Source organism: Microbispora sp. H10949 (genome assembly GCF_014161435.1).
Taxonomy (GTDB): domain Bacteria; phylum Actinomycetota; class Actinomycetes; order Streptosporangiales; family Streptosporangiaceae; genus Microbispora; species Microbispora triticiradicis.
In genome coordinates, this window is record NZ_JABBWZ010000005.1 from 1 (window position 1) to 114696 (window position 114696).

Consider the following 114696-nt stretch of genomic DNA (forward strand, 5'->3'; position numbering starts at 1 on the left):
TGGCGCCGTCGATTTTGGGGGCGAGGACGGGGTGGAGGTGGTGGTTGGGGGTGAGGGTGTGCAGGGGGGTGTCGTGGGTGATGCCGGCGGCGTGGATGACGGCGGTGAGGGGGTGGTCGGGGGGGATGGAGGTGATGAGGTCTTCGACGGCGTGGGGGTTGGTGATGTCGGTGGCGGTGACGGTGACGTGGGCTCCGGCTTGGGTGAGTTGGTGGATGAGGGTGTCGGCGCCGGGGGTGTGGTGGCCGCGTCGGCCGGTGAGGTGGAGGTGGCGGATGTGGTGGTGGGTGGCGAGGTGGTGGGCGAGGAGGGCGCCGATGCCGGTGAGGCCGCCGGTGATCAGGACGGTGCCGTCGGGGTTCCACGCGCGCGGCTGAGCATTCTTGGAGCTGTGTGGGGTGAGGCGGGGGGTGAGGAGAGTGCCGTCGCGGAGGGCGGTGTGGGGTTCGTCGTGGTGGCGGGCGGTCGCGGCGGCCTGGGGGAGCTGGCTAAGGGTGTTGTGGTCGTGGTCGATGAGGTGGATGCGGCCGGGGTGTTCGGTCTGGGCGGAGCGGATCAGGCCCCAGACGGGGGCGGTGGTGAGGTCGATGGGCTGATCGCTGGTGGTGGCGACGGCGTGGTGGGTGAGGACGAGCAGCCGGGTGGTGGTCAGGCGGTCGTCGGCCAGGAAGGTCTGCAGGGTGGTCAGGGTGCGTTCGGTCACCGCGTGCGCCGCCACCGAGCTGTCCTCGTCCCGCCTGCTGTCGTGGTGAGGGTGGGCGATCGGGAGCACGATCACGTCGGGGACGGGTTCGGCGGCGTCGACGGCGTCGGTGAGGGCGGTCAGGTCGTCGTAGTAGGAGGCGGTGACGGTCTGGCGGAGGGCTTCGTGGAGGGCGCGGTCGCCGAGCACGGCCCAGGCCTCACGCGCCACCGGCTGGAGTTCGAGCGGTGACCACTCCACGCGGAACAGGCTGTCGTCGGGCGCCGGTCCGGAGACGCTGAGTTGCTCGGCGGAGACGAGCCGGGTGGTGAGGCTGTCGATGGAGGCGACGGGTGCGCCGGTGGGGTCGGCGGCCTGGAGTGACAGCGACCCGGCGTCGCCGAGCTTGACGCGTACCCGCAGGTCGGTGGCGCCGGTGGCGTGCAGACGCACCCCGCTCCAGGCGAACGGCAGGTTGCTGTGGCCGCTCGGCGTGCCGTCAAGCCAGTGCAGCGCGGCCCCGTGCAACGCCGCGTCGAGGAGCGCCGGGTGAATGCCGTAGTTCGTCACGTCGGCTTGTTCGTCCTCGGGAAGGGCGACCTCGGCGAACAGTTCGTCGCCGCGCCGCCATGCCGTGCGCAGCCCCCGGAACGCCGGGCCGTACCCGAGGCCCGTCTCGTGCAACCGGTCGTACGCGGTGCCGAGGTCCACCTCTACGCCGCCCTCGGGCGGCCAGGCGGTGAGGTCGAAGCCGGGTGTGGCGTCGTCCCTGGTGAGTACGGCGGTCGCGTGGCGGGTCCAGTCGCCGGTGTCGCCGTCCGGCCGGGAGTAGATCTCCACGGTGGGCCGGTCGGAGCCGGTGACGATGATCTGCACCTGCACGCCGCCGTCCTCCGGCAGGACGAGTGGGGCGTGGAGGAGGAGTTCGTCGATGGTGGTGTGGCCGGTGTGGTCGGCGGCGTGGAGGGCGAGGTCGAGGTAGGCGGTGCCGGGGAGGATGGGGATGTCGAAGACCGTGTGGTCGGTGAGCCAGGGGTGGGTGGTGAGGGAGAGGGTGCCGGTGTAGACGGTGGTGTCGTCGTGGGCGAGGGTGAGGGCGGCGCCGAGCAGGGGGTGGGCGGTGGTGGTGAGGCCGAGGCCTGCGGGGTCGGTTCGCTGGGCAGGTGGGGTGAGCCAGAGGTGTTCGTGCTGGAAGGCGTAGGTGGGCAGGTCGACGGTGGTGGCGGGGCCGTGGACGGCGGTCCAGTCGACGGGGGCGCCGTGGGTGTGGGTGTGGGCGGCGGCGGTGACGGCGGTGTGGGGTTCGGGCCGGTCGCGGCGTAGCACGGGAACCGCGACCAGGCCGGGTGAGCCGTCGAGGGTCTCGCGGATCAGGCCGGTGAGGACGCCGTCGGGACCGATCTCCAGGAACGTCCGCACTTCCTCGCCCGGCTCCCGGCCCTGATGTAGCCGCCGTACGACGTCGGCGAAGCGGACGGGGCTGCGCAGGTGGCGCGTCCAGTAGGCGGGGTCGGCGAGGTCGGCGGGGGTGGCGATGGCGCCGGTGAGGTCGGAGACGAAGGGGATGACCTGCCCGGTCGGCGGGGTGAGGGACAGCGCGGCCACGGCCTGTTCGAACTCGTCGAGGATGGGGTCCATGTGGGGGGAGTGGAAGGCGTGGCTGACGGTCAGGGCCCGGACCTTGTGTCCCTGCTGCCGGAAGCGTTCGGTGATTTCGGTGACGGCGTCGTGGTCGCCGCTGATGACGGTGGAGGTGGGGGTGTTGACCGCGGCGATGGTGACCCTGCGCTCGTAAGAGGCAAGCTCCGGGGTGACCTGTGCTTCTGTGGCGTTGATGGCGGTCATGGCGCCGCCGGGGGGCAGGGTGTGCATGAGGCGGGCGCGGGCGGCGACGAGGGCGGCGGCGTCGGTGAGGGTGAGGATGCCGGCGGTGCAGGCGGCGGCGATGGCGCCGATGGAGTGCCCGGCCACCGTGTGGGGGGTGATGCCCCAGGTGGCGAGCAGGTGGGTGAGGGCGGTCTGCAGGGCGAACAGGGCGGGCTGGGTGTAGAGGGTCTGGTCCAGCAGCCTCTGGTCGGCGTCCCCGAGCAGGACCTCGCGTAGCGGCACGGGGGTGTGTCCGGCCAGGTGCTCGTCCAATGCCTCGATGGCCTGGTCGAGGGCGGTGGCGAAGGTGGGGTAGGCGGCGTAGAGGCCGCGTCCCATGCCGGGGCGTTGGCTGCCTTGGCCGGTGAACACGAACGCGACCTTGCCCGGCCGGGCGACCCCGGTCACGATGCCGGGGGTGATGCGGCCGTCGGCGAGGGCGCGGGTCCGGTCCAGGAGTTCGTTGCGGGTTGTGCCGGTGATGACGGCGCGGTGGTCGAAGTGGGCACGGGTGGTGGCCAGGGAGTGGGCGACGTCGACCGCGTCGAGGCCGGGGTGGCGGTCGAGGTGGTCGGCCAGGCGGGCGGCCTGGGCGCGTAGTGCTTCGGGTGACCGCGCCGAGATCACCCACCCCACCACCGGCACCCCACGCCCCTGGGAAACCTCCACCGGCAACGCACGCCCGCCGGCCTCAAGGTCGTCCGAGAGCAGCGGTCGCGGGGCGTCCCGGCGGGCATCCGCTCCTCGCGGCAGGGCCAGGGCGCTGTTCGCCGGCGCCGCATGCTCCCCGCCATGTGCGGTCACCGGCCGCGTCCGCACCGGAGACGGGAGTGGGAGCTCGTCGTTCGAAGCGACGGTGCCGGTCGGCTCTGGTGCCTGTTCGATGATGACGTGGGCGTTGGTGCCGCTGACGCCGAAGGCGGAGACGGCGGCGCGGCGGGGGTGGCCGTGGTCGGGCCAGGGCTGGGATTCGGTGAGGAGTTTGATGCTGCCGGTGGTCCAGTCGACATGGGGGGTGGGCTGGTCGACGTGGAGGGTCCGGGGGAGCAGGCCGTTGCGGATGGCGTGGACGGTTTTGATGATTCCGGCGACGCCGGCGGCGGCTTGGGCGTGGCCGATGTTGGATTTGAGGGAGCCGAGCCATAGGGGGCGGTCGGCGGGGCGGTTGTGGCCGTAGGTGGCGAGCAGGGCTTGGGCTTCGATGGGGTCGCCGAGGGTGGTGCCGGTGCCGTGGGCTTCGACGGCGTCGACGTCCGAAGGGGTGAGTCCGGCGTTGTGGAGGGCGTGGGTGATGACGCGTTGCTGGGAGGGGCCGTTGGGTGCGGTCAGGCCGTTGGAGGCGCCGTCTTGGTTGATGGCGGTGCCGCGGACGACGGCCAGCACGGGGTGTCCGTTCCTCCGCGCGTCGGACAGGCGTTCGACCAGGAGGAGGCCGACTCCTTCGGCCCAGCCGGTGCCGTCGGCGGAGGAGGAGAACGCCTTGCACCGCCCGTCCGGCGCGAGCCCCCGCTGCCGCGAGAACTCCACGAACGTGCCCGGCGACGTCATGAGCGTGACTCCACCGGCGAGGGCCAGGTCCGACTCGCCCGATCGCAGCGACCGTACGGCGAGGTGGAGCGCGACCAGCGACGACGAGCAGGCCGTGTCGACGGTCACCGCCGGGCCCTCGAAGCCGAAGGTGTAGGCGATCCGCCCCGACAGCACGCTGGCCGCGGTGCCCGTGATCAGGTAGCCCTCGACCTCCTCCGGCGCGGGGCCCGGCGACTTGGCGTAGTCCTGGCCGTTGGTCCCGGTGAAGACCCCCGTACGGCTGCCCTTGAGGGTGGTGGGGTCGATGCCGGCGCGTTCGAGGGTTTCCCAGGCGACTTCGAGGAGGAGGCGTTGCTGGGGGTCGCTGGCGAGTGCTTCGCGGCGGGAGATGCCGAAGAAGGCGGCGTCGAATCCGGCGACGTCGTCGAGGAAGCCGCCGTGGCGGGTGTAGGAGGTGCCGGGCTGGTCGGGGTCGGGGTCGTAGAGGGCGTCGAGGTCCCAGCCGCGGTCGGCGGGGAACTCGGTGACGGCGTCGCGGCCCTCGGCGACCAGGTCCCACAGGTCCTCGGGGGAGGCCACCCCGCCGGGCAGGCGGCACCCCATCCCCACGATCGCGATCGGCTCCCGCTGCTCGTCCCGGACGTCCCGTAGTTCTTCACGTGTCTTGTGCAGTTCCTCCGTCACACGGCGGAGGAGATGCCGGATCTGGTCGTCGCTCACAGGTACGCCTTCCATGGGCACGAGGTGGGGCAGAAGGGAGAGGTCAGGAGATGCCGAGCTCGTTGCTGATGAAGCTGATGAGCTCGTCGTCGGAGGCGGAGGACAGGTCGGCGGTCGCCGCCGCGTGCTCGCCGGGCACTGCGGAGTCCACGGAGTCCACGGAGCCCACGGACTCGACGGCATCCACCAGGCGCCGCAGGCGGATCGCCACCGCCTCCCCGCCCGGCTGCGCGATCGGCAGACCACCGGCCGGTGCGCCCGGCGCGTTCAGCTCACCGGCCGCGCCGGGCGGCTCCCTCAGCTCGCCGAGCAGCGTCTCCAGCTCGTCGAGCAGCGCCAGCACAGCGGTGAGCGGCGGCTCGGGATCGGGCAGCAGCACCCGCAGCAGGTGATCCACGAGACCGGTGGGCGTGGGATAGTCGAACACGAGCGTGCTCGGCAGCGACGTCCCGGTCAGCCGGGTGAGGCGGTTGCGCAGCTCGACGGCCGACAGCGAGGTGAAGCCCTGGTCGCGGAAGCCGCGATCGTCGTCCACCGCGTCCGCCGAGGCGTACCCGAGCACGTCGGCGATCTCCGCGCGGACCAGCGAGCGCAGCCTCTGCCACCGTTCGGACTCCGGGAGCGCCGCCAGCCGTTCGAGGAGGTCCGGCTCCTCGTCCGCGCGGGGCCGCTCAGCCGCCTGGGCCTCCGATAGCTCGGCGAGCAGCGGATGCGGCCGTACGGCGCCGACCGTGGCCCAGTCCGCGCGGGCGACGACGAGCCGCGTCTCGCCGTGGACCACCGCCTCCTCCAGCGCCGACACCGCGAGATCGGGTGCCATGGGCGGGAAACCGCCCCGCCGCAGGCCCTCCCGGGCCTCCGCGCCGGCGATGCCCTCGCCGTCCCAGTGACCCCAGGCGATCGAGGTGGCCGGCAGGCCGAGCGACCGGCGGTGCTCGGCGAGGCCGTCCAGATAGGCGTTGTCCGGGGCGTAGTTGCCCTGGCCCGGATTCCCGATCAGCCCGGTGACCGACGAGAACAGCACGAACGCCGTCAGTGGAAGCTCCCGGGTCAGCTCGTGCAGGGCCAGCGCGCCGTCCGCCTTCACCCGCCGTACGGCCGCCTGCCGTTCCGGGGTGAGCGACCCGAGCAGGCCGTCGTCCAGCACGGCGGCCGTGTGGACCACGGCGGTCAGCGGGTCTTCCGGCGGTACGGCGGTGAGCACGGCGGCCAGGGCGTCCCGGTCGGCGACGTCGCAGGCGGCGAACGTCACCCGGGCCCCGAGCCCGGTGAGCTCGGCACGCAGGTCCTCCGCGCCGGGGGCGCCGAGCCCCCGGCGGCTGACCAGCAGCAGGTGCGGAACGCCGCGCCGGGCCAGCCGCCGGGCCACGTGGGCGCCGAGCGCGCCCGTGCCGCCCGTGACGAGCACGGTCCCCGCCGGCGCCCACTCCGCGAGCGTCGCGTTCCGGCTCGGCGCGTGGACCAGCCTGCGCGCGAGGAGGCCCGAGGAGCGCACCGCGAGTTCGGACTCGCCGTGCCGTCCGGTCAGCGCGGTCACGGCGTGCGCGGCGCGCCGCGTGTCGGGCGTCGGCGGAAGGTCCACGACGCCGCCCCACCGCTCCGGCCGTTCGGCGGCGATCACGCCGCCGAGGCCCCACGCCCTCGCCCTGGACGGTTCCGGCACCCGGTCGGACGGCGCCGCCGCGACCGCACCGCTCGTCGTGAGCCAGAGCGGGCCGCCGATCTCCGCGGCGTCGAGCGCCTGCAGCAGCGCGACGTCCTGCCCCTCGTACGGGGTGTCGTCCAGGCCGAGCAGGGACACGACACCGGTGTACGGCGTGCTGGTGCGCAGGGGGCGCAGCGACGCCGTCAGCGAGGCGGGACCGGTCGTCCCGTCGAGGACGGCCTCCGTCACCCCGGCGCCGCGCTCCTCCAGCGCGCGCCGCAGGGCCTCCGCCCATGCCGCGGGCGTCTGCCGTGCGGTGCGAACCAGCAGCCAGCGGCCACCGGACCGAGGGACGGCGTCCTCCACGGGCCGCCAGGCGACGCGATAGCGCCACGAGTCGAGCGTGGCCCGGGTGTCCCCCGCCGCATGCCAGGACGCGAGGACCGGCAAGGCTTCGCCGAGGGATCGCCGTACGTTCCCGGCCTCGGGGCCCAGCGTTCCGACGAGCGCGTCGAGGTCGCCGCGGCTGACGATGTCCCAGAAACGTGCCTTCCCGTCGTCGTACGGCCCGGCCTGGCCGGGCTTCGGCGGGCTGACCCAGTGCCTGCGCCGCTGGAAGGCGTAGGTGGGCAGGTCGACGGTGGTGGCGGGGCCGTGGACGGCGGTCCAGTCGACGGGGGCGCCGTGGGTGTGGGTGTGGGCGGCGGCGGTGACGGCGGTGTGGGGTTCGGGCCGGTCGCGGCGTAGCACGGGGACGGCGACCAGGCCGGGTGTGCCGTCGAGGGTGTCGCGGATGAGGCCGGTGAGGATGCCGTCGGGGCCGATTTCGAGGTAGGTGGTGGCGCCGTGGTCGTGCAGGGTGCGGGTGGCGTCGGCGAAGCGGACGGGGCTGCGTAGGTGGTGTGTCCAGTAGTCGGGTCCGTCGGGTGGGGTGGGGGTGCCGGTGAGGTCGGAGACGAAGGTGAGGGTGGGGGGTGTGTGGGGCAGGTCGTCGATGGCTTTGTGGAAGTCGTCGAGGATGGGGTCCATGTGGGGGGAGTGGAAGGCGTGGCTGACGGTCAGGGGCCGGACCTTGTGTCCCTGCTGCCGGAAGCGTTCGGTGATTTCGGTGACGGCGTCGTGGTCGCCGCTGATGACGGTGGAGGTGGGGGTGTTGGCGGCGGCGATGGTGACCCTGCGCTCGTAAGAGGCAAGCTCCGGGGTGACCTGTGCTTCTGTGGCGTTGATGGCGGTCATGGCGCCGCCGGGGGGCAGGGTGTGCATGAGGCGGGCGCGGGCGGCGACGAGGGCGGCGGCGTCGGTGAGGGTGAGGATGCCGGCGGTGCAGGCGGCGGCGATGGCGCCGATGGAGTGCCCGGCGACGGCGTGGGGGGTGATGCCCCAGGTGGACAGGAGGTGGGTGAGGGCGGTCTGCAGGGCGAACAGGGCGGGCTGGGTGTAGAGGGTCTGGTCCAGCAGCCTCTGGTCGGCCTCACCGAGCAGGACCTCCCGCAGCGGCACCGGGGCGTGTCCGGCCAGGTGCTCGTCCAGCAGGTCGATGACCTGGTCGAATGCGGTGGCGAAGGCGGGGTAGGCGGCGTAGAGGCCGCGTCCCATGCCGGGGCGTTGGCTGCCTTGGCCGGTGAACACGAACGCGACCTTGCCCGGCCGGGCGACCCCGGTCACGATCCCGGGGGTGATGCGGCCGTCGGCGAGGGCGCGGGTGCGGTCGAGGAGTTCGTTGCGGGTGGTGCCGGTGATGACGGCGCGGTGGTCGAAGTGGGCGCGGGTGGTGGCCAGGGAGTGGGCGACGTCGACCGCGTCGAGGCCGGGGTGGCGGTCGAGGTGGTCGGCCAGGCGGGCGGCCTGGGCGCGTAGTGCTTCGGGTGACCGCGCCGAGACCACCCACCCCACCACCGGCACCCCACGCCCCTGGGAAACCTCCACCGGCAGCGCACGCCCGCCGGCCTGAGGGTCGTCCGAGAGCAGCGGTCGCGGGGCGTCCTGGCGGGCATCCGATCCTCGCGGCAGGGCCAGGGCGCTGTTGACCGGAGCCGCATGCTCCCCGCCGCCTGCGGCTGCCGGCCGCGTCCGCACCGGAGACGGGAGTGGGAGCTCGTCGATAGAAGCGACGGTGCCGGTCGGCTCTGGTGCCTGTTCGATGATGACGTGGGCGTTGGTGCCGCTGATCCCGAAGGACGACACTCCGGCCCGCTTCGGCCGCCCGGTCTCCGGCCAGGGCACGGGCTCGGTCAGCAGGGCGAGCCCCGCCGACCAGTCGACGTACGGGGAGGCCTCCTCGGCGTGCAGCGTCCTGGGCAGCACCCCGTGCCGCATCGCGAGCACCATCTTCATGACACCGGCCACGCCCGCCGCCGCCTGGGTGTGCCCGATGTTCGACTTGAGAGAGCCGAGCAGCAGCGGGCGCTCGCGGTCCTGGCCGTAGGTGGCCAGCAACGCCTGGGCCTCGATGGGATCGCCGAGCGTCGTGCCCGTGCCGTGGGCCTCGACCGCGTCCACCTCCCCGCCCCTCAGTCCGGCGTCCTCAAGGGCCCGGCGGATCACCTGTTGCTGCGCCAGGCCGTTGGGCGCGGTCAGGCCGTTGGAGGCGCCGTCCTGGTTGACGGCGGTGCCGCGGACGACGGCCAGCACGGGGTGCCCGTTCCTCCGCGCGTCCGACAGACGCTCCACCAGCAGCAGTCCGACGCCCTCGGCCCAGCCGGTGCCGTCCGCGGCCGCGGAGAACGCCTTGCACCGCCCGTCCGGCGCGAGCCCGCCCTGCCGCGAGAACTCGGTGAACATCCCCGGCGACGACATCACCGTCACTCCGCCCGCGAGCGCGAGATCCGACTCGCCCGATCGCAGCGACCGTACGGCGAGGTGCAGCGCGACAAGCGACGATGAGCAGGCCGTGTCGACGGTCACCGCCGGGCCCTCGAAGCCGAAGGTGTAGGCGATCCGCCCGGAGGCGACACTGGCCGCGGTGCCGGTCAGGGCGTACCCCTCGGAGCCCTCGGCCGTTTCGTGCAGCCGGGGGCCGTAGTCCTGGGGCGTCATGCCGACGAACACGCCCGTCCGGCTGCCGGCCAGCGACCGCGGCACCAGACCGGCCCGCTCGAAGGTCTCCCACGCCACTTCCAGCAGAAGCCGCTGTTGCGGATCCATGGCCGCCGCCTCGCGGGGGCTGATGCCGAAGAACTCCGCGTCGAACCGGTCGGCGTCGTGGAGGAAGCCGCCCTCACCGGTGACCGACGTGCCCCGATGTGACTCCACCGGGTCGTGCAGCGCCTCCGCATCCCAGCCACGGTTGACGGGGAAGGTGGTGACGGCGTCGGTGCCGTCGAGCACCAGGTCCCAGAGCTTTTCCGGGGTGTCGGCACCTCCGGGCCACCGCCCGGCCATCGCGACCAGCGCGATCGGCTCGTCGTCCGCCCGATCACCCGCCGACGGCGGTGAGAAAGACGGCGCCACTGCATGAGCCGACGTGCCGCCCGTCGCCACGCCACCCGTGGCGCCGTCTGTTGCCATGCCACCCGTGGTGCCGCCGCTCGTGCCGCTCCCCGGGGTGCGGGCCTCGGACAGAGCGCGCAGGTGGCGGGAGAGCGAGAGCGGTGACGGGTGGTCGAACGTGACGGTCGCCGGAAGCGGCAGGCCGGTGGCGGCGGCCAGAGCGTCCCGCAGTTCCACCGCCCCCAGCGAGTCGAGCCCCAGCTCCTTGAACGTGAGCTCGGCTTCGACGCCCGCCGCGTCGGCGTGACCCAGGACGGCCGCCGTGGCGGACAAGACGACATCGAGCGGCGACCGGCCGTCCTCCACCGGCTCCCGCTCGTGCCGGACCTCCGGCTCGTGCTGGGCTTCCGGCTTGACGGGCGCCTCCTGGCCGCTCTGCGCCTCCGGTTCGTGTTCGGCTTCCGGCTTGTGCTGGGCTTCCGGCTTGACGCGTGCCTCCTGCCGGCTCTGCGCCTCCGGCTCGTGCTGTGTTTCCGGCTCGTGCTGGGCCCCCGGCTTGGCGTGTGACTCCTGCTCGGTCTGCGCCGCCCCTTCGTGCCGCGCCGCCGACCCTGCGGCCGCCCGCCCGGCCGCCCGCCCGGTTGCCTGGTCGGCCTCCTGTCCGGGTGCCTGTCCGGGCGCCGTCGGGGCGACGGATGGAGCGGGTTCGCCCGTGTACGGGGCCACATCGGCCGGTGCGGCGCTCTCCGCCTCGGCGGGGACCACGTCGAGCCAGTACCGGCGTCGCCGGAAGGGGTAGGTGGGCAGGGGCACCCGCCGCGCACCGGGCCGCAGGGCGCGGCTCCAGTCGACGTCGCCGCCGTTGACGTGGAGCACGCCGAGCGCCCGGAGGAACTCGTCCAGATCCCCTCTGTCGCGGCGCAACGTGCCGGTGACCAGGCCGTCGCGGCCAGCGGCGTCCAGGACCTTCCGGATGTCCGGCGTCAGGACCGGGTGCGGCCCGGCCTCCACGAACACGGTGTGGCCGTCGCCCAGCGCGGCCTCGACGGCCTCCTGGAACCGCACGGTGTCCCGAAGATTGCGGTACCAGTACCCGGCGTCCAGCTCCGCCGGGTCGAACCGTCCGCCGGTAACCCCGGAGTAGAACGCCACCTCGCCGCGCCGGGCGGGCCGTCCGGCCGGGGAGCTCACCAGGCGGTCTCGCACGGTCTCGATCCCGTCCCGGTCCGAGATCCCGGCGAGCGCCTGACCGCACAGGACCGCGATCGCGGCGGCGTCGTCCAGCGACAGGGCGCCCGCGACGTGCGCTGCGGCGATCTCTCCCTGGGAGTGGCCGATGACGGCGTCCGGCCGGACGCCGAAGTGTTCCCAGAGCCGGGCCAGCGCCACCGTGACGGCGAACAGCGCGGGCTGCGCGACATCCACCCGCTCGATCGGAGCCGCACCCGGCAGGTTCCACAGAACGTCGCGGGGCGACCAGTCGACGTACGGCCCGAGGGCCTCGGCGGCCTCGGCGAGATGCCCGGCGAAGACGGGGGAGGCGCCGGCCAGGGCCCGGCCCACGCCCGCCCACTGCCCGCCCTGCCCCGGGAAGACGAGCACGGTGCCGCCGAGCGCGCGTGCCCTGCCGTGTACGGCTCCCGGCGCCACGTCGCCCGCGCCGAACGCCCGTAGGCGTTCCCGCAGCTCGTGGCGGTCGGCGCCGACCACCACCGCCCGGTGCTCGAAGGAGGTGCGGCCGGTGGCGAGCGAGAGCGCGACGTCGGACAGGTCGCCGTCGAGCGTGGGCGAGCCGGACAGCCGGGCCGCCTGTTCGCGAAGCGCGTCCGGGTCGCGGGCGGAGAGGACGAGCGGCACGGCCACCGGCCCGCCGGTCTCGTCCCGGCTCTCCACCGCACTCCGGCTCTCGCCCCGGCTCTCCGTCCGGCTCTGGGCCTGCCTCTGGGCCTGGCTCCCCGTCCGGCTCTCGGCCTGGCTCTCGCCCCGGCTCTGGGCCGGAGCTTCGTTCCCGTCCGGGGCTTCGCTTCGGTGCGCGGCTTCGCCGCCGCCCCTGATCCCCCTACGGCCGGTGGCGGGGGACGTGTGCTCCGGCGGAGGCTCGGCGAGGACGACGTGGCAGTTCACCCCGCCCACGCCGAACGAGCTGACCCCCGCGACGAGCGGCAGGCCGGGCCGAGGCCAGGGGGACGGCTCGGTGACCACCCGCAGGTTGAGCGCGTCCAGGTCGATGGCGGGGTTCGGCGTCTCGTAGTTCAGGCTCGGCGGGACCTCGCGGTGGTGGATGCCGAGCACTGCCTTGAGGAGCCCGGCGATGCCGGCCGCGCCTTCGAGATGGCCGATGTTCGTCTTGACCGAACCCACCAGGAGCGGCTGCGTCGCGGGCCGTGCCGCCCCGAGCGCCGCGCCGAGCGCGGCAGCCTCGATCGGGTCGCCGACCTTCGTGCCCGTGCCGTGCAGCTCGACGACCTGTACGGCCCCGGGGTCGACGTCGGCCCTCTCCACCGCGAGCCGTACGACCCGCTGCTGCGCGGCGGCGTCGGGAACGGTGAGGCCGGGGGTCGCGCCGTCGTTGTTGACCGCGCTGCCCAGGATGACGGCGTAGACGTGGTCTCCGTCGGCCAGAGCGCGCCGCAGCGGCTTCAGCACGACGATCCCGCCGCCTTCCCCGCGCGCGTAGCCGTTGGCCCGGGCGTCGAAGGTGAAGCACCGGCCGTCGGGGGACAGGCCCCCGAACCGTTCGGCGGTCGCGGTGCTCTCCGGGACGAGGTTCAGGTTCACCCCGCCCGCCAGGGCGACCTCCGACTCGCCCGAGCGCAGGCTCTCGCAGGCCAGGTGCACCGCGACCAGCGCGGACGACTGCGCGGTGTCCACGGTGAGGCTCGGCCCCCGCAGGTCCAGGGCGTACGAGATCCGGTTGGCCAGGATGCCGCGGGTGAGCCCGGCGAGCGTGTGCCGGGTGATCGCCGCGTCTCCGCGCCCGTAGACGAGCGCGGCGTAGTCGGCGGCCATCGCCCCGATGACCACCCCCGCGGGCGTGCCGGCGAGACCGGCGGGCGGGATGCCCGCGTCCTCCAGCGCCTCCCAGGCCAGCTCGAGCACCAGCCGCTGCTGGGGGTCCATCGCCGCCGCCTCCTTGGGCGAGACGCCGAAGAAGCCCGCGTCGAACCCGTCGACCTGGTCCAGGAACCCGCCCCGCAGGCCGGCGAGCCGGGGCTCGCTCGTCAGCCGGCTCCGCGGGGGCGCGCCGACCGCGTCGCGCCCGGTGCGCAGCAGGTCCCACAGGGCGCGCGGGTGCGCCGCGCCCGGCAGCCGGCAGGCGAGGCCGACCACCGCGACCGCGCCCGCACCATAGGTGACCGCTTCGTCCATGCTGAGCATCCGCCCCTCGTCGAGCCTTGCGTCGTTTCCCGCCGCGTTCTCCCGGGCCGGCCGGCGTGCCGGCCCCGAAAAGGCCGGCCGTCACCGTCCCGCCGCGCCGCCCGGCCGCTCGGCCCGCCCGCTCACGCCGCTTTCGCCAGGAAAGGAGAAATCCGCCCGCCCGGTCGCGCCCACGTGGCGGAACACGCCGGAAAAGGGATGTGAGCGGCCCACGGACTTTCTCGCCGGAGCGACGCCCTCCGGCCGGGACCGGCACAATCGACATTTGCACGAATTTCGTGAAATAGTCAACTGTGATGGCGAACACGCTTCTTCCGGGCTATCCATAAGGATTTCTTTTGATATTTCATCAAATATTCTGATTAGACCGTGAGAATGGCTCGCGGCTACCGTTCCGGAGAAGGAAAGGCCGGGCCGGACGACCGAGCGGAAACGCGAGCAGGGGGTGCGCCGATGACCGCTGCGCAGACGGAGACTGCCCAGACGGAAACCGAGCGGGAGGACCGGGAGGATCGGGACGATCGCGATCCCGCCGCCCGGCTCGCCCGTCTGCTGGACGCGGACTCGGCGGCGCCGCTGCATCCCGGGGACACGAGCGGCGTGCTGGCGGTCACGGGCCGGATCGGCGGGTCACCGGTGGTCGCCTTCTGCACCGACGCGACCGTCATGGGCGGGGCGCTGGGCCTGGCCGGGGCCCGGCACATCGCCGCCGCCGTGGACGAGGCGCTGCGGCGGCGGGTGCCGGTCATCGGGGTGTGGCACTGCGGCGGGGCCCGCCTCGCGGACGGGGTCGAGTCGTTGCACGGAGCGGGCCTGGTCTTCGCGGCCAACACCCGCGCCTCCGGGCGCGTGCCGCAGATCTCGGTCATCGTGGGTCCCGCGGCGGGCGCGGCGGCCTACGGCCCGGCCCTGACCGACCTGATCGTGATGTCCGGTGCGGGTCGGGTGTTCGTCACCGGTCCCGACGTGGTCCGCCGCGTGACGGGCGAGGACATCGACATGGAACGCCTCGGCGGCGCGGACGCGCACGGCCGCCGCTCCGGTGTCGTGCACGTGGTCGCCGGTGACGAGCAGGACGCCTTCCGGCGCACCCGCGTGATCGCCGGCCTGCTGACCGGGACCGGGCGGTTCGACCTGGAACGCCTGACCGACGACCGGGATCCCGCCGCCCTGCTGCCCGAGTCGGCCCGCCGCGCCTACGACATCCGCCCGGTGATCCGGGCGCTGCTCGACGACGGCGCGGACGGTCCCGCGTTCGTGGAGATCCAGCCTCGCTGGGCGCCGAACATCGTCGTCGGCCTCGGCCGCCTGGCCGGGCACCCGGTGGGCGTCGTGGCCAACAACCCGCTGCGCATGGGCGGCTGCCTCGACTCGGCGTCGGCGGAGAAGGCGGCCCGGTTCGTCCGCATGTGCGATGCCAACGGCGTTCCGCTCGTCGTGCTGGCGGACGTTCCGGGCTATCTCCCCGGCGTCGACCAGGAATGGGGCGGCGTGGTCCGCCGGGGGGCGAAGCTGCTGCACGCCTTCGCCGAGGCCACCGTGCCCAGGGTCACGGTGATCGTCCGCAAGTCCTACGGAGGGGCGTACATCGCGATGAACTCCCGCTCCCTGGGCGCGACCGCGGTCTTCGCCTGGCCCGGGGCGGAGGTGGCGGTCATGGGCGCCGAGGCGGCCGTGGGCGTCCTGCACCGGCGCCGCCTCGCCGCGGCCGGGTCCGAGGAGGAGCGGGAACGGCTGCTCGCCGAGCTGGTCCGCGAGCACGAGGAGCGTTCGGGCGGGGTCGGCCGGGCGCTCGAACTCGGGGTCGTGGACGAGGTGATCGACCCGAGGACCACCCGGCGGCGGGTGGCCGAGGCCCTCGCCGCGGCGCCCGCCTCGCGCGGCGCGCACAACAACATCCCGCTCTGACACCCCGCGCCTTGCCCACCCCGCGGCTCAGCGGCCTGCCGGCCTGGACACGGGGCGCTCTGAGTAGCTCCTGGCCTCGACCCGGCAGCTCCCGGATCCGGGTCCCGGAGGGCCTGCGGCGAGGGCCTTCAGTGGTTCCGGGCCTGCGGGCCGGGGACGGCCTCACCGGCGACGTCGGCCTCGGTCCTGGGCGTCACCCGCCGCCGTACGGCCAGGCCGAAGCACGTGACGGCCAGGCTGAACACGCCGGCCACGACGAACGGCCCGGCGGGGCGCCACGCGTCGAACAGCGCTCCGCCGAGCGCCGAGACGATCATCACGCCGGCCGCGCCGCAGAGCGTGTGGACGCCGAACGCCGACCCCCGCACCTCCGCGGGCGCCTGCTGCGCGAGCAGCGGGCCCGCCGTGGTGATGGCGGCGATCTCACCGACCCCGATCAGCACGGCGACCAGCATCATGCCCGGGCCGAGGGGATCGGTGACGAGCAGCGTCGACAGGTAGGCGACGGCGGCGACGGCCTGCGCCAGGACGACCAGGTCCTGACGCCGCATGCGGTCGCCCAGCCACCCGAACAGCGGCGCGCACAGCAGCGCGACCATCTGCGACACGCCCACCACCGCGCCCGCCTTGGCCAGCGCCGCCGCACCGGTGAGGCCGCCGTGCTCCGTGCCGTAGTTCTTGATCCACAGGGACATGAAGGCGACCACGATCGCGAGGTCGGCGCGGGCCACGAACGACGCCGCGTACGACAGGGCCACCCCGGGGTCGCGGACGAGGGCCACGCCCTCGCGCACCAGGCGGACCAGCGGCACCCGCGCCGCCGCGACGGGCCGCCGCCCGGACAGCGTCAGCCACAGCAGGCCGGCCGCGGCCACGATGCCCGCGGCGATCAGCAGGAACGCCGTGCGGGCCGCCCGCACCGGCTCCATGCCGCCCGACTCCAGCGTCTGCGGCAGCCGCACCAGGACCAGCACGGCGACCAGCGCGCCCAGCCCGCCGAAGAAGCCGACCAGCCCGTACGACGCGCCTCGTGACCTGCTGCGCACATAGTCGATCGCGATCGTGGACAGCATCGCGTTGATCGCCGCGACGCCCAGGCCGAACACCACCCGCAGCCCGGCCAGCGCGGCCGTGTTCCCGGCGAACGGGAACAGCGCGGTGCCGGCGGCGCACAGGGTCAGCCCGGCGACCACGATCACCCGCCGCCCGAACCGGTCGGCCAGCGCGCCGTACCACGCGAGGCTCACGACCATCGCGATCTCGGCCGCCGTGTTGAGGAGGCCGACGACGGTGCCCTGCCGGGACTCGGGCAGGCCCAGGATCACGCTGAGGACGTGCGGCTGGGCCGACGGCAGGAAGGAGATCACCGCCGTCCCCGCCGTGGCGAGCGCCAGCAGGGCCCACATGTTGCCCTTGGTGACGCCGTCGGCGAGCCATGCGCCCAGCACGCGGCGCGCCAGGGAGGACTCGGCGCCGGGCTCGCGGCCAGGCGCGGGGCCAGGCTCGGGGCCGGTCCCTGGGGCGGTTTCGGGGGGTGCGGGCATGAGGCGATCATGACACCGGACGATGCGCCTATTCGGGAAATATCGCGTTCTTCATTGCGATCGGATGAGATGGCTTCACTTTCCCGCCTCCGGCTACGATGATCGCCACTGGCGAGGGGGGAGATCTCCATGGATCCGGGGGAAAGCGAGACCGGTGGCGAGCCCGTCGTGGCATCGGGCGCCGGGGCTGGTTTCGATCCGAACGTGCCCAACGCGGCCCGGATGTACGACTATTTCCTGGGCGGCAAGGACAACTTCCCCGCGGACCGCGCGGCGGCCGAGCAGGTGCTGAAGCATGTGCCGGAGATCCCCCTCGGCATCAGGGAGAACCGGGACTTCCTCGTCCGCGCCGTGCGGTTCCTCGCCGGCCGGGGCATCCGGCAGTTCCTCGACATCGGCGCGGGCCTGCCGACCCAGCGCAACGTCCACCAGGTGGCGGCCGAGCACGCGCCCGGCGCGCGGACGGTGTACGTCGACAACGACCCGCAGGTGCTCGCACACGCCCGCGCGCTGCTCCAGGACAGCCCGGAGGTGCGGGTCGTGCAGGGCGACCTGCGGCGGCCGGAGGAGATCCTGGCCCATCCGGACGTGCGCGACCACCTGGACTTCACGCGGCCGGTCGCCGTCCTGCTGCTCGCCATCGTCCACTTCCTGCCCGACTCCGACGAGCCCCGCCGCGTGATCGGCCGGATCCGCGAGGCGCTCGCCCCCGGCAGCTACCTGGCGATGTCGCACGTCGCGGTCGACGAGCGCCCGGAACGCGCCCCGGACGTGGAGCGGGTCTACCAGGGCGCCTCGGCGCAGTTCGTCGCCCGCCGGACGGCCGAGATCACACCGTTCTTCGAAGGGCTCGACCTGGTCGAGCCCGGCATCGTGAACCTGCACCAGTGGCGGCCCGAGCACGACGCCTTCGACCCGCGCCTGCTGGGCATCGGGAGCTACTTCCTGTGCGGGGTCGGCGCCGTCCGCTGAGGCGCCTCCCGCGCGGAGGGCGCGAGCCTGCCCGCGCCGAGCGCGACCGCCAGCAGCAGCACGGCGACCAGCCCGAACGAGGCGGGCAGCCCGGTCAGGGAGGCGATCCCGCCGATCGCGCTCGGCGCGACGAAGCCCGACGCGTAGCTGACGGTGGCCGCTCCCGCGACGCCCTCGCTCGGCGTGCGCCCGGCGTGGCCCGCCGCCGCGAACACCAGCGGGACGACCACCGCGATCCCCAGGCCGATCAGCATGAACCCGGTGGCCGCCGGGACCGGGGAGCGCGCGGCCACCACGAGCAGCGCGCCGAGCGCCGCCAGCGCGCCGCCGCCCCTGACGGTCGCGACCGGGCCCAGCCTGCGGACCACCGCGTCGCCGCACAGCCGGCCCGCCGCCATCGTGCAGGCGAAGGCCGTGTACGCGGCGGCGCCCACGGCCTGGGACGCGCCGGTCACCTGCCCGAGGTAGACCGCGCACCAGTCCTGGGCCGCGGCCTCGCCGAACACCGCGCAGAAGCCGACCAGCCCGATGATCACGACGCCGCGCGACGGCAGCACGAAGTGCGGCGGGGCCGCCTCCTCCTCGCCCGCCCGCACGTCCAGCAGCAGCGGCCCCACCGCCAGGGCCACGAGGAACAGCACGACCGCGGCCCCGCCCAGATGCGCGCGGGCGTCGAGCCCCGCGTTGGCCGCCAGCGTCCCCACCGCGCCGCCCGCGAGCGTGCCCACGCTCCACATCCCGTGCAGGCCGGACATGATCGGACGGCCGAGCCGCTGCTCGGCCACCACCCCCTGGGCGTTCATCGCGACGTCGCCGACGCCGGCCACCGCGCCGTACAGCAGGAGCGCCGCGCACAGCAGCGGCAGGTTGGGCGCCAGCGGGGGCAGGACGAGGGCCAGGCACCACAGGCCGATCGAGACCCGGGTGACGGCCCGCCCGCCGAACCGGTGTGTGATCCGTCCCGCGGTCGGCATCGCCAGGATCGAGCCCACGGCCGGCGCGAGCAGGGCCAGGCCGAGGCCGCCGGGCCCCACACCCACGTGATCCTGGATCCAGGGGATGCGGGAGGCGAAACCACCGGTGACCGCCCCGTGCAGGGCGAAGACGACCGACACCGCGAACCTGGCCCGTCTCAGTTCCCGAAGATCCACGGTCGTACGCTATTGCGTGCCCGGCCGTGCGGTCGCCGCGGGCCCGTGCGGTCACCCCGGGTGCGCCGCCGAGTGCGGGGGGTGCCATTCGGGGTACGGGCGGAAAGACCGTTAGGGTCTTCCCGTGCACATCCGCCCCATGAGGAGCTTGACATGTCCGTGAACGAGATCGAAGACGGACCCGGCTTCGCCGACCTGGCGCTTGGCCCGGAGCTCCTCAAGGCGCTGTCCGGCCTCGGTTACGAGGAGCCCACCCCCATCCAGCGTGAGGCCATCCCGCCGTTGCTCGAGGGCCGCGACCTGCTCGGGCAGGCCGCCACCGGGACGGGCAAGACCGCCGCGTTCGCGCTGCCCATGCTGCAGCGGCTGCACGGCGTCTTCCACGCGGGGGGCGCGGACGACGGCGGCGAGCCCGCCGGGCTGGTGCTGGTGCCCACACGCGAGCTCGCCGTACAGGTGTCGGAGGCGATGCACCGCTACGGCCGCGACCTCGGCACGCGGGTGCTGCCCATCTACGGCGGCCAGCCGATCGGGCGGCAGCTGCGGGCGCTGGAGCGCGGGGTGGACGTCGTCGTCGCCACGCCGGGCCGCGCCCTCGACCACATCGGCCGGGGGACGCTGCCGCTGAAGGGGCTGCGCATGGTCGTCCTCGACGAGGCCGACGAGATGCTCGACATGGGCTTCGCCGAGGACATCGAGGCCATCCTCCAGGACATCCCCGAGGAACGGCAGACCGTGCTGTTCTCCGCGACGATGCCGCCGCGCATCGACGGGATCGCCCGTCGCCACCTGCGTGAACCCGTCCGCATCAGGATCGAGCGGGAGGCGCCCGCCGCCGGGGAGGCGCCGCTCATCCGGCAGAGCGCCTACATCGTGAGCCGGGCGTACAAGCCGGCCGCGCTGGGCCGGGTGCTCGACGTGGAGGCGCCGACCGCGGCGATCGTGTTCTGCCGCACCCGCGAGGAGGTCGACCAGCTCACCGAGACGATGAACGGCCGCGGCTACCGCGCCGAGGCCCTGCACGGCGGCATGGGCCAGGAGCAGCGCGACCGGGTCATGGGCAGGCTGCGCAGCGGCACCGCCGACCTGCTGGTCGCGACCGACGTGGCCGCGCGCGGCCTCGACATCGAGCAGCTCACGCACGTCATCAACTACGACGTGCCGTCCGCGCCGGAGTCGTACGTGCACCGCATCGGCCGGGTCGGCCGGGCCGGCCGCGAGGGCGTCGCGATCACGCTCGCCGAGCCCCGCGAGCACCGGATGCTGAAGACCATCGAGCGGGTCACCCGCAGCAGGATCGCGGTCGAGAAGGTGCCGACGGTCGCCGACCTGCGCGCCCGCCGCCTGGAGCTCACCCGGGCCGCGCTGCAGGAGAGCCTGATGGAGGACGGCGACCTCGACCGCTTCAGGGTCGTGGTCGAGACGCTCGCCGACGAGTTCGACCTGGTGGACATCGCGCTCGCCGCGGTCAAGCTCGCCCACGAGTCCACCGGCGCCGCCGCCGACGAGGAGGAGATCCCCGAGGTGACGCCGCGCGCGCCGCGCCCCGAGCGCGGGCCGCGCGAGGGCCGTGACGACCGGTACGGACGCGACGACCGGCGCGGGCGGCGCGGCGGCGGTCCGATGAGCCGGGTGTTCGTGGGCGCCGGCCGCAGCGCCGGGGTGCGCCCTCAGGACATCGTCGGCGCGATCACGGGAGAGACCCGGGTCACCGGGCGGGAGATCGGCGCCATCGAGATCGCCGACCGGTTCACGCTGGTCGAGATCCCCGACGCCGCCGTGGACGAGGTGGTCGAAGCGCTGCGCCACACCACCATCAAGGGCAAGCGGCCCACTGTGCGCAGGGACCGCGACGGCGCCCCCCGCGGCCGCCGCTGACGGTCCCGGCGCGGCCGCCGGTTCCGATCACCCGCCCGTGGTCACCCGCCCGTAATCACTTGCCCGTGATCACCCGCTCGTGGGGCTGGCGGCGCGTTCTCCGCGTTCTCCCGTGGCGTCTCGCGCCGCCGTCCTGCGCAGGGCCGCCCGCCACCGGCCGAGCAGCAGCACGAGGAGGGCCGCCAGGACGGCGACGCTCAGCCCGGTGCCGAGCAGCGCCCCGGTCCGCTGGTCGGCCGCCGGATCCGGGGCCCAGGACAGCCCGAGCGCCGCGTACCACTGCGGCGCCTGTCCCGGACCGGTGAGCACCGCCAGGCCCGTCCAGATCCGTACGGCGATCGCCGTGGCGAGCATCCACGCGCGGACCTGCGGCCGGATCGCCCACGGGAGCGGGTCGACGCCGGCCGCGACGACGAAGAAGAGCACCCCGGTGACGATCACGACGGTCTGCGCGGCCAGCCGCAGGGCGAGGCTCGGCTGGGCGAACGCGAACAGCCCGGTCAGATACAGCGCCGGGTACGGCAGCGCGTACAGGGCCAGTGCCACCATCGGATGGGACAGCGTGCGGGCCGCCGGGCCGTCGAGCGCGTCCGGGCCGGGGTGGGCGCGCCGCCACAGCGTGAGCGGGGCGCCGGCGGCGAGCAGGACGGGCCCCACCGCGCCGAGCAGCGCGTACTGCGCCGCGTGGGCGGAGAACAGCGCCGGCGCGTACGCCGCGACCCCTCCCGACGTGGCGTAGGCGAGGACCAGCAGGCCCGCCAGCCAGGAGACGGTCCGCCCGGCCGGCCACCCCGCGCCGTCGGCCCGCAGCCGTCGCACGCCGGCCAGGTAGGCCGCCGCGGCCGCCGCGAGCAGGAGCAGTGCGATCGGGTCGGGCCGCACGTCCGTGGCGAGCGCGCCGGGGGTGAACGGCGGGAGGGCGTATCCCAGGGCGTCGTGCTGGTGCTCGGCCTCGCCGGCGGGCGGCGCGCTGCGCCCCAGCGCCACGGCCAGCGCCAGCGTGCCGGCCATGACCGTGATCTCCCCGGCGGCCAGCCGGACGAACGGCGCGCGGGACACGCCGGTCCGCAGCGCCTCGATCGTGGCGCGCCGGTGCCGCCACCCGAACCAGCCCAGCGCGGCCAGCGCGGCGATCTTGGCCAGCACGAGCAGGCCGTACCTGGACTGCCACAGCGGGGGGAGCGCGCCGAGCCGGACCCAGGCGTTGAGCGCGCCGGACGCCGCGGCGGCGGCGAAGCAGCCCAGGGCGAGCGTGCTGAACCGGCCCACCGCGACGGCCAGGCCGGGCGCGGCGCGCAGGTGCGCGACGAGGGCGTAGAGGCCGCCGGTCCACAGCACGACGGCCGCGACGTGCGCCATCAGGCTGAGGACGGCGAGATTGTGGTCGGCCGCCGAGGCCGAGTGCCCCACGTACGCCGGGGGCAGCACCGCGAGGATCGCCACCGCCAGCAGCACCGCCCGCCAGGCGCGTCCCCACGGCAGGAGGGACCCGGCGGCGAGGGCCACGGCCGCCGCCGCCACCACCGCGAAGGCCTGGCCCTGCGGGATGTTCAGCAGGAAGACGGTGAGCGCGCCGGAGCGCATCGCCTGGCCCGCGGGCAGCCCCAGGAAGTCCGACAGGGTCAGGACCTCGGTGACCATCGCGCTCAGCGCCCACCCGGCCGCCCACGCGGCGGCGGCCCGGGCGAGTGACCGGGTGGTCCCGGCGTCCGCACGGCCGGTGCCCGAGGAGCCGGCGGGGACCAGGACGACGGACGCGAGCAGCACGCCGACCGTCGCGGCGGCGCACACGTCGAGCACGAGTCGGGCGACGGGCAGGCCCCAGGTGGTCAGCACTCCGGGTGACGGCAGCCCTTCGATGGCCGGGCGTGGCCCGGCGCCGCCGAACCACAGGGCGAGCACCAGCACGGCCGCCGCCGTCGCCACGACGGCGGTGACCGGCCCGGCGGTGATGAAGCCGCCACGGCGCGGGGGAGAGGTCATCGGGGGGTCCCTCGGTTCGGCACCGTTGATCGGTCATGAGTATGACCGGTATGTGGCCGTTAGGGGAGTCCTGCCGCACCCGCCGGTCGCGGTCTCGGCGTCCCGGTGAAACTTCAGCGCCGCCGGCGCAGTTCGGTGCCCGGGCGCGGGCGACCGGGAGGACGCCTCCGTCCCGCGCGGGTGGACGCGCCGCAGGCGTGAGCTGTGGGCGGCGGCTTCCGGGCACCGCGGAGGTCTCGGTGCCCGGGAGGAATCTTCGTGACCGGCGCGGCGACGCGGCGAGGCCGAGGCCGGGCAACGCGGAGCAGGCATGGAACCGCTGAACACGACTCAGGGCCGAGATCACGGCGATATGCGATAATCCCCGCGTCATGCGCGCCACGCTCTCCTTCCGGCTCGCGCGGTCGGCCGCCTTCGCGGCCGTCAGCGTGCTCCTCGCCATGGGCGCGCACTGGTTCGCCGGGGGAGGCGGGCCCACGACCGGGGCGCTGCTCACCGGCGTGCTCGCCGTCACGGCGGGCGCGGCCGTCGCGGCGGGCCGGGAACGGTCTCCCCAGGTGATCGTCGGGCTGCTGGTCGGCGCGCAGGCGTTCCTGCACCTGCTGTTCGACGTCACGGCCTCCGCGGGTGAGCCCACCCACCTCACGTGGCACGGCGGCCTCACCACGCAGACCGGCATGCTCACCGCCCACCTCACCGCCGCGCTGCTCACCGGATTGTGGCTGTCGCGCGGCGAGGAGGCGCTGTGGTCGGTCCTGCGCCGGATCGGCGCCGGGGCGGCCCACTGGCTCACGATGCTCGCCACGCTGGTGGCGCTGCTGCGGGCCGGTCTCGCGGGGATCACCCGTCCCCGCGTGCGCGCCACACCGGGACGGCCTCGCGCGCCGCGCCCGCCATGGGTGCTGCGGCACGCGGTCGTCCGTCGCGGGCCACCCGTTTCTCCCGTCTTCTGAGCTTCCCGCGCGAGCGGCGCGTATCTCCCGGCGGAGGCCTCTCCCTCGTCGTCCCCCGGCATGGAGAGACGTGCCCTGCGGAGGCGTGCCCTGCGGAGAACAGCGGCGCCAAGAGGCCTCGTGCCGCCCGGCGACGCTGCCTTCCGGCCGTCCCCTGACGGCACTTCCTGCTCGCGCGTTCCCGGCATTTCAGTACAGAGACTGGAGAACCCCCATGACTTCATCCGTCCGCCGTGTGTCGGCGGTCGCCGCGGGTGCCCTCGCCGTCACCCTCGGTCTCGCCATGCCCGCCCTCGCCCACGTCACCGTCAACCCCGGCACCGCCGAGCAGGGCGGCTGGACCAAGATCGCGTTCCGGGTGCCCAACGAGCGCGACAACGCCTCCACCACCAAGGTGGAGGTGGCGTTCCCCACCGACCATCCGCTGCCGTTCGTCTCGGTCCGCCCGGTGTCCGGGTGGAAGGTCAAGGTCACCCAGGGCAAGCTGCCCCAGCCCGTCGTGTCCGACGACGGCGACAAGATCACCGAATCGGTGCTGAAGATCACCTGGACCGGAGGGAAGATCGAGTCCGGCCAGTTCCAGGAGTTCGAGGCCTCGGTCGGCCCGCTGCCCAAGAACGTGGACGCGCTGGAGTTCCCCACCGAGCAGACCTACTCGAACGGCGAGGTGGTCAAGTGGGCGGACCCGCCGAAGGCCGACGGGTCCGAGGCGGAGCACCCGGCGCCCACGCTCAAGCTCGTCGCGCCGAAGGCGGAAGAGGGCGGCGGCGAGGCCGCCGCGGCCTCTCCGTCCGCCGCCGCGGCCGCCGGCCCTGACGTGGCGCCGTCCGTGGCCGCGGTGGCGGAGGACGACGACGAAGGCGGCAGCGGCACCGCGGCCCTGGTGCTCGGTGGTCTCGGCCTGCTGGCCGGCCTGGTCGGGGCCGGCGCGGGCATCACGGCGCTGCGCCGTTCCCGCGGCTGAGCGGTCCTCCCGCCCGATCCGAACGAGCCCTCTTTCCGGCACCTCCGGGAAGAGGGCTCGCGCCTTCCGCGACCCCTCGTCATGATCCCGTGGCGGGGGCGGCGGGGCGCCGTGAAAAGGTGTTGACTCTCGCCCCAGGGGAGCCGTCAGGCTGGTGTCCCCCTGATCACCGGAGAGCAAATGATCATCGAAGCGCACGACCTGCGCAAGACCTTTCACGCGAAACGAGGACGAGGCAAGAAGGAGGAGGTCGAGGCCGTACGCGGCATCGACCTCCAGGTCGAGCGGGGCGAGGTCTTCGCGGTCCTCGGCCCGAACGGCGCGGGCAAGACCACCACCGTCCGGATGCTCGCCACCTTCACCCTGCCCACCTCGGGCAGCGCCCGGGTGGCGGGTTTCGACGTCGCCAGGGAGGCCGCCAAGGTCCGGGAGAACATCGGCTACGTCAGCCAGGCGGGCGGCGTCGACGACACCGCCCCCGGCATCGAGAGCCTGCTCCTCGCCGCCCGGATCAGCGGGATGTCCCGCCGGCAGGCCCAGGCCAGGGCGGACGAGCTGCTCGCCGCGTTCAGCCTCACCGAGATCGCCAACCGCCCGGCGAAGACCCTCTCGGGGGGTCAGAAGCGGCGCTTTGCGATCGCCGTCGGACTGGTGAACGCGCCGCCGCTGATCTTCCTGGACGAGCCGACCACCGGCCTCGACCCCCAGAACCGGGCCAACCTCTGGGACGAGGTCCGCAAGCTGCGTGAGCAGGGCACCAGCGTGCTGCTCACCACGCACTACCTCGACGAGGCCGACGCGCTCTGCGACCGGCTGGTCATCGTCGACCACGGCAGGATCGTCGCGAGGGGAACGCCGGAGGAGCTCAAGAAGGAGGTCGCGGGCGACGTGGTGACGCTCCGGCTGGAGGACACGGACGGCGCCCGGAAACTTCTCGACGCGCAGCCGTACGTCAAGGAGGTCCGGGCCGAGCCCGGCGTCGTCCGCGCGTACCTCGACGACGGGGAGCACGGCCTGATGCACATGCTGCGCACCCTGGAGGAGAACGGCCTGGGCATCCGGTCGGTCTCCCTCGAACGCGCCACCCTCGACGACGTGTTCCTCAAGCACACCGGCCGCTCATTGCGCGACGCCGCCTGACCTCCCGGGACTCACACGATGACTCGACACACGATGCTCTTCCTCGGCTACGAGCTCAGGAAACTCTTCGCCAACCCGGTCTGGCCGCTGTTCGGGATCATGCAGCCGGTGCTCTACCTGGTGTTCTTCGCGCCGCTGCTGAGGAGCACGGTCCCCGGCGGGAAGATGACGGACGTGCTCGCGATGTTCACGCCGGGCTCCATGATGATGATCGCCTTGTTCGGCTCGATGTTCGCGGGCTTCGGCATGATCAACGAGACCCGCAACGGCATGCTGGAGCGGCTCGCGGTCAGCCAGGCGTGGCGCCCCGCGATCATCCTGGGCCGGCTCGTCAAGGACGTGATCGTCCTGGTCCTGCAGGCGATCCTGGTGATCGGCATCGCCGCACTGATGGGCCTGCGGATCGGGCTGGCCGAGATGCTCCTCGTGCTGCTGCTCATGGCCGCGACCGGCCTGTTCGCGGCCAGCCTGTCCTACGGCCTGGCGCTGACCCTGCGGGACGAGAACGGCATGTCGCAGCTGGTGCAGTTCTTCGCCATGCCGCTGACCCTGATCGCCGGGCTGTTCCTGCCGGTCTCGCTCGGGCCCCAGTGGCTGCAGACGCTGGCGAAGTTCAACCCGCTCTACTACGCCGTCGAGGCGGGCCGGTCGCTGTTCCGCGGCGACCTCAGCGCCGAGACCATCCCGGTCGCCTTCGCCCTCTTCGCCGCGCTCACCGCGCTCACCCTGGTCTGGTCGGTGCGCTCCCTGCGCAACCTGGCCGGCTGACCACGAGACGGACCCGGCACCAGTCCGGCCGGGCCGGGGCCGGCGCGCCCGGACCGGTGCGGGTTCCGATGACCGCCGAGCGCTCCTGACGAAGCGTCTCAGGGGCCTGGGAGGCGTGTCGGGGGAGCGGATCGCGAGACGACGGCCTGGGCGGCGAGGAGTTCCGCGTACCTGCCGGGCACGGCCATCAGCCGTTCGTGAGTGCCGCGCTGGACGATGCGTCCCGCGTCGAGGACCAGGATGAGGTCGGCGTCCCTGACCGTGCTGAGGCGGTGGGCGATGACGATCCTGGTCTGGGGGAGCCGGGCCAGGTTGGCCTCGACGGCGGCTTCGGTGGCGCTGTCGAGGTTGCTCGTGGCCTCGTCGAGCAGGAGCACCTTGGGCCGGGACAGTACGGCGCGGGCCAGCGCCAGCCGCTGCCGCTGGCCGCCGGACAGGCCGCCGCCCTCGGTCAGCATGGTCTCGTAGTTCATTGGCATCGCCATGATCTCGTCGTGCAGCGCGGCCAGTTCGGCCGCCGCGACGATGCGCTCCAGTGGGGCGTCGGGGTCGTTGAGTGCGATGTTCTCCCGTATGGTGCCGTTGAACAGGGACGGGTCCTGGGTGACGACGCCGAACTGGCGGCGCAGGGTGCGCAGGTTGAGCTCGCCGGCGGGGACGCCGTCGTAGCGGATCTCGCCCTCGACCGGGGTGTGCAGCGCCAGCAGAAGCCGGGCCAGCGTGCTCTTCCCGGAGCCGGAGGCGCCTACCAGCGCGACCTTCTGACCGGGGCTGATCGACACCGACACGCCCCGGAGGGTCCAAGGGCCGCGCGGGTCGTGCCGGAAGCCGATGTCGCGCAGTTCGATCCGGCCGCGCAGGCGCAGCACCTCGATGCCCTCGTCGGGTTCCGGGGTGGAGATGAGGATGTCGGAGAGCCGGTCGAAGTGGGCGCCCGCCAGCTGGAGGCTCTGGAGGCTGGTCATCAGCGAGCCGAGCGGGGTCAGCGCGGCCAGGGCGATGGCGTTGAGCGCGATCAGCGCGCCGACGGAGAGGTCTCCGGCGAGCACCCGCCAGGCACCGATCCACAGCAGCGCGAGCGGCGTGATCACGTGGATCGCCGACACGACGGCGTCCAGGAGACCGTGAGTGAGACCTACGCGCGCGTCCGCTTCGAGTTGCTGTTCGAAGTGATCCGACCACTGTTTCATCGCTCTGCGCTCGGCGCCCGAGGCCTTGAGCGTCTCGATGCCGCTGAGCGTCTGGATCAGAGTGCCCTGCGACTTCGACAGAGCCGCCAGTTCCTGCTGCGTCAGCATGTGGACGCGCCGGGACGTGACCAGCAGGAGCAGCGACTGGAGCAGGACCACGCCGGTCAGCGCCGCCCCGAAGATCGGGTCGCGGGCGTAGACGACCACCACGTAGCCGACGGCGAGCGGCCCGTCGAGGACCGCTGTGATGATCTGGCCCGTGAGCAGCTCTCGCAGGGTCGACACACTGGAGGCGCGAGTCACCAGGTCGCCGGTGCCCCGCTGGGTGAAATACGTGTAGGGCAGCGCCATCAGGTGGCCGACCACTCCCCGGCTGAGCTCCTGGTCGGCACGGGTGCGCACCGCCACCAGCAGCGCCGCCCGCAGATATCCCAGGACGAGCTGGGCCGCCCCCGTGATCAGCACCGCCACTCCCAGCAGCGGCAGCAGGTCGGCGCGCTGCGGCAGGACCGTGTCCAGCAGTATCTCGGAGAACAGCGGCAGGACCAGGCCGACCAGCTGCAGCAGCAGCGAGGCCGCGACGACCTGCGCGAGCAGCCCGCGCCGGCGTCGCAGCAGAGTCCGTAGGAACTCCCGCCGCCACGCGCCGGCCAGTGACGACGATCCGCGCCGGAATCCCGCGCCAGGCTCGAAGACGAGCAGGACACCGGTGAACCCCGCCGCGAACTCCGGCGGGGTCAGCCGCCGGCGCCCCTGACCGGGATCGACGATGTCGACCCGGTCGACGGCCCACCGCTCGACCACCACGAAGTGATTGGACTCCCAGTGGGCGATGGCCGGGAGCGGCGCCCGGGCCAGGTCGTCGGGGGCGAGCTGGAACGCCTTGGCGGTCAGCCCGTGTTCGCGGGCACCCGCGACGATGGCGCGGGCGCTGAGGCCGTCGCGGCCGACGCCGAGGCGGCTCGACAGCTCGGTGACGGTCGTGCGGTGACCGTGATGGTGCAGCACCATGGCCAGGCACGCCGACCCGCACTCGGTCTGCGTGTTCTGGAGCACCACCCGCAGGCGGTTCACCGGGCGCCCTCGATCAGCACGGCGACGGCCCCGCCCGCCACCGCCAGGAGGGCCACGACGAGCCAGAGCAGCGGAAAGCAGGGGCCACGGTGACGGGACACGGTCACAGCCAGTGCCAGGTGACGGCGGCCTTGGCGCGCCGTTCGGCCATGTACTCCGCGAAGCCCGCGCGACCGGCGGCGGCGAGAGTGCGGGGGTCGGCGAGGTCCGCGGGCCGGCGTTCGCGGACGACGCCGAGCAGGTGGCCCTTCCCATGGGGGACGGGGCCGGTCACGGCCCCCGCGGGGACGGTGCGCATGGGTTCGGGCAGGTCGAGGGCGGGGCCGTCGGCGGTGGTGACGGTGATCCGGTCGCGGGAGGAGAGCGCCTGGATGAGGGCGGCGGCGGGGTCGGGGGCACCTGCCAGCTCGGCGAGGCGGTCTTCGGGACCTTCCGCCCACAGTGCCCAGACATGGTCGAACTCGGACGGGTTGCGCTCCAGATAATCGCGTGCCGTCTCCTGCTCGATGCGGGCGCGGACCCGCTGTTTGAGGGCCAGACCGAAGATGTGATGGGTGTAGGCCGTCTCGTTCAGACCGACGTCGGCGAGCCAGCGCATCATGTCGGCGCGGCTGCGCAGGCCGTTCCTGACCCTGTAGGCGTCGGACGCCTGCTGGAGTTCCTCCTGAGTGGGCGGGCGCTCCCTGCCGGCCATGTCGCTCAGGATGCAGTAGTCGATCAGCTCGTCCTGGATCGTGCTGTCCCGCTCGGTCCGGGCACGCAGGGTGAGCAGAGCGTTCTGGATGAGCAGGGCGAAGCCGTCGACGGTGACGACCCGGCCGGAGGCCCAGTGAGTGGAGTGATCCAGGGTCCAGGGCACGCCGTCGTCGGCCGGGGCGGTCAGCGCCACGCTTCCCCCGTCGGGGTGGGCCAGCACCAGGTCGTAGTCGACGATGGGGCTGCCCGGCCGTATGTCGGCCACAAGTTGGGCGCGGGTGGCGGGCCGGGTCGCACGCCACTCGGCGACGGCCCGCCGGGCCTCGGGCACGGCGTCGCGGCGGCGTGGCAGCGTCCGCAGCAGGTCCACGGCTTCGGTCAAAACGGTGTCGAAGGCGCTGGTCATAGGGGTGGTTCACCTGTGCGGTTCGGCGGCGATGAGCCAGTCGGCGATGGCGGCGGCGATGGGCAGGCCGGTGGTGGCCTCGATCCAGCCCCACTGCCCGGCGGGGTTGATCTCCAGGTAGACGTACTCGCCCTCGGGAGTGACGATCATGTCGATGCAGCCGTAGTGCAGACCGAGCGAGGCGGTCAGTTCCAGGCAGCGGCGCTCGACGTCGTCGGGCAGGCGATGGATCGCGTAGGTGGAGAAGGTCTGCTCGTAATGGCGGTAGTCGTACCTGGTCGCGCGTGATCCCTGGGAGTGGATCTCGGCGGGGAACACCTGGTCGCCCACCACGGTGATGCGCAGCTCGACGGCCTTCCTGACGTACGGCTGGAGAATGGCCGGGGCCAGGGCCAGCCGGTGCCTGTCGGTGAGACGGCGGCGCGTGACCGGCGTGGTGTAGTGCGAGTGGTCCTCGCCGTCGATCTGGAACTCGACGTACTCCACCACCTTGGCGATCAGCTCGCCTCCGGCGTCCTCCCAGAACGGGATGAGGTCCTCGTCGTCGTTGGTGACGAGGGTGTCGGGGGTGGTGAAGCCCAGCGCGGCCGCGACGCCGAGATTGACGAGCTTGTTCTGGGTGCGGACGATGTCGGAGGTCCTGGCCGGCAGCCAGCGGCTCTCGACGGTGTGCTCCCACCCGTGCAGCAGGATGGCGGCGATCTTCTCGACGTACTTCCGGTGGTTGTCGTCGGTCACCGACTCGGGTGCGTGCGGATGCGTGGGATGGCGGTTCCAGATCGCGGTGAACTGGGAGCAGTCGTACTCGCGGCCGTCGACGCGCAGCGTGTGCCGCCAGGATCCGCCGGTCAGGCGCGAGCTGATCGTGCTGTCGGCGGGGTAACCGCCCGGATCCCACCACAGGAACTCGGCGCCTCGTTCGACGAGTTCGGGGACGACCATCTCCACCGACGCGTCGTTTCTGGCGCTGAGTATCAGAATCACCGAATTTCCTATCATTGACGAAGGCGGCGTGCCCGGTACGCACGGGCACGCCGCTTCACAGCAACGTGGCTTCAGGCGTGGGGCGTCACAGGAGGACGTCCCGCCTGTCGATGGTCTGGCCCTGCTGGCTGCTGGAAAGCCATGTGCACGGGTGCCACTCGATCTCCTTGCCCCCGACGATGTCGTCCAGGGCGTCCTCGGGCAGCTCAGCGGCGCTGCCGAGGTCGTCGAAGCGAATACTCATGTCTCGCACCTCCTCTCCGGGAATTCCCGACGAACTCTCGCGACGCTGTCTTGGATCTTGGTTGGAAGTGGCTTGCACCCCCGGAGGAACCGGAGCGCCTCTTCTCGCCGCGAACGCACCTTCGCCTCAGGGCGACGGCGAGTGCGGCGATCCCCAGGCCCCCGGGAAGAGCGACCTCGCGGCCCCGTGCCGCCCGCACCCGCATAGGAGATGGGTGCTTGGGGCATTTCACCAGGTATCGGGGCCTGGTGATTGGGGGAGTCATGGCTGTGACAGCGGACCTTGCCAAGCTGCTCGACCGCGAGTACGAGGACAAGAGCCTGGAGGAGATCGTCAAGGCGCCGGTGGAGGCGCTCTCGGGCGTGACCGCGGAGGACGCGGAGATGCTGAAGAAGGCGTTCCACATCAAGACCATCGGTGACCTCGGCCGCAACAAGTTCTTCCGGGCGGCCACCGCGATGGTGGACCTCACCGACAGCCAGAAGTAGCCCGGCCCCCCGGCCGCTCCGGCCACCGTTGTAGAAGATTTCCACCGACTTATAGGTTGATGGAAGGCATCTCCATAGGGAGCGGTCGTGGGGGCTCTGTTCATCGGCGTGGACGGGGGAGGCACCAGCACGCGCTGCGTCGTGGCCGGGGAGTCGGGCGAGATCGCCGGACGGGGACGGGCCGGCGGCGCCAACGCGATCTCGGTTCCCGACCCGGCGGCCAATCTGCGCGCCGCGCTGGCCGGCGCGCTGACGGGCGTCGACCCGGCCCGGGTCGCCGGAGGCGTGTTCGGCCTCGCCGGAGTCGCCGGCGCGGCCGAGCCGGCCGAGCGGGCCTGGCGGGACGCGGGGCTCGCGGGGCGCCCGGTGGTGGTCTCCGACGTGCTCGTGGCCTTCACCGGAGCGACCGTCGAGCCGGACGGCGCGGTGCTGGTGGCCGGCACCGGCGCGATCGGTGCCCGCGTCCGCGCCCGCCGCGTCGTACGGCGGGCCGACGGGCTCGGCTGGCTGCTGGGCGACGAGGGATCGGGCGTGTGGCTGGGCCGTAGGGGCGCCGCCGCGGCGCTGAACGCGATCGACGGCCGGGGCGCCCCGACCCTCCTGGTCGCCCGGGTGGCCGAGACCGTTCTCGGGCCGGGCTCGGCCGGGGAGGACGACGGGCCCGCGCTCGCCGGGGAACTGGTGGCGGCCGTGTACGCGCGGGTCGCCGAGCAGGGGCCCGCCTGGCTCGGCACGCTCGCGCCGGTCGTGGACGCCGCCGCCCGCGAGGGCGACGAGGTGGCGCGCGGCGTCGTCGGGGAGGCGGCGCGCAGGCTGTGCCGTACGGCACGGGTGGTGTGCGGAGAGGGCGTCACGTGGGGCGGGGCGTGGGCGAGGGGAGGCGGAGGTCCGCTGGTGCTGGCGGGTTCGCTGCTGACCGAGCCGACCGAGCTCGCCCACCTGGTCTGGGCGGAGCTCGGCAGGTGGGCCGAACTGGTGCCCGCGCGGGACGCCGCGGCGGGCGCCGCGGCCCTCGCGCTGCGGGCCGCCCTCGGAGACGATCCCCGGGCCGCCGCGGCGCACCGCGCGCTGATCGGGCAGGGCGTCCGGTGACCGCGGGCCGGGCGAGCGGCGACGGCCTGGACCGGCTGGCGATGGCCGTGCTCCAGCCCGGGTTCGACGGCACCGAACCGCCCGACTGGCTGCTCCGCGCGCTCGCGGACGGCCTCGGCGGCGTGGTGCTCTTCGCCCGCAACGTCACCCGCGCCGCCCCCCGCACCGCCCCCCGCGCCGCCGACCGCAGTGGCGATCGCGACGGCGCCGGCGACGGCACCGGGGCAGCGGGCGGCCCAAGCCCAGGCCCAGGCCCAGTGGACGGTGCAGTGGGCGGCGCAGGGGACGGGACGAGTGCGCTGGTCGCCGCGCTGCGCCGGGAGCGGCCTGACGTGGTCGTGGCGGTGGACGAGGAGGGCGGCTCGGTCACCCGGCTGGAGGCCGCGACGGGAAGCTCCTGGCCGGGCAACCTCGCGCTGGGCGTCGCGGACGACGAGTCGCTGACCCGGCGGGTCGGGCGGCAGATCGGCAGGATGGTCGCCGCGGCCGGTGTCACGCTCGACTACGCCCCGGTCGTCGACGTCAACGCCGACCCCCGCAACCCCGTCATCGGTGTGCGCTCGTTCGGCTCCGACCCCGAGGCGGTCGGCCGCCACGGCGCGGCGTGGATCGAGGGCCTGCAGAGCGCGGGCGTGGCCGCCTGCGCCAAGCACTTCCCCGGTCACGGCGACACCGTGACCGACTCGCATCTCGCGCTGCCCGCCGTACGGGCCGCGCGGGAGGTGATCGAGCGGCGCGACCTGCCGCCCTTCCGGGCCGCGATCGCGGCCGGGGTGCGCGCGGTGATGTGCGGGCACCTGCTCGTTCCCGCCGTCGACGCGCTCCCGGCGACGCTGAGCCGGGCCGTGCTGACCGGTCTGCTGCGCGAGGAGATGGGGTTCGGCGGGCTCGTGGTGACCGACGCCATAGAGATGCGCGCGGTCGCCGCCCTGCACGACCCCGGCGAGATCGCGGTGCGCGCGCTGGCCGCCGGGGCGGACGCGATCTGCGTCGGGGTGTCCTCGGCCAGAGGAGAGAGCGTGTACGCGCTGCGCGACGCGATCACCGCGGCGGTCCGCGAGGGGCGGCTGAAGGAGGACCGCCTCGCAGAGGCGGCGGGCCGGGTCCGGGACCTGGCCGCCTGGTACGACGCGCGGGCGGGCGACAGGGCGGCGGCGGCCGGGGACGCCGACGAGGGCCTCGGGCTCGCGGCGGCCACCGCCGCGCTGCGGGTGACGCCCGGACCCACAGGACCCACAGGACCTTCGGCGACCGGGCCCGCCACCCCGGCCGCGCCGGCCGAAGGGGCCGCTAGGGCCACCGGTGCCACTGAGGAGGCGGTGGGGCCGGGCGTGCTGACCCGGGCGCCGCTGGTGGTGAGCATGACGGCGCGCCCCAGCCAGGCCGTGGGCCGCGTCACCCCCCTCACCCTGGGCCAGGCGCTGGCGGAGATCCTGCCGGGGACCACGACGGCCGAGGTGAACGACGAGGACGACGTGCCGGGGCTGCTCGCCACGCTGGGCGACACCGGGCGCCCGCTGGTGATCGCCGTCCACGACGCCGTACGGCACGCCTGGATGCGGCGCTTGCTGGAGGAGGCGCTGCGGGCCAGGCCGGACGCCGTGGTGGTCGAGACCGGGGTGCCCGGGACGCCCGCCGGGCGGCTGTACCTCGCCACCCACGGCAACTCGACGGCGTCGGCGCGGGCGGCAGCCCGCTGGCTCGCCGGCCGGTCGCAGTGACCGCAACCGGAATGGTGTTCCCGCAGGTCACGGGCGTCGGTAAAAATTAACTCCATAGCGGTGTCCAGGCATGGAAAAAATTGACGGGTCGCGAGTGCGCCCGTATTGTCCAGGCAATCGGGAACCAGGAGCAGCCCATGAAGCGACTCGCAGCGATCATGGCAGTGGCGTCGATCGCCACGGCCACCGCCTGCGGCACTACCGGGACGACGGAGACCGCCCGCACGGGCGGCGGCGTGTTCACCACGATCGACGGCAGCAAGCAGATCAACGCGAGCGCGCCGATCAACCCGTTCAACCCCGTCGGATCGGTCTTCTCGGGATACAACGGCATGGCGCTGGCGTGGCCCAAGAACGACCCCACCGATCCCAACCAGTTCTACCCGGCCATCGCCGGAAGCTGGACGACGTCCCCCGACCGGTCGCAGGTCGACATCCACCTGCGCCCGGACGCCAAGTGGTCCGACGGCGTGCCCGTGACCAGCGAGGACGTGCGGGTCTCGATCGGTCTCGCCTACACCCAGGGCGGCACGGCGTACGCGCTGGACCCGAAGGCGGCCGGCGCCGCCGCCGACATCCAGGTCGTCGACCCCACGACGGTGCGGATCACGCAGGGGGCCAACCGCAGTTCGACGTTCCTCGCCAACCTGCTGTCGACCGTGGTCGTGCCCGCGCACGTCTTCGGCAAGCTCCTCCCGGCGGACTTCTGGCAGCTGCTCAAGACCGCCCAGCACGGTCAGGGCGCGGCGGCCGACAAGGCGAAGAACACGATCACCGGGCTGGCGGAGAAGGTCATCGCCTTCGACCCGGGCCACGACGTGTCGGCCGGGCCCTTCGTGCTGGAGCGGGTCAACCCGGGCGCGGCGCTGCTCGCTCGCAACCCCTACTTCTACGACCGGCAGAAGATCGCGCCGGACAAGGTGAAGATCCTCAACTACACCGGCAACGAGCAGATCTGGAACTACCTGATCGCCGGCCGGCTGGACAACGCCCCCTTCACCTCCGTGCCCACCGCCGTCATGAACCGGATCCGCGAGGCCCGGGGCAGCAAGGTGATCAAGGGCTACTCGCCGGTCGCCGTCTCGCTCGCGTTCAACCAGGCGCACAAGCCGTACGACAACGTGCACGTGCGGCGGGCGCTGGCCTACCTGATCGACCGCGCCCAGGTGACGAGGATCGCCTCCCCGGAGGGCGGCACCCCCGCCGCCACCACCTCCGGCATCCACGCCCAGGCCGCCCGCGCCTGGCTCGGCTCCGGGTTCGACGGCCTGGAGCAGTACCGGATGGACCCCGCCAAGGCCGACGCCGAGCTCAAGGCGGCGGGCATGACCAAGCGCAACGGCCGGTGGGCCATGCCGGACGGCAGCCCCTGGAAGGTGCGCATCCACGTGCCCGCGTCGTTCTCCGACTGGGTCGCCGCAGCCAAGTCGATCAGCAGCCAGCTCGCCGACCACGGCGTCGACGCGAGCGTGGTCACCGCCGCCGACTACACGCTCTACCTGGGCGAGCTGGCCGACGGGAAGTACGACCTGGGACTGTGGCTGATCGGCCTCGGCCCGTCGCCGTACAACATCTTCCAGCGGCTGTTCGGCCAGGCGAACGGCTGGCAGATGTTCGGCGGGCGGCTACGGCACGTCGCGCCCGGCACCGAGGGCAACTGGATGGGCGGCCCGGAGAAGGTCGACGCCGGCGCGGCCGGGGTCGTCGACCCGGGCGAGCTGACCGGCAAGCTGAACTACGCCTCGCAGGACGAGCAGAAGCGCATCGTCGGCATCCTGGCCAAGGTCGCCAACGAGCAGCTGCCGGTCGTCCAGCTCTGGGACTACGTCAACACGCAGTTCGTCAACACCTCCCGCTACACCGCGTTCCCGCCCGACGACGACCAGGCCCTGCGGCTGTCGTCCGGCGTGTGGATGCAGCTCGGGATGATCAGGAAAGCGGAGAAGGGGCGGGTATGACGCAGACGGTCCCCGGGCGGCACCGGGCCGCCGCCATCGCCAGGAAGGTCGCGGGCCACGTCGTACGCGGCCTGGTCATGATCTGGGCCGTGGCCACGATCAGCTTCGTCATCATCCGGGAGATCCCCGGCAACCCGGTGCTCGGGCAGTACGAGAGCCTGATCCAGAAGGGCATGTCGCCCGAGCAGGCCGAGCGGGCCACCGCCGTCCTGTACGGCTTCCTGCCCACCGGCAGCCTGTGGCAGCAGTACGTGGGCTACCTGGGCTCGCTGCTCCACTTCGACCTCGGGCGTTCGCTCAGCACGCCCGGCGTCGAGGTGACCACGCTGATCGGCCACGCGGCCCGCTGGACCGTGCTGCCGGTCCTCGCCGGCACGCTGCTCAGCTTCCTGCTCGGCGTGACCATGGGCGTGTACGCTGCGATCAAGCGGTCCGGCAGGCTCGGCGACGCGCTCGCCCTGTCCGGCTCGCTGCTGCACGGCGTGCCCGTGTACGTCATCGGCCTGCTGCTCACCGCGATCTTCGCCACGCTGTGGCCGATCATGCCGTCCGGCGGGCCGGTGGACGTCGAGTTCGTCCCCGGCTTCAACCCCGGATACATCGGCTCGCTGGTGCACCACGCCGTGCTGCCGGTGGTGACGTACACCCTGGCCAGCTACGGCGGGTGGATCCTCGCCATGAAGTCGAACGTGGTCGCCGTGCTCGGCGACGACTTCATCCTCGCGGCCGAACTGCGCGGCCTGCGGCGCGGCATCGTGTTCCGTTACCTGGCGCGCAACGCGATCCTGCCGCTGTTCACGATCCTCGCCCTGTCGATCGGCATGCTCTTCGGCGGCTCGATCTTCATCGAACAGATCTTCAACTACCCGGGCCTCGGCCTGCTGCTCGTCAACAGCATCAGCAGCCGCGACTACGCCCTCATGGGCGGTACGTTCCTGGTGATCACGGTGGGCATCGTCGTCGCCAACATCGTCGCCGACCTGCTGTACACGGTGATCGACCCCCGGGTCAGGAGCGGAGGCGCGGCATGACCGTCATCGTCGACCCCGCCGGGCCTCCGGCGGCACCCCCGGAGACCACCCGGGCCACGCTGCGGCGCAACTTCTGGCGCGGCGTGTGGCGGGTGCTGCGGCGCAAGCCCAGCCGGATGGCCGGAGTGGTCATCGTCGCCCTGTTCGCGCTCATGGGCGTGGCCGGGCCGCTGCTCTACCCCGCCCAGCTGCCGCGCGACGACAACGCGCTGTACGCGCCGCCGAGCCTCGCCCATCCCTTCGGCACCGACTTCGAGGGCACCGACGTGCTCGCCCTCGTGATCACCGGCGCGCGGTACGTGCTGCTCACCGGCCTCGCCACGGCCGTCATCACGGTCGCACTCGGCACCGCCATCGGGCTGTTCGCGGGCTTCCACCGAGGCCGGTGGGACACCGTGCTCATGCGGCTGACCGACATGAACCTCGCCATCCCCGGCCTGCCGCTGCTGCTCGTGCTGTCCACCGTGTGGAAGTTCGAGAGCCCGCTGGAGATGGGCCTGGTGCTCGGCGTGCTCGGCTGGGGCGGCATCGCCCGCGCCGTGCGCTCGCAGACGCTGTCGCTGCGCGAGCGCGGCTTCATCGAGGCCGCCCGCGGGCTCGGCCTGCCGACCCGGCACATCATCGGCCGCGAACTGCTGCCGAGCATGGCGCCGTACATCGCGATGAACATGCTCATCGCCGTCACCGGCGCGGTGTACGCCCAGGTCGGCCTGTTCTTCCTCGGCGTGCTGCCGTTCGAGTCCAACAACTGGGGCGTGATGCTGAACCTCGCCGTCTTCAACGGCGGGGCGCTCACCACCCCGGCCGCGCTGCCGTACCTGATGGCCCCGCTGATCGCGATCCTGCTGCTCACGCTCGGCATCGTGCTGATCGTCGACGCGATGGACGAGATCTTCAATCCCCGGCTGCGGGAGGAATAGCCCCTATGACCGCTCACACGGCCGCACGTCACACGGCAGCACGTGACATGGAAGCACCGGGGGTCCGCATCCGGGACCTCACGGTCGTCTACAAGACGCCGGCGGGCGAGCTGCCCGCCGTCCGCGGCGTCGACCTCACCCTCGCCCCCGGCACGATCACCGGTGTCGTCGGCGAGTCGGGCTCGGGCAAGTCGACGCTCGCGTTCTCGCTGCTCAACGCCGTGCAGCCGCCCGGCAGGATCGCGGCGGGCAGCGTCGAGATCGACGGGCTCGGCGACGTGCTGGCGCTCCGCGGCGAGGACCTGCGCCGCACCCGCGGCCGCGAGGTCGGCTACGTCTTCCAGGCCGCGCAGAACTCGCTGAACCCGCTCAAGACCATCGGCAAGCAGTTGCTCGACCTCGGCCGCTCCCACGACGTGGAGGACCTGCGGGCGCTGGTGCGCGACGCCAGGGACCTGCTGGCCCGCATGGGCATGGACGGCGCCCGGGTGCTCGACTCCTACCAGCACGAGCTGTCCGGCGGCATGCGCCAGCGGGTCGGCATCATGCTCGCGCTCGTCCTGAACGCCAAAGTCGTCGTTCTGGACGAGCCGACCACCGCCCTCGACATGATCACGCAGGCGACGATCCTGCGGATCATCCGCGAGGTCCACGAGGAGCGGGCGCTCACCACCCTCGTCATCACCCACGACGTCGGCGCGGTCGCCGAGGTCGCCGACGACCTCGCCGTCATGTACGGCGGGCGGGTCGTCGAGCACGGGCCGGTGACCGAGGTGCTCGGCGACGCCCGTCACCCGTACACGCGGGGCCTGATCCGGGCGATCCCGCGCCTCACGGGCGACCTGTCCCTCGCCCGGGCGCTGCCCGGCCGCCCGCCGACGCTCGGCACGCTGCCCGCGCAGGGCTGCGTGTTCCGCGAGCGCTGCGAGCGGCGCATGGACGTCTGCGAGACGGACGACCCCGCCGCCGTCACCCGAGACGGGCGTACGGTCGCCTGCCACGCCACCGGCCGCCCCCTGGAGCTGGTCGGACGAGAGGAGCTGGTGTGATCACGGGAACCGGGATCTCCAAGACCTTCCGCCAGCGCGGCGGCGTGCTCGGCGCCCGCGAGGTGCCCGCGCTGCGCGACGTCGACTTCGCCGTCGAAAGGGGCGGAGCCGTCTCGTTCATCGGCGAGTCGGGCAGCGGCAAGACCACCCTCGGGCGGATCATCGCGGGCCTGGAGACCCACGACGCGGGCGAGATCGTCATCGACGGGGTGCCGATGTCGTCGCTGAGCCACCGGCGGCGCCAGCCGTACTTCCGCCGGGTCCAGCTCATCCACCAGGACCCCTACTCGGCGCTCAACCCCACGCGGACCGTCCACCAGGCGCTGGAGGCCCCGCTGGCGCTGCGCGCCCGCCAGACGGGCCGCCCGAGGTGGTGGATCGACAGCCGGGCGCAGGAGCTGCTGTCGATGGTCGGGATCGACCCCGGCTACGTGCTGCCGCGCTATCCGCACCAGCTGTCCGGCGGGATGCGCCAGCGCGTCGTGATCGCCCGCGCGCTCACCATGGACCCCGAGGTCCTGGTCGCCGACGAGGCCGTCTCGATGATCGACGTGTCGCTGCGGCTGGGCATCCTCGCGCTGCTCAAGGACCTGCGCGAGCGGGTCGGCGTCGGCGTGCTGTTCATCACCCACGACATCGCCACCGCCCGCTACATCGGCGACGACGGCGAGTTGTACGTGCTCTACCGGGGGCAGGTGGTGGAGCGTGGCGCCACCGAGAAGATCATCGCCGACCCCGTCCACCCGTACACGCAGTCGCTGCTGTCGGCGATCCCGGTCCTGCACGGCCTGGAGCGGCCGGGGGCCGAGCGGGTCGTGCCGAAGGAGCCGCGAGGCGAGTCTCAGGGGGAGGGGCTGCCGGGCGGGTGCCTGTTCGTCCCGCGGTGCCCGTTCAGCACCGAACGCTGCGAGCGGGAGACGCCCGTGCTGGGCCGCGACGGCGGGCCCGGACAGGAGACCGAGCAGGAACACGCCTGCTTCCACCCGAGGCGGCGTAGCGTGATCCCGGTGGGGGTGGGTGAGTGACGCAGGCCCAGGTGGAGGCGGTCGAGGTGGACGAGCGGCTGGAGCGCCTGGCCGCCGCCGCGCTGTGGGCCGAATCCGAGGACGCCGCGCTGCTCGTACGGCGGCTCGCCGACCCGCCGCCGGGCCGTGAGTGGACCGTCCTGGCCGTGCCGGGCATCGAAGGGGCCGGTCGCGAGCGGAACGGCTCTGCGCCGGCCGGTCCCCAGAGCGCGGGCCCGGAGGGCACGGGTCTGGAGGGCACGGGTCTGGAGGGCACAGGTCCGCAGGATGCGGGGCTGCGGGGGGCGGTGTTCGCGTCGATCGGTGCGGACGGCGCCGGGCACGTCGACCTGATCGCCGTCGACCCCGCCGCGCGGGGCCGGGGGATCGGCCGGGCGCTGGTGGCCGCCGCCGAGGAGTGGATGCGGGAGAAGGGCGCCGCAGAGGCGAGGTTCGCCGGCAATCCGCCCTGCTACGCCTGGCCGGGCATCGACGTGCGGTACACCCCCGCGGCCTGCCTGGCCGAGAGCCTGGGCTACGAGCGCTACCGCGTCGCCTGGAACATGACGGCAGACCTGCCGGCCCGGTTCGACCCGGCCGAGCACGCGGCCGACCTGGCGAGGCTCGCCGACGCCGGGGTGACGGTCGCGGCGGCGCCCGCGGGGGAGCGGGGCGACGTCGTGGCCTTCGTCCGCGAGCAGTGGAACGACGCGTGGGCCTGGGAGGCCGAGCAGGCGACCGGGCTGCACTACGCCACCCGCGCCGGGGAGATCCTCGGCTTCGCCGCCTGGGGCGCCAGGCCGTCGTGGTTCGGCCCGATGGGGACGGCGGAGGCCGCCCGCGGGCTCGGCGTCGGCCGGGTGCTGCTGCGCCGCTGCCTGGCCGAGCAGGCCGCCGCCGGGCTGGCCTCGGCGCAGATCGGCTGGGTGGGCCCGCTGCGGTTCTACTCCCGGGCGGTGGCCGCCCGCGCCGAGCGGGTCTTCTGGCTCTACCGCCGTCGCCTCGGCTGATGTCAGCGCCGATGCCCGGACTGATCGCCGGGGCGGGGTCAGCCGTACAGCAGGTCTCCCTCCGGCGGCCCCGGCGGCGGGCACAGCCCGCGGGGGTCGCGTCCGGCCTCCAGGTGCGCGCGCAGCGAGTCGGAGCCCCACAGCAGGTCGAGGAACGGGTCGCAGGCGAAGTCACCCGGATACAGGGTGCGCAGCACGTGCAGCAGGGACACCCCGGTCAGCACCGGCGGGAAGGTCTCCCGGTCGGTCACGTGCAGCTGGACACCCCGCACCGGCACGCCCGCGTGCCTGCCGAATGCCGGGGTGAACGACGTGTCGCGGAAGCGCACGCCCGGCAGACCGAGATCGCTCAGCGTGGCGGCGAGCCGCCCGTCCGCGTACGGCGCGCCGACCAGCTCGAACGGCCGGGTCGTGCCGCGGCCCTCCGCGGCGTTCACGCCCTCCAGCAGCCCGGTGCCGGGGTAGACCAGCGCGGTGTCGAGGGTCGGCATGTTCGCCGACGGCATCACCCAGGGCAGCCCGGTCCGGTCGAAGTGCCACTCCCGGCGCCAGCCCTCCATCGGCACGACCTCCAGCGCGGCGCCGGCCGCGCGGTTGACGGACAGCGCGATCTCGCCCGCCGTGAGCCCGTGCCGGAGCGGCAGCGCGGCGCGGCCGACGAAGCTCGCGAAGGCGGGGTCGAGCACCGGGCCCTCGGCCACCGCGCCGCCGATCGGGTTGGGCCGGTCGAGCACGGTGAACCGCAGCCCGAGGCGGGCCGCCGACCCCATCAGGTCGCACATCGTCCACACGTAGGTGTAGAACCGGGCGCCCACGTCGCCCATGTCGAAGACCAGCTCCTGCACGCCGGACGCCGCGACGAGCGCGTCCAGCTCGGCGCCCGTACGGCCGTAGGTGTCGGCCACGGGCAGGCCGGTGACGGGATCGACGGCGGCGGCCTCGCCGCCGCCCGCCTGCGCCGTGCCGCGCAACCCGTGTTCGGGCCCGAAAAGCGTCGTCACGCGCGTTCCCGCGGCCAGCAGGGCCGGTGCGGCGGGGGTCAGATCGGGCAGGACTCCGGTGGGGTTGGTGACGAGACCCACCCGCTCCCGCCCGGGCCGCGGCGTGGCCGTCAGCCGTTCCAGTCCCGTACGCACGCGATCCATCAGTACCAGGCACTCCGAAGCTGAGGAATCATGACGCACTCACTCGCCGCTCTCGCCACCGAACAGAGCGATCCCCGCTACAGCGGAATCGACACCCTGCCGACGGAGGAGATCGCGCGCCTGATGAACGCCGCCGACGCCGCCGTCCCGGCCGCGGTGGGCCTGGCGGTCCCGGCGATCTCCGCGGCCGTCGACGCGATCGCCGCCCGGATGGCCGGCGGAGGCAGGCTGCTCTACGTCGGCGCGGGCACCTCGGGGCGGCTCGCGGTGCTCGACGCCTCGGAGTGCCCGCCGACCTTCGGCACCCACCCCGACCTGGTGCAGGGCATCATCGCGGGCGGTGAGGCCGCGCTGGTGCGCTCCGTCGAGGGTGCCGAGGACGACGCCGGGGCGGGCGCCGCCGTGATCCGCGACAAGCAGGTCGGCCCGCTCGACTCCGTCGTCGGGATCTCCGCCAGCGGGCGCGCGCCGTACGTCGTCGGGGCGGTCGAGGAGGCCCGGCGGCGCGGCGCGCTGACGGTGGGCCTGGCCTGCAACACCGGCACCCCGCTCGCCCGGGCCGCCGAACGGGAGATCGAGGTCATCGTGGGGCCGGAGGTCGTCACCGGCTCGACCCGCCTCAAGGCAGGCACGGCCCAGAAGCTGGTGCTCAACATGATCTCCACGATCACGATGATCAGGTCGGGCCGCACGTACGGGAACTTCATGGTCGACGTCGTGGCCAGCAACTCCAAGCTCGTCGACCGGGCGGCCCGCATCGTCTCCGACATCACCGGCGCGGACGTGCCGGACGCGCGGGAGGTCCTGGAGGACGCCGGACGCGACGTGAAGACGGCCGTGGTGATGATCGAGCGCCGAGTCGGGGCCGACGACGCGAGGGCGCTGCTCGCCGCGCACGGCAACCGGCTCGGCCCGGCGCTGCGCGGCGCCTGAGCAACCCGGCGGATCTGGAAGCGACCCCATGTCTTACTTTGTAAAGGCGCGTGGTCAGGTACTGGAAAAGGTCCTGCGCGCGGCCGTGCCCGAGGTCGCCTCGGCGGCGGTCGCCGTGATCGCCCTGGACGGGCGCACGGTCGCCGCGGCCGCCGTGGGGGAGGCGGTCCGGTACGCCGGACCCTCCGGAGAACCGCTGCACGGGCTGGATTCAGGGCTGCCGCCCGGGCTGGATTCAGGGCTGCCGCCCGGGCGGCCGGCCGTGGCGATGGACGCGCTCTTCGACATCGCCTCGCTGACCAAGATGTTCACGGCCGCGGTGGTGGTCTCGCTGGCCCAGGAGGGCGTGCTCGGCCTCGACGAGCCGGTGGCCGCGCGGCTGCCGCGGTTCTACGGGCATCGGCCCGAGATCACCGTACGGCACCTGCTGACGCATTCGGCCGGCCTGCCCGCGAGCCGCCGGGTGGAGAGGGAGCCGGAGGAGGCCCGCTGGGACCTGGTGCTGTCCACCCCCGCGCAGGGGCCGCCGGGCACGCATCTCTACTCGGACGTCGGCATGATCACTGCCGGGCGCGTGGCGGAGGCGGCCGGCGGCGCGCCGCTGGACGTGCTCGTGCGTGAGCGGGTCACCGGGCCTCTCGGGCTCGGTGCCACGACGTACGGGCCGGTCGAGCCGGGGCGGGCCGTCGCGACCGAGTTCAAGCGGGAGCGGTGCGCCGGAGGCTGCGTCAGAGGTGAGGTGCACGACGAGACGGCCCACGCGCTGGGCGGCGTGACCGGCCACGCCGGGCTGTTCTCCACGGCCGCCGACCTCGTGCGCTTCGGCGAGGCGCTCCGCACCGGCGGCGGCCCGATCCTCTCGCCCGAGTGGACCGCCGAGATGCTGCGCGACCAGGGTGTTCCGGGCGCCGCCTTCCGGCAGGGGCTCGGGGTGCGGATCGATGACCCCGCCATCGTGGGCCCGCTCACCGGCGCGTTCGGCCATTCGGGCTTCACCGGCACGTCGCTGGTGGTCGACCCGGCCCGCCGCCTGACCGTCGTGCTGCTCACCAACAACGTCCATCCCCTGCGCGGGCGGCCCGGCATCCGCGACCTGCGGCACGCCGTCGCCGCCGAGGCCCTGCGCCTGTCCGGCTGAGCAGGCAGACGTTTAATCCTCCTCGTCTGGGTCAGCGGGAAGATCGATCCGCCTCCAGAGGGAGAGGTACTGTGATGACGACCGCGCATCAGACCGGCCGGCGATTGGAAGGCGCGGCCCAGAGGGCGGCTGACCATCCCGCTCTCGAGAAACTCGCCAAGGTCGGCTTCGCCGCCCGGGGCGTCCTTTACGCGATCATCGGACTGGTCGCGCTGCAGATCGCCTTCGGCGGCGGCGGGGAGGCCGACAAGAGCAGCGCGCTCCAGATCGTGCGCGACTCGCCCCTGGGCGACCCCCTGCTGTGGATCATGGCCGTCGGCCTGGCCGCGCTGGTGATCTGGCAGGTCTCCGAAGCCGTCTGGGGCCGGCCCGAGGCCAGGGAGCGCGTGGAGGCTGTGTCCAGGGCCGTCGTCTACGCCGCCCTCGTGTACTCGATGGTGGCGCTGCTCACGCAGAACAAGGGCGCCTCCTCGTCCGACAGCCAGTCGGAGGACGCCACCAAGGCGCTGTTCGACCTGCCCGCCGGGCAGTTCCTGGTCGGCCTGATGGCTCTCGGCGTGATCGCCCTCGGCGTGTACTGGATCTACGAGGGCTGGACCGAGAAGTTCATGCGCGACATGCACGTGACCGAGCCCCGCGCCCGCGGTGTCGTGGTGAAGCTCGGCAAGGCCGGCTACATCGCCCGCGGCGTCATCGCCCTGGCCGCCGGCGCCCTGATCGGCCAGGCGGCGCTCACGTACGACCCGGACAAGGCGGCCGGTATCGACGACGCGCTCAAGGCGCTGGCCGACACCCCGGCCGGTCCGTGGCTGCTGGTCGTGGTCGCGATCGGCCTGGTGCTGTTCGCCGTCTACTGCTTCGCGGAGGCCCGCTGGCACCGGGTGTGAGCGGCTTCACCGGGACCCTGGGGTCGGCCGCGCGCGGCGAAGCGCGCGGCCGGCCTCTTGCCGTAGCCGCGGATGATGGGCGGCGCCCTTGGCCGGCTGATCACCCGTCGCGGGGTGGTTCGGCCCACCGAGGTGTCCCGGCGCCGTCGACGACCACGAGGCGTCCCGTTTCCGTGTAGCGCGCGGACGACACTCCGGCGGCGCGCACCAGGGTGCGCCCGGCCTGGTCGACGATCTCCAGGCCCGCCTGACCGGAAAGCGTGAACTGCCGTCCGGACGGGTGAGCCGCCACTTCCACCTCTGCCGGAACGTCACGTGCCCACGTCTCCCGCCCGGTGGCGTCGACGCCCCGAAGGGCCGTGTGCGCGGTGCCGCCGGCGTCGATCCATCGGGCCAGCAGCACGGCGCCGTCCCGGCCCGCGGCGCATTCCCCCACCTGCGGCAGGTCCGAGGTCAGCGGCGCCGGCGTGCCGTGGGCCAGCAGCGTTCCGCGCGGACCGGCCAGGATCGCCGGACCTCGCACGCCACCCAGACAGCCGCCCCAGGACTCCGCCACCGGCCGGGGCGGACCGCCGGGACGCCACCCACGGCCGTCCCGGCGGAACGCCAGCACGCTCGTTCCGGCGTGGCCCGGTCTGCGGTAGACGGCCAGGGCCGCCGAGCGGCCGGCGTCCTCCACCCACAGCACGCCGGCCGTGTCGGCCACGTCGACAAGCACCCGGGTGCGGTCGGTGCGGTCCACCCGGATGCGGGCGCCCCGCCCACCGCGGCCGTCCTCGACGAGGACCGCGTCGGAAGGTCCCTGTACGGCCAGTACGCGCCGCACGGGCGCCCGGGCCGGGGCCATCAGGCGGGTCCGCGTCCCGGTCCGCAGCCGGACGCGGTTCGTCCCGTCCCGCCCGGCGGCGGTGATCACCGCGTCCGGGCACCGGGCGGCGCAGACCACTTCGGCGTCGTTCCGGTAGGCGTCCCGGTCGATCCAGGAGAGTTCGCCGGCGGAGGTGTAACCGCGGTAGGACCTCGTGGCCGGATCGGCGACGACGGCCCCGCTGGACGACGCGGCCAGGACCACCGCGCCCGGCGCCGCGCCCGGTTCGAGGCCCGGTTCGAGGCCCGCTTCGAGGCCCGCTTCGAGGCTCGGTGCCACGGGCGCGTGCCCCCGCGGCACGCCCGAGGCCGATGCTCCCCGGGACGGTGTGGCCGGAGCCGCTGGGGGCGCCGGACCGCGGCCGGAGCAGGCGGCCAGCATCACCGCCGCGGCCGTGCCCAGGGCGAGCGTCGCGTAGCGCGGGAACACGAATCGGCCCTCCAGGAGGTTCGCCGCCCCGCCCGGGGGCGGGGCGGCCCGTGGTCAGATGTTCTGGGTGTGGCTGCCGCAGCGGGGGTCGGTGCCCTTCTTGTCGAAGACGGCCTTGAACTCGACGTAGGCCTTCTTGTTCTTCGCCACCTTGACGCCGCCCTTCGGCACCGGGCGGTAGTCGTTCGCGGACGTCAGCTTCGAGTAGCCCTTGCGGGTGTTGTCCAGCGAGATCCAGGTCCAGTGGATGGTGTCGTGCCCCGCCGTGTTGTGGTGCTTGACCCGCAGCTCCACGTTGTTCTTGTTGCGGACGCCGCTGCCGCCGATGCTCCAGTCGAAGGAGGTGAAGACGTGGTAGCGGCTGCTGTTGTGGTAGTAGGCGTTGAAGTTGATGAAGGCGCCCTTGTTGCTGCAGGAGCCGCTCGTCGACGCGGCGCGGGCGGTGGCGGCGTTCACTCCCGCGGTCGCGCCGGTGCCCGCGTGGGCCGGCGCGGTGAGTCCGGCCAGAGCGGCCAGCAGCCCCGCCGTCGTCGCGACCACGATGATTCTCGTGCGTGCCATTTCGCTTCCCCTTCTTCTCGGGTTGTCCATTTACGGAACTGGTCCGAGTGTGCAAACCGCCGCGTTAGTGCCGCTTTCATAACGCCTTAGTGGCTGGTCAGAGCCGTTTGTGTGGAGTGCGGTGATCGAGCGTCAAGTGGACGGGCTAGCGTATGTTTCGCAGGGGCATGCCCTGGGAGGTGGCGTGACGGAAGCCGTTGGAAGGGTCCGGTATTCGCTGCTCGGCCCGATGAAAGCGTGGCGGGACGGGGAGGAACTGGATTTGGGCTGGGCCAGGCAGCAGGCGGTTCTGGCGGTGCTGCTGCTGGAGATGAATCGGCCGGTGTCCGTCACGGCGCTCGTCGACGCGGTGTGGGGCGCCGATCCGCCGCGTAACGCCCGCAGCACCGTGCAGACATATGTCAGCCGGTTGCGTCGTGTCGTGGAACCGGGCCGGGCGTCGACCGCGCGGAACGCGGTGCTGGTTTCCTCCGACGCCGGCTACCAGGTGCGTGGCGACCCGTCGGAACTGGACGTCGCGATTTTCGAGCGGCATCTCACGGCGGCGGAGGACCTGCGGGCACAGGGAGACCTCGCGGCGGCTGCCGGGAAGGTCGACGCGGCGCTGGCCCTGTGGCGGGGTGAGCCCTTCGGCGGCCTTCAGGGCCCGCGGCTGGAGGCCGAGCGACGGAGACTCCAAGAGCGACACGGGTTCGCCGGGGAACTGCGGGCGACGATCAGAGTCGAACTCGGCCAGAACACGGCGGCCATCGCCGAGCTGACGCGGCTGATCGACGAGTTCCCGCTGCGGGAACGCCTTCGCGGGCTGTTGATGCTCGCGCTGTACCGGGCGGGCCGTCAGGCGGACGCCCTGACGGCGTTCCACGACCTCCGCCGGCTGCTCGCGGAGGAGCTGGGCATCGATCCCGGGCCGGAACTGCGGGACCTGCATGAGCGGATCCTGCGCGGAGACAAGGAGCTGGACGGGCCCGCGCCCATGACGGTGCGCCCCCTCGCCCAGGGGCCGGGCGGCGGCCCGGAGCCCGTCGGCCCGGACGGCGCGCACCGCCTGGACCGGGCGGCGCTCGAACTCGCGCTGGGGGTCGCCCAGCAGTGGACGGCGGAGGCCGCGGCCCGGTACCTGCACCGTCCGGCACCCGTCCGGCTGCGCTGGTCCAGCACGGACCGGTCGATCGCCGCCACGGCGTCCGCGGTGCTGGGTGACGACAACGACGCGACCGGCCGCGACGATCGCGTGGACCTCCGCGGCGACCTGGACGACCTGGTCGACGCGTTCCGGCGGCTCCCGGCACGTCAGCTGGTCATTCTCGGCGAGCCGGGCGCGGGCAAGACGGTGCTGGCGATCCTGCTCACTCTCGGGCTGCTCGGCACCGCCCGGCCAGGCGAGCCCACACCGGTGCTGGTGCCGCTCTCGTCCTGGAGCCCGCGACGCGAGCACCTGCACACCTGGTTCGCCCGCAAGCTGGTCGAGGAATACCCGGGGCTGGCCAACAAGGCGGCGTACGGACCGGACGCCGCGGCGCGCCTGGTGAGCACGGGACGGGTGCTGCCGGTTCTCGACGGCCTCGACGAAACCCCGCCCGGCCTGCACGCGGCCGCGATCGACGCCCTCGACGAGGCCGTCGCCGGTGGCCGCCCTCTCGTGGTCACCTGCCGCAGCACCGAGTACGAGAAAGCGGTGCGGCGCGGAGGCGCCATCCTGGCCAGGGCGGCCGTCGTCGAGATCGAGCCCGTGGAGGCCGAGGACGCCATCGCCTACCTCACCGCACGCCGGCGGCTCGGCGAGGACCGCTGGGACCCCGTCGCGGAGCATCTGCGGGCACACCCTCGGGGACCGCTGGCGTCCGCGCTGTCCACCCCTCTCATGGTCGACCTCACGCGCACCGCCTACGCCGACGCCGCCGCCGACCCCACCGAGCTGCTGGACGTCGCCCGCTTCCCCGGCCCGGCCGAGATCGAAGACCACCTTCTCGACGCGTTCCTGCCCGCCGTCTACCGGCACCATCCGCCGGCGCCGGGCACCAGGCCGCACCCGTTCCCCCGGTACCGGAGCGAACACGCCCTGCGGTGGCTCACCTTCCTCGCCGGTCACCTGGGGCGCAGGCACACCCACGACTTCGAGTGGTGGCGGCTGGCCGACACCGTTCCGCACCGCACCAGAGGGGTGGTGTTCGGACTGCCACCCGCGGTCCTGTGCGCACTCACCGGCGGCCTCGCGGCCGGGCCCGTGATCGGGCTCGTCTACGGGCTGTCGTTCGGGCTGGCGGGCGTCGTCGCGAACGCACGTGGCGGGCGGCCGGGGCCGGTACGCGTCGAGGTCCGGTTCCGCGGCACCGCGAGACGCTTCCTGAGCCGGTTCGCCATCGGCCTCGCGATCGGTGTGGCGCTCGGGCTCGGCTGGGCGCTGCCGCCGGTCCTGACGCTCATGCTCTGCGTGGTCTTCGGCCTGGCGACAGGGTCGCATGTGTGGCTGGACATCCCCGCTGACGCGACCCGCGCGTCCAGCCCGTCGGCCATCCTGAGACAGGACCGCGTCGCCACCCTGTGGTTCGCGCTGTCCATCGCGGTGACACTGGGCCTGTTCTACGCGACGGCCTACACCTTCAGCCGGGACATCCGGGCGGTTCCGGTCCTCGGCGGCGTCTTCGACCTCGAACTCGCCGTGCCCGCCGGGATCGCGGCGGCGATACTGGGCCGCTCCCTGTTCGGCCGTCTCGGCAGCGTGACCTACGGGCTCGCGGCCGCCGTGATGGGCGGCCAGGTGATGACGCCGGCCGGCGCGCTCGCCACCGGGCTCGCGGCAGGGGGTGTCTTCGGACTCGCGGTCGGGCTGACCGTGGCGTCGTCGAGAGCCTGGGGGGCGTTCACCGTCGCCCGGATCTGGCTGGCCCTGACCGGACGGACACCGCTGCGCCTGATTCGGTTCCTCGACGACGCCCATCGGCGGGGCGTTCTGCGGCAGACGGGAGGGGTGTACGAGTTCCGGCACGCCCGGCTGCGGGATCACCTGGTCGGCAGGAGCGGTCACGCATGACCGGGACGGAGGCGAGCCACGGCGCCGGAGACGGCCGACAGGCCTTCGCCGGCTCCGCCGGGCCGGCTTCGCGCGTCAGCCGGCACCGCCGGCGCCGTGGCGCAGGCCGTCCACGAGCAGGTCGATCACCCGCCCGGCCTGCTCGCGCTGCGCGGGCTCACCCGCGGCGAGGCAGGCGCCGTTCATGCCGGTGAGCAGATCCTCGGCCGCCACGTCCCGCCGGAACACCCCCGCGGCGGCCCCCGCCTCGATCAGCGTGCCGATGGCGCCGACCAGCCGGTCGCGGCTGTGCGCGTACGGGTTGGCGCCGGCGGCGATCACCGCGCGGAGCGCGTCCGCCATGCCCCGCTTGGTCGCCAGGTAGTCGACGAAGCGGTCCATCCAGGTGCGCAGCGCCACGTCGGGCGGCATCTCCTCCAGCAGTCCGGCCGCCGCGTCGCACAGCTTCGCCAGTTCGTTGCGGTAGGCCGCCTCGATCAGCGCCTCCCTGGTGGGGAAGTGGCGGTAGAGCGTGCCGATGCCGACGCCCGCCTCCTTCGCGATCGCGTCGAGCGTGACGTCCGGCCCGTCCTGGGAGAATGCCCGTACGGCGACGTCGAGCAGCCGCTCGCGGTTGCGCCGGGCGTCGGCGCGCAACGGCTTGGGTCCGGGGGTGGACACGGCTCCTCCACGGCGCGGGTTGCTAACCGGAGGAAGCTCCGGTTAGAGTCGTGAGCGTACCGGAGGTTCCTCCGGTTTGTTCTGATTGTAGCGGCCCGGACTCCCAGGGGCCCGCGCCGCCGTACGGGACGGGGAACGAACATGACTCGGAACACGACTCAGACCACGCGCGTCACCACGCCGTTCACCGCCGGGTCCACCGCCGCCGAGGTGATCGAGGGCGTCGACCTGCGCGGGCGGCGGGCCGTCGTGACCGGCGGCGCGTCCGGCATCGGCGTCGAGACCGCGCGGGCGCTGGCCGCCGCGGGGGCCGAGGTGACGATCGCGGTCCGCGACCTCGGCGCGGGCAAGCGGGTCGCCGACGACCTCGCCCTCGGCACCGGCAACGCGCGGGTGCGCGTGGCGCCGCTCGACCTGATGGACCGGGCGTCCGTCGCGTCGTTCACCGCGACCTGGGAGGGGCCGCTGCACATCCTGGTCAACAACGCCGGCGTGATGGCCTCGCCCGAGGCGCGCACGCCCGAGGGCTGGGAGTCGCAGTTCGCCACCAACCACCTCGGGCACTTCGCGCTGGCCGTCGGCCTGCACCCGGCGCTCGCGGCGGCCGGAGGCGCCCGCGTCGTGTCGGTGAGCTCCAGCGCCCACCTGCGCTCGCCGGTCGTCTTTGACGACATCCAGTTCCGGGAGCGCCCGTACGACCCGTGGCTGGCGTACGGGCAGTCCAAGACCGCCAACGTGCTGTTCGCGGTCGAGGCGGGCAGGCGCTGGGCCGGCGACGGCATCGAGGTCAACGCGCTCATGCCCGGCGCGATCCCGACCAACCTCCAGCGGCACGTCACCGAGGAGGAGCTTGAGCGCCTGCGCACCCAGATGGGCGGCGACGGCCCCGCCTGGAAGACGGTCGAGCAGGGCGCGGCCACCTCCGTGCTGCTCGCGGCCTCGCCGCTGGTCGAGGGCGTCACCGGTCGCTACTTCGAGGACTGCCAGGAGGCCGGGCCGCATCGCCCGGGCACCCGCCGCGGCGTCGCCGAGTACGCGCTCGACCCGGAGGCGGCCACCCTGCTCTGGCAGGTGTCGGCCGACCTGCTCGACCTCTAACCGACCCCGGGATCCTCCGAAGGGTCGTCGCCCGCCGCCAGCTTACGGTGATCGCGGGGTGACATGCCGTACGCGGAGCGGAAGGCCCGGCTGAAGGTGGCGGCGTCGGTGAAGCCCCAGCGAGTGGCGATGGCCTGGATCCGACGGGAACGCTGCCGGGGATCGGCGAGATCGCGGTGGCACTGTTCCAGCCGGCATCGGCGGATCCAGGCCGCCACCGTGACGCCCTGCTCCTCGAAGAGCTTGTACAGGTGCCGGACGGAGATCTGGTGTGCCGCGGCGATCGTCTGAGGGGTGAGGCCGGGGTCGCCGAGCCGCTGCCGGACGAAGTCGTGGATCAGCGACAGCAGGGCCTGGCGTCGCGATTCCGGTGACAGCAGGGCGGTGGCCTCCAGCCGGTCGGCGCAGGCGGCCGCGACCAGGTCGAAGGTGACGTCGGCCACCGTCTCCGCGTCACGAGATGTGAGACCGTCGGCGTTCTCCGCCAGGTGCTTGAGATGCCCGGCCAGGACGCCGGTGATGCCGTTCCGTACGGGAATCGGCGCGGCGGTGAGCTGCCCGACCATGTCGGACCGCAGGCCGAGCGCGGCCCGGGGGAACTGGATGATCAGTGACCTGGCCGGATCGTCGGCGGATCCCCGCCACCCCCCGAACGGCCGGGAGGAGTCGATGAGGAGCAGCTGTCCCGCCTGGAAGGCGGCATCCCGTCCCGCCTGCGTCATGCGGCCACGGCCGCGGAGAATGAGATGCAACTGGAAGACTTCCGGATCCGACTGGCGGATGAGCTTCACGGGCCGGCTCGCCTGCAGCAGGCAGTGGTTCATCAGCGACATCTGCAGTGCGCCGAGACCGAATACCTGCGCTGATCCGTCGAAGCGGGCGGGATGGTCGGTGGCCAGCCGTACCGGCACAAGAGTCCTCGACATGGTGTCGTTCCAGAAGGTGAACCGATCCGGGACGGCCATGTCTCTGGTGTTCCACGCGATTTTCATGTGTCCTCGGCGGTCGTTGTCATGGAATGGCGGCTTTTTTCACCGCGAAGCACCTCCGTGCGCCGCGAATGCGATCAGGTGTGCACAGGAAAACAGCAGGATGATGACTTGGTGACAAGACGCGGTCAATATCGCGTCTGTGACGGGGAAGCCGCGGTGCCGCACGCCGCGGAGCAGGCGGGCGGCCGGAACTCGCGGATCTCGCCGCGGCGGTTAGTGCCCTCTGACCAGCGTGTTTACTGGTCATGGCCATACCCCGGCCTGATGGTCCGACCGGCGGGCGCAGGCAAGCCGCCGAGAGACGCTTGAAGGAGTAGATGAGATGCGAGCCGTAGTGATGCACGCCCCCGGTGACGTCAGGGTGGAGCAGCGCGAGGACCCGAGGATCCTCGAACAGACCGACGCGATCATCCGGGTGTCCGCGGCCTGCGTCTGCGGCTCGGACCTGTGGCCCTACCGGGGCGTGACCAGGCAGGACGGGCCGGCGCCGATGGGCCACGAGTACGTCGGCGTCGTCGAGGAGGTCGGCAGCGAGGTCCGCGATCTCAGGCCCGGCCAGTTCGTGGTCGGCTCGTTCTTCGCCTCCGACAACACGTGTGAGATCTGCCGGGCCGGCTACCAGTCCCGCTGTGTGCACGCCGTGCCGATGGGCGCGATCGGCACCCAGGCGCAGCGGGCCCGTGTTCCCCTGGCCGACGGCACCCTGGTCGCCACCCCCGGCATGCCCGACGCGGACCTGATTCCGAGCCTGCTGGCCGCCTCCGACGTGCTGGGCACCGGCTGGTTCGCCGCGGTCGCCGCGGAGGCCGGTCCCGGCAGGACCGTCGCGGTCGTCGGTGACGGCGCCGTCGGCCTGCTCGGCGTGCTGGCGGCCGGCAGGCTGGGCGCCGAGCGGATCGTCGTCTTCAGCCGGCACGCCGACCGGCAGAAGCTCGCCGTCGAGTTCGGCGCCACCGACATCATCACCGAGCGCGGCGACGAGGGCGTGGCCAGGCTCAAGGATCTGAACGGCGGGCTGGGCGCGCACTCGGTCATCGAGGCGGTCGGCACCCAGGAGTCGATGATGCAGGCCATCCGCTCCACGCGTCCCGGCGGGCATGTCGGCTACGTCGGCGTCACCCACGAAGTCGAGCTGCCCGGCATCGAGCTGTTCTTCTCCGCAGTGCACCTGCACGGCGGCCCGGCCCCGGTGCGCCGCTTCCTGCCGGAGCTGATCCGGCTGATCTGGGACCGCGAGATCAACCCCGGCAAGGTCTTCGACCTCGAACTGCCGCTGGAGGAGGCCGCCGAGGCCTACAGGGCCATGGACGAGCGCCGGGCCGTCAAGGTCCTGCTGCGCCCCTGACGCCGCCTCTTCGCACCAGGCGCCCACCGTTAGATCCATCACATAGCTGGCCGATCGGTCAAATACTGGCCGATCGGTCAGCTATTGTGTTCCGCATGGCACGCGCAACCACGACGCGCGCGGACATCCTCGACTCGGCCGTGCGGCTGTTCGCCGCCCACGGCTTCCGCGGCACCTCGCTGCAGGACATCGCCACGGACGCGGGCTGCTCCAAGGCGTCCTTGCTGTACCACTTCACGAACAAGGACGCGATCCTCACCGAGCTGCTCGCGCCCGTCGGCCCGGAGTTCGCCGAGCTGGAAGGGCGGCTCGCCGGGCTGCGCGGTGAGGAGGCCGCCCGTGCCGCCGTCACCGGGCTCGTCGACCTGTCCCTGCGCTTCCGGCTCCAGGTGAAGATCCTCCTGCAGGACGTCGACGCGCTGATCAACCGGCCGGAGCTGCCCGACGCCGACCACATCGTGGAACGGCTCACCGAAGCCCTGTCGGGCCGTTCGGACGCCCCCCAGGTCCGCGTCTGGGCCTGGATGGCGATGCTCGGGATCATCCTGACCAGCGCCAGTGAATGCGTGATCCCCGAAGAGACACTGCGCGCGGAACTCACCCGCGGCGCGTTGCGGACGCTCGGTCTGCCGACCGGCTGACCCTCCCCGAGAAAGAGATCTGCTGTGGCAACCCTGCTGTACCGGCTGGGCCGGTTCTCCTTCCGCAGGCGCGGGCGCGTCGCCGCCCTGTGGCTGCTCCTGCTGGTGGTCCTGGGCCTGGCCGCCGCGGCCTTCCACGGCCCGGCCGGCGACAAGTTCTCGATGCCCGGCACCGAGTCACAGCGGGCGCTGGACGCCCTGGCCAAGGAGTTCCCGCAGGCCAGCGGTGCCACCGGGGCCATCGTGGTGGCCGCTCCGCAGGGCCGGAAGCTGGAGCCCGCCGCGGTCGCGCCCGTGGTCAAGGAGGCCGCCGCCGTTCCCGGCGTCGTCGCCGCCCTCGACCCGTTCAAGACCGGCGCCGTCTCTCCCGACGGCCGCTACGCCCTGGTCCAGGTGCAGTTCGCCCACGCGGCCAAGGACGTGACCGACGCCCAGCGCGCGGCGTACCTCGAAGCCGGCTCCTCGGCGGCGGGGCTGCGGGTCGAGCACGGCGGCGAGGTCCTGAACGCCCCGCCGGAGGTCGGCGGGTCGGAAGGAATCGGCGTCCTGATCGCCGCCGTGGTGCTGATCGTCACCTTCGGCTCGCTGGTGGCCGCCGGCATGACCCTGCTGAACGCGCTGATCGGCGTGGGCGCCGGCATGGGCGGGCTGTTCGCGCTCAGCGGCGTCGTCGAGCTGACCTCCGTCACGCCTGTGCTGGCGCTGATGCTGGGCCTGGCCGTCGGCATCGACTACTCGTTGTTCATCACCTCGCGCTACCGTCAGTTCCTCGCCGAGGGCGTGGCGCCGGAGGAGGCCGCCGGCCGGGCGGTCGGCACCGCCGGATCGGCGGTCGTGTTCGCCGGGGCCACCGTGGTCATCGCGCTCGCCGGCCTGTCGGTGGTCGGCATCCCCTTCCTCAGCGTGATGGGCCTGGCCGCCGCGGGCACCGTGGCCGTCGCCGTCCTGGTCGCCCTCACGCTGCTGCCGGCCTTCCTGTCGTACGCCGGGGCCCGCGTGCTGCCCCGCAGGCAGCGCACCGGGGACGACGCCGACGCGGGGGGCCGCGGCTTCGGCTACACCTGGGGACGGGTGGTCACCCGGCTGCGCGTGCCGATCCTCGTGGCCGGCGTGCTCGCCCTGGGCGCGCTCACGCTGCCGGCCCAGGATCTGCGGCTGGCCCTGCCCGACGCCGGCACCGCCGCCCCCGGCACTCCGGCCCGCGAGGCGTACGACCTGACCAGCGAGGGATTCGGCGAGGGCTTCAACGCCCGCCTGATCGCCGTGGTCTCCGCCGCCGACCGCGCGGCCACGACCGCCGCCGCCGGGCAGGCCGCCCAGTTGATCCAGCGGACCCCCGGCGTGCTGGCCGTGGCCCCGCCGCAGCCGAACGCCGCGGGCACCACCGCGCTGCTGACCATCATCCCCAAGGCCGGGCCCACCGACGCCGCCACCGAGGACGCCGTCCACGCCATCCGCGCCAAGGTCGCCGCCATCGGCGGCGCCGAGATCGCCGTCACCGGCGCCACGGCCGTGGGCATCGACGTCTCCGACAAGCTCGCCGACGCCATGCCGGTGTACCTGCTGCTGGTGGTCGGCCTGTCGGTGCTGCTGCTGATGCTCGTCTTCCGCTCGATCCTCGTCCCCGTCAAGGCCGCGCTGGGCTTCCTGCTCACCGTCGGCTCGACCTTCGGCATCACGGTGGCGATCTTCCAGCAGGGTCACCTGGCCGGTCTGCTGGGCGTGGACGTGCCGGGCCCGCTGGTCAGCTTCCTGCCGATCCTGCTCATCGGCATCCTGTTCGGCCTGGCCATGGACTACGAGGTGTTCCTGGTCTCGCGGATGCGCGAGGACTACGTGCGCGGCGACGCTCCCCGCCAGGCGACGATCAACGGCATGGGGCACAACGCGCGGGTCGTCACCGCCGCGGCGCTGATCATGACGGCCGTCTTCGGCGGGTTCGTGTTCATGAACGACCCGATCATCAAGTCGATGGGCTTCGCGCTGGCCGTCGGCGTGCTCGTCGACGCCTTCGTGGTCCGGATGACCCTCGTCCCCGCCGTGATGTCCATGCTCGGCCGCGCCGCCTGGTGGCTGCCCCGCGCCCTGAACCGGGCGCTGCCCGACCTCGACGTCGAGGGCGAGCGCCTGCGCCACCACCTCACCGTCGCCGAGCCCCCGGAGAGGGCCGGGGTGTCCTGACGCCTCGCCCGTACCCGCGGACAGGCCGGCACACGCGAAACGCCCCCGGCGGCCCTGGAGACCAGGGCCGCCGGGGGCGTCACAGGCGTCCTACGCGCTCTTGCGCCGCTGCTCCCTCAGAATGGCCAGCCGCTCGTTGAGCACCTCCTCCAGGTCCTCGATCGAGCGGCGCTCGAGAAGCATGTCCCAGTGGGTCCGCGGCGGCTTCGCCTTCTTCTGCTGCGGCTGCTCCGCGTCCACCCGCAGCGCCGGGCTGCCGCAGTGACGGCACTCCCAGGTCGTCGGGATCTCGGCCTCGACGGCGAGCGGGACGGTGGTGAGATGGCCCTTCGGGCACGTGTAGGACACCTCCTGGCGCGGCGCCAGATCGGTGTTGCGGTCGTTCTCGTAGCTGGTCGCGCCGAGCCGGGTACCGCGAAGTGCACGCTCGCCCATGTTCTTAAGCCTCCTGAGGTCCCCGCCTTCGAGGGGGTTCGTTCGCCACCGCGTACAACGCCTGATACCGTGTGTGGATTCCCAGCCGAGACCTGATCCAATCGCGCTTTTTCCGTCCCACTGGTCCCAGCTGTGCGGTATAAATCGCGCCCTCAAGATCGAGTCACACCGCCGACCGATACCGGACAGGCATCATCTCGGGTATCGGGTGGCCCTGCTCGATCGCCTCGGCGAGCCGGGCGACATCGACATGGTCCCCGCCGGGACCGATGAGTTCTCGCTGGCGGAGCGCCTGACCGTACCTGTAGCCCTGCATCCGCAGGTGGTGATGGAGAACGGGGAGAAGGACGCAGACCCCGGCCGTCGGGTGGGTGCACACCCACTCCCTGTGCTCCCGGACAAGCTCCGCACCGCGCCCGGCCGCGAGGATCTCCACCAGGTCGGCGAGCGTCAGGCGCTCACGACCGGTGAGTTCGGCCGCGGCCCGGAGGACCTGGTCACGGCGGCGCTTCATGATCTCGTCCCAGACGGTTTCCGGGACCTCGGGAAAGGTGAGTTCGCGGCGCACGGCCGGTGTGCGGGCGAGAACGTCGGCGAGCCGGCAGCGGGCGAACCGCGCCTCGACGGTGAGACCAGGCGTGGACAGGATCGGGTCCGCGGCCGGCCTGGGCGCCTGGTCGAGGACCACCCCCAGCTCCGCCATGCGGCTGGTCGCGTCCAGGCCCAGTGAGCCGGTCGCGGAGAGTTCGAGGTAGCGCGGCATGAGCCGGGCCAGAAGGTCGTCCTGGTGCACCTTCCAGCGCCAGGCCTGGTAAAGGTCCAGCGGTAGGTATCGGTGGGCAGGCAGGTCCGCGGCGTAGCGGTGCACGAACCAGTCGAATGACGCGCTCATGAGCGCGCCGCGCAGCACCGCGTTCGCCGCGGTCCGCGGATCCGACACGCGGCGGCCGGCCAGGTCGGCCTCGGTGACGAGGGCCCGCACCACTGCGCCGATCTCCCCTTGTACGGCGGGCTTCATCCTCGTTCCCGCCTTCCAGACCTCCAGGAGCGCACCGAGCAACCACGCCCGGCGCGCTTCCAGGAAGACGAGCTCGAAGGCGATCACCGCGCAGCTCCGCCCTCTCAAAACCCAGAAGGTAGGGCAGGCCGATCCACAGCTCCGTACGCCGTGGCCCCAGCCGGATGCCACCGCTCTCGGCGACAGGGGCGAAACACACTCGTGACGGGCGCCGGACTCCGAGAGCTTCGGCCACCTCGGCGACGGCCGCCAGCAGGACCAGGTGGTCCGCGCGCCGCGCGACGTGCCGATCTCGCACCGGTGCGGGCCGGACGACGGGCACCAGCCGGACGGCGACCAGCACGACGCCGGCGACGACGATCAGCTCTTCACCCTGCCGGCCGAGGCGCCAGGCGATCACCGTGGAGATCGCGGCGGCCAGCGCGGGCGCGAGCCCGTTGTCCACCCAGCCCGGGACGCGGGTCCAGCGCCGCACTCCCCACCCTTCGGGCAGCGGCGGCCACCAGCCGGCCCGCACCCAGGCGGGGACGAAGGCCCTGGCGCGATGGGTCAGCACGAGCCACACCGCCCGCCGGGGGGTCATGCCTCCAGGCAGCACGGACGGTCCCTCCCAGGATCTCCCCTCTCAGATGTGGTCGGGGACCTCGTTGCCCGCGTCGCGGATGGCCCGGGGCAGGTTGACGGTCGTGAGCAGCACGAATCCGAGAACGAAGAACACGATCAGCGAGACGATCGCGGTGCGGTAGCTGTCGGTGAGCTGGAGCGCCAGCGTGAGCACCAGTGAGCCGAGGAACGCCGACCCCTTGTCGCTCACCTGGTACAGGCTGAAGTACTCCGCCTCCCGCCCCGGCGGGATCACCAGCGAGTACAGCGACCGTGACAGCGCCTGCGTGCCGCCCATGACGATCGCGATGGCGAACGCGATCGCGTAGAACTGCAGGGCCGCGCCCTTCTGTAGGAAGTAGGCCACCCCCACCACCACGGTCCACACCACCAGGCTGGCGAGGACCGTGCGCTTGGTCCCGAACACCGCCGCGAGCCGCCCCAGCCCGAGGGCGCCGCCGACCGCGATGAACTGCACCATCAGGATCGCGCCGATCTGGTGGGTCTGCCCCAGCCCCAGCTCCTGGTCGGCGTACGTCGCGGAGAACCCGATGACGGTCTGCACGCCGTCGTTGTAGACCAGGTAGGCCGCCAGGAACAGCAGCGTGCGGGGGTAGCGGCGCGCCTCGGCGATCGTGCGGCCGAGCTGGCGCACGCTGCCGGCGACCGCCCGCGCCGCGGTCGCCTCGTGGACCGGCACCCGCCGGTCGCGCAGGCGCAGCATCGGGATGATCGTGAAGGCGCCCCACCACAGGCCCGCCGAGGCCAGGCTGATCCGCACCGCCAGGCCCTCGTCGATGTCGGCGAACAGGTAGACCACCAGGTTGAGCGCGAGCAGCAGGCCGCCGCCGAGGTAGCCGAATCCCCACCCCCTGCTGGAGATCGTGTCGCGTTCCTCCGCCTCGGCGATCTGGGGCAGGAAGGAGTCGTACACGACCCGCGCCGAGCCGAAGGTGACGTTGGCGAGCAGGAACAGCGCGCCGCCCAGCAGGTACGCGTCGCCAGAGACGAGGTAGAACCCCAAGGTGGCCACCGCGCCGGTGAAGGCGAGCGACCCGAGGATGCGCCTCTTGCGCCCGGTGTGGTCGGCCACGGCGCCGACGACCGGCATGACCACGATCTGGAGCAGCACCGAGATCGTCACCATCGCGGTGAAGTACGCCTTCGGCCGCAGGTCCAGGCCGAGGAACGACACGAAGCCGTCCGGGCCGCCCGCCGCCGTCGTGGCGACCGAGGTCAGGTACGGCCCGAGGAAGACGGTCAGGACGGTCGTCTGGAACGCCGAGTCGGCCCAGTCGTACCAGTACCAGCCGCGCTGCTCCCGCCGACGCGCGCCGGGAAGCTCCTCCTGAACGACCTGGGGGGCGGTCATCGTCTCTCCTCGCCTGTGGAGCGGTCGTGCCGGGCGGTCCCGCGGGTTACGGGACCGCCGGGCGGGGGTGCCACTGCCCGCGCGACTTGAGGACGTCGCGCAGGCCGCTGATGTTGTCGGTCATGATGCCGTCCACGCCGAGGTCGAGCAGGTGGGCCATCGTCACCGGGTCGTTGACCGTCCACACGTGCACCTGCATGCCGATCGCGTGCGCCGTCCGCACGAGGGCGCGGGTGGTGACCCGCAGGCCGCGGAACCCGATGGGCGCCTGCGCGCACGGCACCCCCGCCCGCGCCAGCCCCGACAGCAGGCGGCCGTACCCGCCGCCCATCGCGGCGGTGCGCAGGGCGGCCAGCCCGCGCGGGCCGAGCGAGAAGCAGACCTCCCCGTCGACCGCGCGCAGGGCGCGCGACAGCCGGGCGTCGGAGAACGACGTCAGGCAGACCCGGTCGTGGGCGCCGGTACGGCGGATCGCCCGGGCCAGCGGCGCGATCGCGGCGCTCTCCTTGACGTCGATGTTGAACCGTACGTCCGGCCAGGTGCCGAGCAGGTCCTCGATCAGGGGGATCTCGTGCCGCCCGCCGATCCTGGCCGCCCGCACCTCGCGGTAGGGGAGGCGGGAGACACGTCCGGCACGGTCGGTGACACGGTCGAGCGTGTGGTCGTGGAACGCGAGCAGTACGCCGTCGGAGGTCGCGTGGGCGTCGGTCTCCAGGTAGGTGTAGCCGAGGCCGACGGCCCTGGAGAAGGCCTCCATGGTGTTCTCCCGGCCCTCGGCGGCACCGCCGCGGTGCGCGAAGGCGAGCGGGCCGGGATGGTCGAGGAACGCGAAACGGCGGTGCACGAAAGGAGTATGCCGGGTCCCGGAGAGTGCGTCAGCGCACGGACATGAACATTTGGGTCACGAGGCGCCCAACGACGCCCATTCCCGTCGCCTGGCCTCGGCCATCGCGATCGCCGCGGCCACCGCCACGTTCACCGATCCGACCCTGCCCACCTGCGGGATGTAGGCCACGGCGTCGGCGGCCTCCAGGCAGGCGGGGGAGCAGCCGTGGTCCTCGCTGCCCAGCACCAGGCAGACGTCCCCGTCCAGCGCGGCCTCGTGCAGCGGCGCGGCGTCGCCGGTCAGCTCGACGGCGACGACCCGGTAGCCCTCCTGCCTGGCGGCGCGTACGGCGTCGGTCACCGGGACCGGCTCGTGCCACTCGACCAGCCGATCGGTGCCGAGCGCGGTCTTCTGCGCCTTGGGGTTGGTGGGCGGCGTGGCGTTGCCGGCCAGCCAGATCGTCTCCACGCCGAACGCGGCGGCGGTGCGGAAGATCGAGCCGATGTTGAAGGGGCCCGTGACGGATTCGAGGATCAGCGCCAGCCGGCCCTCGGTGTTGCGGCGCCAGGTGCGGTTGAGCCGCTTGACGTCGGTCGGCTTGAGCTGCCTGCGCGGGTTGGTCGTGGTCGTCCTGGTCGTGTTCATCGGGGCGCTCATCGCTCCTGGTCGCCGGAAGAGCCGCGCACAGAGGAGGGCGCGGGGGAGGGTGCGGGGCGGGCGTCCACCCGCAGGACGCGGTAGGCGGACCGGGAGGCCAGCCGCGAGGCGGGCCAGCCCTGCTCGGTCAGCCAGCGCTGCAGCGAGTCGGAGCCCAGGTGTTTCTGCACGACGAGGTACGCGCTGCCGTCGGGGGTGAGCCGGTCGAGCCACCGCGTGAGCATGGCGTGGAGGGCGGCCTTGCCGATCCGGATGGCCGGGTTCGACCAGATCGCCCGGAACCTGACGTCCGCCGGCACCTCGTCGACGTGCACCGACCTTACTTTGTCAAGGCGGGCGCTCGCGGCATTCCTACGGCACAGTTCCACCGAACGGCGGTTCACGTCGACGGCCCACACCGTCGCCCCCGGCGCCCGGGACGCCATGGTCAGCGCGATCGGGCCGTAGCCGCAGCCGAGGTCGAGCAGGTCGCCCTCCGGGGGCGGCGGAGGCACGGTCTCCAGCAGCACCCGGGTCCCGGCGTCGATCCGCTCGGGGGAGAACACCCCGCTGTCGGTCTCCAGGCGCAGGTGCAGATCCGGGAGAACCAGGGTGACCGTCCCCGGCCGGCTGTCCGCCTCGGGACGCTCCTCGAAGTAATGGGCCACGTGCCCAAACGTACCAACGCCGCGGAGCGGTGATCTCCACGGACGGCTCCGCGGAGACGGGGGTGAAACACTTCCGGCCTTCCGGACACGTACGAGACGGCGGGGAAAAACGGTGAAGGGGGAGCAGCGGTGGGCCGCGGGGACATGAGGCGCCGTTTCGAGGAGATCTACGTGGCGCACTACGCGGATCTCCTCGCCTACGTCCGGCGCCGCACCACGTCCCCCGAGGACGCCGCCGACGCCCTGGCCGAGACCTTCGCCACGGCCTGGCGGCGCATCGGCGACGTCCCCGCGGGTCCGGCGGCCCGCCTCTGGTTGTACGGCGTGGCCCGGCGGGTGCTGGCCAACGGCCGCAGGGCCGAGACTCGCAGGAGCGCGCTCGTCGAGCGGCTCGGAGCGGAGCTCGCCCTGTGGGACGCGCGGCGGCGGGAAGAGCCGCCCTGGCCGCCGGACCACGGGGAGCTCGACGCCGTACGCCGGGCGTTCCGGCGGCTCGGCGCCGACGACCGCGAGGTGCTGGCGCTGGCGAGCTGGGAAGGGCTGGCGTCGGCGGAGATCGCCACGGTGCTCGGCCGCTCGCGCGGGGCCGCTCGCCTCCGCCTGCACCGCTGTTCGCCGATCCCGCGACATACCAGCGTGAACTGCGCCAGCGCGGCCTGGACGTGGAGGTGCGGATCGTGCCCACGGCCCCCGCTTCGGCGGGACAGACGCTCTACGTCGACGGCACCCGCGACAACAGCGCCATCACCCCGATCCAGGCGCCGGGCACGTGCGCGCGCTTCGCCGGCTGCCCGGCCGGGTTCCGCATCCCGGTCCGCGGGCACGCCGAGGTGCTGATCGGCCGCGCCGCCCGGCCGGGGGAGCGGTACGGCCTCATGGAGCACATCGACATGGAAGGCCGGCCCTTCCACTGCGTGGAGTTCCTCAACAGGACCGTCGCCGAGGTCCTGCCCCTGCTGCGGGAGCACGGCGTGCGAGCGGAGTTCACCTCCTACGCCGCCGGCGGCGCCCGGCTGCCTGCCCCCGCCGGCTGGTACGTCCACGAAGGGATCATGGTCGCCGACGGACAGGCGCTCCTGCTGGTCGGCCCGGCACCCAACCCCCGGCCACGCGCCAGGGACGCCTACTGCCCGGCGGCCGCCGAGTCACCGTCCCACCCCTGAGCCGCCGAGCCGCCGGGCCGCGCTGAACCACGCGGCTCGGCGAGGCGACCGAACTCCCGCCGCGATCACGGAACCGGGCCACTGGGCGCCGTGCGCGGATGACGCCTGCCCGTCTCCCCTCCCCGATCGGATTCGCCATGCTCGCGTACGCTCACCGCCTGCTCCCGGTCCTCGCCCGGGCCGGGCGGCACCGCGCCTTACGGTCACGCTGACGATCGCGGCCGCGCTCCGGGTGGTCACCATGCTCGGCTATCCGCCCGCCCGGCTGTACTGGTACGACTCGTTCACCTACCTGCACAACGCCGTCCACCTGCGGCCCGAGCAGGGGTTCCACCCGATCGGATACCCCCTGCTGCTGCGTGCCCTCCTGCCCTTCCACAGCGTCGAGGTGGTCGTCGCCGTGCAGCACGGGATGGGACTGGCGACCGGCGTCGTCGTCTACGCGGCGCTGCGCGGCAGGGGAGCGCCAGGCTGGGCCGCCGTGGCCGCCTCGGCGCCGGTGCTGTTCGACGCGTCGTTCCTCCGCCTGGAGCACGCGGTGCTGTCCGACTCGCTGTTCGTCCTGCTGGTCGTGGCGGCCACGGCCCTGCTGGTCCGCCGCCCGGTGCCGTCCGCGCGGGCCGCCGCGGCGGCCGGCCTGCTCCTCGCGGGAGCCGCCCTCACGCGGACGATCGCGCTGCCGCTGATCCTGCTCGCCGTGCCGGCGCTCGCCGTACGCCGCGTCCCCTGGCGCCGCCTGGCCGTGCTCGCCCTGTCCGGGCTGCTGCCGGTCGCCGCGTACGCGGGATGGTACGCCGGGGTCCACGGCAGGTTCGCGATCGGCGGCGGGGACGGGGTCGCGCTGTGGGCCCGCACCATGACCTTCGCGGACTGCGCGCTCGTCCGGCCTCCGCCGGACCTCGAGCCGCTGTGCCCGAACGGCCTCGCGCTCGACGCCGCGAGCGAGTACGTGTGGGCGGGGGAGTCCTCCCTCAACCGGCTCCCCGGCGGGCACGCCGCGCTCAACGAACGGGCCCGCGCCTTCGCGCTGCGCGCCATCGCCGCCCAGCCGCTGGACTACCTGCGCGACGTGGCGAGGGACACCGCGCTCGCGTTCGCCTGGACCCCCGTCGCCCACCCGGCGCGCACCGTCCCCGCGTTCGGTTTCGCCCGCGGCACCTGGCCGCTGCCCGCCGATCAGCCGCTCGCCGGGCAGGTCAGAAGGGAGTACGACCCGGATCTCACCGGGATGCGGTCGGTCCGGCCGTACGCGGACCTGCTCGTCGCCTACCAGTACCCGGCCTACCTGCGCGGGCCGCTGCTGGCCGCCGTCCTGCTGCTGGGCGCCGCGGGCGCGGTGCGGCGACCCCGGACGGCGGCGCTGCCGTGGGCGGTCGCCGTCACGCTGCTGGTCGCGCCGGTGGCCGTGCTCGACTTCGACCACCGGTACGTGCTTCCGGTCGTGCCCGTGGCGTGCCTGGCGGCCGGACTGGCCTTCGGCCGGGCCCCTCGTCGCCCGGCGGTGCCCGGCGGCGCGGCCCGCGCGGCGCCGTTCGCCGGGACGCGGGCGTGACCCGGTCAGGGGATGCGGGCGCCGAGCAGCATGGCCGCGGCGGCGGCGAGCATCGCGGCGATGATCGCGGCGACGAGGAACCGCTGGGTGATCTCCTGGTGCACCACCTTGAACCCGAGCGAGGTGCCGATCTGCGCGTAGACGTCCCGCAGTTCGCTCCCCGACTCGGCGGTGTACGCCCGGCCCCCGGTGCCGTCCGACAACGACTGCAGGGTGGCCTTGTTGACCGGCACCTGCACCGCCCGGTTGTCGATCGTCACGGTGCCCTCCGGCGTGCCGTACGCGATCGTGGACACCGGCACCTTGGCGCCGACGGCCGCCTCCACGGCCTCGTTGACCGACCGGCCGGAGGTGTTGTCGCCGTCCGACAGCAGCACGATGGCCGCGGGCGGCGGGTCGGTCACCGCCCGCTGGTCGAACGACCTGATCGAGTCGAGCGAGTTGAACACCGCCTCGCCGATCGCCGTGCCGGCCCGGGTGGTCAGGCTGGAGATGGCGGTGGTCACGGCCGCGTGGTCGGTCGTCGGGGAGATCACCACGGCCGCCGACCGGGCGAAGGCCACCACGCCGACGTTGAACCGGTCCGGCAGGTCCCGTACGAACTGCTGGGCGGCCTGCTTGGCCGCGACGAGCCGGGTGGGCTCGACGTCGTTGGAATCCATCGACAGCGACACGTCCACGGCGATCATGATGGTGGCCCGGTCCCTGGGCACCTTGACCGCGCCCGCGGGCCTGGCCGCGCCCATGACCAGCAGGGCCATCATGATCAGGAACAACACGGCGGGAACGTGCCGCCGCCACGAGGGCCGCTCCGGCGCCACCAGCGACAGCAGCGCCAGGTTCGTGAAGCGCAGCGTGTAGCGGCGGCGGGCGAACTGCAGCGCCACGTACGCCGCGATCATCGCCGCGACCAGGACGAACAGCCAGAGCCAGCCGGGGGACAGGAAGGTCACGCGCCCGCCCTCCTGCCCGCGGCCCGCCGCATCAGATGGGCCGTGCGCCGCTGCCGCAGCACGAACCCGGCGAGGTCGAACACCCAGTCGCGGTCGGTGCGCAGGACCAGGTGGGCGGCCCCGGCCCGGCGCAGCGCCGTACGGATCTCCCAGCGCTGCTCGGCCGCCGCCTCGGCGTACCGCTCCCTGATCCCGCGCGACAGGTGGACGCCGCGTGAGCGGCCGGTCTCCGGGTCGGTGAGGGTGACGAAACCGACGTCGGGAAGCTCCAGCTCGCGCGGATCGACCACCTCGACGGCCAGCACCTGGTGCCGCGCGGCCAGGCGGCGGAGCGGCGGCTCCCAGGAGTCCGCGGGGTCGAGGAAGTCGGAGACGACCACCCGCAGCCCTCGTTTGCGGTGCGCCGCCGCCATCATCTCCAGCCCCTCCCCGAGATCGACCGAGCCCTGCGCGGGCGGCGCGCCGAGCAGCGAGTGCAGTAACGCGTAGAGCCGGGGCCTGCCCTGCCGGGCCGGATACCGGTGCACGTCGTCGCCGTAAAGGATGTAGGCGCCGAACCGGTCGCCCACCCGTCCGGCGAGGATCCCGATCGCCCCCACGGCGGAGATGACCAGGTCGCGTTTGGAGACCTCGGCGGTGCCGAACTCCATGCTGGCCGACAGGTCGGCCAGCGCCCAGGTCTCCAGCTCCCGGTCGGCGATCAGGTCCCGCACGTGCGGGACCGTCGTTCGGGCGGTCACCGCCCAGTCCATGCGGCGCACGTCGTCCTCGCCGGGCACGTACACCCGGCTGTCGCCGTGCTCGCTGCCCGGCCCGGGGATCAGCCCCTGATGGCGGCCCTGCAGCAACCCGTCCAGCCGCCGCACCACCGTGAGCTCCAGCCGCCGGAGCGCCTGGTCGGGGTTGCCGCCGCTCATCGCATGCCCTGGTTCCACACCACGAGGGGCGGCGGCACGGCCCGCAGGATGCGCCCGACGACCTCGGCGGGGTCCACCTCGTCGGCCAGCGCGTCGAAGGTGAGCATCAGCCGGTGCGCCATCACGTCCACGGCGACGTCGCGGATGTCGTCGGGCAGCAGGTAGTCGCGGCCGCGCAGCAGGGCCAGCGCCCGCCCGGCGGAGACCAGGCCCAGCGTCGCCCGCGGGCTCACCCCGATCTCGATCGTGTCCTCCAGGTCGGGCAGGCCGTACTCCGACGGGGTCCGCGTCGCCATGACCAGCCGTACGACGTAGTCGGCCACGAGCTGGTGCACCGAGACCTCCTCGGCCATGTCCTGCAGCCGCAGGAGGGTGGCCGGGTCCAGCACCGGCCTCGGCACCGGCGGCCGGACGCTCATCCGCTGGAGGATCTCCAGCTCCTCGTGGGCGCTCGGGTGGGACACCAGCACCCGGAACAGGAACCGGTCGCGCTGCACCTCGGGCAGCGGGTAGACGCCCTCGGACTCGATCGGGTTCTGCGTGGCGAGCACGACGAACGGGCGGGGCAGCGGGTGGGTCCGCCCGGCGAGCGTGACCTGCCGCTCGGCCATCACCTCCAGCAGCGCCGACTGCACCTTCGCCGGGGCGCGGTTGATCTCGTCGGCCAGCAGGAAGTTCACGAACACCGGCCCGAGCTCGACGTCGAAGCTCTCGGAGCCGGGATGGTAGACGCGGGTGCCGACGATGTCACTGGGCACGAGGTCGGGGGTGAACTGGATCCGGGCGAACGATCCGCCGGTCACGGTGGCCAGCGTGGAGGCCGCGAGGGTCTTGGCCACCCCCGGCACGCCTTCCAGCAGGCAGTGCCCCCGGGCGAGCAGCGCCACCAGCAGCCGCTCCACCATGTGGTCCTGCCCCACGATCACACGGCGGACCTCGGCCAGCGCGTCCATCAGGGAATCCAGCCGAGCCTCCCCGTCCTCCTGCTCCGCGACGCCCTCGCCGGGCTCGGGGTCACTGCGTTCATCGGCAACGGTCATGCTCGTTATTCAACCGTGACTCGGCGGGAGAATCCATTTCTCTCCCATTTGCCCGTCCCGGCGCGTGCCACACCCCCTGTCGCGCCCGTGTGTTGTCGTGCTTGTGTGTTTTGATGTGGAGGAGATGGTGACCCCTCTGCAGTACGGCGACCCGTCCCACGTGGGACCGATCGCGTTGCAGGCACGCCTGCGCACGGCCCAGGGCGGCCTCGTCTACCTGGGCCAGGCACCCGACGGCCGGGTGGTGTCGGTGGCGGTCCTCAGCAGCGGCGCCGCCCTCGACGCCGCGGCCCGGGACCGGTTCGTCACCGCGATCAGAGAGGCCGAGCGGCAGGGCCGTACGGGCGTGCTCGGCTGGGGCGCCTCCCTGGTGGACCGGATGCGCGGCCGGGGCGCCCCCGACACGCCGACCGTCCTGGCCATGCACGACGGTCCCGCCCCCTGGGTCGCCGTGCCGTACGTGCCGAACGCGCCGGGGGCCGAGCGGTTCCTCGACCCGGTCACGGTGTCCGGCACGCTCATCGGGCAGCGGCACGGACCCGACTTCCTGCACTACTGGCAGGGCGACGCCACCCCCGCGGTGCCCGGCCCGCCGGCCCCGCCGCCCCCGGCGGTCGCCACCCGCCGCTCGGTCGTGCTCGCCTCGACGCTGCTCGCCACCCTGGTGCTCGTGCTCCTCGTGGCCGCCTGGCTGCTGCTGTTCCGCGGCGAGGACGAGCAGGAACCGGCCCGGCCGCTGCCGAACACGCAGTTCGTGCCCAGCCCGCCGCCCGAGCCCGCCTCGCCGGTGCCGCAGCGGCCCACCCCCGGCCCGTCCGGGAGCGGCAGCGAGTCGCCGTGGCCGATGGACCTCGACGACGGCCGCGGTCCCATCTGAGCCCCGCGTACGTCCGGCCGACGTGTCAGTCAGGCTGGGGGCGGCGGACGCGGGGGACGGGCTGGCCGCGGCGGGCGGCCTCGGCCTTCAGGCGCTTCCTGAGCAGCCTGCCCTGGCCGAGGAACGAGCGGTTCCGCTCGCGGCGGTTCCCGGAGAGGCTCCAGTCGTTCAGGGCCCGCTCGACCCGCACGCCGAGCCGGTCGCCCGCCCCGGTCGCGGTCCCGACGAGCACCACGTTCTCCTGCCACTCCATGGCCGGGCCGTGCCGGTGGAAGGTCAGGCACACCGGCCCCTCGGCCGCCTGGACCCCCGCGGGCAGGCGCAGGTCGAAACCGGCCTCGGTGCGCACGGCCGAGCGGGTGCGCACCGCCAGTGGCATGCCGTCGGCGACCATGGTGACGACGGGCTCGCCCAGGCGCGCCGCGCGATCGGCGAAGGGCCGCCAGTCCGCCGGCGGGGCCGATCGGCTCGGCAGCCGGGGGCCTGTGGGGGCCGGGTCGGAGGCGGGGACCGCGACGTCCCCGGGGGCCGTCCAGATCTCGGGTGTCCTGGACAGGTCGCCCTCGGGCCACCAGACGATCCTCTCGGGGGTGACCTCCACCCAGATCCGAGCGAAGTACCATCCCAGCCGCTTCACCAGGAACCACGGCATCCCGGCGAACCCGGCGCCGGTCTTGGCGAGCGACTCGCGGACGTACCGGTCGGTATTGGCCTGCAGATCCGCGTCGCGTACGGTCGCCCGGCCCTGCACGAGGACGACGGGCGCCCGGGGACGGGCACCGTCCGGTCCGGTGCCCCCGGCATCGGAGCAGAGCAGCGCGACGCGCGGGTCGCGCCGGGCGCGCTCGGCCTTGTCCGGGTAGGTGAGCCCGGTGCTCACGTCCAGCGTGCCGCCCGCGCCGACGTACGGCGTGACGGGCCAGGTGACGGGCCGGCCGTCGCGGGTCAGCGAGGCGTACTCGCACACCATCGCGCGGTCGAAGAGCTCGGCCGTCTCGCGCGGCCACATGGTCGATACGGGCGTGGTCATCACGACTCCAGGACGGCGTTCGCGGGGGCGGCGGCGCCGTACAGGCGGGCGAAGCGCCGCCGGTAGGCCGGCCACCAGAACAGGCGGAACATCAGCCGGGCCACGACGGGCAGGTCGGCGTACGACGTGGCGAGCAGGCGGGTGTCCGCGCTCGAGGCGAGCCAGCCGAAGATGACGGGGATCCGGCGGCGGCCGAAGTCGTCCATCGCCCGGCGTTTGTCGGCCTCGACCTCGTCGAGGGTGAGGTGGCGGAGCATGAGCGGCACGGCGGTCCGCTCCTCGTGGTCGAGGTGCTCGTTGACGAGCTCGTGCAGCCGCCGCAGGGTGGGCGCGCGCCCGGCCAGGGGCACCCCGCGGTCGGAGGCGGCCGCGACGAGCGGGTCGAGCACGGCGTGCTCGGACTCCAGCTCGGCCAGCACGTCCGCCGCCTCCGGGGCGCGGCCGACGAGCGTGGGCCACAGGTGGGCGTCCTCGTGCGAGTGGTGGGCGTGCAGCATGTCCAGCACGAGTGCGAGCTGCTCCTCCAGCAGTTCCTCGTGCGCGTCGTCACGCGGGTGCGCGCACGCCTCGGCCAGGCGGCCGAACTCGGCGCGGAAACCGGCGTGCATCATCAGGAAGCCGGTCAGGTGTTCTGGTGTGATCATCAGTCTGTTCCCTCACTGTCGGGAACAGCGTGCGCGTCACGCCCCTACGCGCACTTGTCGAGGGCTTGTCGGGCCCTTGCCAGCCAGTAGCCCCCGCCCGCCTGCTCCAGCAGGCGCACCGCCTCCCGCAGGTGGGCCCGCGCCCCCTCGCGGTCGCCGAGCGCCAGCAGCGCCTCGCCCATGTGGCCGTCGTACGCGCCGTCGATCGTGGTGCAGGTGCCGCTCACGTGCAGCAGCCCGGCGAAGGGACGGAACGCGTCGTAGACCTCCCGCACGATGTCCGTCTCGCCGAGCCGGATCGCCGCGTGCAGCCGGCACATGGCGGACATCGCCCAGTGGTAGTCGCGCGGCGGCAGCGGGGTCTCACGCAGGAGCCGCCGGGCACGCTCGTGCTCACCCCGGTCCGCCAGCGCGTACGCCAGGACGTAGGCGAGCCCGGCCATGCCCGTCCGCCGGAACATCTCCTCGATCCACTCCGCCTCCTCGCCGAAACGGTCCTCCTGGATGAGCGTCTCGGCCCGCACGGCGAGCATGCCCACCTCGAAGTACGCGAGGTCGGAGAAGGACAGTGTCGCCCTGACGGGCTCGAAGTGGCGAGTCGGGTCCGGCACACCCTGGAACAGGTCGAGACCCACGTGTGCGATCGCCGCCTGCAGTGCCAATGTGGGGTTGTGCAGGTCGCGCAGCAGCGCGCCGGTCTCCGTCAGCAGCGCGCGGGCCTGCGGCACGCGCCCGTGCTCGACGTGATGGGTGACGAGGTGGAGCTGGGCGATCACCCTGAGCTGGGACGACAGGTCCGGCTCCGCCAGCAGGCGCCGCGCGGTCGCGCCGAGCTGCTCGATGAAGTCCTGTCCCTGCATGGCCAGCAGCCGCAGGTGGAGCACGCGCCGCAGCAGGGCGGGGTCGCCCAGGCGTTCGGCCGCCGCCACGGCCTGCGACGAGACCGCGTCGACCTCGGCCTCGCGGCCGGTCTGGGCGAGCACGACGGCCCGGACGGCCTGTGCCGTCGCCCACGCGGACGTGTCCGGGGACAGCTCGCGCACGGCCCGGTCCATCGCCTCCCGCAGGGCGGCCACATCGAGGCCGTAGCGGAACGGCACCCAGACGCCGTGTCCCATCGCGATGTCGGCGGCCCTGACGGCCTGGTCCAGGTCGGGGCCGGCCAGGGCGAGCGCCTGCTCGACCGCCTCGTAGCCCTCGTCGAACCGCCCGGCGGCGTAACGGCTCTCGGCCAGCCCGACGGCGAGCTCGAACCTCTCGGCCGGACCGGCCCCGGCCGGCTCGGCCGCCGCCAGCGCCTCCTGCCACGACACGGCCGCGTCGTCGGGCGCGTGCCGCCGCAGGGCCGCCCGCGCTGCGCGGGCGGAGTAGTCCATCGCCATGCGGGCGGGCTCCGCGCCCAGCTCCGCCGCCGCCAGCCAGTGCCGCGCGATCACCGCCGCGTGGTCGTCCCGGTCCCCGTGGACGTGGGTGAGGACGCCGGCGACCTGCTCGTGCACGCGCGCCCGCCACAGCCGCGACCGGCGCGACAGCAACGCGTCGGTCACCAGGGCGTGCGCGAACTCGTACCCGCCCAGCCGGTACGACGACTCCCGGATCAGCCCCGCGTCGAGGGCCGCGTCGAGCGGCGGCAGCAGGTCGCCGACCGTGCCGCCGGCGACCCGGGCCAGGACGCCCGCCTCGAACTCGTCGCCCATCACGGCGGCGAGCTCCAGCACGCGGGCCGCCTCCGCCCCCAGGGCCGCCACCCGGTGCAGCACGACGTCCAGCACGCCCTGCGGCAGCTCCTCGCCCGCCCGGGCCAGCTCCGCGAGGAAGAACGGGTTCCCGGCGGTGCGCCCGCGCAGCTCCTCGGCCCTGCGGCCGCCCGGGTCGCGGCTGGACAACTCCTGGACGAGCGCGCGGACCTCCTCGGCGGTGAGCCCGTCGAGCCCGAGCCTGCGCGCGCCGAGCCGCGACAGCGCCGACAGCGTGCCGGTGAGCGCCGACGCCTCGTGCCGCCGGAAGGTCGCCACCAGCAGCAGACCCGGCCGGGCGGTGGACGCCACGTGGACCAGCAGCCGCAGCGTCGCGTCGTCGGCCGCGTGGACGTCCTCCAGCACGACGATCACCGGGCCGGTGTCGGCCAGGAACGTGCCGACCGCCTCGAAGAACCGCAGCCGCGCCCCCTGCGCGTCGGCCGCCGGAATCGCCTCCAGCCCGCCCGACAGGAACGTGCTCACCTCGCCGGGCAGGGCGGCCTCCGGGAACGCGGCGGCGAGGTCGCGCAGGACCCGTTCCCAGGGCCACAGGGCGGGCGCCGTCTCGTGGTCGGGACTCGACCCCCAGCCGACCGGCACGGCGGCGGTCGCGCGGAACCGCTTCAGCAGGCTCGTCTTGCCGACCCCCGGCTCGCCGTCCACCAGCACGACCTGCCCGGCGTCGGACGACGCCCTGGCCGCCGCGTGCAGGAACTCCAGCGCGCTCTCGCGGCCGACGAAGACCGTCTGGTCCGCCGCGGGCTCGGGAGCCCTGCGCGCCGTCACCTGTTTCGAAGCCGTCCGCTTCGGCGTCGTCTCTCTCGGCGTCTCTTCCGGGGTCCGCGCCGGAGGCCGCCGCGGGGGTGGCGGTGTGGCGGGCCGCTCCGGCGGGAGCAGCGCCGGGTCCTGGCGCAGCACCGCGCCTTCGAGCTCCCGCAGCCGCGGCCCGGGGTCGATGCCCAGCTCCCCGGCGAGCACCTCCCGCACCCTGCGCAGGCGTTCGAGGGCCGCGGCCTGCCGGCCCGCCCGGTAGTCGGCCAGCACCAGCAGTTCCCAGGCACGCTCCCGCAGCGGGTGTTCGCGGACGAACGAGTCCAGCCGCGCGACCACGTCCGTGTGGCGGCCCAGCTCCAGCAGGGCCGTGGCCAGCCCCTCCACCGCGTCCAGCCGCACCTGTTCCAGACGGCCGATCTCCGGCTGGGCCCACTCCTCGGACCGCACGTCCGCGTACGGGTCGCCTCGCCACAGGTCGAGCGCCTCGGCGAGGGCGGCCGCCGCCTCCTCGTGCCGTCCCTCGGCCAGATCGCCGGACCCGGCCGACACGAGCGTCTCGAAGTCCCTCGTGTCGAGGCCGAGCCCGCCGGTCATCAGGCCGTACCCGTCGGCGGCGCTGACCAGGACGGCCGGGGTCGCGCCCGGCCGCCGGTCGGGCTCCAGCCGGCGGCGCAGGTTGGAGACGTAGACCTGCAGGCTCCCCTGGGCGCTGGGCGGCGGGTTGCCCGACCACAGCCGGTCGGCCAGGAGGTCCGCGGGGAGCACCCGGTCGGAGTTCATCACGAGGAGGGCCAGGAGGGCTCGCTGCTTAGGCGGTCCGGCCGATACGGCCTGCCCGGCCACGACGAGTTCCACGGGCCCGAGGACGTTCAGCCGCACGGGCCAATGGTAGGGAGCACCGTTCAACCGGTCCAATTGTTACATTTCCGGAGCTGTCCGATTTTCCAGCGCCACGACCGATCGTCCGGGTCGTGGCCGGACTTCAGCCGTTCTCGTCACCTTCGCCGACGTCGGCCACACGGCCGCCCGCTAGGCTCGGCCCTGTCCGGCCAGGGACAAGCCGGGGCAAAGCTGGGGCAAAAAGGGGGGACGCGGCGCATGCACGCCGGGCAGATCGTGCTGCTGCTGCTCGCCGCGGTGGCCGCCGGGTGGGTCGACGCCGTCGTCGGCGGCGGGGGCGTGCTCCAGCTTCCGGTGCTGCTGCTGGCCGGCGTCCCGCCGGTCCAAGCGCTGGCGACGAACAAGTCCGCCGCCATCTTCGGCACGGCCTCGGCCGCCCTGACCTACGCCCGCAGGACGAAACTGGACCGCGCCGTGGCCGTGCCCGCCGCGGCGCTGGCGGTCGCCTTCGCCGGCCTGGGCGCCGCGTCGGCGGCCCTGCTCGACGCGGCCGTGCTGAAACCGCTGGTCATGGTCGTGCTGCTCGGAGTGGCCGCGTTCGTGACCCTGCGACCGGCGTTCGGCCGCCTGCCCCAGCCGCACCTGCGCACCCGGGGGCGGGTCGTGGCGGCGCTGGCGGTCTCGGGCCTGGCGATCGCCTACTACGACGGCATCCTGGGGCCGGGCACCGGGACGTTCCTGCTCATCGCGTTCACCTCGATCCTCGGGATGGACTTCGTCCACGCCTCGGCCACGGCGAAAGTCATCAACACCGGCACGAACCTGGGCGCCCTCGTCGTCTTCGCCGCGCAGGGGCACGTGCTGTGGGCCGTGGGACTGGCCATGGCCGCCTGCAACATCGCCGGGGCGCAGATCGGCGCCCGGATGGCGCTCAGCCGCGGCTCCGGGTTCGTCCGGGCCGTCCTGCTGTGCGTGGTGGCAGCCCTGGTCGCCAAGCTCGCCTACGACCAGTTCCTCGCCACCTGACCACCCCTGATTCCCCGGGGGAGCCGGGACCGGGCCGCCGCCATGACGGATGTCATGGTCGGCACACGACGCTCGGCACTGATCACGTCGCCCGGCCATCCGTACCGTAAAGGTCATGACGAACACGAACTCATCGCAGCGCACGGACTGGCACGTCTCACTTCTCGGCGGTCTCAGGCACCGCGGGCAGGGCCCGATGCCCGCGGACACGGTCGTCCTCACTCCGGTCGGCGGCGCCGACCTCGACCTCGGCGACGCCGAGATGGCGCCGGTCACCACGGTGACGAAGGTCTCCCTCGTGGGAGGGGTGCGGCTGCGGGTGCCCGCCGGCGCCGCGGTCGAGGTCGAGGGCTTCAGCCTGTTCGGCGGACGCGCGGTGGACCCGGCGACGGCCGGCGCCTCCGGGCCTCTCGTCCGCGTGCGCAGCTACGGCGTCTTCGGCGGCGTCAAGGTCACCCGCGCCTGATCGGCGGGCTCGCGCCGCGGCGCCCGTACGGCCGGGGCCGCGAGGGCGACGAACAGCGCGAGCAGGGCGGGCACCAGCAGCGCGTACGGGAGGGTGATTGCCTCCGCCAGGCCGCCGATGAGAACCGGGCCGGTCAGGAAACCGGTGTAGCCGAGACTCGCCACGGCCGCCAGCGCCCGGCCCGACTGCGCGGGGTCGCGGTGCCCGGCGGCCGAGAACACCTGCGGGATGATGCACGACAGGCCCGCGCCGAACAGCCCGAACGCCACGACACCGGCGACCGGCCGGGCCACGAGGACCCCGGCCGCGAGACCCGCCCCGGCGAGCACCCCGCAGCAGCGCACCAGCGTGACCGGGCCCAGCCAGGCGGCGAGACGGTCTCCGGCGAACCGCCCGGCGGTCATCATGATCGAGAAGGCGGCGTACGCCGCGGCGGCGAAGCCGGGGGAGGAGCCCAGGTTGTCCCGCAGGTAGACCGATCCCCAGTCGGCCGAGGCGCCCTCACCGACCAGGCAGCAGAACGCGAGGACGCCGAGGAACAGCACGCCGCCGCTGACGCGCCGCCGGGCCGGGCCGTTTCCGGAGGGCGCGGACGGCGCGGACGCTGCCGTGCGCCCCGGCGGGTCGTCGCGCAGCGCCCAGCGGGCGCTCAGCAGCGCGACGAGCAGGATGACCACGCCCACGGACGCGAAGGTCAGGGCCGGACTCACATCGGCGTGGGCGAACAGCCCACCCGCGGACGCCCCCGCGAACCCGCCGACGCTGAACACCGCGTGGAAGGACGACAGGATCGGCCTGCCGTAGGCGCGCTCGACCACGACGGCGTTGGCGTTCATCGCGACGTCGAGGGTGCCGTGGACCGAGCCGAAGACGAACAGGGCGAGCGCGAGCGCCGGCAGGTTCGGGGCGTACGCGGGGAGCACGAGCACGACGCCCTGCGCGACGGCCACCGGCAGCATCGTCCGATAGCTGCCGTACCTGTCCACCAACCGGCCGACGATCTGCATGCCGGTGATCGCGCCGGCCGCGATGCCCAGCAGTCCGAGGCTCAGCGCGCCGTCGCTGAGCAGCAGGTCGGCCTTGATGGCGGGGATCCGGCTGGTCCACGTGCCGATGGCCATCCCGGACAGCAGGAACAGACCGTAGACGGCCACCCGGGCGCGTACGAGCGCCGGACGGGCGGGGGCGGACAGGGCCATGTCGCATCGCTCCTCGAAGGCTGTGGTCGTGTCGGCAGGGGCCCGGGCCGCCGGGCCTGCCGCGCTGTGGCGGTGTGCGTACGAATGCCGGTCGATGTGCGATCGATCACGTCCGGCGTGCGGGATGGTGGAAGCACCCGTCCGTGGCCGTGCTTCGGACACGCGTGCTCTGGACACATGGGGGGATTCGGGGTGCGTGGGGGAGAGGGGTTACGCCGCGCCGGGCCGGCGCCGCCTGGCCTCACACGCGGCGCGGTGAGATCGGCGCTGTGCCATCGACGCCAGGGCGTAGGGACTGGGGATCGGCGCCGGCAGGCGGCGCTGTACCGCGGCGCTGTACAGCGCACTGGGACAGCGGTCGGCGCGGTGACCAGGACGGTGAGCGGGACGGTGTGCCGGCCGAAGCCGGGCGGCCGCCCGTGAGGGCGGGACGAGACCCCGCACGACCGGCGGCGAAGTGACGTGGGCGGGCGGGCGACCTCCGTGGGCGTTCTGGTCGGGCGTGTACGGCACGATCCGCGTGGTGTGGATCCGTCAGGGGACGGACGCCGTCCCGGGAACCGTGCGCACGGTGACTCCGGCGGCGGCGAGGGCGTCGTGCTGGTCCTTGGGGATCCCGTCGTCGGTGACGACCACGTCGAGCCGGTCGAGTCCGCAGACCGCGCCGAACGCCGTCCGGTTGAACTTACCCGAGTCGCAGACCACCACCACCCGGCGGGCCGAGGCGATCGCGGCCTGCTTGATGGCCACTTCGGGCAGGTCGTGCGCGGTCAGGCCGTGCTCGGCGGACAGGCCGCAGCAGCCGACGACCGCGGTGTCGAACCGCAGCGCCTTGATGGACGCCTCGGTGAGCGGACCGACGAAGTTCATCTCACCGTGACGCACCTCCCCGCCGGGCAGCACGAGACGGACGCGGGGCGCGGCGGCGAGCTCCTGCGCCGCCTGAAGCGCCAGCGGCAGCACGGTCAGCCGCCGGTCGCGTACGACCCGCGCTACCTCCAGCGCGGTCGTGCCGCCGTCGAGCACCACGGCCTCACCATCGGCCAGCAGGGAGGCGACCTCCGCGGCGATGCGCCGCTTGGCCTCGACCGCCTCACGCTCACGCACCCCGAACGGCGGTTCCTCGCCGCGCAGCAGCAGGCTCAGCGCGCCGCCGCGCACCCGCCGGACCACGCCCTGCTGAGCGAGTTCGTCGAGGTCGCGGCGGATGGTCATCTCCGAGACCCCATACGCCAGTGCCAGCTCGGCCACGGAGACGCTGTCGGTCGTGCGCAGCGCATTCATGATCGCACGCATGCGGTCGGCACTTTCCATGTGTTCATTTGAACACACAGCCTGTCCGAGAGCAACTAAATCTACTTTGTAAGGCCGGGTGCGGAGGTCGAGACGGGATGGATCAACGCGGACATCCGAGCCAGTACACCGGGGTTGACCCGGTAGTACACCCAGGTGCCCCGGCGTTCGGAGCCGATGAGCCCGGCCTGCCTGAGCACCTTCAGGTGGTGGCTGATCGTCGGCGGGGTGAGGTCGAAGGCGGCCGTGAGATCGCACACGCACGCCTCGCCACCCTCGTGGCAGGCGATCAGCGACAGCAGGCGCAGCCGTACGGGATCGGCGACGGCCTTGAACAGCGGCGCGAGCTCCACGGCCTCGCGCTCCGGCAGCGGCTCGCAGGTCAGCGGTGCGCAGCATCCCCCGCCGGGCGCATCCGCACCCGCGTCGGCGATCGGCGGCTGTTGCTTCGACATCTCTTTAATTTGACACATCTCTATTCAGGGACACAATCTGCCGATAACTTGATTAGACAGTTGTCGAAGCAGCGGGCGTGCCTGCCGCTTCACGGTCCACGGAGGAACCGATGTCCCGTGTTCAGCTCGCCCTGCGCGTCGCCGACCTGGAAGGGTCGATCGCCTTCTACTCCAAGCTGTTCGGCGTCGAGCCCGCCAAGCGGCGGCCCGGCTACGCCAACTTCGCCGTCGCCGAGCCGCCGCTGAAGCTGGTGCTCCTCGAAGGCGAGCAGGGGGAGCCCACCCGGATGGACCACCTCGGCGTGGAGGTCGAGGACGCCGCGCAGGTCACGGCCGCGACCGAGCGGCTGAAGGAGGCCGGCCTGGCGACCTTCGAGGAGAACGACACCACCTGCTGCTACGCCCTGCAGGACAAGGTGTGGGTGCACGGCCCCGGAGGTGAGCCCTGGGAGGTGTACGTGGTCAAGGCCGACGCGGAGGTCATCGGCAGGAGCGGGACGGCGACCGCCGACGGTGCCGCGTGCTGCGGCACCTCTGAGAACGATTGAGGGACGGCCGTCAACCGAAGATTGACGATCGAGAATCGTCAAGCTACGGTTGACGCATGAGCCCACTCAACATCAGCCTCGCCGACCTGATCGCCCGTCTCGACGAGGAGCTCCCCGACGCCGACCACCTGGCCCGCATCAGCGAGGCGCAACTGCGCGCCCAGACCCTGTCCGACCTCGCCGACCAGCTCGTCGGCCACTACGTCGGCAAGGCCAAGCAGGCGGGCGCGTCGTGGAGCGAGGTCGGCGACGCCATCGGGGTGTCCAAGCAGGCCGCCCAGCAACGCCACGCGCCGAACGTGTTCGATCGGTTCACCGACCTGAATCGGCACACCATCGTGCTGGCCCAGGAGGCCGCCCGAGCGCACAAGCACGACTTCATCGGCACCGAGCACATCCTGCTCGGCCTGCTCGGCGAACCCCGGGGTCTCGCGTACGAGGTGCTGATGGCGAAGACCGAGTCGGAGCAACGCATCCGCGACGCGATCGAGGAGGCGATGCCGCCGGCCGGGCCCAAGGCGCTGCGGGGCCACATCGCGTTCCGGCCGGAGAGCAAGGAGGTCATCGAGCACGCGAGCCGCGCGTCGGCAGACCTCGGCCACGACTGGGTCGGCACCGAACACACGCTGCTGGGCCTGATCCGCGCCGAGGAGAGCCCGGCCGCGCAGATCCTGCGCAACCTCGGCTTCACGTCGGACGAGTTGCACGAGACGGTCAGGGCCGAGATCGCCAAGCGATCCGCGGCCCGCGACGAGTAGGCCGGCTCGACCTGCTCCCAGGAGTCCCCGTCGAGTGGCTTCGCACGCGGGTCGCCCCACTTCGTGGGTTCGGCCGAGACAGGCCGGAACAGATGCGCCGCACGTGAACGCCTCGGCGTGGCGCGCGGCTTGCAGGGCCGCCCGCTGACCGGCGCTGCCGCCGTCATTCGGCCGTCAGCCGGCCGTCATTCAGTGCGGTCGAGGACGTTCTCGCGGGCCGCGGCGTACTGTTCGCGTATCGCCGGCACCGGGTCCGCCTCGTGCGTCTCGACCTGCCCGATCGTCCACGACGGCGGCCGCTGCCCGCCCGACAGCATCCAGGCCGCCTGGCGGGCGGCGCCGTCGGCGACGTACTCGCCCAGTGGTGGGACGAGCACGGGGCGGCCGAAGACCGTCGGCGCGATCCGGCGGACCGCCTCCGAGCGGGCGCCGCCGCCGACCAGGATGACCCGGTCGACCGTCGTGCCCTGTGCGATCATCGCGTCCAGCCCGTCGGCGAGGGCGCACAGCATGCCCTCGACCGCCGCGCGGGCCAGGTGCGCGGCGGTCGAGGTTCGCAGGGTCAGGCCGTGCACGGCTCCGGTGGCGTGCGGGCGGTTCGGTGTGCGCTCGCCCTCCAGGTAGGGCACCAGGACCAGCCCGTCGGCGCCCGGCGGGGCCGACAGCGCCAGCGCCGACAGCTCCGCGTGGTCCACCCGCAGCATGGTCGCGGCCGCGTCCAGCACCCGGGCGGCGTTGAGCGTGCACACCAGCGGCAGGAACCGGCCGGTCATGTCGGCGAACCCGGCGACGATCCCGCTCGGGTCCGCGGCCGGCACGTCGGAGACGGTGGACACGATGCCCGAGGTGCCGATCGACACGATCACGTCGCCCGGCTCGGCACCGGCGCCCAGCGCCGCCGCGGCGCAGTCCCCGGCGCCGGGGCCCAGCGGTGCGCCGGTGCGCAGGTGCCCGGCCTGACCGGTCGGCCCGAGCACCTGCGGCAGCAGCACGTCGTCGCGGCCGAACGCCAGCCGGATCAGGTCCAGGCGGTACTCACCGGCCGCGGCCGACCAGTATCCGGTCCCGCTGGCCTCGCTGCGGTCGGTGCGCAGCGCGTCGAGCCCCGGCGCGCCGGACAGTCGCCAGGTCAGCCAGTCGTGCGGCAGACACACCGCGGCCGTGCGGGCGGAGTTGTCCGGCTCCGCCGAGGCCAGCCAGCGCAGCTTGGTGACGGTGAAGCTGGCCACCGGTACCAGGCCGACCGCCTCCGCCCATGCTCGCCGTCCCGCCTCCCCGCCGCCGAGATCCGAGATCAGGTCGGCGGCGGCGCCGGCCGAGCGGGTGTCGTTCCACAGCACCGCGTCCCGGATCACCCCGCCGTCCGCGTCCAGGCACACCATGCCCTGCATCTGCCCGGCGATCGAGGCCGCCGCCACGTCGTCCAGTCCGCCGGCCTGTGCGACCGCGTCGGACAGTGCGGCCTCCCACGCGGCCGGCGGCACGGCCGTCCCGGCGGGGTGTGGTGCGCGGCCTTCGCGCACCAGTTCCCCGGTGTCGGCGTCGCGGACGACGACCTTGCACGACTGGGTCGATGAGTCGACCCCGGCGACGAGGGGCACCGGTCCTCCGGGGGTGTCGGGCGCGGACGAGCGCGCCGGCTGCGTCGCAAAGATCATGACACACCCGCTACGGGCCACCGAAGCCGATCGTGAGCGGCCCAGCCGGGGGTCAGGTGGCCGTACAGGTGATGGGCGACGGCGCCTCGACAGTGCCGCCGGGCCAGCCGATCGCGAAGTCCGTCGTCACCGACGCGCCTGGCGGCAGCGCGCCGTTCCAGGGCTGGTTCGTGACGGTCACCATGGCTCCCGGCGGGACGCGGCCGCCGTTCCACATCTGCACCCAGCTCAGACCGTTGGGGACCTTGAAGGTGACGGTCCACGAGGAGATGGGCAGCGTTCCCGTGTTCCGCACCGTCAGTTGGCCGTATGAGGCCGCCGTCCACGACAGGATGAAACGGATCGTCGCTTCGCACGAGCGCGTGCCGGTGGACGGCGACGGGCTGGGCGAGGGGGAGGGGCTGGGCGAGGGGGAGGGACTGGGCGAGGGGGAAGGGCTGGGAGAGGGGCTCGGTGACGGTGAAGGACTGGGCGTTGGCGAGGGGCACGGCGAGGCACTGGGCGAAGGGCTGGGGGAAGGGCTGGGCGACGGTGACGGCGAGGGGCTGACTGGCGGCGTCGGTGAAGGGCTCACCGACGGGGAAGGGCTGACTGACGGTGACGCGCTGGGCGACGGCGTCACTGACGGGCTGGCCGACGCTGACGGGCTGGGCGACGGCGACGGCGACGGCGAAGGGCTGGGCGAGGGGGAGAGGCACGGCGAGGAACCGCCGGACGGCGAGGGGGACGGACCGGCCGACGGCGAGAGCGACGGGCTGGCTGACGGCGAGGCCGGCGGCCAGCCTTCGACGGGCGGGATCCGGATGATCCGGTCGTCGCCGTAGACAGGAGTCCCGCCGGCGTCGTGGTTGCTCGTCGTCACCCAGAGCCAGCCGTCCGGCCCCACGGCCACGGTGCGCAGCCGTCCGTACTTCCCCTGAAGCTCGGCCACCGGGGTGCCCGCCATGCCGCCCGCGACCGGTACCGCCCACAGCCGCGTTCCGCGCAGGGCCGCGGCGAAGACCGTCCCGTTGGCGTACGCGAGGCCGCTGGGCGACGCGTCGGCCGGGCGCCAGGTCACGATCGGGTCGCGCCAGCGTGCGTCTCCGCACACGCCCTGGCAGGACGGCCAGCCGTAGTTGCCTCCCGGGACGATGGCGTTGAGCTCGTCCCAGGCGTCCTCGCCGAACTCGGTGGCGTACAGCCGGCCGCTGTCGTCCCAGGCGAGTCCTTGGACGTTGCGGTGGCCGTAGCTGTAGACCGGCGAGCCGGCGTACGGGTTGTCCGCGGGCACCGTGCCGTCGGGCCTGAGGCGCAGGATCTTGCCGCCCAGGGTGCCGTTCTGCGCGTTGACGGGGGTGCCCGCGTCGCCGGTGGCGACGTACAGCATGCCGTCGGGACCGAACGCGATCCGCCCGCCGTTGCGGGACTGGCCGCGGGGAATGCCGCTGAGGACGACCTGCTGCGTGTTGGGGGCGCCCCACCGGAACCGGACCACGCGATTGTCGGAGGCACTGGTGAAGTAGACGTAGATGAACTGGTCCTGAAGGAAGGCGGGGGACAAGGCGATGCCGAGAAGGCCGCCGTCGCCCGTCGTGTACACGTTCGGGATGGTGGTCACCCGTGTGGGCGTGTATCCCGGATACACCCGCCAGATGTCCGCGGTGGTGCGTTCGGTCACGAGGGCGCTGCGGTCCGGCAGGAAGGCCATTCCCCAGGGTGACTGCAGTCCCGTGATGGAGACCTGCGCCCTGGTGAAGTCGAACCCGCCGGTGGCCGCTCCCGCGGGGACCGGCCGGGTCGCGACGAGCACCGCGGCGGCGGTCACGACGCAGAGGACGGCCGCGAGTGCCGCGGACAGACGCTTGGGCATCACGTGCTCCCGGGAGGAGACGGGGACCGCATACCGGCTTGTCAATCATCGAAAGCGTCCGCCGCGCCAGAGGCAACGGACCGGCGGGAGGCCGTCCGGCGGCCTGCGTGTTCGTCCGCCGAAGGGGCCCGGGTGAGGAAACTTTCAGACCCGGCGGCGGTGAGGGTCAGCGGGCTGCGGGCCGGACGCGGATGATCCGGTCGTCGTCGGGGGCCGGGCTCCCGCGGCCGTCGCGGTTGCTCGTCGCCACCCACAGCGAGCAGTCCGGCCCGACCGCCACGGCGCGCAGCCGCCCGTACGTCCCCTGGAACTCGGCCACCGGGGTGCCCACCGTGCCGTCGCTGATCGGCACCGTCCACAGCCGCGTCCCGCGCAGCGCCGCGGCGAAGAGCGTGCCCTTGGCGTACGCGAGGCCGCTAGGCGACGCCTCGGAGGGACTCCAGGTCACGAGGGGATTGGTGAAGCGCGGGTCGGAGCACACGCCCTCACAGATCGGCCAGCCGTAGTCGCGGCCGGGGAGGATGCGGTTGAGCTCGTCAAAGGTGTTCTGGCCGAACTCGGTGGCGTACAGCCGGCCGCTGTCGTCCCAGGCGAGTCCTTGGACGTTGCGGTGGCCGTAGCTGTAGACCGGCGAGCCGGCGTACGGATTGTCGACGGGCACCGTGCCGTCGGGCCTGAGGCGCAGGATCTTGCCGCCCAGGCTGTTCAGGTTCTGCGCGTTGGCCGAGTTCCCGGCGTCGCCCGTGCCCACGTACAGCCTGCCGTCCGGGCCGAACGCGATCCGCCCGCCGTTGTGGGTCTGGGCGCGGGGGATGCCCGTGAGGATCGGCTGCTGCGTCTGGGGCGAGCTCAGCCGGAACCGGACCACCCGGTTGTCGGAGGCGCTCGTGTAGTACGCGTAGACCCACTGGTCCAGGGCGTAGACCGGGGAGACCGCGATGCCGAGCAGGCCGCCCTCGCCCCCGGGCGACACGTTCGGGACCGTGGCCACCTTCACGGGCGCGGATCCGCGGCGCACCCGCATGATGTCCGCCGTGTCGCGCTGGGAGACGAGGGCGCTGCCGTCGGGCAGGAAGGCGATCCCCCAGGGCGCCCGCAGTCCCGTCGTGACCACCTGCGGGTGGGCGAAGTCGTATCCGCCGGTGTCCGCGCCGGCGGGCACCGGCCGGATCGCGACGAGAGCGGCGGACGCGGTCACCGCGCTGAGCGCGGCCGAGAGCGCCACGACGAGACGCTTGGGCATGAGAGGCTCCCGGTGCGGGACATGGGCTTACGGCTCGTGACCGTACAACTCGCGGACCGGGGAATCCGCCCGCCGCGCCGGTGGGGACGGACAGGCGTCACGCCGGCCGTCCGAGCGGTGACCGCCAGGTGGTCAACCGGGCTGAGCTGCTCGATCCCGGTCCTGGAGATCCCGCCGTGGGGGAGCGGCCGGCGCATGCCGGGTGTCTGCCGCGGCCCGGACGCGGGTCAGGGACGCGAGCGCGAGCAGCAGCAGGAGAGCGCAGGCCCAGGCGAACCAGTCGCCGAACCGGGTGTAGGGCGTTTCGGCCGACCGGGTGGGCAGCGCGGTGAGGACGGACACGAACGGCGCGTCAGCGCTGTGCGCCTCGGCCCGGATCCGGCCGTTGGCGTCGCTCACGACCAGGTCGCCGTCCCGCGCGGCCCGCGCCACCGTGAGCCCGGTCTCGACGCCCCGGGTGACCGCCATCCTGCCGTGCAGCCAGCGGTCCCGATCGAAGTCCCAGGCGGGGACGAAGACGGCCGTGGCGCCGCTCCTGCGGTAGTCGCGCACCAGACCGGGCAGATCGAGGTCGAAGCAGATCGCGATCCCCCAGCGGAGGCCCGAACCGGGCACGAAGGCCTTGCGGTTCCCGGGCCGGAACTCGCTTTCCAGCCCGGGGATGAGGTGGTGCTTGAAGTACTCGACCGGCCGGCTCCCGTCGGCGGGGAAGTCGACGGCCGCGTTGCGGAGGCCATCGGAGCGCTTGAGGATCAGCCCGGCGATGATGTCGACGTGGTGGTCGGCGGCGAGCCGCGCCAGCGGCGCGGCCAGGACGGGCAGCGTCGCGTCGTCGGCGACGAAGACCTTCTCCGGCATGACCACGACCCGCGCGCCGCGTGCGGCGAGGTCCGGGATCCGCGCCGTGTACCGCCCGAGGAGGGCACGTCCCTCCGCCGAGGCGACCGGGACCGAGCCGTTCCGGTCGGCGGCGAGAAGCGCCACCTTCTCCGAACCCGAGCCGTCCCCGCCCGATCCGTTCCCGCCCGAGCCTTCCCCGTACGGCAGGCGCAGCCGCCAAGCGCCGTACCCCACGGCCAGGATCAGGACGACCGCGGCGGTGACCGCCACCCGCAGCCGCCCGCCCGTACGCGGTGCGGAGAACGCGGCGACGGCCGCGGGAACCCCGAGGACCAGGAACGTGACCCCCCACGGTCCGGTGACCGAGACGGTCTGCAGGACTGGAAGGACGTCGGCCTGGGTGTAGGCCATGCTCCACCACGCCCCGTTCGGCGACAGCACCGAGAACGCGTACTCGACGGCGACCCAGGCCGCCGGCACGACGGCGGCGGCCGTCAGCGGACGTCCCCTCAGCACCAGCGCCCGGTACGCCAGGACGACCAGCCCGAACAGCAGCGCCGACCCGACGATCAGCGACACGACCATCGGCGGCGGGATCCGCACCGTGTCGAGGAAATAGCCCCACATCGCCGTCTCGCCGCCGAGCCATGCGGCCGACGCCGCGAGGAACGCGGTGCGAGCGCCGACGTGGTGGGCGAGGACGAGCACCGGCAGCGGTGCGAGCCAGGTGAGCCAGGGCACCGGCGTGAGCCCGGTGCCGAGATGCAACAGCGTCGCCGACAGCGCCGTGGCGGCGAGAGCCACGGTCAGACGCCGAATCGGTGAATTCATCGTGCAGCCTCCTTTTCTCAGCCGCCCCGACCTTCCAGGACCCGGCCTGGACGCGCATCACCGGAGGGAGCGGTCCGGGTGCCGGTCGCAGGGACCGGGGCCGCTCGGAGAGTCGTGGCTGCGGGTCTCACTCGAAGGAGTGAGACGGTCGTCAGCCGAGCGGCGGAGGCGACGGCGGGGGCCGCGCGCATAGTCTTGCCGGGTTCTCTCCGACAACCCCGGAGCCGGTCATGCGGGCGAGCATCCTGAGCCCATCGAGGGCCGACGTCGCGATCGCCGTCGTCGTCACCGTGATGACGGTGACGCCCGTCCTGGTCCCGTACCGGCAGCCGTGGTGGGCCGTGGCGCTCGCCGTCCTGATGTCGGTGCCGGTGCTGTGGCGGCGCCGCGCCGTTCTCCCCGCCGGGGCCGTCGTGGGCTGCGCCACGACCGTCCTGGCGATCGCGGTGAAGCCGCTGCCGCACTCCGGGGCTCTGGTGCTGCTGCTGCCCTACGGCGTGCTGGTGTGCACCTACACGTTCGCGGCGGCGGACCTCTCCCGGGCGCGGCGCGCCGGGGGCGTCGCGGGTCTCGCCGCCGGCGTGGCCGTGTCGCTCGTCGTCCCGCAGGAGAACCTGGAGACCTACCGTTACCTCCTCACCGCGATCGTCGCCGCGTACGCGCTTGGTGTGAGCGCACGGGCCCGGCGGGCGGGCCGGGAGGCCGAACGGGAGCGGGAAGCGCGCGTCCGCGAGGAACGCGCCGCCGCGGTCGCACGCGAACGTACCCGGATCGCCCGCGACATGCACGACATCGTCACCCACTCGGTCGGGCTCATGGTGATCCAGGCGGAGACCGGCCCGCTGGTGGCGCGCGACCACCCGGAGAAGGCCGAGGCGGTCTTCGAGGCGATCGCGGCGGCGGGGCGGGACGCGATCGGCCAGCTCCGGCTGATCCTCGGCGCGCTGCGCGGAAGCGAGGGGCCCGGTGGCCCGGCTCCGGCCCGGGGGCCGCAACCCGGGCTCGACGCCCTGCCCGGCCTGCTGGACAACGCCCGCCGGGCGGGCCTGGACGTCTCCGCCGACGTGCGGGGCGAGCCACGGCGCCTTCCCTCCGACGTGGACGTCGCCGCGTACCGGATCGTCCAGGAGGCGCTGACCAACACGATCCGGCACGCCGGCGCGAGCACCGTCCGCGTACGGGTCCGCTGGTCGGGTGACACCCTGGAGGTCGAGGTCGCCGACGACGGCCGGGGTGTGCGGGAGCTACGGGAAGGACACGGCATGATCGGGATGCGGGAGCGGGTCACGGCCTGCGGCGGCCGGCTCGCCGTCCGGCCGGGAAACCCGGGGCTCACCGTCGCCGCGACCCTGCCGATCGGCTGACGGCGTGCTGCGCGTGCTCGTCGCCGACGACCAGGACCTGTTCCGCGGCGGCTTCGCGATGATCCTCGGCGCCCACGACGACATCGCCGTGGTCGGCGAGGCGGCCGACGGCGCCGAGGCCGTGGCGAAGGCGGTCGAACTGGAGCCGGACGTGGTGCTCATGGACATCCGGATGCCCGGCATGGACGGGGTCGAGGCCACCGCGCGGGTGTGCCGCAGGACCGGCGCGAAGGTGCTGGTCCTGACGATGTACGACGTCGACGAGTACGTCTACGACGCCCTGCGCGCCGGGGCCAGCGGTTTCCTGCTCAAGGACGTGCGCCGGGACGAGCTCGTCCGCGCCGTCCGCCTGGTCGCCGAGGGGGAGTCGCTGCTGGCCCCCGCGATCACCCGGCGCCTGGTCGCCGAGTTCGTCGGGCGTGGACGTGCCCGGCCCCGGCTACAGCGGCGGCTCGCCGAGCTCACCGACCGGGAGACGGACACACTGCGGCTGCTCGCACGGGGCCGGTCCAACGCCGAGATCGCCGCGGATCTGGTCGTCTCCGAGCACACGGTCAAGAGCCACGTGAGCAACCTGCTGACGAAACTGGACCTGCGCGACCGCGCCCAGGCCGTCGTCTTCGCGTACGAATCCGGACTGGTCGTCGCCGGCGAGCAGGAGATGCCCCGCAGCGACCGGCGCTGACGGAGCGGTGCCGCTTCCTGACGAGGTCGTATTGATCTACATTGTAAAGGTGGCAGACTGGTCGACATGCGTGCGAGCCGGTTGCTGTCCCTGCTCCTGTTACTGCAAACCCGCAACAGGGTGACCGCCGCCGAACTCGCCGAAGAGCTCGAAGTATCGGTCCGCACCGTCTACCGGGACGTCGAGGCGCTTTCCGCCGCCGGAGTGCCGGTGTACGCCGACCGCGGGCCGCTGGGCGGCTACCGGCTGCTCGACGGCTACCGCACCCGTCTCAACGGGCTGACCGCGGAAGAGGCGTCCTCGCTGTTCCTGGCGGGTCTGCCGGGGCCGGCCGCCGAGCTGGGACTGGGCGAGTTCGCGGCGGCGGCGGAGCTGAAGCTGCTGGCCGCGCTTCCGCCCGGACCGCGGTCGCACGCGGCGCGGATGCGGGAGCGGTTCCACCTCGACGTGCCGGGGTGGTACCGCAGCGCCGACGAGGCGCCGTTCCTCACGGAGGTCGCGGAGGCGGTCTGGGAGGAACGGGTACTCCGCACGCGGTACCGCCGCTGGGGACCGGCCGAGGTCGAACGCCTGCTGCATCCGTACGGCCTGGTGCTGAAGGGCGGCTCGTGGTATTTGGCCGCGGCCTGTTCGGGCACGGTGCGGACCTACCGGGTGAGCCGGATCATCGAGGCCGAGGTCCTCGGCGAGCGCTTCGAACGGCCGCCGGACTTCGACCTCGCGGAGTTCTGGCGCGACTTCGCCGAGGAGTTCGCCGCCCGCATGTACACCGCCGAGGCGGTCGTACGGCTCGCACCCGGTGGGGAGGACCTGTTCCGGTACACCCTCGGCGGCGACGTCGTGGACAAGGCACTGGCGAACGGGCATGCCGAGCCCGGCGGGTGGACGCGGCTGACGGTGCCGATCGAGTCGCTCACGCACGCGCGATGGCTGCTGCTGCGCCTGGGCACCCTGGTCGAGGTGCTGGAACCGGCCGAGTTGCGCGCGTTGATGGCCGAGGCCGTCGCGGACCTGTCCCGCCTGTACGGCACGCGGCAGGAGCCCGGCACGGCAGGATAAGCGCATGTCAGAGATCACCGGCAGACGGTGGAACGGCAACATCCACTATCACCCCCGCATCCTGCGCGCGGTTTCCGGCGGGGCCCGGCGCGCCCTCGACGTGGGCTGCGGCGAGGGCATGCTCGCCCGCGAACTCCGGCGGACGGTGCCGGAGGTCGTCGGCATCGACCTCGACGCGCCCAGCATCGAGCAGGCCCGTGAGCACCCCGGCGACGTCGACTACATCCTCGGCGACTTCCTCACCCACCCCTTCGAGCCGGCCTCGTTCGACGCCGTCGTCTCCGTGGCCACCCTGCACCACATGGACGCCGCGACCGGGCTGGCCCGCATGCGCGACCTGCTGCGTCCCGGGGGCGTCCTGGCCGTCGTCGGCCTGGCCCGCAGCACCATGCCCGCCGACCTGCCGCACGACCTGGCCGGAACCGTCCTCGGCGCCTTCTTCCGCGCCACGAAGGGCCACTGGCAGCATCCGTCCCCCATGGTGTGGCCGCCGCCGGTGACGTTTGCGCAGATGCGGCGGCTGGCCGCCGAGCTGCTGCCCGGCTCCCGGTATCGCCGTCACCCGCTGTTCCGCTACAGCATCGTCTGGCGCAAACCCCAGGCCTGAGCCGGGCCCGGCCGCCCGACCGTCAGCCGTCGAGCAGCGCGTGGCCGCGAGGCGTACGGACGTAGAGCACGGCCCGGCCGACCCGGTGCTTGGTCACCAGACCGGCCGACAGCAGCAGAGTGAGCTGCTCGGAGACGCTCGCCGGCGCCAGGCCGGTGCGGCGGGCCAGGTCGGTGGTGGAGGCGGGGGCGTCGAGCTCGCCGAGCAGCAACGCGCGGGAGCGGCCGATGACGGCGGCGAGCGCGCCGGGGACGGGCGCGGTGCCGCGCTCCCACAGGGTGGCGATGGCGCGCACCGGATAGGTGATGGCCGCCTGGCCGGGGGAGTTGGTGCGATAGAGCAGGTGGGGCCAGACGAAGACGGACGGGGCCAGCAGCAGGCCCTCGCCGTTCAGGGTCCGGGACAGCTCCTCCGGTCGATCCTCCAGGTGGAGGGTGCGGTCCTCCCAGCGGATAGCCGGATGCATGTCCGTGAACACGCCGGCGGGGCCGCGTTCGGCGAACTGCCGGGTGCGGTAGAGCAGGTCGCCTTCGAGCAGGTTGCGCATGCGCGCCCAGTGCGGAGCCAAGGCGAGCCGCCAGAACGCCTCGACGGCGCGCACCAGCCGGTCGAGGCCCCGGGCCGGATCCCGGTACAGCTCCAGGGCGCCGCCGGTCAGCGAGCCCGGGGCTTCGTCGGCCATGCGGCCGAGAATGGGCGAACTCCACCCTGGTCACCACCCCCGCACACGACTACGTGAGCGCCCTGAAGCAGGGGTCCGGCGGCGACATCGGCATCCACGGCAGCATCGCGCTGGCCCGCTCGCTGCTGAGGGCCGAGCTCGTGGACGAGCTGCGGCTGGTCGTCGCGCCGGCGGTGGTCGGCCACGGCAGGCGGGTGTTCGACGGCGGTGACGTCCGGTCGTGGCACCTGGCCGAGGTCGAACGGGGCAAGAACGGCACGCTGTTCCTGGACTACAGCCGCTGAGACTCCGTTCAAGCGGCGGCGCGGCGTACCGGGCGGTCGCGCCTTCAACCCACCCGTCTAGGCGCCCTTGATCTTGTGACACGATCGCGGAATGCTGCGACTCACCGATTTCATCATCGACTGCCCGGACACGATGAAGCTGGCGGCCTTCTACTCCGAGGTGACGGGTCGCCCGATCAAGGAAGGCAGCCACGAGGACTGGGCCGGCATCAAGTTCGGCGAGATCGAGCTGGCCTTCATCCGGGTGGACGACTACCGCGCTCCTCAGTGGCCCGACAGTGAGCACCCCAAGCAGTTCCACCTCGACTTCGAAGTGGACGAGATCGAGTCCGAGCAGCGCCGCGTCCTCGACCTCGGCGCGACGCTGCAGCAGGACTTCTTCGGCCCCAACGGCTACGGCTGGCGGGTTTACACCGACCCGATCGGCCACCCCTTCTGCCTGTGCCGCAACAAGGGCGTCATCTGGACCGACCAGGGCCTGATGATCTGACCAAAGCGCGACTAGGGCCTGTCTTGAAGCCATCTGCCCTGCTGCGCGACGACTTTGAGAGTGGCCCGGGCCGGCACGCCGATTCGCTTCGAGCGAGCAGGGCCACCACTACGGGGCCCCCGCCACTTCCGCGCCCGAATCAGGGCGTCACGCGAGCAGGCCGTGGCGCCGCGGCTCGGAGCCTGGCGGCTGCCGCACAGCATCACCGGCCCCGTTCAAGCTGTCCTCGCTCTGTGTCCCAACGCCCCGAACCGAGCTGCAAAGGGCCGGAGTGCCCCTACGAACACCCGGGCTGTGAGTGAAGGCGACGGCGTGCTCAGGCAGCGGTGACCACGTCTGCGTGAGCGGCCCGCAGCAGGGTGCGGGCGGCGTCCTTGGCGTGACGGGCGGGCTCTGGAGACCCGGAGATGGCCGCTGTGGTCATCGCGCCCTCGGCGAGGGGAACGAGCTGGTCGGTCAGCCGCGTGGGCGCGTCGGCGGCGGCCACGAGATCGGCGAGATAGCGCCGGAAGGCATCCTTGTGGGCCTTCGCGATGTCGGCCACGGCCTGGGACGTCGCTCCCAGTTCCCCGAAGGAGTTGATGAAGCCGCAGCCGCGGTAGTCCGGCTCGCTGAACCAGCGGTACAGCCAGTCGAAGACCGCCAGAATCCGCTGCGTAGGTGAGTCGTGGGCATCCACGTACCGAGCCAGATCATGGAGCCACCTCGCGTCCCGCCGCTTCAGGTACGCCTCGACGAGGGTGTCCTTGGAAGGGAAGATCTGGTACAGGCGCTTGAGGGGCACGCCGGAGGCGGTGCGGATCGCATCCATTCCCACCGACTGTATGCCTCGGCCGTAGAACAGTTCCTCGGCAGCGTCGAGGATCCGCTGCTCAGTCGTTTCGAGCTCCACTTCGATCACCCATTCTCGAAAACGAACGTTCTCTTACGGGACCGCGCTCCAGGTCGCAAGGTACATTCCCCGGCGTGGGCCTGACCGTCGCCGTAACGCGGCCTGCCCGGATCCACGGCGCGGGGGCGGGCGTCAGAGGCCGAGGTCGCTCAGGCCGGGGTGGTCGTCGGGGCGGCGCCCGAGGGGCCAGTGGAACTTGCGCTCCGACTCCTTGATGGGGAGGTCGTTGATGCAGGCGTAGCGCAGTCGCATCAGGCCGTTGTCGTCGAACTCCCAGTTCTCGTTGCCGTAGGAGCGGAACCAGTTGCGTGAGTCGTCGTGGCATTCGTAGGCGAAGCGCACGGCGATGCGGTTGCCGTCGAACGCCCACAGCTCCTTGATGAGCCGGTACTCCAGCTCCCGGTTCCACTTGCGGGTGAGGAAGGAGATGATCTCGTCACGGCCAGTGGCGAACTCCGCGCGGTTCCTCCAGCGCGAGTCCACGGTGTATGCGAGGGCGACCTTCTGCGGGTCGCGGGTGTTCCAGCCGTCTTCCGCCAGGCGGACTTTCTGGATGGCGGTCTCCCGGGTGAACGGCGGGAACGGAGGGCGTGCTTCGTCAGTCATGTCGCTGCCTTGGGCCTGTGCGAGAACGAACGTTCTCACCATCAAGCACGACCGTACGAGAACGATTGCTCTCGCACAAGACCGACACGACCACGACCTGGCAGCCCTCCCCGTCGGCGACGAAGCAGGTGAAGCGATGCCCGTCGATGTCGGTGAAGCGCAACTGCACGCCGGGATGAGGCCGTTCTTCGGCGACGATGACGCGCATGCCCTTGGGTCGGCCGGTCAGGTCGGGAATGCCGGTGAGCACACCCAGATGGACCATTTCGGCTACATGGAAGGCGCTATCCGGTCCGGCGAGTGGGCCGCCCGGCTGCTCCTCGACCAGCTCTGACCAGCTCTGCCGGTCGCTGACCGAACCGGTCCTGCAAGAACGGCACGCTGTTCCTGGACTACAGCCGCTGAGACTCCGTTCAAGCGACGGCGCGGCGTACCGGGCGGTGACCCCGGTACGCCGCGCCGCGGTCGTCTTCAGGAGGCCCGGGTCACCGGGTGGTGCAGACGGTGCCGTTCAGGGTGAAGGCGGTGGGCAGGACGTTGGGGCCGCTGTAGGCGCCGACGAAGCCGATGGAGGTGGCGGCGCCGGAGGCGAGCCTGCGGTTGTCCGGGGTGCTGGTGACCGTCACCGTCCTCCCGCTCTGCGTCCAGCTGGCGCTCCATCCGCTGCTGACGCTCTGCCACGTGGTGGGCCAGGTGAAGCCGAGGGTCCAGCCGTCGAGGGCGGCGGTGCCGGTGTTGGTGATCTCGACGTTGCCGACGAACCCGCTGCCCCAGTCGGTGGTGTCCGTCAGGCGTACGGAGCAGGAGCTCTCGGCGGGAGAGCCGGTGGTGAAGGTGAGCGGCGCGGAGGCCCAGGAGACGCGCCCGGCGGTGTCGCGGGCGATCACGTTGACCGTGTATCGGGTGCCGGGAACGAGGTTGTGGACCACGTAGGAGGTGACGGAGGTCTCGCCGAGCTGTTCGGTGACGGCGCCGTTCTGGCGGTGGATCTCGTACTTGGCGACGGGAGCGGCGCCCGGTGCGGCGGCGGGCCAGGAGATGGTGGCGGTCCTGTCGGTGACACCGCTGACGGTGGGCTGCCCGGGAGCCGCGGGAGCGCCCGTGGCCGCCGCCGCGGGGTGCAGCACCAGCGTGCTCACCGAGTACGGCGGGAGGGTCTGGGTGGTGGCGGTGCCGTCGTGGCCGGTGGTGACGGACGTCGCGCCGTTGGTGAGGCTGGACACCGTGGGCGCCTCGTCGGCGGGGGCGAACCCGGCGTACCCGATCTTCACCTGGCGCTCGCTGTCGGGGTCGCGGTTCACCAGCAGCACGGCGAGGTCGCCGTTGGGGCGGCGGACGGCGTGCGCGGCGACCAGCGGCTCGTCGGTGGCCGCGCGGACGAACTGGTCGCCGGGATGCGCGAACGCGCTGACCATGGAGATCGCGTGGTAGGGGGCGAAGGGCGTGTTGAAGGGGGGTTCGCAGACGTCGCCCGTGCAGCCGGCGCTGGACAGCATGCCGAAGTCGCCGTAGTCAGTGTGGCCGGCGACGGTGCTGACGGTGCCGATGCCGTTGTGGACGTTCCACCAGTCGATCGTGAACAGTCCCTGTTCCATGAGAGCCGCGTAGGCGTCGGCGGCGAACAGCGCGGCGGGCTGCGTGTTGTACGCGATCCCGCTGTTGATCTCGGTCATGGCGATGCCGATGTCACCGGCGCGGGCGCCCGCGTGCTTGGCGATCTGCTGCTTGACCATGTAGATCATGTCGGGGATGTGCGCGGTCTTGGTGAGGACGTCGGCGACGTCGGTGTGCGGGGGATACCAGTGCAGGATGACGAAGTCGATCTTCGAGGCGGCGATCGACAGGACGGTGTCGTTCCAGGTGGCCTGGTCACCGTCGGCGACGATGCCGTCGGGCCAGTTGGCGGGGGAGGTGAGCACCGCGCCGATCTTGACGGTGGGATCGACGGCCTTCATGGCGTCCGAGTACTTCACGACGTTCCTGGCGTACTCCGCCGGGGTCTTGTCGGTGTGGTCGTCGGCCTCCCAGTCGGCGCCGTAGTGGCCGTTGCCGTAGTTCTCGTTGCCGATCTCCCAGTACTTGACGCCGTACCCCTTGGTGACGTTGGCGTACTTGACCCAGTCGGCGGCCTCCTCGGCGGTGCCGGTGCCGTAGTTGGCGATGACGATCGGCTGCGCGCCGGTGCGCTGCGCCCCACGGATGAAGGTGTCGAAATCGGTGTTGGGCGCGACATAGCCGCCGGGGGCGGTGTGGGTCTTCCAGTGGTAGATGTCGGCGTACGACCCGCCGGGGTAGCGCAGCATCTTCACACCGGCGGCCTTGAGGAGGTCCGCGGTCTCGTTCGTTCCGAGGTTGGAGTCCCAAATCGCGTGGTTGGTGCCCACCGCGGTGTCGGACGCGACCGCCAGGGCCGCGCGGGTGTTGACGGTGACGGTGACCGGCGTCGTCTCGGCGCCGGCGGAGGGGATTCCCGCGAGGGTCTGGGCGGCCACCGCTGCGCCCATGAGGAGCGCGAGGGCCGGCCTGGAGGTGCGCAGGGTGCTCATGACGTCCCTTTTCTGGAGGATCTTGCGGTGCGATGGTGATCAGGCCGTGTGGAACGGTCAAGGAGAGCGCCTAGTGCGCAGTCATGAGCTGCGGGGGAGTTAGGCGGGGCGTGCAACTTTCATTCGCCTGGTCTCACCGCCGGCGCGGGTGGATCGGCGGAATGTCGGTGGAGTTCGGCAGGATGGCCCCATGGCTTCCTGGCAGGAGATCGAGAAGGAGAATCCCACGCTGGCGGCGCGAGTGCTGGCGAGCATGGGAAAGGGCAGGCACAAGACCATGGCGACGCTGCGGCGGGACGGCTCGCCGCGCATCAGCGGGACCGAGGTGGAGTTCAAGAACGGGGAGGTGTGGCTGGGGTCGATGCCGGGGGCGATGAAGGCGCTCGACCTGCGCCGCGATCCGCGGGTGGCGATCCACGGCCCCTCGGTCGACCCGGACGAGGCGGATCCGGCCTCCTGGGACGGCGAGGCCAAGCTGGCCGGCCGGGCCGTCGAGGTCACCGACCCGGCCGTGCGTGAGGCGTTCGGCGGGCCGCCCGGGCAGGATTTCCACCTGTTCCGGGTCGACGTGACCGAGGTGGTCTACACACGCGTCGACGAGTCGGGGGAGCATCTGCTGATCGAGATGTGGCACGAGGGCGCCGGTCACCGGGTGGTCCGCCGCCGCTGACCCCTCCCCTCAGCAGGGGAGGGTGGTGCCCGGAAGGGGCGTCAGGACCTGAAGTGGGTGGGCATGTTCTGCCCGACCAGGCAGACGGCGGGCCGGGACCCGCAGACGAGGGCCTGCCCGGCATAACCGCCGACGTCGGTGACCACATGCTGGGTCCGGCCCATGACGAAGGTGGGGGCCTGCAGGCCGTTGAGGTTCTGGTTGGACCTGCCCGCGCCCGACCGGCCCTGCGCACCGGCCGCGCGCCCGCCGCTGATGACCTGCCCCCCGCCGCCGCCACCGCCGGGGTGGGGCGCGTGGAACGCCGGGGCCGCCGTACGGGGACGGTGCGAGGCGACCCGCAGCCTGGCCGACTGCACCCCGGCCGACTGCATCCCGGCCGACTGCATCCCGGCCGACTGCGCGGCGGAGACCCGCGCGGTTGTGGGCTGGGCGGCGGCGCTTCCCGCCGGTATGACAAGCACGGACACCAGCACAGACACCAAAGCGGGCGTCAGCGCGGTGAGGAGCGCGGCCGCGGGTGGGGCTATCGCCAGGGCCGCGGACGGCCGCCGGATCGCGGGGACCGTCGCTGTGCCTCTCGCGGGGACCGTCGCTGTGCCTCTCGCGGGGGTGGTCGCGGTGTCTCTTGCGGGGACTGTCGTGAGGACCACGGCGCCGCGCGGGCTCCGCGTGCGGTAGCGGGACATCTCGGTGTGTGCCTTCCTGTTCCTGCCCCGGCGCTCGCTGTCGCTCGTTCGGGTTCCGCCGGGACGTGACCCTCCTACCCGGCGGGGATCCCCGGTAGTTGCGCCCAGGGGCCAAGGAGCGGTGCGCTGTCGTCATGCACTCGGCATCACCGGCGCCCGCTGGACCGCCGTGCGGAAGGCCCTGCCAAAGGGACCGCCCCGATGGGCCGGATCGCATCCACGTGCAGCCGCCGGCTACCGGTTACGGCGCCAGGCGACGCTGGCGCCGGACGTGCTGACCGGCGCCTCTTAGTGGACGCTGAAACCGCCGTCGACGCAGATGGCCTGGCCGGTTACGTACGACGCGGCGTCGGAGGCGAGGAAGACGGCCACGCCGTGGAAGTCGCCGGGAACGCCGTTGCGGCCGGTCATGCTCCGGGCGGCCATCGCCTCCACCCGCCCGGGGACGGCCTGGGCGGGCGCGGTCAGCGGAGTCAGCACGAATCCCGGCACGATCGTGTTGGCGGTGACTCCGCGGCCGGACCACGCCTCGGCCTGGGAGCGGGTCAGCCCGCACACGGCGGCCTTGGCCGCGCCGTAGACGCCGCTGTCGCCGAAGGCGCTGATCGACTGCTGGGAGCCGATGTTGATGATCCGTCCCCAGCCTCGGGCGGCCATCCGGGGGCCGAAGTGCTGCCCGAGCAGGAACGGCGCGGTGAGGTTGACGGCGATGGTCTGGTCGTAGTCGCCGGCGGTGAGGTCGGCCATGGGCCTGCGGATGTTGTTGGCGGCGTCGTTGACGAGGATGTCGACGTCACCGAAGAATCCGTCCGCCTGCTCGCACACGCGGGCGATGGCGGCGCGGTCGCCGAGGTCGGCGCTGATCGTCGCCGCGCGCACCCCGTGGCCGTCGAGCCGGGCGGCGGCCTCGGCGAGTTCCCTCTCGCGGCGGGCGACCAGGACCACGGCCGCCCCCGCCCGCCCGAGGGCCTCCGCCATCGCGTATCCGATGCCGGAGCTGCCTCCGGTGACCAGGGCCACCCGGCCGGTCAGCGAGAAGAGCTCTTCGATGTAGATCGGCACATCGGGCGACGCTAGCAGCGGCCCGTCCCGGTCCGGCGTCCGCCCTTGCCTGCTCCGCACCCCGTCCTGGTCGCCCCGCACGCCGCGCCCCGGTCACGTACGCGCCGCACGGAGGGGGCGCGAGGCCTGCGCGCCGCGCGGGCGTCAGCCGGGGTCGGGGAGCCGCCCGGTGGCCGCCGACTCCTCCGTGGCCTCCGTGGCCTCGGCGGCGTGGGCGGCGACACCCGAGGACACGTCGGAGGAGATGTCGTCGATGACGCCGTTCACGGCGTCGGTGACGGTCTCCTCGGCGTGCAGCTCGCGCATCGCGTCCTCGATCTTGCGCATGACCGTCTCCATGGTGCGCAGGGTCTCGGTGTCGAGCCGCCGCAGGAGGCGGACGTAGCCGCCCGTCCCGGCTTCGATGATCTCGCTGGTGAGCCGCCGCCCCGCCTCGGTGAGCTCGACCAGGCGTACGCGGCGGTCGTGGGGGTCCTCGTGCCGGGTGACCAGGCCCTGCGCGACGACCCGGTCGACGATGCCGGTGACGGTCGCCAGGCCGACGCCGAGGTGGCGGGCGAGCTCCTGGCCGGAGGTGGGCCCGGCGAACGTCAGGAACATGACGACCTTGAACTGCTGCATGGTCAAGGTGGACGCCATCAGCGGCATCGAGCGGTCGCGCGCGAAGAAGCGGCCCAGGCTACGCTGGAGATCCGCGAGCCTGGTGATGATCGATCCGCGCTCGGCCTCCTCTTCCGAGGTGTCCGGCTCCGGGGTGGCCTCCACCGCGCCGGCGGCGGGGGCATCCGCGCGGCCGGCCCGGGGGCGGGGGCCGCTCGTCCGGGGCGTCTCCGGGGCCGCGTCCCTGCTCACCTCCCGGCTCGCGTACGGGCCCTCCTCGGGTCCCGTTCCGGTGCGGGGGCGTCGCTCGGCTGCGCTGTCGTTCACGTTCCACCTCTCGTCACGAGAGGTTACCAGCGTTTAATACACCGGCTAAATCTTAGGGTCATGCGAAGTGTTAGGGTTGCCCCAAACACTTCCTCCGTTGTCAGGAGTTCGGATGACCTCCTTGGCCAGGCTGAGCCTCGCCAACCGCGCACTCGTGATCTTGGTCGCGCTGGTACTCGCGGGATTCGGCCTCTTCGCGATCCCCTCGCTGAAGCAACAGCTCTTCCCGTCCCTGGAGTTCCCGGCGGCCTTCGCGGTGGCGAGCTATCCCGGCGCCGCTCCCGACATCGTGGAGGAGCAGGTCACCAAGCCGATCGAGAGCGCCTTCCAGGGCATCGCCGGCGTCACCGACATCACCTCCACCTCCCGCGAGGGGGTGTCGCAGGTGCAGGTCGCCTACGAGTACGGCACCGACATCGACGAGATGACCGGCAAGATGCAGCAGGCCGTGAGCCGGATCAAGGCGCAGCTTCCGGCCGACGTCGACCCCCAGGTGGTGGCGGGCAGCACCGACGACATCCCGGTCATGGCGATCGCCGTGGGCGACGGCGGCGACGAGCACGCCATGGCCGACAAGATCGAGCGCATCATGGTGCCGGAGCTGCAGTCGATCGAGGGCGTCCGGGACGTCACCGTCAGCGGCGCCCGCGAGCAGCAGGTCGTCATCACTCCCGATCAGGGCAAACTGGCCCTGCTGGGGCTGTCGGCCGCCGCGATCCCCGACCTCCTGCGGACCAACGGAGTGTCCATCCCGGCCGGCACGCTGACCGAGGACGGCAAGTCGCTGACCGTGCAGATCGGCGATCCCGTCCGTACGGTGAAGGACCTGGAGAACCTGTACCTCACGCCCGCGAGCACGGCCGGGCAGGCGGGCGCGGGCCAGCGCGGCGCCGGCGCGGGGACGGGTGCGGGCCAGGGATTCCCCGGTCAGGCGTCGGCCGGCCGGGGCGCCGCGGCCGGGGGAGCCGGTGCGGCGGGCGCGGCGGCGCCGGTCCAGGCGCCCAAGCCACCCAAGCCGGTCAAGCTGGGCGACGTGGCCGAGATCAAGGTCGAGAACGCCACCGCGACCACGCTCACCCGCACCAACGGCACCCCGAGCCTCGGCGTCTCGATCACCATGGTTCCCGACGGGAACGCGGTGCAGATCTCCCACGACGTCAACGACACCCTTCCCGGGCTGACCCGCGCCCTCGGCGACAGCGCCGAGCTGAATGTCGTGTTCGACCAGGCGCCGTACGTCGAGAGGTCCATCGAGGACCTCGCCACCGAGGGCCTGCTGGGCCTGGCGTTCGCCGTACTCATCATTCTGGTGTTCCTGCTGTCGGTGCGTTCGACGCTGGTCACGGCGGTGTCCATCCCGTTGTCGGTGGTGATCGCGCTGATCGCGCTGTGGGCGGGTGACTACTCGCTGAACCTGCTGACGCTGGGCGCGCTGACGATCGCGGTCGGCCGGGTGGTCGACGACTCGATCGTGGTCCTGGAGAACATCAAGCGTCATCTCGCCTACGGCGAGGAGAAACGGCGGGCGGTCCTGACGGCCGTGCGCGAGGTGTCCGGCGCGGTCACCGCCTCCACGCTGACCACGGTCGCGGTGTTCCTGCCGATCGGCTTCGTCGGCGGGCTGGTCGGGGAGCTGTTCAGCTCCTTCGCCATCACGGTCACCGTGGCGCTGCTGGCGTCGCTGCTGGTCGCGCTGACCGTCATCCCGGTGCTGGCGTTCTGGTTCCTCAAGGCGCCGGAGCTCACCCCGCAGGAGGCGCAGGCCGTACGCGAGGACGCCGAGCGCCGGGAACTGCGCAGCCCGCTGCAGCGGATCTACCTGCCGGTGCTGCGCTTCGCGACCCGGCGGCGCCTGGTGACGGTGCTCATCGGCGTCGTGGTGTTCGCCGCGACGATGGCGCTGGCGCCCAAGCTGAAGACCAACTTCCTCGACTCCTCCGGCAACGACACCACGCAGATCAGCCAGCGGATGCCGGCCGGGACCGACCTCGCGACCACCGACGCGGCGGCCAAGAAGGTCGAGGAGGTGCTGGCCGCCGACAAGGACGTGAAGTCCTACCAGGTGACCGTCGGGGGCGGCAACCGCTTCCTCGGGGGGCTGGGCGGCTCCGCCGACCGCGCCTCCTACTCCGTCACCCTGGAGGAGGGCGTGGACACGCCCGTCCTGGAGGAGCGGCTGCGGGAGCGGCTGAAGGGCATGACCGGCATCGGCGACATCACCGTCGGCGGCAACGGCGGCGGCGGGTTCAACTCCGACCAGGTGCAGGTCATCGTGCAGGGGGCGGACCAGGACGCGCTGAAGACGGCCGCCGCGTCGGTCCGCGACGCCATGGCCGGCGTGGGCGGCCTGCGGGACGTCACCTCCAACCTCGAAGACAGCATCCCCCGGGTCGAGGTGCACGTGGACCGCGAGAAGGCCGCCGCCCGCGGCCTCACCGAGGCCACCGTCGGGCAACTGGTCGCGCAGGCGTTCCGCGGCGCGCCGGTCGGCTCGATCGACGTGGACGGCCGCTCCAGCGACGTGATCCTGCGCGGGGCCGGCGACGCCCCCGACGACCTCGCCGCGATCAAGAAGCTGACCGTTCCGACCGCGACCGGCCTGGTGAAGCTGTCCGACGTGGCCGACGTCGTCCGGGCCGACGGGCCGACCCAGATCACCCGCCAGGACGGCGACCGCACCGCGACCGTGTCGGGCGCGGCCGACGCATCCAACCTGGGCGCGATCACCACCAAGGTCACCGAGAAGCTCAAGACGATGACGCTTCCGGCCGGGGTGACGTACAAGATCGGTGGCGCGAGCTCCGACCAGCAGAAGGCGTTCGCCGACCTGGGCATGGCGATGCTGATCGCCATCGCGATCGTCTTCATGATCATGGTGGCGACGTTCCGCAGCCTGGTGCAGCCGCTGATCCTGCTGGTGTCGATCCCGTTCGCGGCGACCGGCGCCATCGGGCTGCTGCTGGTCACCGACACCGCGCTCGGCGTGCCCGCCCTGATCGGCATGCTGATGCTGATCGGCATCGTCGTCACCAACGCCATCGTGCTGATCGACCTGATCAACCAGTATCGCGAGCAGGGGCTCGGCGTGACCGAGGCGGTCATCGAGGGCGGGCGGCGCCGCCTGCGTCCCATCCTGATGACCGCGATCGCGACGATCTGCGCGCTCACCCCGATGGCGCTGGGCGTGACCGGGTCGGGCGGGTTCATCTCCCAGCCGCTGGCCATCGTCGTGATCGGCGGCCTGCTCTCCTCCACCCTGCTCACGCTGGTCCTGGTGCCCGCCCTCTACGTCATCGTCGAACGGCTGAAGGAGCGCATGCGCCGCACTCCCGCGCGGCCCGGCGGCGACGACGGCGAGGTCACGGTGTACGACGAGGAGGCCCTCGAACCCGCCCGATGAGAGCTCCGTCAGGGTCCCGGTGACGGCCCTGTGCAGGCACCATGGAGGAAGGGAGGACCCCGGGACGGTCCCCGCGACGACCGTCCCGGGGTCCTCCCGCGTCCGGCGTCCGGCGGACCTCAATAGACTGGGCCAACGTGAGTGCCAAGCCGCGTATCCCGAATGTCCTCGCCTCCCGTTACGCCTCGCCGGAACTGGCCCGCCTGTGGTCACCCGAGCACAAGGTGGTGCTGGAGCGCCGGCTCTGGCTGGCCGTGCTCAAGGCCCAGGCCGACCTCGGGATCGACGTACCCGAACAGGCGATCGCCGACTACGAGAAGATCGCCGAGCAGGTCGACCTCGCCTCCATCGCCGACCGGGAGAAGATCACCCGGCATGACGTGAAGGCCCGCATCGAGGAGTTCAACGCCCTCGCCGGGCACGAGCACGTCCACAAGGGCATGACCTCCCGCGACCTGACCGAGAACGTCGAGCAGCTGCAGATCCGCGACAGCCTGCTGCTGGTACGCGACCGGGTCGTGGCGCTGCTGGCCCGCCTGGCCCGCCTGGCCGCCGAGCACACCGGCACGGTCATGGCCGGCCGTTCGCACAACGTCGCCGCCCAGGCCACCACACTCGGCAAGCGCTTCGCCACCGCCGCCGACGAACTGATCGTCGCCTACGAACGGCTGGAGAACCTGCTGGAGCGCTACCCCCTGCGCGGCGTCAAGGGCCCCGTCGGCACCGCGCAGGACATGCTCGACCTGCTCGGCGGCGAGGACCGGCTGGCCGCGCTGGAGGACCGCGTCGCCGCGCACCTCGGCTTCGCCCGCCGCTTCACCAGCGTCGGCCAGGTCTATCCCCGCTCGCTCGACTACGACGTGCTGACCACCCTGGTGCAGCTGGCCGCCGCCCCCTCCTCGCTGGCCAAGACCATCCGGCTGATGGCCGGGCACGAACTGGTCACCGAGGGCTTCAAGGAGGGCCAGGTCGGCTCCTCGGCGATGCCGCACAAGATGAACACCCGCTCCTGCGAGCGCGTCAACGGCCTCGCCGTGGTCCTGCGCGGGTACGCCTCGATGGCCGGGGAGCTCGCCGGAGACCAGTGGAACGAGGGCGACGTGTCCTGCTCGGTGGTGCGCCGGGTCGCGCTGCCCGACGCGTTCTTCGCCTTCGACGGCCTGGCCGAGACCATGCTGACCGTGCTCGACGAGTTCGGCGCGTTCCCCGCCGTCATCGAGGCCGAGCTGGGCCGCTACCTGCCGTTCCTCGCCACGACCAAGATGCTCATGGCCGCCGTGCGGGCCGGGGTGGGCCGCGAGACCGCCCACGAGGTCATCAAGGAGCACGCCGTCGCCTCGGCCCTGGCCATGCGCTCGCGCGGCGCCGGCAACGAACTGCTCGACCGCCTCGCCGCCGACGAGCGCTTCCCGCTCGGCCGCGCCGAACTCGGCGCGTTGCTCGACGACCGGTCCTCCTTCGCCGGGGCCGCCGCCGGTCAGGTCGCGGCGGTCGTCGCGCGGGCCGAAGAGATCACCGCGCGCCATCCCGGCGCGGCCGCGTACACCCCCGGCGCGATCCTGTAGGGACGCCGATGCGGCTGAGCCCGCTGACCAGTGAGGCCGAGGTCGCCGCCGCCTCACGCGACGACGACCTCGTCGTGTGGGCGGCGCAGGGCATGCGGCCCGGCGTCCGCGCCTGGGCGTACGGCGAGGCGGTGGCGGTGGCGAGCCCCGCGGCGGCGCGGCGCGACCGGCTCGCGGTCACGGGCGAGCCGGCCCAGATCGTCCCGCTCCTGCGGCACGCCCTGACCGAGGTAGGCCCGTCGTTCCGGCCGCTCGGCGAGGCCGCCCTCATGGAGGAGGTGGTCCGCGCCACGCCGGAACTGGAGGCGGTGGGTCACTTCACCTGGATGGTGACCGAGAAGCTCGCCCCGCCGCGCGCGGGCGCACCCGGCCTCGCGGACCGCGCGCCGGAAGGGGCGCCGGACGGCTCCTCGGCGGGCGCGCGGCCGGTGGCGGCGGAGGCCGCGTGGCTGGAGCCCGCCGAAGAGCGGGAGGTGGCCGCGCTGCTCGCCGCCGCCCACCCCCGCTCGTACGCCGTGCCGGGACTGCCGGGCGTACGCCGGTGGGCCGGAATCCGCGACGGCGCGCGGGCGCTGCTGGCGGTCGCGGCCGACGCGTGGTCAGCGCCGTCGGTGGGACTGCTCGCCGGTGTCGCGACCGCGGTGCCCGCGCGGGGGCACGGGCTGGGGGAGCGGGTGTGCCGGTTCACGGCGTCCGCGCTGCTCGACGCGCACGGGCGGGTGGCGCTGATGGTGGACGACTGGAACGCCCCGGCGATCGCCGTCTACGAACGGCTGGGTTTCACCCGCCGCGGTCTCGGCGTCGCCGCCGTACGCGGCTGACCCCGGCGTCAGGCGGGCTGGAACAGTTCGATCAGGTTGCCCGCGGGGTCGGCGAGCAGGATCTGCCGCCCGCCGGGGCCGGTGACCACATCGCTCCGGAACGGCAGCCCCGCGGCCCGCAGCCGGGCGACCTCGGTGTCCAGGTCGTCGACGATCAGGTGGACGCGGTTGCGGCCGGCGGCGCCCGCGTCGTCCGGGGTGGCTCGGGCGCCGGAACTGGCGGGCCCGGACAGCAGCAGCCGCAGCGGCCCGCGTACGACGTCGGCGAAGGCGGGCGCGGCGCCGCCCCGCAGGGTGAATCCCAGATGCGTCGTGTAGAAGTCGACGGCCGCCTGGACGTCGTCGACGATGTACCGGACGCCGGCGAACCGGTCGGGCGATGTCATGACTGGGCCTCCTCGGCCGGGTTCTCCCCCGCGGGGTGGGTGAGGACGGGCAGCAGATAGCGGATGCGGGTGTCGATCTCGGCGGCGGCGCGTTCGAACGCCGGGCCGCCGGCCTGGCCCGTCTCGTCGCCGGGGGCGGCCGGGTCGGGGATGCTCCAGTGCAGGCGCCGCGGGTGGCCGCCGAACTCCGGGCAGACCTCACGGACCTTGTCGCACAGGCTGATCACGTAGTCGAAGCGGCGGCCGTTCAGCGTGTCCAGATGCCGGGGACGCCGGTCGGCGATGTCGATGCCGTACCGCCGGCGCAGCACCCGTACGGCGCCGGGGTGCGTGCGGGGCTTGGGGTGGCTGCCCGCGCTGGCCACGTCGGCGCGGTCGCCGGCGCGGTGCCGCAGCAGGGCTTCGGCGACGGGTGAGCGGGCGCTGTTGCCGGTGCACACGAACAGCACCGAGGACGTCACCGCGTCGCCGGCCGCGGCCGCCGGCGGGGCGGGGACCAGGCGGAGCGCGGGATGCAGGGCGGTGCCCGCGGCGGCCAGCGCCTCCGCGCAGCGTTCCAGGTCGAGGCGGTAGTAGCTGTCGCGGCCGTCGTGACTGCTGCGCCGGGCCACGACCAGCCCGGCCGAGCGCAGGAGCCGCAGATGGTAGGAGATCACGTTCTGCGGCTCGCCGACCAGCGCCACCAGTTCCCGCACCCGCAGATCACCGTACGCGAGCTCGCTCAGCAGCCGCCACCGCACCGCGTGCGCGGCCAGCCGGACGAACACCGGCGGGACGGCTTGCGCGGACGGCACCATGACGAGCATGGTACATCAAACTGCTTTGATTGATCTGTCCCTGTGCCGGGCTTGTCGCACCCGTTCAGGCGGCGCGGACGGACTCGGCCAGCCGCGGGTTCAGGCCGTCCAGCACGCCGATCAGATCACGCAGGGTGGTGATCCTCGCGACCGGTTCCGCGGACGAGGTGAACGCGGGGGAGGGCTCGGCGCGGTAGCGGTCCAGCCAGACACCGTGCATACCCACCCGTGCGGGCGCGACGGCGTCGAGCAGCAGGTTGTCACCGACCATCAGCACTTCCTCGGGCCGCAGCCCCAGCTTCGCCGCCGCCCGCAGGTAGCACTCCGGGGCCGGCTTGAACGCGCCGAGCGTGTCCGGGGTCAGGACGACCTCCATGCGGTCCATCAGCCCCAGGCGGCGCAGCTTGGCCTCCTGCTGCACCGGATCGCCGTTGCTGAGCACGCCCAGCGTCAGCTCGTCGCCGAGCGCCCCTAGGGTCGCGGCCACGTCGGGGAAGGCGGCCCAGGCGTCCTCGTAGTGGGTCAGGAAACCGGCGAAGGCCGTGTCCGGGTCGGTCGGCGCGGGCATGCCCAGCCGGTCGCAGAACTCCCGCAGCCGCCTGCGCCGCTGCTCGGCGAACGAGCACTCGCCGGCGTGCCAGGCCGGCAGATGCTTGTTCTCCAGGTCGAGCCACAGCGCCGGCGCCTCCGGCAGCAGCTCATGGCCGGGGCAGACCGTCTCCATCCAGCGGGTCGCGGCGAGGGCGACGGCCCGGCGGTGGTCGAAGAGGGTCTCGTCGAGGTCGAACAGAATGGCCCTGATCACGAGTCCCCATCTTCGGGGGGATGTGTTTCCGGTGCGTTTCGGAACCGTGAAAGCCTGGGTGAAGATCGCAGTCAAGTCCGGCCTTTGGTGGATCGGGTAGGCAATTTCCTACCCGAAGATGACAGGTAGGATATTTCCTACGTATTATGCAGTGTGTGGACACCACTCCCGCCGCTCGGGCGGAAGACGCGATCTTCGCCGCGCTCGCCAGCCCGGTGCGGCGCGAGGTCCTGCGCCTGCTGCGCGAACGGGGCCCCCAGTCCGTGCAGGACCTGGCCTCCGGCTTCGCGATGGCCCGGCCCAGCTTCTCCGAGCACCTGCGGGTGCTGCGGGACGCGGGCCTGGTCAGCGAACGCCGAGACGGCAGGCGCAGGCTCTACCGCCTGGAGGCCGTCCCGCTCGTCCGCGTCCGTGACTGGCTCGACCCGTACGAGCGGTTCTGGCGCGGCAGGCTGACCGGTCTGCGCGACCTGCTCGACGACATGGAAGACATGAACGACACCCGGGACGCGGCCGCCCTCGGCCGTGCCGGAGACCAGGAGACGACATGAACGACATGAACGACGCGCACGGCACCGACGACCCGACCGTGCTGCGGCTCGACGAGTTCCTGGCGCATCCGCCCGCCCGCGTGTGGCAGGCCCTGACCGACCCCGGGCTGCTGGCGCGGTGGTTCATGCCGGGAGACTTCCGCCTGGCCGTGGGTCACCGGTACACCATGGCCGGCATGGCCATGCCCGGCACCGGGTTCTCCGGCACCGTGCAGGCCGAGGTGCTGGCCTTCGAACCCGAGCGCATGCTGCGCCTCGGCTGGCGCGACGCCGACCCCGCCAGCCCCGCGGCCGCCGACTGGACGATCACCTGGACACTCGAACCCGAAGGCAGGGGCACCCGGCTGTTCCTCACCCACGAGGGCTTCGATCCCGGCAGCGAACTGCAGCGGCGGGCCCGCTCCATCATGGACGGAGGATGGCGCCATCTGCTGACGGACCGGCTCGCCACCGTCCTGTGACGACCGGCGCCGCCCGGGTGGGCGGGTGAAACTTTCCGGGTCGGCCCGCGGCCGAGCAGGGGTGACGCGGCGGCATTAGTTTGGACGGTTGACTTATTCCGGCCGGCGATCTTAACGTGCGGAGGCTCTCGCTCCGCGTGCGGTGCGAGCAGCGGCTTTCCATCCACGATGGCCCGTCCCGAAGGAGCGCAGAATGCCCGACACCACGCCCGGGACGGTGGTTCCCGGCCCGTACGGCGGCCGTCGCGGCGGCACCGCGGCTCTGGCGGCCGCGCTGGTCGTGGGCGGCCTCGTCGCCGGGGCCCCGGGAACGGCGACCGCAGCGACCGGCTGCGCCGTCACCTACACCACCAGCGATTGGCCGGGCGGTTTCAGCGCCGCCGTCACCGTGCAGAACCTGGGCAGCGCCATCGACGGATGGACGCTCGCGTTCACCTTCCCCAGCTCCGGTCAGAAGGTGACCACCGGCTGGTCGGCCACCTGGAGCCAGAGCGGACAGAACGTCACGGCCACGAACGTGGACTACAACGCCGCCATCGCCACCGGCGGGTCGGTCTCGATCGGGTTCAACGGCTCGTGGTCGGGTGCCAACCCCAAACCGACGGCTTTCACGCTCAACGGCGTGACCTGCACCGGGTCCACCACCACCTCGTCACCCACCCCCTCGGTGACGCCAACCGTCACACCCACCGTGACGCCCTCGGCGACTCCCACAGTGACGCCCACCATGACGCCCACGGTGTCACCTTCCGCGACGCCGACGGTGACGCCCACGACCGGGAAGCCCACCGTCGCCGCCGACGGCACCGGCACCTACCGGACCGTGCAGGCGGCGATCGACGCGGTGCCCACCGGCAACTCCAGCAGGAAAGTGATCACGATCAAGCCCGGCACCTACCGGGAGATCGTCACCATCCCGGCGAACAAGCCGTACATCACCCTGCAGGGACTCGGCACGTCGGCCAGGGACGTCCTGATCGTCAACAACCACGCGGCCGGTGCGTACGGCACGTTCAACAGCGCCACCGCGTTCGTCAACGGCCACGACTCCGCCCTGACCAACCTGACGGTCTCCAACGACTACGTCGAGGACGGCTCCACCGTCAACCAGCAGGCCGTCGCGCTGAACCTCAACGCCGACCGGGCGATCCTGTCGAACGTACGACTGCTGGGCGACCAGGACACCTTCCTGATCAACGCCTCCGCCCGCGCGTACGTCAGAAGCTCCTACATCGAGGGCACGGTCGACTTCGTCTTCGGCGACGGCACCGCCGTGCTGCACGACTGCGACATCTACGAGAAGCGCAGCAGCGGCGCCCCCATCACCGCGGCCAGGACCGACGCCGCCAAGCCCTACGGGTTCCTCATCTACAAGTCCCGGATCAGCGGCGCGACCGGCGACACCACCCAGCTGGGGCGCCCCTGGGGTCCCAACGCCCAGGTGCTCTACCGGGAGTCCACCCTCAGCTCGACCATCAAGACCTCCCAGCCCTGGACCGACATGTCCGGCAACTCCTGGAAGAACGCCCGCTTCTTCGAATACCGGAACACCGGCGCCGGAGCCACGGTCAACGCCAACCGCCCGCAGCTGAGCGACGCCCAGGCCGTCAACTACACCCCGCAGAAGTACCTGGCCGGCTCCGACGGCTGGAACCCCGTGAGCTGACTCCCTGAGCTGAGTGTCGTGAGCTGAGCCTGCCCGGCCGACGCACGGGCCAGCGGAGACACGGCCCGGAGGGAGCGGCCCAGAAGAGCGAGCCGGGGGAGCGGCGCGCAGTTCAGCCCTCCCCGGGACCGCTCTCCCCGCTGTGCGCGGTGTGCCCGGCCGGGCCGCCGCCACGGCGGCGCAGCAGCGGGTGCGACCCCATCGCCACCTCCAGTTCCCCGGGCAGATCGTCGCGATAACGACCGAGAGTCGACAGGTCGCTGTGCCCCAGCACCCGCCGCACCGCGTCCATGTCCGTGCCGTCGGCCAGCAGGTGCGTCGCCGTCGTGTGCCGCAACCCGTGCGGCGTCACCTCCCTGCTCCGCCCGGGCTCCACCCGCCGCCGCACCCGGTCGATCACCGCCTGCACGTCACCCCGCGCCAGCCGCCGGCCCCGCCATGACAGCAGCAGCGCCTTCTCGCCGGCCCCGGCCGCGCGCACCGCGAGGTACGCGTCCAGCGCGGCGGCCACATCACGGGGGAGCGGAACGTCGCGGGTACGCCCGCCTTTGCCGAAGATCCGCCAGTAGCGCATCCCGTCGTTGGTGTAGAAGTCCTCCACGTTCGCCCGCACCAGCTCCGAAACCCGCGGCCCCAGCGCGGCCAGCAACAGCACCACCAGCGCGTCACGCACCTCGGTCCGCTGGTCGGCCCGGCGGCGGCGCCCGTCCGAGCCGCCCGGCTCAGGTGGCGGGGCGGGGGAGCGGGCCGCCTCGATCAGGCCCTCGGCCTGCTCGCGCGTCAGCGCGCGGCGTTCCGGCCGCAGCCCGCCCCGCTCCCGCGCCCGCACCGACGAGGCGGCCATCGGGTCCAGATGCACCCACCCCGCCGACGCGGCATGCCGGAACAACGCCGACACCGATCGGCGGAACCTGGCCTGCGACGCCGCGCTCTGTCCCGGACCACCTCGTGGCGCCGGCCCGCGCGTCCCGCCTCCGCGGGGCAGGCCGTCACGAGCGACGCCGTCTCCCGCCGCCGCGCCGTTCTCCCCGTTCTCCCCGCTCCGCCGGCGTTCGTCCGGCTTGCGCGCGAACGCCAGCAGCACCGCGTCCACGTCCTCGCCGGTAAGGTCGTCCAGGACCCGGTCGTCTCCCGCCAGCCGTACGAACGTGGCCACGTCCCGCGCGTACACCTCGGCCGTCGCGGGCGACAGTGCCCCGGTCACGGTCTTCGCGCGGACCAGCTCCACATAGCGGTCCGCGGCCTCCTGCACGGTCAGCCGGTTCACCTGCGGGGGCAGCATGATCGACACCGTACCGCCCGGGACCGACAACAATCACCCGGCCCGGAAGCGGCACGGAACCGGCACGGCCGCCCCCCCCTCGACGCAGGCGCCGTTTCTACTCGACCACGAGCGAGTCGACGAACCGCTCCGCCTCGCTCTGGCTCATGCCGGTCTCACCGCGCACCAGGAACACCGCCTGCTCCACCCGGCCGGCCGCCTTCATCTCCCGCGCCCGCGCGGCCAGGTCGTACCCGTGATGCGCCGTCGCCACTGGCAGCGACCGGCCCGCGCCGATTCCGTCGGCCAGGTCTTTCGCCTCCTTCAGTCCCAGCCCGGTCTCCTCGCGGATCAGCTTGATCGCCTCGACCTTCTTGTTCTCCGCGTACAACTCCCGGACGCGCTGCTGCAGAGCGGCCGAAATCGGCGGCACCATGCCGGGACTACGCCAGGCGAGCGGCCCGGCGGGCCGCGCACCGGCCCGCGCGGCCGCGAAGACGACACCGAGCAGCGCGACCACGATGACGGCGAGGACCAGTAACTCGAACGGACCCACATTAGGCATGCGGTGATCGTAAAACGCGCGGCAACGCCACGGTGGTCTCAGCCGGAAGTTCCGGTACACATCGCCGCCGCGCGGAGCCCATGGTCGCGTCGTGATGGTTCCGCAGCAGGCTGCCGACTTCCGGTTGGCCGGCCCTCCTCCCGCTTCACCGTACGAGAGGAGGGGCGGCCGTACGTTCAGCTGTAGGAGACGGACTGCACGGTGCAGTTGGTCTGCCACGGCCCGGGGTAGACAGGGGCGGTGGTGCAGGCCCAGGTGCCGGTGACGGTGGTCGTCCCCGCGGGGATGCTGGCGTAAGCGGACGAGCCGAAGAAGTCGTACTGGTGTCCGCCGCTGCAGATGCCGCCGGCGCCGACGGCCGTGGTCCCGCTGGGCACCGTCTGGGTGAACCGCCACGAGTGCGTGGCAGGGACGGCGGTCGCGCTGCTGTAGGGCACCGACCCGCCGCCGGAAGGAATGGCGCCGAACCACAGGTCGGAGGCGTACCAGTCGGAGGTGTCCCCGAAATAGTTCACGTTGAGGCAGTCGACCGTGAACTGCACCGTGATGCCGGACGCCATGGCCGGCTGCGGTGCGGACACCAGAGCCAGCACCCCGGTCGTGACCAGCGCAGAACCGAGCGCCAGCGCCCGCCGAGCCGATTTCGCAGCGAACATGTCTATCCCTTCTCCGGCCACACCCGTGCCACCGCGAATTCATCATCGCCGCCGGGAACGGTCAATCACCGAGATTTTCGGCGCCGACCGAAAGTTCTGCCGAAACGGGGAGTGAAATTACCGCTGCGGAGAATGCGGAGCCCGAAACTGCGGGAGTGCTCACCCGCGAGCGCAGTACATGCAGCAGCGATCAATTGGTCGCCTGTCCGCGTCCATCCGGAAACGTGACTTCCGGATGGACGACCAGACCGGAAAGATGACCTGTCGCTCTCGTGAAAAGTTCACCCCCGCAAGCGCGTGCTCACCTCGGCAGGAGGCGACGGCGCAGCAGGAGCCCGGCGCCGGCGGCCAGGGAGATCGCGAGGCCGGTCAGCACGTACATCCGCCCGTCAGGCCCGGCCTCGCCGCCGCCTCCGGTCGCGGCCGCGCCGATCGGAGTCGCGACCGCGTCCCGGGCCGCCGGGGCCACCTCGTCGTCTTCGTCGGGCACGGCGGCGGTCACCGTGGCCGTCACGGTCCGCGTCGGCCTGGGGCTGCTGCCGGTGCCGGTGGTGGCGCTCGCCGAGGGAGTCGGGCTCGGGGAGGGAGTGGGGCTCGTCTGCCCGTCCCGGGTGACGGTGAGGGTGTAGGCGGTGAGCTCGTCCACGTTCCGCACCTCGCACTCGATCGTCGGCGAGGTCGGCAGGGGGCCGATGTTGACGGCGGCCGGCCGCACCGAGGCCGTGCCCGCGTTCGACGAGGTCGTCTTCATGTTCACCACGGCCGTCGGCAGCGGGATGATCTGCCCGCCGCCGACCGTGCTCAACGGCTCGCTCACGCCGGTGGCGGATGTCAGGTTCGCGATCCCGGTCAGGGCCGCGTACGCGTACAGCTTGACGCCGGAGAGCCCAGCGGCCGGTGCCCGCAGTTCGCGGCCGGTCACGTACGTCCCGCGCCAGCCGATGGACATCTGCCTGCCCGTCGTGGCGTCGTCCGGCATGGTCAGCTCGACGTTGATCTCGACGTTCTGCTTCTCGGTCACGCCTTCGGTGGTGCACTCATACTCGACGACCTCAGCGGCCAGGCGCAGGCCGCGCTCGGCGGCCGGCAGGGGAGCGGCCTGAACCGGGTGGCACAGCAGCGCGAGGCAACCCGCGAAGACGAACGAGACCACCGCATGCATACGCAACGCCGGCTCCTGAGGGGACTCATGGGACGTCGGGGACCTACATGAGACGTGGCACGGCGAAGATCGGTTGCCAGGCGATCAGCGAATCAGCGAACCGGATGATCGTGGGGGAGGGGACGCGCGGCCTCGGCGCGCAGACCGTCGAGGAAGAAGGACAGGAAGCGGCGCCACGTGTCCGGAGCGGTCTCCATCGACTCCCGGATGACCTGGGACATCGCCCAGACCAGGGTCACCAGGTCCCCGATCTCGAAATCGGCGCGCAGGCGGCCCGCGGCCCTGGCCCGCTCGATGATGCGCTCCACGTCGAGGAAGCCGCGGTGGCACGCCTGGCTGACGTCCGTCGCCAGGGAGAAGCTCTGCGTCAGGGCGTCGTTGAGGCCGTGGTCCTCGGCCTGCAGGGTGAACAGCCCTTCGAGGAAACCGGCGAAGCCCGCCCAGGGGTCGGGGTCGGCCAGGGCCGCCGCGGCGATCTCGTCAAGGGCGGCCATCCGCTGGGGAAGGATCGCGCCGAGCAGCGCCTCCCGGGTCGGGAAGTGGTTGTAGAGGGTCCCGATGCTGACGCCGGCACGGCGGGCGATGTGCTCCAACGGAGCGTCGAGTCCGCGCTCGGCGAGGACCTGGGTGGCCGCGACCAGCAGTTTGTCGCGGTTGCGCGCGGCATCCGACCGCAGCGGTTTCGATCCGGCTGCCATGCCTCCCATCATATGAACATGAGGGTTGCCTCAAGTTTGTGATAGTGTCCCCACTAAGTTGAGAATGCCCTCAACTTTCCTGTCCTGGAAAGGTGCCTCATGTCTGCAGCAGCACGCAAGGCCGTCGTCGTCCTCGGCGCCGGGCCCGGGCTCGGCATGTCCATCGCGCATCGGTTCGGGCGCGAGGGATACGCCGTGGCGCTGATCTCCCGGACGGACGCCCGGCACCCCGGATATGTGGCCGCCCTGGCCGAAGCGGGGGTCGAGGCGGCGTCCTTCGCCGCCGACGTACGCGACCGCGACCGACTCCTGTCCGCACTGGACGCGATCACCGAACGGTTCGGCACGATCGACTTGCTCTACTACGGCCCGGGAGCCGCTGACCTGGACGCCCCGCGCCGGTCGATCACCCAGACGACCTCCGACGACGCCAGAGAGGCGATGAACATCCTGTATCCGGCAGTCGACGCGGTCGGCGCCGTACTGCCCGGCATGGTCGAGAGAGGGGAGGGCGGGCTGCTGTTCGCCGGCGGGCTGAGCGCCGTCATGCCGATGCCCGCGCTCGGCGACCTGGCGCTGTCAGCGGCGGCGCTGCGCAACTACGCCCTGACCCTCAACGCCGCGCTGGCGGGGGAGGGCGTGTACGCCGGGAGCCTGATCATCGGGGGACTGGTCGAACGGGGCGACATCTATCGGTTGGTGACCTCCCAGCCCGAGCGCTTCGGCGATGTGGGGAGCAGTTCCCTCGACCCGGACATGATCGCCGACACCGCCTGGGACCTCTATGCCAAGC

The 114696-nt window shown here is 72.9% G+C and carries 94 protein-coding genes and 1 pseudogene (1 of these 95 only partly in view); 47 read left to right on the forward strand and 48 right to left on the reverse strand.

Annotated features, from left to right (window positions below; translation table 11 throughout):
* On the reverse strand, positions 1–4813 hold a 4813-nt coding region (locus HHX40_RS13495), incomplete at its 3' end, for a type I polyketide synthase (protein ID WP_182880866.1).
* A gap of 28 nt (positions 4814–4841) precedes the next feature.
* Complete coding sequence (locus HHX40_RS36615; protein WP_259403583.1) at positions 4842–13241, reverse strand: type I polyketide synthase; 8400 nt, start codon at positions 13239–13241, stop codon at positions 4842–4844.
* Between the two features lie 462 nt (positions 13242–13703).
* Between HHX40_RS36615 and HHX40_RS13520 the strand changes: the two genes are divergently transcribed.
* Positions 13704–15158, forward strand: coding sequence for an acyl-CoA carboxylase subunit beta (locus HHX40_RS13520; RefSeq protein ID WP_182880867.1), 1455 nt, complete (start codon positions 13704–13706; stop codon positions 15156–15158).
* Positions 15159–15286: 128 nt separating this feature from the next.
* Here the strand turns inward: HHX40_RS13520 and HHX40_RS13525 are convergent, their stop codons facing one another.
* Positions 15287–16702 (reverse strand): MFS transporter, encoded by a 1416-nt coding sequence (locus HHX40_RS13525; RefSeq protein ID WP_182880868.1) that lies wholly within the window; start codon positions 16700–16702, stop codon positions 15287–15289.
* 129 nt (positions 16703–16831) lie between these two features.
* On the opposite strand from HHX40_RS13525, the gene HHX40_RS13530 reads away from it, so the two are divergent.
* The gene (locus HHX40_RS13530) at positions 16832–17674 is read left to right on the forward strand and encodes an SAM-dependent methyltransferase (protein ID WP_182880869.1); all 843 of its coding nucleotides are present in this window, start codon (positions 16832–16834) and stop codon (positions 17672–17674) included.
* Here HHX40_RS13530 and HHX40_RS13535 read toward each other — a convergent pair.
* Entirely contained in the window at positions 17641–18825 is a 1185-nt protein-coding gene (locus HHX40_RS13535; protein WP_182880870.1) for an MFS transporter, read from the reverse strand. The two genes, HHX40_RS13530 and HHX40_RS13535, sit on opposite strands and share 34 nt — an antisense overlap.
* A gap of 153 nt (positions 18826–18978) precedes the next feature.
* On the opposite strand from HHX40_RS13535, the gene HHX40_RS13540 reads away from it, so the two are divergent.
* Positions 18979–20703, forward strand: a complete 1725-nt coding sequence (locus tag HHX40_RS13540) for a DEAD/DEAH box helicase (RefSeq protein WP_182880871.1) — start codon at positions 18979–18981, stop codon at positions 20701–20703.
* A 69-nt stretch (positions 20704–20772) separates the two neighbouring features.
* Here the strand turns inward: HHX40_RS13540 and HHX40_RS13545 are convergent, their stop codons facing one another.
* Complete coding sequence (locus HHX40_RS13545; RefSeq protein ID WP_182880872.1) at positions 20773–22686, reverse strand: cytochrome c oxidase assembly protein; 1914 nt, start codon at positions 22684–22686, stop codon at positions 20773–20775.
* Between the two features lie 371 nt (positions 22687–23057).
* On the opposite strand from HHX40_RS13545, the gene HHX40_RS13550 reads away from it, so the two are divergent.
* From HHX40_RS13550 to HHX40_RS13565, 4 genes are all read left to right on the forward strand, one after another.
* A complete protein-coding gene (locus HHX40_RS13550; RefSeq protein ID WP_182880873.1) occupies positions 23058–23639 on the forward strand; it encodes an MFS transporter in 582 nt (193 codons plus the stop codon).
* A 214-nt stretch (positions 23640–23853) separates the two neighbouring features.
* Entirely contained in the window at positions 23854–24603 is a 750-nt protein-coding gene (locus tag HHX40_RS13555) for a YcnI family protein (RefSeq protein ID WP_182880874.1), read from the forward strand.
* 180 nt (positions 24604–24783) lie between these two features.
* On the forward strand, positions 24784–25743 hold the full coding sequence (locus HHX40_RS13560) for an ATP-binding cassette domain-containing protein (protein WP_182880875.1): 960 nt from the start codon (positions 24784–24786) through the stop codon (positions 25741–25743).
* Positions 25744–25761: 18 nt separating this feature from the next.
* Positions 25762–26511 (forward strand): ABC transporter permease, encoded by a 750-nt coding sequence (locus HHX40_RS13565; RefSeq protein WP_182876733.1) that lies wholly within the window; start codon positions 25762–25764, stop codon positions 26509–26511.
* Between the two features lie 98 nt (positions 26512–26609).
* Here the strand turns inward: HHX40_RS13565 and HHX40_RS13570 are convergent, their stop codons facing one another.
* From HHX40_RS13570 to HHX40_RS13585, 4 genes are all read right to left on the reverse strand, one after another.
* Positions 26610–28775: a peptidase domain-containing ABC transporter gene (locus HHX40_RS13570; protein WP_310738087.1), complete on the reverse strand. Its 2166-nt coding sequence runs from the start codon at positions 28773–28775 to the stop codon at positions 26610–26612.
* A 103-nt stretch (positions 28776–28878) separates the two neighbouring features.
* Positions 28879–29877 (reverse strand): TIGR04500 family putative peptide maturation system protein, encoded by a 999-nt coding sequence (locus tag HHX40_RS13575; protein WP_182880876.1) that lies wholly within the window; start codon positions 29875–29877, stop codon positions 28879–28881.
* A 9-nt stretch (positions 29878–29886) separates the two neighbouring features.
* Positions 29887–30861: an MvdC/MvdD family ATP grasp protein gene (locus HHX40_RS13580; protein WP_182880877.1), complete on the reverse strand. Its 975-nt coding sequence runs from the start codon at positions 30859–30861 to the stop codon at positions 29887–29889.
* Positions 30862–30946: 85 nt separating this feature from the next.
* Complete coding sequence (locus HHX40_RS13585; RefSeq protein WP_182880878.1) at positions 30947–31105, reverse strand: hypothetical protein; 159 nt, start codon at positions 31103–31105, stop codon at positions 30947–30949.
* Positions 31106–31368: 263 nt separating this feature from the next.
* On the opposite strand from HHX40_RS13585, the gene HHX40_RS13590 reads away from it, so the two are divergent.
* The 9 genes from HHX40_RS13590 (at position 31369) to HHX40_RS13630 (ending at position 41378) form a co-directional block, all read left to right on the forward strand.
* Positions 31369–31593, forward strand: coding sequence for a hypothetical protein (locus HHX40_RS13590; RefSeq protein ID WP_111701473.1), 225 nt, complete (start codon positions 31369–31371; stop codon positions 31591–31593).
* Between the two features lie 87 nt (positions 31594–31680).
* Positions 31681–32685: an N-acetylglucosamine kinase gene (locus HHX40_RS13595; protein WP_310738088.1), complete on the forward strand. Its 1005-nt coding sequence runs from the start codon at positions 31681–31683 to the stop codon at positions 32683–32685.
* Positions 32682–34406, forward strand: a complete 1725-nt coding sequence (locus tag HHX40_RS13600) for a glycoside hydrolase family 3 protein (RefSeq protein WP_310738089.1) — start codon at positions 32682–32684, stop codon at positions 34404–34406. The genes HHX40_RS13595 and HHX40_RS13600 overlap by 4 nt, the downstream gene beginning before the upstream one ends.
* Before the next feature lie 137 nt (positions 34407–34543).
* Positions 34544–36364: an ABC transporter substrate-binding protein gene (locus HHX40_RS13605; RefSeq protein WP_182880879.1), complete on the forward strand. Its 1821-nt coding sequence runs from the start codon at positions 34544–34546 to the stop codon at positions 36362–36364.
* Positions 36361–37395 (forward strand): ABC transporter permease, encoded by a 1035-nt coding sequence (locus HHX40_RS13610; RefSeq protein WP_182880880.1) that lies wholly within the window; start codon positions 36361–36363, stop codon positions 37393–37395. Before HHX40_RS13605 ends, HHX40_RS13610 begins: the two co-directional genes overlap by 4 nt.
* On the forward strand, positions 37392–38315 hold the full coding sequence (locus tag HHX40_RS13615) for an ABC transporter permease (RefSeq protein WP_111697544.1): 924 nt from the start codon (positions 37392–37394) through the stop codon (positions 38313–38315). The genes HHX40_RS13610 and HHX40_RS13615 overlap by 4 nt, the downstream gene beginning before the upstream one ends.
* A 5-nt stretch (positions 38316–38320) precedes the next feature.
* Positions 38321–39364 (forward strand): ABC transporter ATP-binding protein, encoded by a 1044-nt coding sequence (locus tag HHX40_RS13620; protein WP_259403584.1) that lies wholly within the window; start codon positions 38321–38323, stop codon positions 39362–39364.
* Complete coding sequence (locus tag HHX40_RS13625) at positions 39361–40389, forward strand: ABC transporter ATP-binding protein (protein ID WP_182880881.1); 1029 nt, start codon at positions 39361–39363, stop codon at positions 40387–40389. The genes HHX40_RS13620 and HHX40_RS13625 overlap by 4 nt, the downstream gene beginning before the upstream one ends.
* Positions 40386–41378: a GNAT family N-acetyltransferase gene (locus tag HHX40_RS13630; protein WP_310738090.1), complete on the forward strand. Its 993-nt coding sequence runs from the start codon at positions 40386–40388 to the stop codon at positions 41376–41378. The genes HHX40_RS13625 and HHX40_RS13630 overlap by 4 nt, the downstream gene beginning before the upstream one ends.
* Positions 41379–41416: 38 nt before the next feature.
* On the opposite strand, the gene HHX40_RS13635 is transcribed toward HHX40_RS13630, so the two are convergent.
* Positions 41417–42523: an exo-beta-N-acetylmuramidase NamZ domain-containing protein gene (locus tag HHX40_RS13635; RefSeq protein ID WP_182880882.1), complete on the reverse strand. Its 1107-nt coding sequence runs from the start codon at positions 42521–42523 to the stop codon at positions 41417–41419.
* 30 nt (positions 42524–42553) lie between these two features.
* On the opposite strand from HHX40_RS13635, the gene murQ reads away from it, so the two are divergent.
* The 3 genes from murQ to HHX40_RS13650 all read left to right on the forward strand — a co-directional run bounded on the left by murQ (position 42554) and on the right by HHX40_RS13650 (position 45481).
* Positions 42554–43456, forward strand: a complete 903-nt coding sequence (gene murQ / locus HHX40_RS13640) for an N-acetylmuramic acid 6-phosphate etherase (RefSeq protein ID WP_182880883.1) — start codon at positions 42554–42556, stop codon at positions 43454–43456.
* Positions 43457–43484: 28 nt separating this feature from the next.
* Positions 43485–44594 (forward strand): serine hydrolase domain-containing protein, encoded by a 1110-nt coding sequence (locus HHX40_RS13645; protein ID WP_182880884.1) that lies wholly within the window; start codon positions 43485–43487, stop codon positions 44592–44594.
* Between the two features lie 74 nt (positions 44595–44668).
* Positions 44669–45481: a DUF1206 domain-containing protein gene (locus HHX40_RS13650; RefSeq protein WP_182880885.1), complete on the forward strand. Its 813-nt coding sequence runs from the start codon at positions 44669–44671 to the stop codon at positions 45479–45481.
* Between the two features lie 100 nt (positions 45482–45581).
* On the opposite strand, the gene HHX40_RS13655 is transcribed toward HHX40_RS13650, so the two are convergent.
* Positions 45582–46778, reverse strand: coding sequence for a hypothetical protein (locus tag HHX40_RS13655; RefSeq protein WP_182880886.1), 1197 nt, complete (start codon positions 46776–46778; stop codon positions 45582–45584).
* Between the two features lie 54 nt (positions 46779–46832).
* On the reverse strand, positions 46833–47339 hold the full coding sequence (locus HHX40_RS13660; protein ID WP_182880887.1) for a hypothetical protein: 507 nt from the start codon (positions 47337–47339) through the stop codon (positions 46833–46835).
* Positions 47340–47523: 184 nt separating this feature from the next.
* Here HHX40_RS13660 and HHX40_RS13665 point away from each other — a divergent pair, with 184 nt between their 5' ends.
* The gene (locus HHX40_RS13665; protein WP_182880888.1) at positions 47524–50373 is read left to right on the forward strand and encodes a BTAD domain-containing putative transcriptional regulator; all 2850 of its coding nucleotides are present in this window, start codon (positions 47524–47526) and stop codon (positions 50371–50373) included.
* 75 nt (positions 50374–50448) lie between these two features.
* On the opposite strand, the gene HHX40_RS13670 is transcribed toward HHX40_RS13665, so the two are convergent.
* On the reverse strand, positions 50449–51033 hold the full coding sequence (locus HHX40_RS13670) for a TetR/AcrR family transcriptional regulator (protein ID WP_182880889.1): 585 nt from the start codon (positions 51031–51033) through the stop codon (positions 50449–50451).
* A 141-nt stretch (positions 51034–51174) separates the two neighbouring features.
* Here HHX40_RS13670 and HHX40_RS13675 point away from each other — a divergent pair, with 141 nt between their 5' ends.
* Positions 51175–52131 carry an SDR family NAD(P)-dependent oxidoreductase gene (locus HHX40_RS13675; protein ID WP_182880890.1) on the forward strand — a complete coding sequence of 319 codons (957 nt, stop codon included), beginning with the start codon at positions 51175–51177 and terminating at the stop codon, positions 52129–52131.
* On the opposite strand, the gene HHX40_RS13680 is transcribed toward HHX40_RS13675, so the two are convergent.
* Entirely contained in the window at positions 52128–53123 is a 996-nt protein-coding gene (locus tag HHX40_RS13680) for a helix-turn-helix domain-containing protein (protein WP_182880891.1), read from the reverse strand. The two genes, HHX40_RS13675 and HHX40_RS13680, sit on opposite strands and share 4 nt — an antisense overlap.
* A 322-nt stretch (positions 53124–53445) precedes the next feature.
* Here HHX40_RS13680 and HHX40_RS13685 point away from each other — a divergent pair, with 322 nt between their 5' ends.
* From HHX40_RS13685 to HHX40_RS13695, 3 genes are all read left to right on the forward strand, one after another.
* Positions 53446–54468, forward strand: coding sequence for a zinc-dependent alcohol dehydrogenase family protein (locus HHX40_RS13685; RefSeq protein ID WP_182880892.1), 1023 nt, complete (start codon positions 53446–53448; stop codon positions 54466–54468).
* 95 nt (positions 54469–54563) lie between these two features.
* Complete coding sequence (locus HHX40_RS13690; RefSeq protein ID WP_182880893.1) at positions 54564–55109, forward strand: TetR/AcrR family transcriptional regulator; 546 nt, start codon at positions 54564–54566, stop codon at positions 55107–55109.
* Between the two features lie 24 nt (positions 55110–55133).
* Complete coding sequence (locus tag HHX40_RS13695; protein WP_182876753.1) at positions 55134–57290, forward strand: MMPL family transporter; 2157 nt, start codon at positions 55134–55136, stop codon at positions 57288–57290.
* 90 nt (positions 57291–57380) lie between these two features.
* On the opposite strand, the gene HHX40_RS13700 is transcribed toward HHX40_RS13695, so the two are convergent.
* The 6 genes from HHX40_RS13700 to HHX40_RS13725 all read right to left on the reverse strand — a co-directional run bounded on the left by HHX40_RS13700 (position 57381) and on the right by HHX40_RS13725 (position 62848).
* Positions 57381–57725 (reverse strand): RNA polymerase-binding protein RbpA, encoded by a 345-nt coding sequence (locus HHX40_RS13700; protein WP_030509898.1) that lies wholly within the window; start codon positions 57723–57725, stop codon positions 57381–57383.
* Positions 57726–57888: 163 nt separating this feature from the next.
* Positions 57889–58830 carry a hypothetical protein gene (locus HHX40_RS13705; protein ID WP_182880894.1) on the reverse strand — a complete coding sequence of 314 codons (942 nt, stop codon included), beginning with the start codon at positions 58828–58830 and terminating at the stop codon, positions 57889–57891.
* Between the two features lie 538 nt (positions 58831–59368).
* Entirely contained in the window at positions 59369–60718 is a 1350-nt protein-coding gene (locus HHX40_RS13710) for an MFS transporter (RefSeq protein ID WP_182880895.1), read from the reverse strand.
* A 46-nt stretch (positions 60719–60764) separates the two neighbouring features.
* Positions 60765–61562 carry a glycerophosphodiester phosphodiesterase gene (locus HHX40_RS13715; protein ID WP_182880896.1) on the reverse strand — a complete coding sequence of 266 codons (798 nt, stop codon included), beginning with the start codon at positions 61560–61562 and terminating at the stop codon, positions 60765–60767.
* Between the two features lie 57 nt (positions 61563–61619).
* The gene (locus HHX40_RS13720; protein ID WP_259402832.1) at positions 61620–62201 is read right to left on the reverse strand and encodes a TrmH family RNA methyltransferase; all 582 of its coding nucleotides are present in this window, start codon (positions 62199–62201) and stop codon (positions 61620–61622) included.
* Complete coding sequence (locus HHX40_RS13725; protein ID WP_182880897.1) at positions 62198–62848, reverse strand: class I SAM-dependent methyltransferase; 651 nt, start codon at positions 62846–62848, stop codon at positions 62198–62200. The genes HHX40_RS13720 and HHX40_RS13725 overlap by 4 nt, the downstream gene beginning before the upstream one ends.
* Positions 62849–62992: 144 nt before the next feature.
* Between HHX40_RS13725 and HHX40_RS37665 the strand changes: the two are divergent.
* The 3 genes and pseudogenes from HHX40_RS37665 to HHX40_RS13740 form a co-directional block, all read left to right on the forward strand.
* Positions 62993–63400: pseudogene (locus HHX40_RS37665) on the forward strand (RNA polymerase sigma factor); the annotation flags it as partial.
* A gap of 125 nt (positions 63401–63525) precedes the next feature.
* A complete protein-coding gene (locus tag HHX40_RS13735; RefSeq protein ID WP_310738140.1) occupies positions 63526–64011 on the forward strand; it encodes a hypothetical protein in 486 nt (161 codons plus the stop codon).
* A 241-nt stretch (positions 64012–64252) separates the two neighbouring features.
* A complete protein-coding gene (locus HHX40_RS13740; RefSeq protein WP_259403585.1) occupies positions 64253–65563 on the forward strand; it encodes a hypothetical protein in 1311 nt (436 codons plus the stop codon).
* 5 nt (positions 65564–65568) lie between these two features.
* Here the strand turns inward: HHX40_RS13740 and HHX40_RS13745 are convergent, their stop codons facing one another.
* From HHX40_RS13745 to HHX40_RS13755, 3 genes are read right to left on the reverse strand one after another with little or no spacing between them, the layout of a single operon-like run.
* Positions 65569–66516: a VWA domain-containing protein gene (locus tag HHX40_RS13745; RefSeq protein ID WP_111697566.1), complete on the reverse strand. Its 948-nt coding sequence runs from the start codon at positions 66514–66516 to the stop codon at positions 65569–65571.
* The gene (locus HHX40_RS13750; protein ID WP_111697567.1) at positions 66513–67433 is read right to left on the reverse strand and encodes a DUF58 domain-containing protein; all 921 of its coding nucleotides are present in this window, start codon (positions 67431–67433) and stop codon (positions 66513–66515) included. Before HHX40_RS13750 ends, HHX40_RS13745 begins: the two co-directional genes overlap by 4 nt.
* The gene (locus tag HHX40_RS13755) at positions 67430–68473 is read right to left on the reverse strand and encodes an AAA family ATPase (protein WP_138460648.1); all 1044 of its coding nucleotides are present in this window, start codon (positions 68471–68473) and stop codon (positions 67430–67432) included. The genes HHX40_RS13750 and HHX40_RS13755 overlap by 4 nt, the downstream gene beginning before the upstream one ends.
* 124 nt (positions 68474–68597) lie before the next feature.
* Here HHX40_RS13755 and HHX40_RS13760 point away from each other — a divergent pair, with 124 nt between their 5' ends.
* Positions 68598–69350 carry a hypothetical protein gene (locus HHX40_RS13760; protein WP_220499102.1) on the forward strand — a complete coding sequence of 251 codons (753 nt, stop codon included), beginning with the start codon at positions 68598–68600 and terminating at the stop codon, positions 69348–69350.
* A 25-nt stretch (positions 69351–69375) separates the two neighbouring features.
* Here HHX40_RS13760 and HHX40_RS13765 read toward each other — a convergent pair whose 3' ends face one another.
* From HHX40_RS13765 to HHX40_RS13775, 3 genes are read right to left on the reverse strand one after another with little or no spacing between them, the layout of a single operon-like run.
* Positions 69376–70380 (reverse strand): pyridoxamine 5'-phosphate oxidase family protein, encoded by a 1005-nt coding sequence (locus HHX40_RS13765; RefSeq protein ID WP_182880901.1) that lies wholly within the window; start codon positions 70378–70380, stop codon positions 69376–69378.
* A complete protein-coding gene (locus HHX40_RS13770; protein ID WP_182880902.1) occupies positions 70380–71024 on the reverse strand; it encodes a hemerythrin domain-containing protein in 645 nt (214 codons plus the stop codon). Before HHX40_RS13770 ends, HHX40_RS13765 begins: the two co-directional genes overlap by 1 nt.
* 44 nt (positions 71025–71068) lie before the next feature.
* On the reverse strand, positions 71069–74416 hold the full coding sequence (locus HHX40_RS13775) for a BTAD domain-containing putative transcriptional regulator (protein WP_182880903.1): 3348 nt from the start codon (positions 74414–74416) through the stop codon (positions 71069–71071).
* 219 nt (positions 74417–74635) lie between these two features.
* Between HHX40_RS13775 and HHX40_RS13780 the strand changes: the two genes are divergently transcribed.
* Both HHX40_RS13780 and HHX40_RS13785 read left to right on the forward strand, forming a co-directional pair.
* Positions 74636–75403, forward strand: coding sequence for a TSUP family transporter (locus HHX40_RS13780; RefSeq protein ID WP_182880904.1), 768 nt, complete (start codon positions 74636–74638; stop codon positions 75401–75403).
* Positions 75404–75518: 115 nt separating this feature from the next.
* The gene (locus HHX40_RS13785) at positions 75519–75869 is read left to right on the forward strand and encodes a hypothetical protein (RefSeq protein ID WP_182880905.1); all 351 of its coding nucleotides are present in this window, start codon (positions 75519–75521) and stop codon (positions 75867–75869) included.
* On the opposite strand, the gene HHX40_RS13790 is transcribed toward HHX40_RS13785, so the two are convergent.
* From HHX40_RS13790 to HHX40_RS13800, 3 genes are all read right to left on the reverse strand, one after another.
* Complete coding sequence (locus tag HHX40_RS13790; protein ID WP_182880906.1) at positions 75830–77068, reverse strand: MFS transporter; 1239 nt, start codon at positions 77066–77068, stop codon at positions 75830–75832. The two genes, HHX40_RS13785 and HHX40_RS13790, sit on opposite strands and share 40 nt — an antisense overlap.
* A 534-nt stretch (positions 77069–77602) precedes the next feature.
* Positions 77603–78382, reverse strand: a complete 780-nt coding sequence (locus tag HHX40_RS13795) for a DeoR/GlpR family DNA-binding transcription regulator (RefSeq protein WP_111697576.1) — start codon at positions 78380–78382, stop codon at positions 77603–77605.
* A 41-nt stretch (positions 78383–78423) separates the two neighbouring features.
* Positions 78424–78816 (reverse strand): ArsR/SmtB family transcription factor, encoded by a 393-nt coding sequence (locus tag HHX40_RS13800; protein WP_182880907.1) that lies wholly within the window; start codon positions 78814–78816, stop codon positions 78424–78426.
* 110 nt (positions 78817–78926) lie between these two features.
* Here HHX40_RS13800 and HHX40_RS13805 point away from each other — a divergent pair, with 110 nt between their 5' ends.
* Both HHX40_RS13805 and HHX40_RS13810 read left to right on the forward strand, forming a co-directional pair.
* Positions 78927–79364 carry an ArsI/CadI family heavy metal resistance metalloenzyme gene (locus tag HHX40_RS13805; RefSeq protein WP_182880908.1) on the forward strand — a complete coding sequence of 146 codons (438 nt, stop codon included), beginning with the start codon at positions 78927–78929 and terminating at the stop codon, positions 79362–79364.
* Between the two features lie 56 nt (positions 79365–79420).
* Positions 79421–80122, forward strand: coding sequence for a Clp protease N-terminal domain-containing protein (locus HHX40_RS13810; protein ID WP_182880909.1), 702 nt, complete (start codon positions 79421–79423; stop codon positions 80120–80122).
* Between the two features lie 185 nt (positions 80123–80307).
* On the opposite strand, the gene HHX40_RS13815 is transcribed toward HHX40_RS13810, so the two are convergent.
* From HHX40_RS13815 to HHX40_RS13830, 4 genes are all read right to left on the reverse strand, one after another.
* Positions 80308–81723 carry a xylulokinase gene (locus tag HHX40_RS13815; protein WP_182881254.1) on the reverse strand — a complete coding sequence of 472 codons (1416 nt, stop codon included), beginning with the start codon at positions 81721–81723 and terminating at the stop codon, positions 80308–80310.
* 109 nt (positions 81724–81832) lie between these two features.
* Positions 81833–83632 carry a PQQ-dependent sugar dehydrogenase gene (locus HHX40_RS13820; protein ID WP_182880910.1) on the reverse strand — a complete coding sequence of 600 codons (1800 nt, stop codon included), beginning with the start codon at positions 83630–83632 and terminating at the stop codon, positions 81833–81835.
* Between the two features lie 166 nt (positions 83633–83798).
* Positions 83799–84875 carry a PQQ-dependent sugar dehydrogenase gene (locus HHX40_RS13825; RefSeq protein ID WP_182880911.1) on the reverse strand — a complete coding sequence of 359 codons (1077 nt, stop codon included), beginning with the start codon at positions 84873–84875 and terminating at the stop codon, positions 83799–83801.
* Between the two features lie 132 nt (positions 84876–85007).
* A complete protein-coding gene (locus HHX40_RS13830; protein ID WP_182880912.1) occupies positions 85008–86546 on the reverse strand; it encodes a nitrilase-related carbon-nitrogen hydrolase in 1539 nt (512 codons plus the stop codon).
* Between the two features lie 230 nt (positions 86547–86776).
* Here HHX40_RS13830 and HHX40_RS13835 point away from each other — a divergent pair, with 230 nt between their 5' ends.
* The 4 genes from HHX40_RS13835 (at position 86777) to HHX40_RS13850 (ending at position 90261) form a co-directional block, all read left to right on the forward strand.
* Positions 86777–87910 (forward strand): sensor histidine kinase, encoded by a 1134-nt coding sequence (locus tag HHX40_RS13835; RefSeq protein WP_182880913.1) that lies wholly within the window; start codon positions 86777–86779, stop codon positions 87908–87910.
* Positions 87911–87914: 4 nt separating this feature from the next.
* Positions 87915–88595 carry a response regulator gene (locus HHX40_RS13840; protein WP_182880914.1) on the forward strand — a complete coding sequence of 227 codons (681 nt, stop codon included), beginning with the start codon at positions 87915–87917 and terminating at the stop codon, positions 88593–88595.
* Between the two features lie 66 nt (positions 88596–88661).
* The gene (locus tag HHX40_RS13845) at positions 88662–89654 is read left to right on the forward strand and encodes a helix-turn-helix transcriptional regulator (protein WP_182876774.1); all 993 of its coding nucleotides are present in this window, start codon (positions 88662–88664) and stop codon (positions 89652–89654) included.
* A gap of 4 nt (positions 89655–89658) precedes the next feature.
* On the forward strand, positions 89659–90261 hold the full coding sequence (locus HHX40_RS13850; protein WP_182880915.1) for a class I SAM-dependent methyltransferase: 603 nt from the start codon (positions 89659–89661) through the stop codon (positions 90259–90261).
* Between the two features lie 22 nt (positions 90262–90283).
* Here HHX40_RS13850 and HHX40_RS13855 read toward each other — a convergent pair whose 3' ends face one another.
* A complete protein-coding gene (locus HHX40_RS13855; protein WP_182880916.1) occupies positions 90284–90943 on the reverse strand; it encodes a DUF5937 family protein in 660 nt (219 codons plus the stop codon).
* A gap of 53 nt (positions 90944–90996) precedes the next feature.
* Here HHX40_RS13855 and HHX40_RS13860 point away from each other — a divergent pair, with 53 nt between their 5' ends.
* Both HHX40_RS13860 and HHX40_RS13865 read left to right on the forward strand, forming a co-directional pair.
* Positions 90997–91227 (forward strand): dihydrofolate reductase family protein, encoded by a 231-nt coding sequence (locus HHX40_RS13860; RefSeq protein ID WP_220499104.1) that lies wholly within the window; start codon positions 90997–90999, stop codon positions 91225–91227.
* A gap of 91 nt (positions 91228–91318) precedes the next feature.
* Positions 91319–91717, forward strand: coding sequence for a VOC family protein (locus HHX40_RS13865; protein WP_111697586.1), 399 nt, complete (start codon positions 91319–91321; stop codon positions 91715–91717).
* Positions 91718–92033: 316 nt separating this feature from the next.
* On the opposite strand, the gene HHX40_RS13870 is transcribed toward HHX40_RS13865, so the two are convergent.
* Together HHX40_RS13870 and HHX40_RS13875 are read right to left on the reverse strand one after the other, a co-directional pair.
* Entirely contained in the window at positions 92034–92618 is a 585-nt protein-coding gene (locus HHX40_RS13870; protein WP_208804412.1) for a TetR/AcrR family transcriptional regulator, read from the reverse strand.
* 123 nt (positions 92619–92741) lie between these two features.
* Positions 92742–93215 (reverse strand): DUF1348 family protein, encoded by a 474-nt coding sequence (locus HHX40_RS13875; protein WP_111697587.1) that lies wholly within the window; start codon positions 93213–93215, stop codon positions 92742–92744.
* Between the two features lie 136 nt (positions 93216–93351).
* Here HHX40_RS13875 and HHX40_RS13880 point away from each other — a divergent pair, with 136 nt between their 5' ends.
* Positions 93352–93549, forward strand: a complete 198-nt coding sequence (locus HHX40_RS13880; protein ID WP_182880918.1) for an FAD-dependent oxidoreductase — start codon at positions 93352–93354, stop codon at positions 93547–93549.
* Positions 93550–93700: 151 nt separating this feature from the next.
* On the opposite strand, the gene HHX40_RS13885 is transcribed toward HHX40_RS13880, so the two are convergent.
* Positions 93701–95761: a cellulose binding domain-containing protein gene (locus HHX40_RS13885; RefSeq protein ID WP_182880919.1), complete on the reverse strand. Its 2061-nt coding sequence runs from the start codon at positions 95759–95761 to the stop codon at positions 93701–93703.
* A gap of 190 nt (positions 95762–95951) precedes the next feature.
* Between HHX40_RS13885 and HHX40_RS13890 the strand changes: the two genes are divergently transcribed.
* Positions 95952–96431: a pyridoxamine 5'-phosphate oxidase family protein gene (locus HHX40_RS13890; RefSeq protein WP_182880920.1), complete on the forward strand. Its 480-nt coding sequence runs from the start codon at positions 95952–95954 to the stop codon at positions 96429–96431.
* A gap of 41 nt (positions 96432–96472) precedes the next feature.
* On the opposite strand, the gene HHX40_RS13895 is transcribed toward HHX40_RS13890, so the two are convergent.
* The 3 genes from HHX40_RS13895 to HHX40_RS37670 form a co-directional block, all read right to left on the reverse strand.
* Entirely contained in the window at positions 96473–96895 is a 423-nt protein-coding gene (locus HHX40_RS13895) for a hypothetical protein (protein ID WP_182880921.1), read from the reverse strand.
* A 513-nt stretch (positions 96896–97408) separates the two neighbouring features.
* Complete coding sequence (locus HHX40_RS13900; protein ID WP_182880922.1) at positions 97409–98182, reverse strand: SDR family NAD(P)-dependent oxidoreductase; 774 nt, start codon at positions 98180–98182, stop codon at positions 97409–97411.
* 144 nt (positions 98183–98326) lie between these two features.
* On the reverse strand, positions 98327–99109 hold the full coding sequence (locus HHX40_RS37670; RefSeq protein ID WP_310738091.1) for a MarR family transcriptional regulator: 783 nt from the start codon (positions 99107–99109) through the stop codon (positions 98327–98329).
* A gap of 112 nt (positions 99110–99221) precedes the next feature.
* Between HHX40_RS37670 and HHX40_RS13910 the strand changes: the two genes are divergently transcribed.
* The 3 genes from HHX40_RS13910 to HHX40_RS13920 all read left to right on the forward strand — a co-directional run bounded on the left by HHX40_RS13910 (position 99222) and on the right by HHX40_RS13920 (position 104895).
* Positions 99222–102509: an efflux RND transporter permease subunit gene (locus HHX40_RS13910; protein WP_182880923.1), complete on the forward strand. Its 3288-nt coding sequence runs from the start codon at positions 99222–99224 to the stop codon at positions 102507–102509.
* Between the two features lie 137 nt (positions 102510–102646).
* The gene (gene purB, locus HHX40_RS13915) at positions 102647–104074 is read left to right on the forward strand and encodes an adenylosuccinate lyase (RefSeq protein WP_182880924.1); all 1428 of its coding nucleotides are present in this window, start codon (positions 102647–102649) and stop codon (positions 104072–104074) included.
* 8 nt (positions 104075–104082) lie between these two features.
* Positions 104083–104895, forward strand: coding sequence for a GNAT family N-acetyltransferase (locus HHX40_RS13920; protein WP_182880925.1), 813 nt, complete (start codon positions 104083–104085; stop codon positions 104893–104895).
* 8 nt (positions 104896–104903) lie between these two features.
* Here HHX40_RS13920 and HHX40_RS13925 read toward each other — a convergent pair whose 3' ends face one another.
* The 3 genes from HHX40_RS13925 to HHX40_RS13935 form a co-directional block, all read right to left on the reverse strand.
* On the reverse strand, positions 104904–105281 hold the full coding sequence (locus HHX40_RS13925) for a VOC family protein (RefSeq protein ID WP_182880926.1): 378 nt from the start codon (positions 105279–105281) through the stop codon (positions 104904–104906).
* Complete coding sequence (locus HHX40_RS13930) at positions 105278–106078, reverse strand: ArsR family transcriptional regulator (RefSeq protein WP_182880927.1); 801 nt, start codon at positions 106076–106078, stop codon at positions 105278–105280. Before HHX40_RS13930 ends, HHX40_RS13925 begins: the two co-directional genes overlap by 4 nt.
* A 64-nt stretch (positions 106079–106142) precedes the next feature.
* Positions 106143–106883 (reverse strand): HAD family hydrolase, encoded by a 741-nt coding sequence (locus HHX40_RS13935; RefSeq protein WP_182880928.1) that lies wholly within the window; start codon positions 106881–106883, stop codon positions 106143–106145.
* A 155-nt stretch (positions 106884–107038) separates the two neighbouring features.
* On the opposite strand from HHX40_RS13935, the gene HHX40_RS13940 reads away from it, so the two are divergent.
* From HHX40_RS13940 to HHX40_RS13950, 3 genes are all read left to right on the forward strand, one after another.
* Positions 107039–107434, forward strand: a complete 396-nt coding sequence (locus HHX40_RS13940; RefSeq protein WP_117408958.1) for an ArsR/SmtB family transcription factor — start codon at positions 107039–107041, stop codon at positions 107432–107434.
* Complete coding sequence (locus tag HHX40_RS13945; protein ID WP_259403587.1) at positions 107431–107895, forward strand: SRPBCC family protein; 465 nt, start codon at positions 107431–107433, stop codon at positions 107893–107895. Before HHX40_RS13940 ends, HHX40_RS13945 begins: the two co-directional genes overlap by 4 nt.
* Before the next feature lie 193 nt (positions 107896–108088).
* Complete coding sequence (locus HHX40_RS13950; RefSeq protein WP_220499106.1) at positions 108089–109561, forward strand: pectinesterase family protein; 1473 nt, start codon at positions 108089–108091, stop codon at positions 109559–109561.
* Between the two features lie 112 nt (positions 109562–109673).
* Here HHX40_RS13950 and HHX40_RS13955 read toward each other — a convergent pair whose 3' ends face one another.
* The 5 genes from HHX40_RS13955 to HHX40_RS13975 form a co-directional block, all read right to left on the reverse strand.
* Positions 109674–110843, reverse strand: a complete 1170-nt coding sequence (locus HHX40_RS13955; RefSeq protein ID WP_182880930.1) for a tyrosine-type recombinase/integrase — start codon at positions 110841–110843, stop codon at positions 109674–109676.
* Between the two features lie 97 nt (positions 110844–110940).
* Positions 110941–111387, reverse strand: a complete 447-nt coding sequence (locus tag HHX40_RS36620) for a ribosomal protein L7/L12 (protein WP_244301850.1) — start codon at positions 111385–111387, stop codon at positions 110941–110943.
* A 176-nt stretch (positions 111388–111563) separates the two neighbouring features.
* On the reverse strand, positions 111564–112043 hold the full coding sequence (locus HHX40_RS13965) for a hypothetical protein (RefSeq protein ID WP_182880931.1): 480 nt from the start codon (positions 112041–112043) through the stop codon (positions 111564–111566).
* A 301-nt stretch (positions 112044–112344) separates the two neighbouring features.
* Positions 112345–113211: a hypothetical protein gene (locus HHX40_RS13970; RefSeq protein ID WP_182880932.1), complete on the reverse strand. Its 867-nt coding sequence runs from the start codon at positions 113209–113211 to the stop codon at positions 112345–112347.
* Positions 113212–113297: 86 nt separating this feature from the next.
* Positions 113298–113903, reverse strand: a complete 606-nt coding sequence (locus HHX40_RS13975) for a TetR/AcrR family transcriptional regulator (protein ID WP_182880933.1) — start codon at positions 113901–113903, stop codon at positions 113298–113300.
* A gap of 99 nt (positions 113904–114002) precedes the next feature.
* On the opposite strand from HHX40_RS13975, the gene HHX40_RS13980 reads away from it, so the two are divergent.
* On the forward strand, positions 114003–114696 hold the 5' portion of the coding sequence (locus HHX40_RS13980) for an SDR family NAD(P)-dependent oxidoreductase (protein WP_182880934.1). It continues 35 nt past the right edge of the window; the window shows 694 of its 729 coding nt (coding positions 1–694); the start codon lies at positions 114003–114005; its stop codon lies off the right edge, out of view.

Excerpts from the sequence above, each read along its gene's own strand:
- HHX40_RS13785 (WP_182880905.1), top strand. The coding sequence starts at position 75,519 with ATGACGAACACGAACTCATCGCAGCGCACGGACTGGCACGTCTCACTT.
- HHX40_RS13555 (WP_182880874.1), top strand. The coding sequence starts at position 23,854 with ATGACTTCATCCGTCCGCCGTGTGTCGGCGGTCGCCGCGGGTGCCCTC.
- HHX40_RS13565 (WP_182876733.1), top strand. The coding sequence starts at position 25,762 with ATGACTCGACACACGATGCTCTTCCTCGGCTACGAGCTCAGGAAACTC.
- HHX40_RS13760 (WP_220499102.1), top strand. The coding sequence starts at position 68,598 with ATGGTGACCCCTCTGCAGTACGGCGACCCGTCCCACGTGGGACCGATC.
- HHX40_RS13605 (WP_182880879.1), top strand. The coding sequence starts at position 34,544 with ATGAAGCGACTCGCAGCGATCATGGCAGTGGCGTCGATCGCCACGGCC.
- HHX40_RS13710 (WP_182880895.1), bottom strand. The coding sequence starts at position 60,718 with ATGACCGCCCCCCAGGTCGTTCAGGAGGAGCTTCCCGGCGCGCGTCGG.
- HHX40_RS13910 (WP_182880923.1), top strand. The coding sequence starts at position 99,222 with ATGACCTCCTTGGCCAGGCTGAGCCTCGCCAACCGCGCACTCGTGATC.
- HHX40_RS13800 (WP_182880907.1), bottom strand. The coding sequence starts at position 78,816 with ATGTCGAAGCAACAGCCGCCGATCGCCGACGCGGGTGCGGATGCGCCC.
- HHX40_RS13690 (WP_182880893.1), top strand. The coding sequence starts at position 54,564 with ATGGCACGCGCAACCACGACGCGCGCGGACATCCTCGACTCGGCCGTG.
- HHX40_RS13850 (WP_182880915.1), top strand. The coding sequence starts at position 89,659 with ATGTCAGAGATCACCGGCAGACGGTGGAACGGCAACATCCACTATCAC.
- HHX40_RS13765 (WP_182880901.1), bottom strand. The coding sequence starts at position 70,380 with ATGACCACGCCCGTATCGACCATGTGGCCGCGCGAGACGGCCGAGCTC.
- HHX40_RS13615 (WP_111697544.1), top strand. The coding sequence starts at position 37,392 with ATGACCGTCATCGTCGACCCCGCCGGGCCTCCGGCGGCACCCCCGGAG.
- HHX40_RS13795 (WP_111697576.1), bottom strand. The coding sequence starts at position 78,382 with ATGGAAAGTGCCGACCGCATGCGTGCGATCATGAATGCGCTGCGCACG.
- HHX40_RS13845 (WP_182876774.1), top strand. The coding sequence starts at position 88,662 with ATGCGTGCGAGCCGGTTGCTGTCCCTGCTCCTGTTACTGCAAACCCGC.
- HHX40_RS13525 (WP_182880868.1), bottom strand. The coding sequence starts at position 16,702 with ATGCCCGCACCCCCCGAAACCGCCCCAGGGACCGGCCCCGAGCCTGGC.
- HHX40_RS13590 (WP_111701473.1), top strand. The coding sequence starts at position 31,369 with ATGGCTGTGACAGCGGACCTTGCCAAGCTGCTCGACCGCGAGTACGAG.
- HHX40_RS13740 (WP_259403585.1), top strand. The coding sequence starts at position 64,253 with ATGCTCGGCTATCCGCCCGCCCGGCTGTACTGGTACGACTCGTTCACC.
- HHX40_RS13975 (WP_182880933.1), bottom strand. The coding sequence starts at position 113,903 with ATGGCAGCCGGATCGAAACCGCTGCGGTCGGATGCCGCGCGCAACCGC.
- HHX40_RS13575 (WP_182880876.1), bottom strand. The coding sequence starts at position 29,877 with ATGACCAGCGCCTTCGACACCGTTTTGACCGAAGCCGTGGACCTGCTG.
- HHX40_RS13955 (WP_182880930.1), bottom strand. The coding sequence starts at position 110,843 with ATGCTGCCCCCGCAGGTGAACCGGCTGACCGTGCAGGAGGCCGCGGAC.
- HHX40_RS13685 (WP_182880892.1), top strand. The coding sequence starts at position 53,446 with ATGCGAGCCGTAGTGATGCACGCCCCCGGTGACGTCAGGGTGGAGCAG.
- HHX40_RS13530 (WP_182880869.1), top strand. The coding sequence starts at position 16,832 with ATGGATCCGGGGGAAAGCGAGACCGGTGGCGAGCCCGTCGTGGCATCG.
- HHX40_RS13810 (WP_182880909.1), top strand. The coding sequence starts at position 79,421 with ATGAGCCCACTCAACATCAGCCTCGCCGACCTGATCGCCCGTCTCGAC.
- HHX40_RS36620 (WP_244301850.1), bottom strand. The coding sequence starts at position 111,387 with ATGCCTAATGTGGGTCCGTTCGAGTTACTGGTCCTCGCCGTCATCGTG.
- HHX40_RS13945 (WP_259403587.1), top strand. The coding sequence starts at position 107,431 with ATGAACGACATGAACGACGCGCACGGCACCGACGACCCGACCGTGCTG.
- HHX40_RS13540 (WP_182880871.1), top strand. The coding sequence starts at position 18,979 with ATGTCCGTGAACGAGATCGAAGACGGACCCGGCTTCGCCGACCTGGCG.
- HHX40_RS13660 (WP_182880887.1), bottom strand. The coding sequence starts at position 47,339 with ATGGCACGCACGAGAATCATCGTGGTCGCGACGACGGCGGGGCTGCTG.
- HHX40_RS13720 (WP_259402832.1), bottom strand. The coding sequence starts at position 62,201 with ATGAGCGCCCCGATGAACACGACCAGGACGACCACGACCAACCCGCGC.
- HHX40_RS13635 (WP_182880882.1), bottom strand. The coding sequence starts at position 42,523 with ATGGATCGCGTGCGTACGGGACTGGAACGGCTGACGGCCACGCCGCGG.
- HHX40_RS13700 (WP_030509898.1), bottom strand. The coding sequence starts at position 57,725 with ATGGGCGAGCGTGCACTTCGCGGTACCCGGCTCGGCGCGACCAGCTAC.
- HHX40_RS13965 (WP_182880931.1), bottom strand. The coding sequence starts at position 112,043 with ATGTTCGCTGCGAAATCGGCTCGGCGGGCGCTGGCGCTCGGTTCTGCG.
- HHX40_RS13880 (WP_182880918.1), top strand. The coding sequence starts at position 93,352 with ATGCCCGTCGATGTCGGTGAAGCGCAACTGCACGCCGGGATGAGGCCG.
- HHX40_RS13645 (WP_182880884.1), top strand. The coding sequence starts at position 43,485 with ATGTCTTACTTTGTAAAGGCGCGTGGTCAGGTACTGGAAAAGGTCCTG.
- HHX40_RS13650 (WP_182880885.1), top strand. The coding sequence starts at position 44,669 with ATGACGACCGCGCATCAGACCGGCCGGCGATTGGAAGGCGCGGCCCAG.
- HHX40_RS13920 (WP_182880925.1), top strand. The coding sequence starts at position 104,083 with ATGCGGCTGAGCCCGCTGACCAGTGAGGCCGAGGTCGCCGCCGCCTCA.
- HHX40_RS13755 (WP_138460648.1), bottom strand. The coding sequence starts at position 68,473 with ATGACCGTTGCCGATGAACGCAGTGACCCCGAGCCCGGCGAGGGCGTC.
- HHX40_RS13620 (WP_259403584.1), top strand. The coding sequence starts at position 38,321 with ATGACCGCTCACACGGCCGCACGTCACACGGCAGCACGTGACATGGAA.
- HHX40_RS13680 (WP_182880891.1), bottom strand. The coding sequence starts at position 53,123 with ATGAAAATCGCGTGGAACACCAGAGACATGGCCGTCCCGGATCGGTTC.
- HHX40_RS13865 (WP_111697586.1), top strand. The coding sequence starts at position 91,319 with ATGCTGCGACTCACCGATTTCATCATCGACTGCCCGGACACGATGAAG.
- HHX40_RS36615 (WP_259403583.1), bottom strand. The coding sequence starts at position 13,241 with ATGGACGAAGCGGTCACCTATGGTGCGGGCGCGGTCGCGGTGGTCGGC.
- HHX40_RS13875 (WP_111697587.1), bottom strand. The coding sequence starts at position 93,215 with ATGACTGACGAAGCACGCCCTCCGTTCCCGCCGTTCACCCGGGAGACC.
- HHX40_RS13610 (WP_182880880.1), top strand. The coding sequence starts at position 36,361 with ATGACGCAGACGGTCCCCGGGCGGCACCGGGCCGCCGCCATCGCCAGG.
- HHX40_RS13950 (WP_220499106.1), top strand. The coding sequence starts at position 108,089 with ATGCCCGACACCACGCCCGGGACGGTGGTTCCCGGCCCGTACGGCGGC.
- HHX40_RS13520 (WP_182880867.1), top strand. The coding sequence starts at position 13,704 with ATGACCGCTGCGCAGACGGAGACTGCCCAGACGGAAACCGAGCGGGAG.
- HHX40_RS13890 (WP_182880920.1), top strand. The coding sequence starts at position 95,952 with ATGGCTTCCTGGCAGGAGATCGAGAAGGAGAATCCCACGCTGGCGGCG.
- HHX40_RS13835 (WP_182880913.1), top strand. The coding sequence starts at position 86,777 with ATGCGGGCGAGCATCCTGAGCCCATCGAGGGCCGACGTCGCGATCGCC.
- HHX40_RS13790 (WP_182880906.1), bottom strand. The coding sequence starts at position 77,068 with ATGGCCCTGTCCGCCCCCGCCCGTCCGGCGCTCGTACGCGCCCGGGTG.
- HHX40_RS13855 (WP_182880916.1), bottom strand. The coding sequence starts at position 90,943 with ATGGCCGACGAAGCCCCGGGCTCGCTGACCGGCGGCGCCCTGGAGCTG.
- HHX40_RS13805 (WP_182880908.1), top strand. The coding sequence starts at position 78,927 with ATGTCCCGTGTTCAGCTCGCCCTGCGCGTCGCCGACCTGGAAGGGTCG.
- HHX40_RS13820 (WP_182880910.1), bottom strand. The coding sequence starts at position 83,632 with ATGCCCAAGCGTCTGTCCGCGGCACTCGCGGCCGTCCTCTGCGTCGTG.
- HHX40_RS13545 (WP_182880872.1), bottom strand. The coding sequence starts at position 22,686 with ATGACCTCTCCCCCGCGCCGTGGCGGCTTCATCACCGCCGGGCCGGTC.
- HHX40_RS13770 (WP_182880902.1), bottom strand. The coding sequence starts at position 71,024 with ATGATCACACCAGAACACCTGACCGGCTTCCTGATGATGCACGCCGGT.
- HHX40_RS13830 (WP_182880912.1), bottom strand. The coding sequence starts at position 86,546 with ATGAATTCACCGATTCGGCGTCTGACCGTGGCTCTCGCCGCCACGGCG.
- HHX40_RS13560 (WP_182880875.1), top strand. The coding sequence starts at position 24,784 with ATGATCATCGAAGCGCACGACCTGCGCAAGACCTTTCACGCGAAACGA.
- murQ (WP_182880883.1), top strand. The coding sequence starts at position 42,554 with ATGACGCACTCACTCGCCGCTCTCGCCACCGAACAGAGCGATCCCCGC.
- HHX40_RS13930 (WP_182880927.1), bottom strand. The coding sequence starts at position 106,078 with ATGGTGCCGTCCGCGCAAGCCGTCCCGCCGGTGTTCGTCCGGCTGGCC.
- HHX40_RS13675 (WP_182880890.1), top strand. The coding sequence starts at position 51,175 with ATGACTCGGAACACGACTCAGACCACGCGCGTCACCACGCCGTTCACC.
- HHX40_RS13885 (WP_182880919.1), bottom strand. The coding sequence starts at position 95,761 with ATGAGCACCCTGCGCACCTCCAGGCCGGCCCTCGCGCTCCTCATGGGC.
- HHX40_RS13925 (WP_182880926.1), bottom strand. The coding sequence starts at position 105,281 with ATGACATCGCCCGACCGGTTCGCCGGCGTCCGGTACATCGTCGACGAC.
- HHX40_RS13550 (WP_182880873.1), top strand. The coding sequence starts at position 23,058 with ATGCGCGCCACGCTCTCCTTCCGGCTCGCGCGGTCGGCCGCCTTCGCG.
- HHX40_RS13585 (WP_182880878.1), bottom strand. The coding sequence starts at position 31,105 with ATGAGTATTCGCTTCGACGACCTCGGCAGCGCCGCTGAGCTGCCCGAG.
- HHX40_RS13825 (WP_182880911.1), bottom strand. The coding sequence starts at position 84,875 with ATGCCCAAGCGTCTCGTCGTGGCGCTCTCGGCCGCGCTCAGCGCGGTG.
- HHX40_RS13780 (WP_182880904.1), top strand. The coding sequence starts at position 74,636 with ATGCACGCCGGGCAGATCGTGCTGCTGCTGCTCGCCGCGGTGGCCGCC.
- HHX40_RS13750 (WP_111697567.1), bottom strand. The coding sequence starts at position 67,433 with ATGAGCGGCGGCAACCCCGACCAGGCGCTCCGGCGGCTGGAGCTCACG.